The organism is Nonomuraea angiospora (assembly GCF_014873145.1).
Lineage (GTDB): Bacteria > Actinomycetota > Actinomycetes > Streptosporangiales > Streptosporangiaceae > Nonomuraea > Nonomuraea angiospora.
Map to the genome: position 1 here is coordinate 8,771,317 of NZ_JADBEK010000001.1, position 114,050 is coordinate 8,885,366.

Below are 114,050 nucleotides of genomic sequence, written 5' to 3' on the forward strand. Positions count from 1 at the left end.
GAGCCTGCGTAACGCTCCCGAGGTCCACCTGCTGGACGCGGGGCAGCTCAACACGTACGACGTGCTCGTGGCGGACGACGTGGTCTTCACGCAGGAGGCGTATGACCAGGTCGTCGCCCGCCTGAGCGACAGCGGGAAGGAAGAGGCCTGATGGAGAAGATCGCCGACCCGCGCGACATCATCATCAAGCCGGTCGTCTCTGAGAAGAGCTACGGCCTGATCGATGAGAACAACAAGTACACGTTCCTGGTGAAGAAGACCGCGAACAAGACCCAGGTCAAGATCGCCGTCGAGCAGATCTTCGGGGTCAAGGTCACCAGCGTGAACACGATCAACCGGCAGGGCAAGCGCAAGCGCACCCGTACCGGTTTCGGCAAGCGTCCCGACACCAAGCGCGCGATCGTGAGCCTGGTCGAGGGCGATCGGATCGACATCTTCGGTCAGATCGGCTAGCAGCGCCATAGAAGTGAGTGCGGGCCGCACGGCCCGCGCGGGGTCGAGACCGCCGCGCTTTCGCGCGGCGGGCTCACCCATGTAACCGACGAAGGATGAACGAAAAAGATGGGCATCCGTAAGTACAAGCCGACGACCCCGGGTCGCCGCGGGTCGAGTGTCTCGGACTTCTCCGAGATCACCCGCAGCACGCCCGAGAAGTCGCTGCTTGCGCCCCTTCACAGCAAGGGCGGCCGTAACGTACACGGCCGGGTCACCGCCCGCCACCAGGGCGGCGGTCACAAGCGCGCCTACCGGATCATCGACTTCCGTAGGCATGACAAGGACGGCATTCCGGCCAAGGTCGCTCACATCGAGTACGACCCCAACCGCACCGCCAACATCGCTCTGCTCCACTACGCCGACGGTGAGAAGCGCTACATCATCGCGCCGACCGGCATCAAGCAGGGCGACCGTATCGAGAACGGCCCCGCTGCCGACATCAAGCCGGGCAACTGCCTGCCGCTGCGCAACATCCCGACCGGTACCTTCATCCACGCGGTGGAGCTCCGTCCGGGCGGCGGCGCCAAGCTCGGCCGTTCCGCGGGCGCACAGATCCAGCTGCTCGCCAAGGAAGGCCAGTACGCCACGCTGCGTATGCCGTCCGGCGAAATGCGCATGGTCGACGTGCGCTGCCGGGCGACGGTGGGCCAGGTCGGCAACGCCGAGCAGGCCAACATCAACTGGGGCAAGGCCGGCCGTATGCGGTGGAAGGGCAAGCGCCCCACCGTCCGCGGTGTCGCGATGAACCCCGTCGACCACCCGCACGGTGGTGGTGAGGGCAAGACCTCCGGTGGTCGCCACCCGGTGAACCCGAAGGGCAAGCCCGAGGGGCGCACCCGCCAGGCCAACAAGGCCAGCGACCGACTGATCATCCGTCGTCGGAGCAAGAGGAAGAAGCGGTAGGAGCAGCCGAAATGCCACGTAGCCTTAAGAAGGGTCCCTTCGTGGACGGTCACCTTCAGAAGAAGGTCGACGTCCAGAACGAGAAGGGCACCAAGAACGTCATCAAGACGTGGTCGCGGCGCTCCATGATCGTTCCCGACATGCTCGGGCACACGATCGCCGTGCACGACGGCCGCAAGCACGTCCCGGTTTTCGTCACCGAGTCGATGATCGGTCACAAGCTGGGAGAGTTCGCCCCCACGCGGACCTTCCGCAGCCACGTCAAGGAAGACCGCCGCAGCCGGCGGTAAGCGTCCCGGAAGTAGGAGAAAGCGATGGAAGCCAGGGCTCAGGCGCGGTTCGTCCGTGTCACGCCCCAGAAGGCCCGCCGCGTGGTGGACCTCATTCGCGGGCTGCCCGCTTCGGAGGCGCAGGCCGTGCTGCAGTTCGCTCCCCAATCGGCGAGCGAGCCGATCTACAAGGTGCTCAGCAGCGCCATGGCGAACGCTGAGCACAACTTCGACCTCGACCCGCAGACGCTCGTCGTCAGCCGGGCGTGGGTCGACGAGGGCCCGACGCTGAAGCGGTTCCGCCCGCGTGCCCAGGGTCGTGCCTATCGGATCAACAAGCGGACGAGCCACATCACTGTGATCGTGGAGTCCCGCGAGCCGAAGGGAAGGACCCGATAGTGGGCCAGAAGGTTAACCCGCACGGGTTCCGCCTCGGCATCACGACCGACTTCAAGAGCCGGTGGTACGCCGACAAGCTGTACAAGTCGTACGTCGCCGAGGACGTGGCGATCCGCCGCATGCTGCAGAAGGGCATGGAGCGGGCCGGCATCTCCAAGGTCGAGATCGAGCGCACGACGGACCGCGTGCAGGTGGACATCCACACCGCGCGTCCCGGCATCGTGATCGGCCGCCGCGGCGCCGAGGCGGACCGTATCCGTGGCGACCTGGAGAAGCTGACCAAGAAGCAGGTCCAGCTCAACATCCTCGAGGTCAAGAACCCGGAGATCGACGCGCAGCTCGTCGCGCAGGGCGTCGCCGAGCAGCTGTCCAGCCGTGTCTCGTTCCGCCGCGCCATGCGCAAGGCGATGCAGTCGGCCATGAAGTCCGGCGCCAAGGGCATCCGTGTCCAGTGCTCCGGTCGTCTGGGCGGCGCCGAGATGTCCCGGTCGGAGTTCTACCGTGAGGGCCGCGTGCCGCTGCACACCCTCCGCGCGGACATCGACTACGGCTTCTACGAGGCCCGCACCACCTTCGGCCGCATCGGCGTGAAGGTCTGGATCTACAAGGGCGAGGCTCCGACCAGCCGCGCCGAGCGCGAGGCGGCCGCCGCCGGCGCTCGTGCCGGCCAGCGTCGCGAGCGTGACGACCGTCGTGGTGGCGGCGGCGACCGTCCGCGTCGTGGTGGCGGCGACCGCCCCCGTCGTGGCGGCGGCCGTGGCGACCGCGCCCCCCGCACCGAGGCGGCCTCGCAGGCTGCCCCCGAGACCGGCCCGGCTGCGCAGCCGGGTGCTGAAGGGAGCTGACCATGCTGATCCCGCGCAGGGTCAAGCACCGCAAGCAGCACCGGCCTGACCGCAGCGGAGCCGCCAAGGGCGGCACCAGGGTCACGTTCGGCGAGTTCGGCATCCAGGCGGTTGAGCACTCCTACGTGACCAACCGTCAGATCGAGTCCGCTCGTATCGCCATGACCCGTCACATCCGCCGTGGCGGCAAGGTGTGGATCAACATCTACCCCGACCGTCCGCTCACCAAGAAGCCTGCCGAGACCCGCATGGGTTCCGGTAAGGGTTCGCCGGAGTGGTGGATCGCCAACGTCAAGCCCGGACGCGTGATGTTCGAGCTGTCCGGCGTGGCGGAGCCGATCGCCCGCGAAGCGCTTCAGCGCGCGATCCACAAGCTCCCGATGAAGTGCAAGATCGTTAAGCGTGAAGTGGGTGAGGCGTGATGGCTAAGGGCCTGACCGCCGGCGAGCTGCGGCTCGAGGACGAGGACACCCTCGTCCAGAAGCTGAAGGAGGCCAAGGAGGAGCTGTTCAACCTCCGCTTCCAGGCGGCGACCGGTCAGTTGGAGAGCCACGGGCGGCTGCGCGCCGTCCGCCGCGAGATCGCCCGTATCTACACCGTGATGCGCGAGCGCGAGCTGGGCATCGTCACGGTCGAGAAGGAGACGAGCGATGGCTGAGACCGAGACCACTGAGACGAACGAGCAGCGGAACTTCCGCAAGGTCCGTGAGGGCCTCGTGGTGAGCGACAAGATGGACAAGACCGTCGTCGTCGCCGTCGAGGACCGCGTCAAGCACCGTCTGTACGGCAAGGTCATCCGCCGTACGACCAAGTACAAGGCACACGACGAGGCCAACGCCTGCGGCGTCGGCGACCGCGTGCTGCTCATGGAGACCCGCCCCCTCTCCGCCACCAAGCGGTGGAGGGTCGTGGAGATCCTCGAGAAGGCGAAGTAACTCTCCCTCTCGACATATACCGCGCCTCGTGGGGGCTCTGAGAGCCCCCATGACGGCGTCCAAGGACGCGGGGCCACATGTGGTCTCGCGTCGCCTGCGGTGCGGCGCCTACGGGCGTTGTGGCCGTGGGAACAAGACAACGACGGTTCCGCCAGGCTCAGAGATGAGAACCGGCGCGACTAACAGGAGTTCAACGTGATCCAGCAGGAGTCGCGGCTCAAGGTCGCCGACAACACGGGCGCGAAGGAGATCCTTTGCATCCGCGTTCTCGGTGGCTCGGGCCGACGCTACGCCGGTATCGGCGACATCATCGTCGCCACTGTCAAGGACGCGCTGCCGGGCAGCACGGGCGTCAAGAAGGGCGACGTGGTCAAGGCCGTCATCGTCCGCACGGTCAAGGAGCGCCGCCGGCCCGACGGCTCCTACATCCGCTTCGACGAGAACGCCGCCGTCATCATCAAGGACAGCGGTGACCCTCGTGGCACTCGTATCTTCGGCCCGGTCGGCCGCGAGCTGCGCGACAAGAAGTTCATGCGCATCATCTCGCTCGCCCCGGAGGTGCTGTAATGCCGAAGCTGCATGTGAAGAAGGGTGACCTGGTCCAGGTCATCGCCGGCAAGGACAAGGGTGCCAAGGGTCACGTCATCGCCACGCTCCCGCACGAGGACCGTGTGGTGGTCGAGGGCGTCAACATGATCAAGAAGCACTCCAAGGAGACCCACCAGGGTCCGCGCGGCGCCAAGACCGGCGGCGTGCAGACCATGGAGGGCCCCATCCACGTCTCGAACGTGAAGAAGCTCAAGGACGAGAAGCCCGCCGAGAAGAAGGCCGACGAGAAGAAGGCCGACGAGACGGGTGAGGACAGCTGATGACTGCGACGACCACTGAGACCGAGCGTCCGACGCCGCGACTCAAGACGAAGTACCGCGAGGAGATCGCGGCCCAGCTTCGCGAGCAGTTCGGCATCGAGAACGTCATGCAGATCCCGGCGCTGACCAAGATCAAGGTCAACATGGGCGTCGGCGAGGCGGCTCGCGACTCGAAGCTCATCGAGGGTGCCGTCCGCGACCTCACCGCGATCACCGGCCAGAAGCCGGCCGTCGTCCGGGCGCGCAAGTCCATCGCGCAGTTCAAGCTGCGCGAGGGCATGCCGATCGGCGCTCACGTCACGCTGCGCGGCGACCGCATGTGGGAGTTCCTCGACCGGCTGCTGGCGCTGGCCCTGCCCCGTATCCGGGACTTCCGCGGCCTTTCGCCCAAGCAGTTCGACGGCAACGGCAACTACACGTTCGGTCTGACCGAGCAGGTCATGTTCCACGAGGTCGACCAGGACAAGGTCGACCGGCCGCGGGGCATGGACATCACGATCGTGACCACGGCGAAGAACGACGACCAGGGCCGGGCGCTGCTGAAGCTCCTCGGCTTCCCGTTCAAGGAGGCCTGATCCAATGGCGAAGAAGTCGCTGATCGCCAAGGCGGGGCGCAAGCAGAAGTTCGAGGTCCGGGCGTACACCCGTTGCTCGCGTTGTGGCCGGCCGCGCGCCGTCTACCGCAAGTTCGGGCTCTGCCGCGTGTGCTTCCGCGAGATGGCGCACCGGGGCGAGCTGCCCGGCATCACCAAGTCGAGCTGGTAGGTAACCTTAGGGGCGGCCTCTGGGCCGCCCCTGGGTGATCATATTTTCAGAAGAAGACCCGGACGCTCCCGAGGAGCGTCCATGACCGCGCCGAAGGTCCACCGGCAGAGCGCTGCTTGGCCGACTGGAAACCGCGGCGAGGAAGGCCACTGGCCATGACGATGACCGACCCGATCGCAGACATGCTCACACGTCTGCGTAACGCGAATTCGGCGTACCACGACAGCGTGACGATGCCGTACTCGAAGATCAAGGCGCACATCGCCGAGATCCTCCAGCAGGAGGGTTACATCCAGGCTTGGACCGTCGAAGACGCCAAGGTTGGCAAGAACCTCGTGGTGGAGCTCAAGTTCGGGCCTACCCGTGAGCGGTCGCTCGCGGGCCTGCGCCGGGTTTCCAAGCCCGGTCTGCGGGTTTATGCAAAGAAGGACAACCTGCCTCGAGTCCTGGGCGGACTGGGCGTCGCGATCATCTCGACGTCCGCCGGTCTCATGACCGACAAGCAGGCCGGCAAGCGTGGCGTGGGCGGGGAAGTCCTCGCCTACGTCTGGTAGAGGGGAGGAACACAGCATGTCGAGAATCGGACGGCTGCCCATCCCTGTGCCCAGCGGCGTAGACATCACGATCGCCGGCCAGGATGTCCAGGTCAAGGGCCCGAAGGGCACGCTCAGTCACAAGGTCGCCGAGCCCATCACGGTCGCTCGCGACGACGACGGCGCCATCGCCGTCTCCCGGCCCAACGACGAGAACAAGGTCCGTGCGCTGCACGGCCTGTCCCGGACGCTGATCGCCAACATGGTGCAGGGCGTCACCCAGGGTTACTCCAAGTCCCTGGAGATCGTCGGCGTCGGTTACCGCGTCCAGGCCAAGGGCCCGACGCAGCTGGAGTTCTCGCTGGGCTTCAGTCACCCGGTCATCGTGGACGCCCCCGAGGGCGTCACCTTCCGCGTCGAGAAGCCGACCCTGTTCCACGTGGACGGCATCGACAAGCAGAAGGTCGGCGAGGTCGCGGCCAACATCCGCAAGTTGCGCAAGCCTGACCCGTACAAGGGCAAGGGCGTGCGCTACCAGGGCGAACAGATCCGCCGCAAGGTCGGAAAGGCTGGTAAGTAGGCATGGCTCCGAAGACTGCGTTCAGCAAGCACACGGCTGCCCGCACCGTCTCGCGGGCCCGCCGTCACCGCCGCGTCCGCAAGTTCGTCGTCGGTACGGCAGAGCGTCCGCGCCTGGTCGTCAACCGCTCGACTCGTCACATGTTCGTCCAGATCGTGGACGACTCCGTCGGCCACACGCTGGTGAGCGCGTCCACCATGGACGCCGCACTGCGCACGCTGGAGGCGGACAAGACCGAGAAGGCGAAGAAGGTCGGCGAGCTCCTCGCTCAGCGGGCCAAGGAAGCCGGGATCACCAAGGTCGTCTTCGACCGCGGTGGCAACCGCTACGCCGGCCGCATCGCGGCTCTGGCGGACAGCGCCCGCGAAGGCGGGCTCGAATTCTGATGGCAACTGAGAAGAGGAACCACTGATGGCTGCAGCTCCGCGTCGCGGTGGCGGCACCGGTGGCGAGCGGCGGGACCGTCGTGACGATCGCCGCGGTGGCGCCGCCGACAAGGGCGTCTCGTACATCGAGCGCGTAGTGAAGATCAACCGAGTGGCCAAGGTCGTGAAGGGTGGTCGTCGCTTCAGCTTCACCGCCCTCGTCGTCGTCGGTGACGGCAACGGCCTGGTCGGCGTCGGCTACGGCAAGGCCAAGGAAGTGCCCGCGGCCATCGCCAAGGGCGTCGAAGAGGCGAAGAAGCACTTCTTCAAGGTGCCTCGGATCCAGGGCACCATCCCGCACACCGTGCAGGGCGAGGAGGCGGCCGGTGTCGTCTTCCTGCGTCCGGCCTCGGCCGGTACCGGCGTCATCGCCGGTGGCCCGGTGCGTGCGGTGCTGGAGTGCGCCGGCATCCACGACGTGCTGTCGAAGTCGCTCGGCTCCGACAACCCGATCAACATCGTGCACGCCACCGTGGCGGCTCTGAAGGGCCTCTCGCGCCCTGAGGAGATCGCCGCCCGCCGTGGCCTGCCGATCGAGGACGTCGCCCCGGCCCGGATGCTGAAGGCTCAGCGCGAGGGTCTCGCCGAGGCGGCGGCCGCGAAGGCGGTGAGCTAGTCATGGCACGCCTGAAGATCACTCAGGTTCGCTCGAAGATCGGTGGCAAGCAGAACCAGCGTGACTCGCTGCGTTCGCTTGGCCTGAAGCGAATCGGCGACGTCGTCGTCAAGGAGGACCGGCCCGAGATTCGCGGGATGGTCTCCGTGGTGACGCACCTCGTCGAGGTGGAAGAGGTCGACTAGTCATGACTGACAAGGCTCCGCTCAAGATTCACGACCTGCGTCCCGCTCCCGGCGCCAACAAGGCCAAGATCCGCAAGGGTCGCGGCGAGGCGTCGAAGGGCAAGACGGCCGGTCGCGGCACCAAGGGCAGCCACGCCCGTACGACGGTTCCCCTCGGCTTCGAGGGTGGCCAGGTGCCGCTGCAGAGGCGTCTGCCGAAGCTCAAGGGCTTCTCCAACGCGCTGTTCAAGACGACCTACCAGGTCGTCAACCTGGACAAGCTCGGTGAGCTGTTCCCCGAGGGTGGCGAGGTCACCGTCGAGGCGCTGGTCGCCAAGGGGGCTGTCCGCAAGAACCAGCTCGTGAAGGTGCTCGGCACCGGCGAGATCTCCGTCTCGGTGAACGTTCAGGCTCACGCCTTCTCGTCCGCCGCGAAGGAGAAGATCGCCGCTGCGGGTGGCTCCGTTACCGAGCTGTAAGAGCTATTACGAGGCGTGGGGGCTTTGACAAATGCCCCCACGCCCGTAGTGCGTTAGAGTTCGCGAGACGGCAGGCTTCTGACCGACTCGTTTGACCTGAGACACACATGGCAGATCCCCGCACCATCGCATACTCACACCGCCGTAAAGGCGCGCAGGAGGGACCGTGCTGACCGCGTTTACCCGGGCGTTCCGGACACCGGACCTGCGCAAGAAGTTGCTCTTCACCCTGGGCATCATCGCGCTTTTCCGTCTCGGCTCGGTTCTTCCGACTCCGGGAGTTCACGTCCAGAACCTCGCGGCCTGTTTCGAGCAGGCCCGTAACGGAGCCGCCGGCAACATCTACGGGATGGTGCAGCTTTTCAGCGGTGGTGCGCTCCTGAAGCTGTCGGTGTTCGCGCTGGGCATCATGCCGTACATCACCGCGAGCATCATTCTCCAACTGCTCGTCGTCGTCATTCCGCGACTTGAGGCGCTGAAGAAGGAGGGCCAGGCCGGTCAGACCAAGATCACGCAGTATACGCGTTATCTGACCATCGGTCTCGCCGTCCTGCAGTCGACCGCCTTCATCGCCCTGGCCCGCACCGGGCAGCTTTTCCCGAACTGCCAGCAGGACGTGCTGCTCAACCCCGACAACATCTTCCAGATCGTGACGATGGTGGTCATCATGACCGCCGGTACGTCGGTGATCATGTGGCTCGGTGAGCTCATCACCGACCGCGGCGTCGGCAACGGCATGTCCATCCTGATCTTCACGCAGGTCGTCGCGGTCTTCCCGTCCGAGCTGGCCAACATCTTCCAGGCGAACAAGTTCACCTTCACGGTCGTCATGGTCGTCGGTGTCTTCATGATCGCCGCGGTGGTCTTCGTCGAGCAGGCGCAGCGGCGCATCCCGGTCCAGTACGCCAAGCGGATGGTCGGGCGCAGGATGTACGGCGGCACGTCCACCTACATTCCGCTGAAGGTCAACCAGGCCGGCATCATCCCGGTCATCTTCGCGTCCTCGCTGCTCTACCTGCCGCAGCTGCTGACGTCGCTCTTCCAGACCACGGACAACGCGTTCATCCGCTGGATCTCGCAGAACCTGGCCACGGGCGACACGCCGATCTACATGGCCACGTTCTTCCTGCTGATCATCTTCTTCACGTACTTCTACGTGTCGATTACGTTCAACCCCACTGAAGTCGCCGACAACATGAAGAAGTACGGTGGTTTCATTCCGGGCATCCGTCCTGGCAGGCCGACGGCTGAATACCTGAACTTCGTGCTCACTCGTCTGACCGCGCCGGGCTCGCTCTATCTGGGTCTGATCGCCATGGTCCCGATCGTCGCGCTGGCGGTGTCCGGTGCGAGCCAGAACTTCCCGTTCGGAGGGACGAGTATTCTGATCATGGTAGGCGTCGGCCTTGACACCGTTAAGCAGATCGAGAGCCAGCTCCAGCAGCGTAACTACGAAGGTTTCCTGCGGTAGTGCGTCTCGTTCTGGTCGGGCCCCCCGGAGCGGGTAAGGGGACACAGGCCCAGTACATCGCATCTAACCTGTCCATCCCGAAGATCTCGACAGGTGACATCTTCCGTGCCAACGTCTCGGGGGGCACGGATCTTGGCAAGCTGGCCAAGACGTACATGGACCGTGGTGATCTGGTGCCCGACGAGGTCACCATCGCCATGGTCCGTGACCGTCTGTCCGAGGACGACGCGCAGGACGGGTTCCTGCTCGACGGCTTCCCGAGGAACGTCGCACAGGCGGAGATCCTGCGCGACATGCTCAAGGACTGGGGCCAGGCGCTCGACCTCGTACTCGAGCTCGTCGTCGACGACGACGAGGTGGTCAGGCGACTGGCCGGCCGGCGCACCTGCAGCCAGTGCGGCCGCATCTGGCACGTCGAGTTCGACGACAAGAAGGACGACAAGTGCGACGCGTGCGGGGGCGCGCTCTTCCAGCGTGACGACGACAAGGAGGAGACCGTCAGGCACCGCCTGGAGGTCTACCAGGAGCAGACGGCGCCGCTGGTCTCCTACTACGCCGACGAGGACATTCTCGTGGGAGTCGACGCCACGGGCCCGGTCGAGGAGGTCACCCAGCGGGCTATGGAGGCGATCCGCCCGTTCATGGGATAGCTCCACTTACGAGCGATTTGCGGAGGTGGCACGGGTTTCCGTGCCACCTCGCGGCTATTGTGGGGGGAATTGGGCCCCCATTGTGGCCCGTTGAAGACCCAGGGGGGCAGAAGATGTTCAAAAGGAACAGGCACGGCATCCAGATCAAGTCGCCGGAGCAGCTGGAGAAGATGCGGGCGGCGGGCCTGGTGGTCGGGCGCACGCTCGACCTGCTGAAGCGCTCGGTCGAGCCGGGCATGACGCCGCTCGACCTCGACGTCATCGCCGAGAAGGCGATCAGGGACGAGGGCGCGATCCCGTCGTTCAAGGGCTACCAGGGCTTCCCGGCGACGATCTGCGCGTCGGTGAACGACGAGGTGGTGCACGGCATCCCGACCGACGCGAGGAAGCTGCGCGAGGGCGACATCATCTCCATCGACTGCGGCGCGATCCTGGACGGCTGGCACGGCGACTCGGCCGTGACGGTCCCGGTCGGCGAGGTGGACCCGAAGCTGACCGAGCTGATGCGGGTCACCGAGGAGGCCATGTGGCGCGGCATCGCGGCGCTGCGGGTCGGCCGCCACCTGTCCGACATCGGCTACGAGGTGGAGCGGTACGTCAAGTCGCAGGGCCGCTTCGGCATCCCCCCGGAGTACGGCGGCCACGGCATCGGCACCGAGATGCACATGGACCCGTGGATCGCCAACCACGGCCGGCCCGGCCGGGGCCCGGCGCTGGAAGAGGGCATGTGCGTGGCCATCGAGCCCATGGTGAACCTGGGCACCGAGCGCACCCGCGTGCTGGCCGACGAGTGGACCGTCGTGACGGTCGACGGCAAGCACTCCGCGCATTTCGAGCACAGTGTCGCCGTGACACATAATGGTCCTTGGGTGCTGACCGCCCTGGACGGCGGGAAAGAGCGCCTTACCCAACCGCAGAACTGACCCCCGGGAGTGGGTGGGATGGCGAACAGCCCCGAGATGCGAGCCTCCGACGCCGACCGCGACCGCGTCGCCGCCATCCTCCGCGAGCACACCGCGCAGGGCCGCATCACGATGGACGAGTTCAACGAGCGGCTCGAGCAGCTCTACAAGAGCAGGACGTACGGAGAGCTGGCCAGGCTGACGGTCGACCTGCCTGACGTGGACCTGCGCAACGCGCCCGCCACGGTGCCACAGAGCCCCGCACGGCGCACCGGCCTGCATCCCGGCATGCGGGCGGCCTGGGGCGCCTGGGCGTCGGCCAGCGGCATCAACTGGGTGATCTGGCTGATCGTGAGCATCACGTCCGGGGACCTGATCTACCCCTGGCCGCTGTGGGTCATGGGCCCGTGGGGCGTCATCCTGCTGATCAGCACCGTCTTCGGCAGCCCGCCGCCCGACAAGCCCAAGAAGAACAAGAAGAACAAGTAGGGCTGTGTGCACTAGTGCACTGTGTGCATTCGTGCGCAGTACGGATATAGCTGGATTCCTAACGTGAGCTGTGTCGGGAAGCACGACTCACGGAGGAACCGAAATGCGCAAGATCCTGGCGGCCACCGCTCTCGCCGGCTCGATCGCCCTCACCGGGCTCGCCGTCGCCCCCGCCGCCCAGGCGGCCACCGCCACCCAGTCGACGGTCACGTCGATCAGCAGCTGGGGCAAGTACTACTCCAGCAACCACAAGGCCTTCACCTACGGCAAGACCTGGAAGCAGAACGGCAAGGTCTACACCCACTGGTACGGCAAGGAGTCCACGCCGAAGAAGGGGTACGTGTGGTTCAAGTACTACTCCGGCGGCAGCTGGCACAAGTTCGTCCAGGGCTGGGACGGCTCCTACCAGGCGACCTGGTCGAAGTTCGGCATCAAGAAGCTGTACACCTACACCTGCTGGGGCGGCCCGTTCACGTACTGCGGTCCGGCGCACCGCATCTACTAGGACCTCGCCCACTGGAACAGGGCCCGCCGGGGATCTCTCCCTCGGCGGGCCTTCCGCTTTCCCGGGAAGGTCTGAGAGCCGGTGAACGTGGGGTAGACTCGTCCGTGGTTGTGTCAGGACACCTGGCACGCGTTTCGCGTTTTAGGCTCAGGTGTCGTACACTCCTTAGTCGGCTCACTATGACTTATCACGCGTCGGCGGCCTTTGCCGGTCGCCGCTCTCTTCGAAGCGTGAGGTCGCGGCTGCTTAGTGAACCGGAGCCTCAGACGATCGATCAGTGAAACGCGAGGAATCTTGGCCAAGAAAGACGGCGCCATCGAGATCGAGGGCACTGTGGTCGAGTCGCTCCCGAACGCCATGTTCCGGGTGCAGCTCGACAACGGCCATAAGGTCCTGGCCCATATCAGCGGGCGAATGCGGATGCACTACATCCGGATTCTGCCGGACGACCGGGTAGTCGTTGAACTGAGCCCCTACGACCTGAGTCGTGGGCGGATCGTCTACCGATACAAGTAAGACGTCTGAGGAATCACGAAGGACAATGAAGGTAAAGCCGAGCGTCAAGAAGATCTGCGACAAGTGCAAGGTGATCCGCCGGCACGGTCGCGTCATGGTGATCTGCGACAACCTGCGCCACAAGCAGCGCCAGGGCTAGTCGCCGCAAGGCTCCTCCGAGTCCGCCCCGATTGAGGGAGCGGGCTCGACGCATGAGGAGCCTGAGTCAGTAATCGCGTCCCACACCCGAGCAGGCGGGCCCTTTTTCGAAAGGTCCGAACCGCTCGGGAGACCCCCGGTCGGAGGCCGGGGCCCTCACCCCGGGCATGGGGAGGGGTAGTGCGGCGCAAGACCTCCGCCACAAAGAAGGAGAATGCCCGACCATGGCTCGCCTGGTTGGCGTCGACCTCCCCCGCGAGAAGCGGCTGGAGATCGCTCTCACCTACATCTACGGAATCGGCCGCACCCGCGCCCAGGAGATCCTCCAGGCCACCGGTGTCAGCGGCGACCTCCGCGTGCACCAGCTCTCCGACACCGAGCTCGTCCCGATGCGTGACTACATCGAGGCGAACTTCAAGATCGAGGGTGACCTGCGCCGCGAGGTCCAGGCCGACATTCGTCGCAAGATCGAAATCGGTTGCTACCAGGGCATCCGGCACCGCAAGGGCCTGCCCGTCCACGGCCAGCGCACGCAGACCAACGCGCGCACCCGCAAGGGCAAGAAGAAGACCGTGGCCGGCAAGAAGAAGCCCGGTAAGAAGTAGTCCACAGCCGCGGACCGAAGACCTCAGGAGTAATGGCAAACAATGCCTCCTAAGAGCCGTCAGGGCGCCCCGAAGAAGGTGCGCCGCAAGGAAAAGAAGAACGTCGCTCACGGGCACGCCCACATCAAGAGCACGTTCAACAACACCATCGTCTCGATCACGGACCCCAACGGGAACGTGATCTCCTGGGCCAGCGCCGGCCACGTGGGTTTCAAGGGCTCCCGTAAGTCCACCCCGTTCGCCGCCCAGATGGCCGCGGAAAACGCCGCTCGCCGCGCCATGGAGCACGGCATGCGCAAGGTGGACGTCTTCGTCAAGGGTCCCGGCTCCGGCCGTGAGACCGCGATCCGCTCCCTCCAGGCCACCGGCCTCGAGGTGGGCTCGATCCAGGACGTCACCCCGGTCCCGCACAACGGTTGCCGGCCGCCGAAGCGCCGCCGCGTCTGAACAAGCCCAGGAGATACTGAGAAATGGCTCGTTACACGGGCGCCGACTGCAAGCTCTGCCGTCGCGAGAAGACCAAGCTCTTCCTCAAGGGCAGCAAGTGCGAGTCTGCCAAGTGCCCCATCGAGATCCGTCCTTACCCGCCGGGTGAGCACGGCCGCGGACGTCCCAAGGAGTCCGAGTACCAGCTTCAGCTTCGTGAGAAGCAGAAGACCCGCCGCATCTACGGCGTCCTCGAGAAGCAGTTCCACAACTACTACGAGGAAGCCACCCGCAAGACCGGCAAGACCGGTGAGGCGCTGCTCCAGATCCTGGAGAGCCGTCTCGACAACGTCGTCTACCGCGCCGGGTTCGCCCAGTCGCGCGACGCCGCCCGCCAGCAGGTGCGCCACGGCCACATCCTGGTGAACGGCAAGAAGGTCGACATCCCGTCCTACCGCATTCGCGAGCACGACATCATCGAGGTCCGCGAGAACAAGCGCAACCTTCTGCCCTACGAGGTCGCCAGGGCGACCGCGGGCGAGCGCACCGTTCCCGCGTGGCTCGGCGTCGTGCCCGAGAAGCTCCGCGTCCTGGTTCACCAGCTGCCGGTTCGCCAGCAGATCGACACCCAGGTCCAGGAGCAGCTCATCGTCGAGTACTACTCGAAGTGAGCCTGAGTTGAGGTGCGGGTCTCCGCACCTCAACTACGCTGTTTATCGGAGTGGCGTCATATGGCGGGCGCCACACGAAAAAGGGGAGACCCCACATGCTGATCGCTCAGCGCCCGACTCTTCTCGAAGAGTCGATCGACGACACCCGGTCCCGGTTCGTCATCGAGCCGCTGGAGCCGGGCTTCGGCTACACCATCGGCAACTCGCTCCGCCGCACGCTGCTGTCGTCCATTCCGGGCGCGGCCGTGACGAGCATCCGGATCGAGGGCGTCCTGCACGAGTTCTCGACCGTTCCCGGGGTCAAGGAAGACGTCACCGACATCATCCTCAACCTCAAGGAGCTCGTCGTCTCCTCCGAGCACGACGAGCCGGTCGTGATGTACCTGCGCAAGCAGGGCCCGGGTGAGGTCACCGCCGCCGACATCGCGCCGCCGGCCGGTGTCGAGGTGCACAACCCCGAGCTGCGCATCGCCACGCTCAACGGCAAGGCGAAGCTGGAGATGGAGCTGACCGTCGAGCGCGGTCGCGGCTACGTCTCCGCCGCCCAGAACAAGCAGCCGGGCCAGGAGATCGGTCGCATTCCGATCGACTCGATCTACTCCCCGGTGCTCAAGGTCACCTACAAGGTCGAGGCGACCCGAGTCGAGCAGCGCACCGACTTCGACCGTCTCATCCTCGACGTCGAGACCAAGCCGGCCATGAAGCCCCGCGACGCGGTGGCCTCCGCCGGTAAGACCCTCGTCGAGCTCTTCGGCCTGGCCCGCGAGCTCAACGTCGAGGCCGAGGGCATCGACATCGGCCCGTCGCCGACCGACGCCGCCCTGGCCGCCGACCTGGCGCTGCCGATCGAGGAGCTCAACCTCACCGTTCGCTCCTACAACTGCCTCAAGCGCGAGGGCATCCACACCGTGGGTGAGCTCGTCGCGCGCAGCGAGCAGGACCTGCTGGACATCCGCAACTTCGGCGCCAAGTCGATCGAAGAGGTCAAGCAGAAGCTGCACGAGATGTCGCTGGCGCTCAAGGACTCCCCGCCCGGGTTCGACCCGAGCGCGGTGGCCGGCGGCGGCTACGACGACGACGACAGCGCTTACGTCGAGACCGAGCAGTACTGACACTTCCGCGGTCCCCGCGCGTCCCTCGGGAAGGCGCGGGGAACGAAGGCTCTCCGGCGGGCTCAGGCCCGCGCGGGGGACGCGGGTGAACGTAACGGCGCCGCGCCGACGCGGCGCCGGCCCGACTCCGGTACCTGGTACGGCCGGGGCGGGTTAACCACAAGGAGAATGAAATGCCCAAGCCCACCAAGGGTGCACGTCTTGGCGGCAGCCCGGCGCACGAGCGGCTGATCCTGGCCAACCTGGCCACCGATCTGTTCCGCCACGGCAAGATCCGCACGACGGTCGCCAAGGCCAAGCGCCTGCGCCCGGTGGCGGAGCGCCTGATCACCAAGGCGAAGAAGGGCGACATCCACAACCGTCGCCAGGTCCTGACGGTCGTCAAGGACAAGGGCGTCGTACACCACCTCTTCACCGAGATCGCGACGACGTTCGCCGAGCGTCCCGGTGGCTACACCCGGATCACCAAGGTCGGTCCGCGTAAGGGCGACAACGCCCCGATGGCGGTCATCGAGCTGGTGACCGAGCCGCTGAACGGCGTCACGACCCGCCGCACCGAGGCCCCGGCCGCCGCCGCGGCTCCGGCGCCCGCCGCGGAGGAGACCGAGGCTCCCAAGGCCGAGGAGAGCGAGGCCCCCGAGGCCGCCGCCGAGGAGACCCCCGCCGCGGAGGCCCCGGCCGCCGAGGCTGAGGCGAAGAAGGACGAGGCCTGATCTTTCAGGTCGGACGAGACGGGCCCGGACCCCCTGCGGGGTGCGGGTCCGTTTTCAGTTGAAGGAGGATCATCGTGGTACGGCTCCGCCTCGACCTCGCGTACGACGGGACCGACTTCTCCGGATGGGCCAGGCAGCCGGGACGCCGGACCGTCCAGGGCGAGATCGAGCAGGCGCTCGGCAGGATCCTGCGCCTCGGCGAGCCCGCGATGCTGACCGTGGCCGGCCGCACCGACGCCGGCGTCCACGCGCGCGGCCAGGTGGCCCACGTGGACGTGCCCGACGCGTCGCTGGCCGAGCTCGACGGCAACAGAGGGCCCCTGGACGTCCACGAGCGGCTCGCTGCGCTTGTCAGGCGCCTGGGCGGGGTCCTGACCCCGGATGTGCGGGTTCATCGGGTCTGCGTGGCTCCTGAGGGCTTCGACGCGCGTTTCTCGGCGATGTTCCGGCGGTACGCGTACCGGGTGAGCGACGCGGTGGGCGGAGTGGACCCGCTGCGGCGGCGCGAGGTGGTCTGGCACAACCGGTCGCTGGACGTCGGCGCGCTCAACGCGGCGGCGGCGCGGCTGCTCGGGGAGCACGACTTCGCGGCGTTCTGCAAGAAGCGCGAGGGCGCGACCACGATCAGGGAGCTGCAGCGGCTGGACTGGGCGCGCGAGCCCGACGGGGTGCTGGTGGCGACCGTCGTGGCCGACGCGTTCTGCCACTCGATGGTGCGGGCGCTGGTCGGGTCGCTGCTGGCGGCCGGCGACGGCAGCCGGCCGGTGGAGTGGCCCGGCCAGGTGCTGGCGCGGGCCGTACGGGACTCGGGGGTGCACGTCGCGCCCGCGCACGGGCTGTGCCTGGAGGAGGTGGGCTACCCGGCGGAGCCGGAGCTCGCCGCGCGGGCCAGTGCCACGCGGCGAGTGCGCACCGCCGCCCTCCAGCCGACGCCGTCAGCCCTTGGTGGCGCGGCGCTCGAGGACGAGTGAGGTCTGGTCGCGGAACGCCCCGCTGACCTTGGGCAGCGTCTTCTCCTTGGACTCGGGGGTGTGCCCGTCGGCGTAGGTGGCGTAGCTGAAGACGATGTAGCGGCCCCACACCAGACCGGCCGCGTAGCCGCCGGCGATGTTCACGCGCTCGCCGCCCGAGCCGTCGGAGCCGGGGAGCGGGCGGAACCAGACGTTGCGTGCGAGGTTCTTGGACTGGTCGGCGATGATGGCCGCGTCCTTGTCCGGCAGGACCGCTATGCCCGTGGTGACCGCGTAGCGGCGCTTGCTGTCCACGTAGGTGGCCCTGAGCACGCGGCTGCACTTCTGCTCTTTCAGCGCGTCCGCGAACTCCCCGGTGGCGGCCTTGTCGCAGCTCGTCTCGACGGCCGCCTTGACCCTGGTGAACGTGGTGCCCGCCGCGCTCACCTTCTTCTTCGGGAACGCCTCCGAGAGCGACAGCTTCTGCGGGTCGGTCTGCTCGGAGTTGAGGATGGACGTGCCGTCGGGGGCGTCGGAGGGCGCCGCGGCGGCGGGCGTCCCCGAGCTGGGCTCGCTCGACGCGGTGGGCCGGGTGGCGGCCGTGGTGGGCGTCGGGGAGGTGACCGCCTGGTAGGCGAAGAAGCCGCCGGTCGCGACCCCGGCCAGGGCCAGCGCGCCCAGCGTGACGAGCAGGGCCCGCTTGCTCTTGCCGGGTGGGGCGGGAGGCGGGGGCGGAGTCTGGAACGGGGCCTGTTTGAACGCTCCAGGCGGGAACGCCGGGCTGCCGGCCTGGGGCCGGCTGAGCGGGGCGGCGGGCTTCTGTCCCCAGGTGTCCCTGGAGAACGGGAGATCGGGCAGCTTGGCCTCGGATGGTGAGTTAGGGGGCCAGACGGGCACGTCGCCGGGCTCGGGCGGGCGGGCCGACGGGTTGGCCGGGTCGGACAGTGAGAGCGGCGGGGCGCCGGTTTCGGCGGGGTCGGCGGGCTTCGGGGCGAAGGAGTCGAGCGCCGGTTCGGTGAGGTCCTCCTCCGGCGTGGCGATCGGGGCCGCCAGGAAGCCGTCGGGAGGGGTGTCCTGGTCGGCGATGGACGCGGGCTGGGGCCTGCCCTCCGCCTGCTGGGCGGCCTCCCGGCGGGCCGCCTCCGGGTCGAAGTAGTGGGCCGGGCGGGTGAGGCCCTCCGGCTGGGTGGCGTTGGGGTCGTAGGGGGAGCCCGGCTCGTCGTTGTCGGGCTCGGCCACCAGCTCGCCCGTTGCGGCGGGCCAGGGCGGCATGGCGTTCGGGTCGCCGGGGGGCGCGGGCCACACCGGCATGCCCGCGGCGGCGGCGGTGAACGCCGGTGGCGGCTCCCATGACGGGCCGCCGGGCGCGGCCGGTTCGGCGGGCCAGGCGCGGGGCTCCGGCTCGTCCCAGGGGCGGACGGCCCGCACCTGTTCGGCCCGCAGCTGCTCGCCCAGCGTGGGCCGCGATCGGCCGATGAGCGTCTGGTCGGGGTCCTCCGCCTCGGCGACCGGGTGCGGCGGGCGCAGGCCGCCCGGGCGGGTGGGCTCGGACTCGTCGTCGTACCAGTCGTACGGCGCGGCGTCGTCGCCCGCCACCTCCCACGGCTGGACGCCGGGCGGCTCGCCGGGGTCGGGCGGCGGTCCCGGGAAGGCGGGAACGCCGGCCGGCCGCGTTCCGGAGTCGGGCGGCGGTCCCCGGAAGACGGGAACGTCGGGCCGCGCCCCGGAGTCGTGCGGCGTCTCCGGGAAGGTGGGAACGTCGGGCAGCGTCCCGGAGTCGGGCGGCGTCCCGGAGTCGGGCGGCGTCCCGGAGTCGGGCGGCGTTCCTGGGAAGGTGGGGACGGCGTTCGCCGCCTCGCCCGGCGGGGCGGGCGGCGCGTCGGCAGGGCCGTGCGCCGCGTCGCCGGAGGAGCCGCGCACCTCCTCGTCGGCGGGGGCGAACGCCGGTGGTACGTCTCGCCCGCTGGTCTGGCCGAAGCTCGGCGGTGGCGTCGCTGGTGCGGCCGATCCGTCGGCTTCCCTGCGATCGTGCTCAGACCCGGGTTCCTGGCCACGCATAGGGCGAGCCTAGCGAGAGTAGCGAGATCGTTATGTCGGTATGAGCGTTCCCGGTGGGATCCGGCATCCCGTTTGGGGGTCTATCGAATAAGAAGCCGGTTTCGCTAGAGGGGGCTTCCGGTGACCGAGCGGTTGTCCAGAGCCTTGAACACCGTCGCCTTGGTGATGTCGTCGATGGCGGAGAAGATCTGCTTGGAGCCCTTCTTGTCCGGCTTCGTACCGTCCTTGTTCTGGAACCAGACCATGATCGCGTAGTGGCCGTGCGTCCAGATCCTGGCGCCGCCCGCGCCCGAGCCGAGCTGTTTGGTGACACTGTCCTTGCCCGCCAGCGGCTTCACGTAGTTGGCGGTGCTGCCGGCCTTGGCCACCTTGGACGCCCACTTGCTGGTCTTGAGGTTGGCCACGCCGACCGTGCCGATGATCTTGCCGGCCTTGTCGCGGAAGCTGGCGCGTACGAGCTGGTTGCACTTGCCGTCCTTGAGCGCCTTCTTCAGGGCGTCGCCCAGGGCGCCGTCAGAGCACTTCTTGTCCTTGCTGGTGACGGTCATCTCGTACGACCGGCCCGCGATCGTGATCTTCTTCGTCTTGCCGAAGATCTCCTTGACCGTGATCGGCTCGGGGTCGGTGGAGCGTTCGGCCGCGAAGCCGTACTTGCCGGGCGGGGCCGACGGGAGCGGCGGCGCGGTCATGCGAGGGGTCGTGGTCTGGGCCGTGACGGGCTTGTCGGCGTTCCACATCAACGCGAGGCCACCGCCGAGCAGGCCGAGCACGGCTATGCCGCCGATGGCGAACCACAGCGGGGCGCGCGAGCGCGGGCCCTCGTCGTAGGGGCTCCAGCCGACCCTGCTCTGCGGCGCCCTGTCGGAGCTCTGCGGCGCGCTGTCGGACTTGCTCTCCAGCTCGGAGTCGTCGGCTGCGCGTTCCTTGCGGGCACGGCGGGAGCGGCGCGGAGGGTCGCCGCCGTCGCCGGAAGCGTCGGGACCGTTCGGGCCGTCAGGGCCTCCGGGCCCACCAGGTCCACCGGGCCCACCAGGTCCACCGGGGCCGTCCGGTCCGCTCGGGCCGCCGAAAAAGCCGGAGCCGCCGGAACCGCCGGGGCCACCGGGACCACCCGGGCCGGGACCACCGGGGCCGCCAGGACCACGGCCGCCAGAGCCGCCGGGACCGGGGCCGCCGGGACCAGGGCCGCCGGGACCGGGGCCGCCGGGACCGGGACCGCCAGGGCCACCGGGACCAGGACCGCCAGGGCCGTTGGGGGCGCCGAAAAAGCCCGGTCCACCCGGTCCACCCGGCCCGCCCGGTCCACCCGGCCCGCCTGATCCACCCGGGCCGCCCGGACCATCGGGGCCGTCCGGACCGCCGGGACCGTTCGGAGCTCGGCGTCTGCCCGCAGGCTGGAAGACACTCCCCATGCCATAGGGGGCGCTGTTTTCACGTCCTTCGGGAAAAGCCATGCGGCGACATTACCGTGATGCGCGTCATCGGGTTCCGAAGTCCTGGGTCCACCATGGCCCGTCCGGGCCGGACGCGACGCCCACCCCGATGGCCTTCAGACCGCAGTCGAGGATGTTCTTGCGGTGGTCGGGGCTGTCGAGCCAGCCGGTCACCGCCTCTTCGGGGGTGCTGTACCCGGCGCCGATGTTCTCGGCGGCGCCCCAGCGGTATCCCGCGCGCTCCATCCGGTCCCACGGCGACGAGCCGTCGGGGGACGTGTGCGCGAGCTGCCCGGTCTGGGCCATCTCCAGCGAGTGCGTACGCGCGGAGCTGGACAGGCCGGAGTCCACCCTGAGCGCCCCGCAGCCGTGGCGGGACCTGGCGGAGTTGGTCAGCGAGACGACCTTGGCGGCCAGTCCGGGCATGATCTGCACGCCGCTGCTGCCGTCGCTGAGCATCGCCGGGTTGTCCTGGGTGTTGAACCCGGCGATCTGGCCGTCGGGCGATCGGGTCGCCTTGGGGGTGGCCCGGCCGCGGGGCAGGGTCTTGGTCGTGATCTCCCTGGGGATCATCTCGGCCTGCTGCTGCGCCTTCCTGGCCGTCGTCGGCGCGGGGTTGGCGGTGGCCGCCGCGGGCGGAGCGGTCTCGTTGAGATAGACCTGGGGGGTCGGCTCGGCGTCGTCGGTGAGCCGGCCGAGCAGCATCCCCGTGAAGAGCACGGTCATGAGGCAGGCCAGCACCCCCAGGTGATTCCGGCGCCGAGCGCCCCGCTGGGTTGGCCGGGAGTGAGAGTTCTGCCGCATACCGCCGCTAACGATAGGGATGTCTGGTACTGGGAATGAAGAGGTCCCAGGGAAACGAAACCGAACCGTTCTGCGTTCGGGTAAACTCGCTCAGGGCTACTGGTCGTTTTGACCTGCGCGCCTTTGGGCGGGTAGCTTAGGTTCGTTGTGTGCATAGGTCCGTGAGACCAATGCGCGGCGCGTCCGGCGTCATCTCCCGTGATGAGGAGACGGAAGGTCCGGGCCGTCGTGTGCCCGCACCGACCGACCAAATGTAGCTGTCGCATCCGACAGCGCCGAAGACGCGAGCATAAAGAAGGCTACGACCGTGCGCACGTACTCACCGAAGCCCGCCGACGTCCAGCGTCAGTGGTACGTCATCGACGCGACCGATGTCGTGCTGGGCCGGCTGGCCAGCCACGTCGCGACCCTGCTCCGCGGCAAGCACAAGCCGATCTTCGCTCCCCACGTCGACACCGGTGACTTCGTCATCATCATCAACGCGGACAAGATCGCGCTCAGTGGCAACAAGCTTGAGCAGAAGAAGGCGTACCGCCACTCGGGCTACCCGGGCGGTCTGCGTTCCGTCAGCTATGGCGAGCTCATGGAGAAGCGGCCCGACAAGGCCGTCGAGAAGGCCGTCAAGGGCATGCTTCCGAAGAACTCCCTCGGCCGGAAGATGGCGAAGAAGCTGAAGGTCTACGCGGGTTCCGAGCACCCGCACCAGGCCCAGCAGCCGGTGCCGTTCGAGATCACCCAGATCGCCCAGTAGTAGTACGAAAGATTTAGAGGAGAACCGTGGCTGAGCCCACTGGTGTCGAGACGGCCGTCGTCGAGGCCGAGCTGGAGGACCTCTCCAGCGAGGACTTCCCGTCCGAGTACACCACCGAGTCCGCCGCCAGCGCCGACGCGCCCGTGCGTAAGCCCGTCACCACGGGCAACTCGTACGGCACCGGCCGCCGCAAGGAGGCGATCGCCCGCGTGCGCATCGTCCCCGGCACCGGCAAGTGGACGATCAACGGTCGTTCGCTGGACGCTTACTTCCCGAACAAGGTCCACCAGCAGATCGTCAACGAGCCCTTCGTGGTGCTCGGCGCCGAGGAGGCGTTCGACGTCATCGCGCGCATCGACGGCGGCGGCGTGACCGGCCAGGCCGGCGCGCTGCGCATGGGCCTGTCCCGCGCCCTGGCGATCCTGGACGTCGAGGTCAACCGGCCGCCGCTGAAGAAGGCCGGCTTCCTCACCCGTGACGCCCGCGCCACGGAGCGGAAGAAGTACGGCCTCAAGAAGGCCCGCAAGGCTCCGCAGTACAGCAAGCGCTAAATTGGCGCGCCTTTTCGGCACCGACGGGGTGCGTGGGGTCGCCGGTCGCGACCTCACGGCGCAGCTCGCCATGGACCTCTCGGTCGCGGCGGCTCACGTCCTCGGCGATGCGGGCGCGTTCGCCGCTGCCGGCCGCAAGAGCAGGCCGGTGGCGGTCGTGGGCCGGGACCCTCGCGCCTCGGGAGAGTTTCTCGAGGCCGCGGTGGTCGCCGGCCTCGCGGCGTCCGGTGTGGACGTGCTGCGCCTCGGCGTACTGCCCACTCCCGCCGTCGCCCACCTCACCGCCGCGCTGGGCGCCGATCTCGGCGTCATGCTGTCGGCCTCGCACAACCCGGCGCCGGACAACGGCATCAAGTTCCTGGCCCGCGGCGGCTTCAAGCTGTCCGACGCGGTCGAGGACGAGATCGAACGGCGGCTGGGCGAGGACTGGAGCTTTCCCGTCGGCTCGGCAGTGGGCCGGGTGCGGGACGCCTACGGTGAGGCCAACCGGTACGTCTCCCATCTGCTGACCACGATGAAGTCCACGCTCGACGGGCTGAACATCGTGGTCGACTGCGCCCACGGCGCCGCCCACATGGTGGCCCCGGAGGCGCTGGTGCGGGCGGGCGCCAGGGTCGAGGCCATCGGCGCCAGGCCCGACGGCCTCAACATCAACGCCGGCCACGGCTCCACCCACCTGGACAAGCTCGCGCAGGTCGTCGTGTCGCGCGGGGCGGACCTGGGCGTGGCCTACGACGGCGACGCCGACCGCTGCCTGGCGATCGACCACACGGGCGCGATCGTCGACGGCGACCACATCATGGCCATCCTCGCCGCCGCCATGCACGGCGACGGCCTGCTGGCCAAGGACACCGTGGTGGCGACCGTGATGTCCAACCTGGGCTTCAAGCTGGCCATGCGCGAGGCGGGCATCACCGTGGTGGAGACCGCGGTGGGCGACCGCTACGTGCTGGAGCGGATGAAGTCCGACGGCTTCAACCTGGGCGGGGAGCAGTCGGGCCACGTCATCATGCTCGACCACGCCACCACCGGCGACGGTCTGCTCACCTCGCTCCACCTGCTGGGCGTGGTGGCCAGGTCAGGTGTGCCGCTGAAGGAGCTGGCCGCGGTGATGACGCCGCTGCCGCAGATCCTGATCAACGTCAAGGACGTGGACAAGGGCAAGGCCGCCGCCCCCGAGCTGCTGGCCGCCGTCGCCGAGGCGGAGGTCGAGCTGGGGGAGACGGGCCGGGTCCTGATCAGGCCGAGCGGCACCGAGCCGATGATCCGGGTCATGGTCGAGGCCGCGTCGGAGGAGCACGCCACCCAGGTGGCCGGCCGCCTCGCCGACGTGGTCCGCACGGCCTGCGTCTGAGCGACGCTTCGCGAACGGCCCGCGGGGGGAACCCCGCGGGCCGTTCGTTCATTCGTCCCCGGTGAGCGAGAAGACCCGCAGCCGCTGCCCCGCCCAGAAGACGCCGACCACCGTGACGACGATCAGGGCGGGTACGGCGAAGCTCAGGGCGACGTCCGCCTCGACGAAGGCGGAGTCGGAGATCTGCTTGGCTATCGTCTGGCCCCACTGCTGGATCGAGAACTTGCGGGCGCCCTCGATGAAGCCGCCCACCACGCTCTCCCAGACGAGGGCGTAGATGATGCCGATCGTGACCGCGTGCCGGGTGACGACGCCCAGGAGGAGGAAGACGGCGGCGTACGCGATGCCGGCCACCAGCGCTCCCAGCGCGAAGCCCGGGGCGATGCCGTCCTCGTTGCCGGCCAGGATCCAGGCCGCCACGTAGGTGGGCACGGCGCCGAACACGGCCATCAGCGAGGCCGCCACCAGGAACTTCGTCCGGACGATGACCGGGCGGGAGATCGGCTTGGACATCAGGTGGATGATCGTGCCGTCGTCGATCTCCGGGGCGATGACGCCCGTGCCGGCGATCAGGCCCAGCAGGGGGAGCATGGTGCCGATGGCGAACTTCTGCATCAGCTCCACGGCCGCGCTCTGGTCGCCCCCGCCGAGCACGCGGAAGAGCACGGCCAGCCCGATCAGGGCGAGCGGCAGCAGCAGGAGCAGGATGATACGGCGTCGCCCGAGCAAGGCCCGGTAGGTGATGCCCGCAACCACTGTGTTCATCAGGTGCTCCTGGTGATGAGGTAGGAGAAGACGCTCTCCAGGTCCTCGTCCGCCGGGGAGACCTGGTGCAGGTGTACGCCCTCCGCCTGGGCCACCCGGGGCAGGAGCCAGGTGAAGCGGCGGAACTCGGCGGCCTGGACCTCCAGGCCGTCGGGGCGGAGGGTGATGCCGCCCGTCGAGTGGTCGCGGATGAGGGCGGCGGCGAGCTTCCTGTCGTCGCTCGAACGGATCACGAACAGGTGCGGCCGGTCGGTCATCAGGCGCCGGATCTCGCGGAAGTTGCCCGACGCCGCGTGCCGGCCCGCCACCAGCACCTCGATGTGCTGGGCGACCCGTTCGACCTCCTCCAGGATGTGGGAGCTGAACAGGATCGTCTTGCCCGCCGTGCCCATGGCGCGGATCAGGTCCATGAGGTGGAGGCGCTGGCGCGGGTCCATACCGTTGAACGGCTCGTCGAGCAGGAGCACGGGCGGATCGTGGACGAGCGCCGCGGCCACCTTGACGCGCTGGCGCATGCCCTTGGAGTACGTCTCCACGCGCCGGTCCTTGGGCTCCTCCATCTCGACCGTGGCCAGAGCCTTGCGGGCCGCCTCGACCGGGTCGCCCAGCCCGTGGAGGCGGGCGGCCGACAGGACGAACTGCCAGCCGGTGAGGAAGCCATACACGCCCTCCCGCTCCGGGACCAGGCCGATGTTTCGGTAAATGTGGTGGTTCTTCCAGACCTGCTGGCCGTCCAGCGTGACCGACCCGCTGGACGGCGCCAGGAAGCCCGCCATCATGTGCAGGAGTGTGGACTTGCCCGCCCCGTTGGGGCCGAGCAGGCCCGTGACGCCGGGGCCGATCGTCATGGTGACGTCGTTGACCGCCACCACGTTGCCGTACCAGCGGGAAACCTGAGACAGCTCGACCTTCACCGCGCGGCCGCCTTCCTGTAGCGCAGCGCGAGGGCGCCCAGGGCGAGCGCCACCAGCACCACGAAGATCGCGGCCGAGGCGGGGCCGCTCGGATAGTCCCCTTCGGGGATGTGCGGCGGGGTGTCGAACAGCCAGGACTGTACGGAGTCCACCAGGAAGAACGGGTTGGCCAGCCAGGCCCAGGCGGCGGCGGCCTCGTTGCCCGAGGTGTAGAGGGACCCGTAGATCAGCGGGACCGATGCCCACGACAGCAGGTAGACGGCGATCACGGAGGCCACCCCGAGCCCGCGCCGCGGCGTGAACGAGGCCAGCGCCAGCCCGAACGACGACAGCAGCACGGCCAGCAGCAGGGCCATGAGGACGGAGCCGAGGTATTCGCCGGTGGCCGGCGGCCCGGGCATGTCCACCACCAGCTCGCCGGCGTAGATCACCGTCAGGGGCACCGCCACCAGCAGGAAGAGCGCCGCGGTCATCGCCGTGACCTTGGCGCCCACGTACTCGGCGATCGAGACGGGACGCGACAGGTAGAGCGGCAGCACGCGGTAGCGCAGGTCGGGCGCGACCACGGTGGGCGCCTGCGCGGCCAGGAAGACCGCGACGACGGCCTGCATGATGACGGCGAAGCCGCTGTAGGGGAGGATGCGCTGCTTGGCCAGGGCCATCGTGGCGACGGCCACGACCGCGGGCAGGAGCATGATGACGAAGAGGGAGAACGGCATGATCTTGCTGCGGGCCGTGCGCCCGAGGCCGAAGATGCCGCGCAGGCTGTGGACGGTCAGCGCCCGGGTCGAGTAGGCGCGGCCGAGCCGCGGCCCGTCGTAGTGGCGGTAGCCGATGTCGTAGATCTCAGACACCCGCCACCTCCTCCCTGAAGACGTCCTCGATGCGGTGACGTCCCTGTTCGAGGCGGATGAGGCAGAGGTCCAGCTCGACGGCGGCGTCCCGGATCGCGTCGTACGTCTCGGGCCCGAGGACCTTGACCACCAGCAGGCGGCCCTGCTGCGAGACCGTCTGCCCGGTCTCGGCCAGCCGGGCGGCCAGCGGCTCCAGCCCCTCCTCGACCTCGACCGTGACGCTCTGCGTGGCCTGGGTGAACTCGCCGATCGCGGACGAGCGCAGCAGCCGCCCGGAGTCGATGACGATCACGTGGTCGCAGATGCGCTCCAGCTCGCCCAGCAGGTGGGAGGTGACCAGCACGCTGATGCCGAACTCGGTGCCGATGCGCCTGATCAGCGTCAGCATCTCGTCGCGGCCGCGCGGGTCGAGGCCGTTGGTGGGCTCGTCCAGGAAGACCAGCTTGGGGTCGTGTACCAGGGCCTGGGCCAGCTTGACGCGCTGCTTCATGCCCGTGGAGTAGCCCCCGACGGCACGGTAGCGCTCTTCGGCCAGGCCCACGTGGCGCAGCACGTCGGCGGCCCGCTCGCGCGCGGCGGTGCGCGGCAGGCCGGACATCTGTGCGAGGTGGACGACCAGCTCGGTGGCAGAGACGTCGGGCGGGAGGCATTCGTGCTCGGGCATGTAGCCGACGAGCCGGCGGATCTCGGCGCCCTGCGCGGTCACGTCCAGATCGAGCACCTTGGCCGCGCCGCCGGTGGGCGGCAGCAGGCCGAGCAGGATCTTGAGCAGCGTCGACTTGCCCGCGCCGTTCGCCCCCACCAGACCGGTGACGCCGGGCCCCACGGCGACCGTGAGCTGGTCGACCGCGGTGACGGTGGGGAAGCGTTTGGTCAGCCCCTCGGTGGCGAGGATGTGCATGTGCCCGACCGTACCCGGCGGGGCCGGGCCGCCGCCTCGTTCAGACGGATGAACGCCGTCCTACTTGAGGCCAGAATTTCCGCTGGACCAGCAGCGTGGCCGTGCCCGCGATGACCATGCCGAGGATGTTGACGGCGAGCTGCGAGACCGAGGCGTAGACCTCTGCCCAGTGGCCCAGCGCCAGCGCGACGGCGACGTAGCCGGCCGCGGGCACCGTGGTGACCGAGATGAAGACGCCGACCAGGGCCGACGACTTGCCCGCCGTGACCGACAGCACCCCCGCCGCGCCCGCGAGCAGCGCCACGATGAACGACCACCGGTCCGGCTTGACGATGAACTGGACCTCCGCGTTCGTGGTGAGGTTGCCGACGTCGATCCAGCCCAGCCAGTTCGAGACGAGCGCGCAGGCGAAGGTGATCGCGATCGCCACCGTGAACCCGATGACCAGCGTCTTCAGCGAGGTGATGACCAGGTGCCAGGTGCCGCGCAGCAGGCCGAAGCAGATGGCCGCGACCGCCCCGAACTCCGGCCCGAGCACCATCGCGCCGACGATCAGGATGGGGGAGTTCTGCAGGATGCCGATGCCCGCGAGCTGCGTGGCGATGGCCAGGAAGGCAAGGTACGCCCACGTCATGCGGGAGTCGGCGTGCACCCGGTGCGCGAGCTCCTCCCAGACCACGGCGTCGTCGGGATCGCCGGGCGCCTCCTCGACCGCGTCGGTGGCGACCCTGGACAGCGACAGATCGACCTGCTCGATGGCGATGGAGCCCTCGGTCTCCAGCCACTTGAGCCGGTCCAGCACCTCGTTGGCCGACTCGCGCGCCGCGTCGCAGAGGATCACGTCGCCCGCCGGCTCGCGGGCCACGCCCGGCAGGACGACGATGTTGGTGACGCCCGGGCAGTCCTCCAGCACCGTCGTCGCCTCGTCGGTCCGCGCGGGCGGGCTGATCAGTCGCAGATGTAGCACAGAGGCCATTGTCGTCTATCGGACGTTGATGGTGTTTTGACACAGGTGCGTGAGGCTGACGCGCATGATCCGATACCGATGTCACGACCATGGTGAGGAGTGCTGGTTCGCCGCGGTGGACGACCAGGAGTGCGGGGGCAGGTTCGCCCGTTACCTGTTCGAGGAGGTGCTCAGGTCTGGCGGAGCCGTACCCGCCGTACCGAGTGGTCGGCGCCCTTCTTGAGCACGAGGTCGGCCCGGCCCCTTGTGGGGGCGATGTTCTCGACCAGGTTGCGCTCGTTGATGTCGCGCCAGACGTTGACCGCGAAGGCCGTGGCCTCCTCGTAGGAGAGCTCCGCGATGTACCGGAAGTACGACTTCGGGTCCTCGAAGGCGGTGCGGCGGAGCTTGTGGAAGCGGTCGACGTACCAGGTGCGGATGTCCTCGACCTTGGCGTCCACGTAGATGGAGAAGTCGAAGTAGTCGTTGACCGCGAGGGACGTGGGCGGGGCCGGCTGGAGGACGTTGAGCCCCTCGATGATCAAGATATCCGGACTTTTCACGACTTGGCTTGCGCCGGGGACGATGTCGTACTCCAGGTGGCTGTAGATCGGCGCGCGCACCTCCGCCGCCCCGGCCTTCACCTCCGCCACGAACCTGACCAGCGCCCTGCGGTCATAGCTCTCAGGGAAGCCCTTGCGCTGCATGATCCCCTTGGCCTCCAGCACCGCGTTCGGGTAGAGGAAGCTGTCGGTGGTGATCAGCTCCACGTGCGGGTGCTCGGGCCAGCGGGCCAGCAGGGTGTGCAGGAGCCGCGCCGTCGTCGACTTGCCGACCGCGACGCTGCCCGCGATGCCCAGGATGTACGGAATGCGCTGCTCGGGATGCCCGAGGAACGCGCTCAGCACGCTGCTGCGCTCCTTCGACCCGGTGAAATGCAGGTTCAGCAGCCGGGTCAGGGGGAGATAGATGTCGGTGACTTCAGTGAGATCGATGGGGTCGTCGACGCCGCGAAGCTCTTCCAGCTCGTCTGCGGTGAGAGTCAAGGGCGTGTTCTTGCGGAGCTCGCTCCACTGCTCCCTGCTCAGTTCCACGTAGCCGTTGTTCACCTAGGCAGCGTAGCGATGAGCGGCAAACCGGATCATGGCCGGGTGCGCGCAGCGAGATCCACAGCCTGTGGATAAACACGTGGGATTACCGAGACTCAGTTCGGGGAAGGAAGATCCGTCTTGCCGAATCACGCGTATGAACATTCGTCGGCGGCTACTGTGCAGGGCTGGGAGGTCTGATGGACCGTCGTCGCTTCATCACGAACGTGATCGCCGTCGCGGGCCCCTTCGCCGGGGTCGCGTGCGCGGGAGCGCAAGGGGGCGTCAAGCCGGTGCAGGGGGGTTACGGCCGGCTGAAGGCCGTGCCCGACCTGCGCGACGGGAAGGTGCGGCTGCACCTGCCCGAGGGGTTCAGATATCGCTCGTTCAGCGCCGCCGGCGAGAAGTTCAGCGACGGGTCGGCCGTGCCGGGCAGGCACGACGGCATGGCGGCCTTCTCCGGCCCCAAGGACAGCGCGATCCTGATCCGCAACCACGAGGTCAACGGCCCCGTCGGCGCGTTCGGCGACAAGGCCAAGGCGTACGACCCGATGGCCGGGGGCGGCACCTCCACCCTGCGCGTCACGCGCTACGGAGAGGTGATCCAGGCCGGCCCCTCGCTCAACGGCACCATGATGAACTGCTCGGGCGGCCCCATGGCGTGGCGGGCCTGGGTGAGCTGCGAGGAGACGGTCAACGGCCCCGACGTGGCCGACGACTTCTCCGGCGGCGACAACGCCAAGCTAACGCGCAAGCACGGCTACATCTTCGAGGTGCCGGTCAACCGCGCCGCGACCGCCAGGCCGATCAGGTCGGCCGGCCGGTTCCCGCACGAGTCGGTGGCCTTCGACCCCTCCACGGGCGCGCTCTACCTGACCGAGGACAACTTCTCCTTCCCCTCCGGCTTCTACCGCTACCTGCCGCCGAAGCACCCCGTCCAGGCCGGGCGGCTGCTCGACGGCGGGCGGCTGCAGATGCTGGGCGTCAAGGGCGCCAAGCGCAAGGACCTGTCCGTGGGGCAGCAGCCCGGGGCCACGTACGAGACCGTCTGGGTGGACATCGAGGACCCCGACCCGGCCTTCACCGGCAGGCCCGCCTACGACGACGCCGTCCAGGCCGTGGGCAGGCAGGGGCGCGAGGCGGGCGCGGCGATCTTCTCCCGGCTGGAGGGGTCCGTCTTCCACCAGGGGGTCGTGTACTTCGTCTCCACCCAGGGCGGGGCCACCGCGCCCGGCGACACGCCGCCCTCCGGGTTCGGCAAGGGTCGGGGGCAGGTGTGGGCGTACGAGACGTGGAGCGGGCGGCTCAGGCTCGCCTACGAGTCGCCGCGCTCGGCGGTGCTCGACCTGCCCGACAACGTGACGGCCAGCAGGCGCGGCACGCTCGTGCTGTGCGAGGACGGCGACGGCGACAACTACCTGCGCGGGCTCACGAAGTCGGGCCAGATCTTCGACTTCTGCCGCCTGGAGCCGATCCCCGACGACCCGGGTGCGGAGTTCGCGGGCTCGACGTTCGGGCCCGGCGGCCACACCCTGTACGTCAACGTCCAGGCGAAACAGGGCAGGTCATTCGCGATCTGGGGTCCGTGGGAGCGCGGGCTGTTCTGAGTACGCTGGGGTCATGATCCTTGGCATCGGCGTTGACGTCGTGGACATCGACCGCTTCGAGGCGGCGCTGGAGCGCACGCCGCAGCTCAAGGAGCGGCTGTTCACCGAGGCCGAGATGGAGCTGCCGGTGCGGTCTCTGGCCGCCAGGTTCGCCGCCAAGGAGGCCGTGGCCAAGGCGCTCGGCGCGCCCAGGGGGCTGGCCCACCTGGAGGCCGAGGTGCGCCGCGACGAGCGGGGCAAGCCCGAGCTGCGGATCACCGGCAAGGCCGCGGAGGTCGCCTACGACCTCGGGGTCAAGCGCTGGCACGTCTCGCTCAGCCACGACGCGGGCGTGGCCGTGGCCTATGTGATCGCGGAGGGATAGCTTCTGAGGCCATGAGGACTGCCTACACCGCCGACCAGATCCGGGGCGCCGAGCACGAGCTGATGGCGCGGCTGCCCGAGGGCACGCTCATGCAGCGGGCCGCCACCGGGCTCGCCGCCGTCTGCGCCGACCTCCTGGGCAGGGTCTACGGCAAACGCGTCGTGCTCCTCGTCGGCAGCGGCGACAACGGCGGTGACGCGCTCTACGCCGGCGAGCGGCTGGCCAGGCGCGGGGCGTGGGTGGGCGCCGTCCTGGCCGGGTCCAGGACGCACGAGGCCGGGCTCGCCGCGCTCAGGCAGGCCGGCGGGCGGGTCGTCGAGCGTGACGCCCTGGAGCGCGCGGACCTGATCGTCGACGGGCTCGTCGGGATCGGGGCCTCAGGGGCGCTGCGGGAGCCGTACAGGACCCTCGTCGAGGAGGCGAACGCGGCCCGCGGGCCGATCGTCGCGGTGGACGTGCCGAGCGGCGTGGACGCGAGCAGCGGCCGGGTGGAGGGCCCGGCGGTGCGGGCCCGGGTGACCGTGACCATGGGGGCGTACAAGACGGGCCTGCTCGTCGACCCCGGCGCCGAGTACGCGGGGACGGTCGAGCTGGTGGACATCGGGCTCGGCGCCCACCTGCCCGATCCCGACGTCGCGGCGCTGACCGGCGGCGACGTGGACGTCCTGCTGCCGCGGCCCGGCAACGAGTCCGACAAGTACCGCAGGGGCGTGCTGGGCGTCGCCGCGGGCAGCGACCTGTTCACCGGCGCCGCCGTGCTCGCGGTGGGCGGCGCGTTGCGGGCGGGGGCCGGCATGGTGCGGTACGCGGGGACCGGCGCGCCGGTCGCCCAGGTGCGCGCGCACTGGCCGGAGGCCGTGGTCACCGAGCTGGAGCGGCCCTCCATCGACGACGTGGGCCGGGTGCAGGCGTGGGTGCTCGGGCCGGGGCTGGGCACCGGGGAGTGGGCGCACGAGGTGGCCGCCCAGGTGCTGGCCTCCGGCGTGCCCGTGCTGATCGACGCCGACGCGCTGACGCTGGTGGCCCGCGACCGCGGGCTGCTGCGGCGGTCGGCGCCCGTCCTGATCACGCCGCACGCCGGCGAGCTGGCGCGGCTCATCCGCGCCGACCGGGAGGACATCGAGGCCGCCCGGCTGGAACACGTCCGCCGGGCCGCGGCCGAGCTGGGCGTCACCGTGCTGCTCAAGGGCTCCACCACGGTGGTGGCCGAGGAGTCGCGGCCGGTCCGGGTCAACGTCACGGGCACGTCCTGGCTGGCCACCGGGGGGACCGGCGACGTGCTGGCGGGAGTGGCAGGGGCGCTGCTCGCCCAGGGGCTGAGCTGCTACGACGCGGCGTCCTGCGGGGCGTTCCTGCACGGGCTCGCCGGGCGGCGGGCCGCAGAGGGAGCGCCGCTGACCGCGGCCGACGTGGCCGCGGCGGTGCCGGCCGCCATCCGCGCGGTGACCGGCGGGGGCCGCTCGTCGTAGGGGCGGGGGCGGAAATCGCGCTCGACCACCCGCGTGAGCTGCCACACTGGAGGGATGTACTCCTCGATGGCCACACCGGCGCAGGCGCGGGTCGATCTGGCCGCGATCAGGCACAACGTGGCCCTGCTCAAGGAGCGGGCCGGCGGTGCGGAGCTGATGGGCGCCGTCAAGGCCGACGCGTACGGGCACGGGCTGGTGCCGGCGTCCGAGGCCGTGATCGAGGGAGGCGCGAGCCGGCTGGGCACCGCGTTCGTCCGGGAGGCGCTCGAGCTGCGCGCGGGCGGGGTGACCGCGCCGATCCTGTCGTGGCTCATCACCCCGGGCGAGCCGCTGGACGAGGCTCTGGACAAGGACATCGAGCTGTCGGCCTCCGACGCGGGGCTGCTCGGCGAGATCGAGGCCGCCGCCCGCCGCACGGGGCGCACGGCCAGGCTCCACCTGGAGGCCGACACCGGCATGAGCAGGGGCGGCTCGCCGCTGGCCGCCTGGCAGGGGCTCGTCGACGCGGCGCTGAAGCTCCAGGCCGAGGGCGTCGTCGAGATCGTCGGCCTCTGGTCCCACCTCGCCTGCGCCGACATCCCCGGCCACCCGTCGATCGAGCAGCAGCAGGAGGCCTACCGCACGGCGCTGAAGCTGGCCGAGCGGGCCGGCGCTGCGGGCTCCCACGTGATCAGGCACCTGGCCAACTCCGCGGCCACCGTGACGCTTCCCGAGGCCCGCTACGACCTGGTCAGGCCCGGCATCGCGATGTACGGCCTGAGCCCCATCCCCGAGCTGGGCGACTTCGGGCTCAGGCCCGCGATGACGCTCGTGGCGCAGGCCGGGCTGGTCAAGCGGGTTCCGCAGGGCTCGGGCGTGTCATACGCTCACCTGTACGTCACCGACCGCGAGACCACGCTCGGCCTCGTGCCGCTCGGATACGCCGACGGGATCCTCAGGCACGCGACGGGGCGTGCCGAGGTGCTGGCCGGCGGGCGGCGCAGGTTGATCGCGGGCCGGGTGTGCATGGACCAGTTCATGATCGACATGGGCGACGACGCCCTGTCGGCGGGCGACGAGGTCGTGCTGTTCGGGCCCGGTGACGGGGGCGAGCCGACCGCTCAGGAGTGGGCGGATACTCTCGGCACGATCACGCATGAGATCGTGACCAGGATCGGGTCGCGCGTGCCGCGGGTCCACGAGCACAGGCGCTCGGGGTGACGACGGGCACCTCGCGGCCGGCATGAGCGGAGAAGGATCGGGGAGATGACGACGACAACACGGCGCAGGGTAGGCATCGCCGGCGCGCTCGTCGGTGCGGCTTCCGCCGGCGTCGCGGCGGCGGCGCTGGCCAAGCGGTACGCGGTCGGCCGGATCAGGCTGCGCCCCGACACCGAGGCCAGCGAGCCGTTCGGCGAGCTGCGGGGCAGGGAGCGCACGCTCGTCACCTCCGACGAGAAGGCGCTGCACGTCGAGATCGACGGGCCAGAAGATGCCGAGCTGACCGTCGTCTTCTGTCACGGCTACTGCCTCAGCCTGGAGTCCTGGCACTACCAGCGCAAGGATCTGCGCGAAAACTACCGCCTGGTGCTGTGGGACCAGCGCTCGCACGGGCGCTCGCAGCGCGCGGGCGCCGACGGCAGCACGATCGACCGGCTGGGCGCCGACCTGGCCGAGGTGATCGAGCGGTTCGTGCCGGGCCCGTGCGTGCTGGTGGGCCACTCCATGGGCGGCATGACGATCATGGCGCTGGCCGACAGCCACCCCGAGCTGTTCGCGGACAAGATCCGCGGCGTGGCGCTCATCGCGACCTCGGCGGGCAAGCTGGCCGAGCTCACGCTGGGCCTGCCCGCGATGGTGTCCAAGGCGGTGCACAAGATCGCCCCGTCCACGGTCTCGATCCTGGGCAAGGGCGGCGCCCTGGTCGACCGCACCCGCAGCGCGGGCAGCGACATCGCGTTCCTGATGACCCGCTACATGGGCTTCGGCGACTCCAAGAACGTCAGCCCGACCGTGGTCGACTTCGCCGAGTCGATGATCAGGGCCACGCCGACCGAGGTGGTCGCCGACTTCTACCCCGCGCTGATGAACCACGACAAGCTCTCCGCGCTCGACGTCCTCGACCCGGTGCCGACCGCGATCATGGTGGGCGAGCGCGACTGGCTCACCCCGCCCGAGCACAGCAGGGCCATCGCCGCCGCGCTGCCCAAGGCGCAGTTCACCGAGGTGCCCGACACCTCCCACCTCATCCAGCTGGAGCGGCCGGGCGCCGTCAACGACGCGCTGCGCGACCTGATCAAAAGGGTGGAGATGCAGTGAGGCTCGCGACCGCCGAGGACATGCGCGCCTACGGCGCCCGCCTGGCCGGGCTGCTGCGCGCCGGAGACCTGCTCGTCCTGTCGGGCGCGCTCGGCGCCGGCAAGACCACGCTGGTGCAGGGCATCGCCGAAGGGCTCAAAGTACGCGGCCCGATCACCTCGCCCACGTTCGTGATCGCCCGGGTGCACCCGTCGCTGCGCCAGGGGCCGCCGCTCGTGCACGTGGACGCCTACCGGCTCGGCGGCGACCTGGAGGTCGACGACCTCGACCTGGACGCCTCCCTGGAAGACTCCGTCACCGTCGTGGAGTGGGGCGAGGGGCTGGTCGAGGGGCTGGCCGAGGACCGGCTGGAGATCCACATCGACCGCGAGGCGGGCGAGGAGGCCCGCCTTGTCACCCTGCGCGGCGTGGGTCCGCGATGGGCCGACACGCCGTCTGAGCCGGTAGAAGACTAAAACCGCCGTCAATTTTCGGCAATACTGGCACCCTTGACGTACCAGGCCAAAGATATAAATCATGATCGTTGGTCAGGGATTGGCCCAGATTTTCTGGGTATCAGGAGGGGCGACATCCATATTTCTGATGGATGCTGGGTCGTAGGACGGCGGAGTGGGGTGCGGCCGGTGCTCAGGGTCAGGCGAGTCGCGTATGCGGGAGCCATCGTCATGGTCGGTCTGACCGGCTGCACGGCCTCAGCCGAGACAAATCCAACAGGCACAGCCACGCCCACCACCACAGCCAGCGGCACCGCCGCCCCGACCGCGACCGCCACGGGCAGCCCGCGGCCCACGACCACCAGGCAGACCATCTCGGTCCAGCTCAACCCCGACCGCGTCACCGCGGGGGAGACCTCCAAGGTGTGGATCCTGGCCAACTGCCCCGTGCCGACCGGCGGCCCGGCGCACACCGGCACCGGGACCTCGCGGGCGTTCGTCAACGGCGTCGTGCTCAACCCGGTCGCCGGGGCCTCGGCGACCCCCACCGCGACCGCCACGCCCGCCAACGGCTCGCCCTGGGTGCGCGGCGAGGCGCAGGTCTCGGGAACGGTCCGGCGCGGCTCCTACCGCGTCGACGTCAAGTGCGACGGCACCAACGACATGGGCCGCGCCACCCTCAGGGTCGCCGCGGAAGAGGCCGTGCCGTCCACCGTGCCGAGCAAGGCGCCCAAGGCGGGCGGCGGCGGCACGTACGGGATGGACGCGAGCGACGACTCCTCGATCCCGTTCGGCCCCGCGGGCGTGCTGGTCGGCCTCGCCCTGGTCGCGGGCATCGGCTTCGCGGTCAAGCGCCGCAAGGCGTAGCGATGGCCCGCCCTGGACGGGTGGTGCTCGCCGGCGCCGCAACGGGCCTGCTGCTGGTCGCGTTCGGCAAGGGCATGCAGACCGGCACCACGCCCACCGCGTCGATCGTGCCCGAGAGCATCGACATCCCCTCGATCGACGTCGACGCACCGCTCATGAAGCTCGGGTTGTCGAAGGACGGCGAGGTCGAGCTGCCCCCGTACGAGAAGCCGAAGGTGGCCGGCTGGTACACCGGCAGCGCCGTGCCCGGCGAGAAGGGCGCCTCGGTGATCATCGGCCACGTCGACACCAAGACCGCCCCCGCCGTGTTCTACAAGCTCAGGCAGTTACGCAAGGGCGAGACCGTCAAGGTCGAGCGCAGTGACGGCAAGGTCGTGAGCTTCAAGGTCGACCACATCGAGCAGGTGCACAAGGACAGCTTCCCCACCAGGCGCGTCTACCTGGAGGACGGGCTCAAGCTGGTCACCTGCGGCGGCAAGTTCGACTACGCCAAGGGCGAATACCTGGACAACATCATCGTGTACGCCTCCCGCGCCTGAAAAACGGTTTGCGCTCCCTTTCCCCTCGTCCAGGATCATGGACGAGTGAGTGTGAACACCAGCCCGCCCGCGTCGGGCGTACGCCTGCCCTGGGAGTCCGTGCACCCGCAGGTGCGCGCGGCGGTCGAGGACTTCCTCGGGGCGCGCGTGGCCGAGGCGGTCACCCAGCCCGGCGGCTTCTCGCCGGCGGCCGCGGTCCGCCTGCGCGCGGACAACGGCAGGCGCGCCTTCGTCAAGGCCATCGGCCCCGAACCGAACGCCGACAGCGTCCGCCTCTACCGCGCCGAGCTGGAGATCGCCGCCGCGCTGCCGGACTCCGTGCCCGCGCCCAGGCTGCTGACCGGCTTCGAGCTGGAGGGGTGGGTCGCGCTGGTCTTCGAGGACGTCGAGGGGGCGTCTCCCGAGCTGCCCTGGCGGCGGGACCAGCTCGACCGGGTGCTCGGCGCCGTCAGGCGGATGTCGGCCGAGCTCACCCCCGCCCCGATCGCCGCGCCGCCCATAGCCGAGGCTCTCGACTCGTCGTTCCGCGGCTGGCGCCGCCTGCTGGAGGAGGACACCGCCGGGCTCGACCCGTGGGCGCTGCGCCACCTCGACGAGCTGGCCGAGCTCGAGTCCGGCTGGGCCGCGGCGGCGGCCGGCGACACCCTGCTCCACCGCGACCTGCGGGCCGACAACATCCTGCTCAGCGGCGAGCGCGTCTACGTCGTCGACTGGCCGTGGGCCTGCGTGGGCGCGCCCTGGGTCGATCTGGTGGCCATGCTGCCGTCGGTCGGCATGCAGGGCGGGCCGATGCCGCACGAGCTGTTCACCGATCCCGACCCCGCGGTGACCGCGTTCGTCGCCGGGCTCTGCGGCTACTTCGTCCGTCACGGCCGCCTGCCGGACCCGCCGGGACTGCCCACGGTCAGGGCGTTCCAGCGGGCGCAGGGGGTGGTCGCGCTCGACTGGCTCAAGCGTCGTACGGGCTGGTCTTGACTTTTGGAGGCGGCGGGCCGTACGGCGGGTAGGCTAGACAGCCGTGCTGGTCCTGGCCTTTGATACCGCGACACCCGCCGTCACCGCCGCGCTCCACGACGGAGGGCGGGTGCTCGCCGAGCACACGACGATCGACGCCCGGCGTCACGGCGAGCTGCTCGTCCCCACCATCCAACACGTGCTGGCCGAGGCGGGCGCCGCGCTGCGCGACGTGACCGCCGTCGTGGCGGGCAGCGGCCCCGGCCCCTACACCGGGCTGCGCGTCGGGCTGATGACCGCGCAGGGGCTCGCCACCACGCTGGGCGTCCCCGCGTACGGCATCTGCACGCTCGACGCCGTCGCCTACGGCAGCGGGCTCGCCGAGCCGTTCCTGGTGGCCACCGACGCGCGGCGCAAAGAGGTGTTCTGGGCGCGCTACGCCGACATGCGCACCCGGCTCGACGGGCCCTTCGTCGACCGTCCCGCCGACGTGCCCGTGGACGGGCTGCCGGTCGTGGGCGCCGGCGCCGGGCTCTACACCGAGATCCTCGGCGAGAGCGACGCGCCCCCCTACCCCTACGCCGGGGCCCTGGCCGCGCTCGCGGCCGAGCGGCTCGCCCAGGGCACGCTGCTCGACCCGCCCCGCCCGATCTACCTGCGCAGACCCGACGCCGTCGTGCCCGGGGCGCCCAAGCGGGTGACGGCGTGAACCTCCGGCCGATGACCGAGGCCGACCTGCCGGCGGTCATGTCGATCGAGCGGGCCACTTTCCCGCTCGACGCGTGGAGCGAGGGCATGATGCGCGGCGAGCTGGCCGACATGCCGCGCTCGCGCCACTACGTGGTGGCCCTCGTGGACGGCGAGATCATCGGCTACGCCGGGCTCGCCTCCGCCTCCGACCAGGCCGACGTGCAGACCATCGCGGTGCTGGAGAAGCACCAGGGCACCGGCATCGGCGGCGCCCTGCTGACCGAGCTGCTGGCCGAGGCGGGCCGCAGGGGAGCGCGGGAGATCTTCCTGGAAGTACGCGCCGACAACCCGCGCGCGCAGGGCGTCTACCGGCATTACGGGTTCGAGGAGATCGGCACCCGCCGCCGCTACTACGACGACGGCACCGACGCGATCATGATGAGAAGGAATCTTGATGACTGACGAACCGCTGGTCCTGGGCATCGAGACCTCCTGCGACGAGACCGGCATCGGCATCGTCAGGGGCCACGCCCTGCTGGCCAACACGATCGCCTCCAGCATGGACGAGCACGCCCGCTACGGCGGCGTGGTGCCCGAGGTGGCCTCGCGCGCCCACCTGGAGGCCATGACGCCGACCGTGGAGGCCGCGCTGGCCGCGGCCGGCCTGAAGTTCTCCGACATCGACGCCATCGCCGTCACCGCCGGCCCGGGGCTGGCGGGGGCGCTGCTGGTGGGCGTGGCCGCCGCCAAGTCCTACGCGCTGGGCCTCGGCGTGCCCCTCTACGGCGTCAACCACCTGGCCGCCCACGTGGCCGTCGACCAGCTCGAACACGGGCCGCTGCCCAAGCCGTGCATCGCCCTGCTCGTGTCGGGTGGCCACTCCTCGCTGCTGCTCGTGCCCGACGTGGCCTCGGACGTGATCTCGCTCGGCTCGACGGTAGACGACGCGGCCGGCGAGGCGTTCGACAAGGTCGCGCGGGTGCTGGGGCTGCCGTTCCCCGGCGGGCCGCACATCGACCGGGCCGCGCGCGACGGCTCGGGCGCGGCGATCACGTTCCCGCGCGGCAAGATCGACGACGGGACGCTCGACTTCTCCTTCTCCGGGCTCAAGACGGCCGTGGCGCGCTGGGTCGAGGCCCGCGAGGCGTCCGGGGAGTCGATCCACGTGCCCGACGTGGCCGCCTCGTTCCAGGAGGCCGTGGTCGACGTGCTGACCCGCAAGGCGCTTCAGGCGTGCCGGAAGTACGACGTGCACGACCTGCTGATCGGGGGTGGCGTGGCGGCCAACTCGCGGCTGCGCGCGCTGGCCCAGGAGCGGTGCGACGCGGCCGGCGTACGGCTGCGTGTGCCCCGTCCCGGGCTGTGCACCGACAACGGCGCGATGGTCGCCGCCCTGGGCTCCGACCTGGTCGCGGCCGGGATCACGCCGTCGACGCTGGAGATCCCCGCCGACTCGTCGCTGCCGATCACGACCGTCCACGTGTGAGGGCCGTGCTGTCGATGACGGCACGGCCCCGGACACCGGTCCTCGGTCCTCGGTCCTCGGTCCTGACGAGTGTCAGCCCTTTGGCCCCGGGGGCTCAGTCCTTGGCCCGGGTGGGGCGCAGGAGGGCCTCGGCCAGGGCCAGCATGGTCTCCTCCAGGGCGCCCAGGCGCTTGGTGAGGTCGTCGGTCGCGGGCTGGACGATGCCGGTGACCGTCTCCGTGAGCTGGTCGCGGTCGGGACGCGCCGTGACGAGCTCGGTGAGCGCGCTCGCGGCGGCGGTCAGGCGCTCGGCCTGCTCTCCGGCGTGCGCCTGGAGCAGCTCGCTCTGACCCGCCAGGGCCTCGGGGAGGCGGCCCACGCGCTCGCTGACGGTCTCGATGCGGTCGTCGACGGACTCCAGGTGGGCGCTGGCCTGCTCGGCGCGGGTGGCCAGGCCGTTGAGGTGGGTGTCGAGGCCGTTGAAGCGGGTGTCGAGGCCGTCGAACCGGCTGCTCAGGTGCTCCTCGGCCTCGCCCAGGCGCTCGTCGACGGAGTCGATCTGGGTGTCGAGCTTGTTGAAGCGGCCCTCGTTGCGCGTGGACAGCTCGCCGAGGCGCTGGTCGGAGGCGGCCATGCGCTCGTCGAGGGCGCCGAAACGGGCGTCGATGCGTACGTCGAGCGCGTCGAACCTGTCGTCGTGGCGGCCCAGGTGGCCGTCCACCGTGCCCAGGCGCTTGTCCACGCCGCCGAGCTGGTTGTCCACGGACAGGAGCCGCTTGTCGACGCCGGCCATCCTGCCGTCGAGGCCGTCGAGCCTGGTGTCGATGTCGGCCAGGCACTCGTCGGCGGACTCCAGGCGGCTGTCGAACCCGGTGAGCCTCGAGTCGAGCCCCGTGAGCCGGCCCTCGACCCGGTCGAGCCGGGCGTCCACGCCGCTGAGGCGGGCGCTCAGGCGCTGCTCGCTCTCGCCGAGCTGGACGGCGAGGTGCCGGTCGGCCTCGTCGAGCCTGGTGGCCAGGCGCAGCTCGACGTCGGACAGGCGGCTGCCGAGCTGCTCGTCGGACTCCTTGAGGCGGCTGGCCAGCCGCTCGTCCGCCTCGACGAGGCTGGTGGCCAGGCGCTGGTCGGTCTCGTCCATCCGGGCGGTCAGCCGCAGGCCGGTCTGGTCGAGGCGGTCGGACAGCCGCTGGTCGGTCTCGTCGAGCCGGTCGGAGAGCCGCTCTTCGGTCTGGTCGAGGCGAGCCGTCAGCCGCTGGTCGCTCTCGCCGAGGCGGGCCGTCAGCCGCTGGTCGGTGTCGTCCAGGCGGGCCGTGAGGCGCTGGTCGGCTTCGTCGAGCCGGGCCGTCAGCCCCTGCTCGGTCTCGTCGAGGCGGTCGGAGAGCCGCTGGTCGGTGTCGTCGAGCCGGGCCGTGAGGCGCTGGTCGGCCTGGTCGAGCCGCGTGGTCAGCCGCTGGTCCGTCTCGTCCATCCGGACGGCGAGCTGCTTGTCCTGCGCGCTCAGCCGGGCGGTGAGGTGCTCCGACAGGTCGCCCACCGCGACCTCGACCCGGTCGGTGCGGGTGCTCAGGTCGGCCATCGACTTGTCGAGCCTGGTGAAGCGGCTCGCGGCGGCCTCCATGCTGCTGTTGAGCGTGGCCAGCGTGGCGGCGAAGTCGGACATCCCCTTCGTGAGGCCGTCCGTGGTGTCGAGCACCGTCTGCAGGCGGCTGAGCGCCTCGTCCACGCCCTCGCCCATGGTGCCCAGGTCGGCCCGCAGGCCGGGCAGGTCGGCCACCGGGGCGACGCGGGCGTCCACGTCCCCGATCCGCTCCCCGACGGCGTCCACGTGGTCGCGTACCGCCTCGACGTGCTGAGCCAGCCCCTCCGCCCACATCGGCGGCTTGGCGGTGATGTCGTCGAGCCGCCCGCTGACCGCCTGCAGCGTGCCGCTGAGGCCGCCGAGCTCGCGCTCGCGCACCTCGCGCAGCAGCCACTCCATGCCTTCGAGCCGCTGGCGGATCTCGTCCAGCACGGCCCCCTGCGTGCGCTGCTCGTACACATGATCCTGCGAGGCGCGCGCCAGCAGGTCCCGCATCCTCTCGGAGATGCCGGACTGGCCTCCTGCCTGGAGAAGGGTGGTGTGGTTGGAATGGTCCACCGAAAGCTCCTTTGGCTCGCCGACGGTCTGCCGCGCAGCGGTGGGATATAGGTCGATTTTCAGATATGCGAGCGGGAACGCGGAAAACCGCATCAGGGGAGAACTCCCGACCGCCCACCTTAGCCTCTCGATCAAGGTCCGTGAGGGGCGAAGTGAAAGATCGAGGTTAACGGCACAATGACCGGTTCAGGCAGGTGGAGAGGTGTCGCAGATGATGACCGATGGCTTATCGAGGATCCGTGTAAGAATGATAGTTGCCGATTTTTCGCCATTTAGGCGGAGATCTGAGCGAAGGCGCTCGATGTCCACTGCGGAGCCGCGCTTCTTGATGGTGACATTTCCAACTCGTCGCTCTCGGAGGGCGGCGCGCAGCTTTTTCCCTGAAAAGGGGAGAACGTCCTCTATTTCATATCTGGACGCCCATGGGGTGTCGATCGGGTCGTCACCGGTGATGTAGGCGATCATCGGGTCGAGCAGGCGTCCGTTCACGATTTCCGACACCTCGCCCACGAGGTGGGCCCGGATGGCCGCGCCGTCCGGCTCGTAGACGTACCTGCCGGCCGGGCCGACCGTGGCCTCTGCTCCCGTGGCGGTCAGCGTGTGGCCGCCGGGCAGCAGGATGGCGCGGCGCCCCGCTCCCTCCTGGCCGGTCCAGAGGGCGGCCTCCTTGACCTCGCCCTTGTACGAGACCCACTCGGCCTCGGCGCCTTCGGGGATGAACTCGTACGGGATGCCCGGGGCGACCTTGACGCACGCCCGGGAGGCTCTGGAGAGCAGGTCCAGCACCACCGGCCAGGGCGGGGAGTAGGCCATGGGGTCGAACGTCCTGCCCCGGCTCGTCCGCCTGGCCGGGTCGGCGAAGAGCACGTCGTACTCCTCCGGCCGGACCTCGGCCGCGTCCCCGACCGACACCGTCACCCTGTCGCCCAGCCCGAGCGCGTCGGCGTTGGCCCTGGCCACGGCGACGGTCAGCGGATCGGTGTCCACGGCGGCCACGGCGCAGCCGGCGCGGGCCAGCGCCAGGAAGTCGCCGCCGATGCCGCAGCAGGCGTCCACGACCCTCAACCCCCGCAGGGGCGCGTCCGTGAGGCCGAGCCCGTGCGGGGGCGCACCCGGCCCGTGCGGGGGCACATCCGCAGGGGGCGCGTCTGTGAGGAGCGCGTCTGCGGGTGGCGTGTCTGCGGGGGGCGGCGTGCCCGGTCGTGGCTCGGTCAGGTGGCGGGCGCGGTGCTCGGCGACCTCCGTACGCGTGGACTGCTCCAGGCCGTGCGGCGTGAAGTACATCCGCCCCGCGTCCTCGCCGAACTTGGCCCTGGCGCGCTCCCGCAGCCCCGCCTGGGTGAGCGCCGCCGAGGTGAGCGCGGCGTCGTACGTCCTGCGCAGCCTGGTGGCGGCGGCCACCGGATCCGTGCCCACCAGCTCCACGGCCTCCGCGAGCGCGCGCTGCCCGCGCGGTGTCAGCAGCTCGTCGAAGGCGTCAAGGTCCACATCACCCGACGTTAGCGCCACGTCCCACGCGGTCGGACCATGGGCGTACCGTATCCAGAGGGGGCGGATTCAGTCTGATCGCTCTCAGCAGACGCGTTCGTGTTGACTGTCAAGCCCCTCTTGCATATGTTTCCTGTTGGCACTCTCCCCTTGAGAGTGCCAACGTGCGACGAGGCAGGTCTGACACCCGCGACGGCAGGCCCAGCTGGTCGCCTCTTCTAGATCATTCAAATCTGAAGGGGAGGTCCGATCGTGACGACCGCCACCAAGGTTCCCGTTAAGCCGCTCGGCGACCGCATTGTGGTTCAGCCGCTTGAGGCCGAGCAGACCACCGCTTCCGGCCTGGTCATCCCTGACACCGCCAAGGAGAAGCCGCAGGAGGGCAAGGTCCTCGCGGTGGGCCCGGGCAACTGGGACGAGGACGGCGACAAGCGGATTCCGCTCGACGTCTCTGAGGGCGACATCGTCCTCTACAGCAAGTACGGCGGCACCGAGGTCAAGTACGGCGGCGAGGAGTACCTCGTGCTCTCCGCCCGCGACGTTCTCGCGATCATCGAGAAGTAAGCCGGATGTGTCGAGCCCCGGGCGCTCTTGAGGGCGGCCGGGGCTTTCGACGCTAGGAGAGGACTTTCAAGCAATGGCGAAGATCCTGGAGTTCGACGAGGACGCCCGCCGCGCGCTCGAGCGCGGTGTGAACGCCCTCGCCGACGCCGTGAAGGTAACCCTCGGCCCGCGCGGCCGCAACGTCGTCATCGACAAGAAGTTCGGTGCGCCGACGATCACGAACGACGGTGTGACCATCGCTCGTGAGATCGAGCTGGAAGAGCGCTACGAAAACCTCGGCGCCCAGCTCGCCAAGGAAGTTGCCACCAAGACCAACGACATCGCGGGTGACGGCACCACCACCGCCACCGTGCTGGCCCAGGCCATGGTCCGCGAGGGCCTGCGCAACGTGGCCGCCGGCGCCTCGCCGCTGTCGCTCAAGCGCGGCATCGACAAGGCCGCCAAGGCGATCAGCGACAAGCTGCTCGACAGCGCGCGTGAGGTCGCCGACAAGAAGGAGATCGCCAACGTCGCCACGATCTCCGCTCAGGACGCGCAGATCGGCGACCTGATCGCCGAGGCGTTCGACAAGGTGGGCAAGGACGGTGTCCTCACCGTCGAAGAGTCCAACGCCATGGGCATGGAGCTCGAGTTCACCGAGGGCATGCAGTTCGACAAGGGCTACGTGTCGCAGTACATGGTGACCGACCCCGAGCGGATGGAGTCGGTCCTCGAGGACGCCTACATCCTGATCAACCAGGGCAAGATCGCCTCCATCGCGGACTTCCTGCCGCTGCTGGAGAAGATCGCCCAGACGAAGAAGCCGCTCCTCGTGATCGCCGAGGACGTCGAGGGCGAGGCCCTGGCCGTCCTGGTCACCAACAAGATCCGCGGCACCTTCACCTCCGTGGCCGTCAAGGCCCCGGGCTTCGGCGACCGCCGCAAGGCCATGCTGCAGGACATCGCCATCCTCACCGGTGGCCAGGTCGTCAGCGAGGAGGTCGGCCTCAAGCTGGAGCACGTCGGTCTCGAGGTGCTCGGCACGGCCCGCCGCGTCGTCGTCACCAAGGACAACACCACCATCGTCGACGGCGCCGGTGACGCGCAGGCCATCGAGGACCGCGTCAAGGAGATCAGGCTCGCCATCGAGCAGTCCGACTCCGACTGGGACCGCGAGAAGCTGCAGGAGCGCCTGGCCAAGCTCGCCGGCGGTGTGTGCGTGCTGCGCGTCGGCGCCGCCACCGAGGTGGAGCTGAAGGAGAAGAAGCACCGCCTCGAGGACGCGATCTCCGCGACGCGCGCCGCGATCGAGGAGGGCATCGTCTCCGGCGGTGGCTCCGCGCTGATCCACGTCTCCAAGACTCTCGACGACCTCGGCCTGACGGGCGACGAGGCCACGGGTGTCGGCGTCGTGCGCCGCGCCCTGGTCGAGCCGGCCCGCTGGATCGCCGAGAACGCCGGTCTCGAGGGCTACGTGGTGACGCACAAGGTCGCCGAGCTGGAGGCCGGCCACGGCCTCAACGCCGCGACCGGCGAATACGGCGACCTGATCGCGCAGGGCGTCATCGACCCGGTCAAGGTCACGCGTTCGGCCGTCCAGAACGCCGCGTCGATCGCGGGCATGCTCCTCACGACCGAGGCGCTCGTGGTGGACAAGCCCGAGGAGGAGGCTCCGGCCGCCGGCGCGGGCCACGGTCACGGCCACGGCCACTGACCCGTCTCTTCTCTCGTCACGGCCCGCACCCGAAAGGGTTGCGGGCCGTTCGGCGTTCCGGGGACGGCTCAGCGCAGGCCGATCGCGCTCTCCCAGAACCAGTTCCAGCGGATCTCGTCCCGGAAGCGGTTCACGCCCGCCTCGTACAGGACGCCGATCGCGCCGTTGCCGAGGAGCGCCATGTCGGAATATCCGGCGTGGTCGCCGTCGATCCTGACTCCTGCGTTGTTGGTGGAGTTGTCATAGTTCCGCCAGGTCGCGCCCTCGTCGAAGGATGAGCGCACGTTCATGCCCACCGGGTTGTTGTCGGTCTTCCGCGTGGCGGGCGCCGAGAGCAGGATCCGGGTGTAGGGGGCCTTGTCCCGCTGGCGCAGCAGGGCCGGATGGGTGGGCGGGGCGATGATCGCGCCGTCGGCCCGGAAGTCGCCGTCGAACGACTGGCCCCCGTCCGTGCTGACGCCCCGGGCCAGGCCGCGTAAGGAGGTCTGGTCGTCGGGCACGGCGCCGTTGCGGGCGATCACGAGGATGCTGCCGTCGGTCCGCTCGACGAGGGTCTGCTCGCCCAGCTTCAGCACCGACTTGTCGTAGGTCGCGGTCGCGCCGATCTGCCAGGTCGCGCCGTGGTCGTCGCTGTAGATCAGCCGTACGCTCTGCGTGTCGCCCACAGCGAAGTAGACCGGCACCACCAGGCGGCCGTCGTGGGCCGGCTGGGTCAGCTGGATGCCGTGCCCCGGCCCCGTGGCGAACCAGTCCCCGGCGCCCGCGGGCGCCTTGATGACGCCCGACAGGTCCTTCGGGCTCGACCAGGTGACGCCGTCGTCGCTGCTGACCTGGACCTTCGGCGTACGCGGCGTGGTCTGGGACGCGGTCGGCTCCGAGGTGGTGAACAGGAACACCGGCCCGGTGGAGTCGGCGACCACGGTCGCGTTCCCCTGCAGGGCCGCTCCGGCCGTACTCGGCAGGACGACCCTGCTCGCCTCCCAGGTGAGGCCGTTGTCGGTCGAGCGCCGCATGACGACGTCGAACGCGCCGTGGTCGGCGCAGTTGTTCTGGTTGCGCCGCTCGGCGAAGGCGAGCAGCACGTCGTTGCTGGTCTTCACGACCGCCGGCAGCCGGTAGCAGGTGGCTCCCTGCGATCCGGTGGCGGGGATCGACTTCCACAGGGTCTGCGTGTGGAAGACGTACGTGGGCGCCTGTGCGGCCGCCGCGGGTGACGCGCTGAGCGCCACGGCCAGGATCGCTCCGGCGGCCGCGGTAAACGTCCGAAATGTACGCATCAATGCCTCCATTTACGCGTTCGCGGCCATGATCGTCTCATCGGTCGTTCCCCTGATCCACCGCCTTCTGAAGGTCGGCGTCGCCGTTGCGGTGCGGCTCGAACGGGCGGGAGTCTTCGGTGCTCGGTACCAAGCCGGTGAGCGCCAACCGGAGCGCCCCCTTTTACGGCCCGCTCCGCGATCTCGTCACGATCACGCTCGGCCCGGCCCAGGTGCTCGCCGAGGAGCCGGCGAGCGTCGGTGGCATGGAAAAGGCCGCGGTCTTCGGCTCGCGGGCGGCCCGGATGCGTGGAGAGCCCGGCCTGGGTGGCGTGCAGGGCTCCTTCAGCGCTTACGTCCCTCGCCCTCGGCCGGTTTGGGGGGCCTTGTTGGCTGGGCCCGGCCAGCCGTGGAGTCGAGCGGTCGCGCTCGCCGTGATGGCTGCTCTCCGCCGAAACGGCCGGTGGTCGGCTGTGGTGATCGGGGTCGTGTCCGAGGGGTGCGGGGACCGGCGGGGCCCCGCCTGGGGGTGTGGGGGCTTGCCCCCGCAGGGCGCTGCCCGAGCGCTGCATAGCGCGGAGCGCGTCGCGGATGCGAGGGCCGGGCCGCCTTGGGCTTCCAGGGAGCCCTGGGTGGGCGGTTGGGGGGAAGTGGGTGGAAAAGGTGGATTATTGGAGTAAACCGGCAGTGGGTGATAAGCGTCCGCGATCTGACAATTGTCGTGCATTCCAGGTTATGGGATGAAACATTATGTCACTAGTTAAGCCTTAGTGTGGTCATTTGATTACTGCCCGTTATCGTCGCTTCAATGTGACCAATCCGTAGCCGTTCGCCATGACGACAGGCCGGATCAGTGCGGGCATCATGCCTATCGTGAGCGAGGGAAGCGTCGCCGACGCCAAAATTGGGGTAAGGCTCGCGTCGAGACTTCCGGCACGGACGGATGACTCCGACCTTAGGGAACTGACGAGCCTCGCCGTGCAGGGAGATCGCAGTGCGATCGAATCCCTGCTCGGTGAGTTGCGTCCGATGGTGGTGCGGTATTGCCGCGCCCGGCTGGGCAGGGTTTCAGGGCAATATCACATTGCCGATGACGTAGCCCAGGAGGTGTGCATCGCGGTCCTGTCCGCGCTGCCGCGATACCGCGACATGGGGCGGCCGTTCGCCTCCTTCGTGTTCGGGATCGCCTCGCACAAAGTGGCCGACGCGCTACGGAGTTCCGTGCGCTCGGCCGTACCGACTCAGGATCTGCCCGATGGGCCGGACGACGGGCCGGGGCCCGAGGAGACCGTGGTCCGCTACATCGAGGTCGAGCACGCGCGCAGGCTCCTGGCCAGATTGCCCGAGAATCAGCGCGAGTTGCTGCTGTTGCGGGTGGTGTCGGGGTTGTCTGCTGAGGAGACCGGTAATGTACTCGGTATGTCACCGGGTGCGGTTCGTGTCGCTCAGCATCGGGCGCTTGCGAGGTTGAGGCAGATGGCGGAGCTGGAGTCGGCTTGACGCCAGAGGAAGAGACCGACGCGCTGCTCGATGCGCTCGGTCGTGGAGAGAGGCCTGACTCAGGCGATCCGGCCGCGCGGTTGCTGGCCGTGCTGCTCGATGATGTCGGTCAGCGGCGTTCCTCCGTGTCGATGACGCCGTCGACGTAGCCTCTGGCGTACTCCCAGCTGACGTAGTCGGCGGGGTCCGGGTGAAAGGCCGGCTCGTGGACCTGTGGCTGGCCTTTCTCGATCATTTGTCGTAGGTTGCCGCGCAGCAGCTCCCAGTCGAAGAAGTGCTGCTCGCCGCATTCAGGGCAGTCGAGTACGAGGCCCAGCACCCCCTGCGGTTCGAGCAGGGAGCGGAAGACCTCGACGTCGGCGAGGTCCGTGATGGCCTCGTCACGTTCGGCCGCGCTGAGTGGCTCGGCGTCGTCGAGGGCGCCCATCGCCGAGGAAGGGTCGTTCGGGTCGTCCGCGAACGGGTCGCGGGGGACGTCTTCCAGCACCTTCCCACCATATGACCGAAGCGGCCCGAGCGGTGGACATTACCTCAGCCATCCGCGCCTGGCGGCCTCCACGCCCGCGTGGAAACGCGACTGGGCGCCCAGCTCGGACATGGCGTCCGCGAACCTCGCCCGGACCGTTCGCACCGATACGCCCAGCTGGCGGGCTATGGAGTCGTCGCACATGCCCTGGGCGGCCAGGCGGAGGACCTGGACCATGCCGTCACTCCGGCGGCCCCACGGCAGGGGCACGGCCCGGGCCCACAGCTCCCTGAACAACGTGCGGAGCATGCCCACGACGATCGGCGTGCGTATCAGATAGAAGTTGTACGCGTGGTCCGGCAGGTTGCCGCCCCAGTACGGAGGCAGGCCCGCGACCTCGGGCCCCGCGGTCATGAACCAGCTCGGCACCCGGTCCAGCGTGCGTACCTTGCCGCCCGTCTCCAGCACCCGGGTGAGCTGGTCGCGTACGCCCGGCAGAGCCAGAGTCGAAACGGGGATGATCGCGTGAACCGTGAGAATCTTTCGTTCTTGCGCGTCAATCCATAGTTCCGCGAATTTGCGCGCGAAATCGATCATCGTGCGTTCATCGGGAACGGCGGTCAATAATTCCATCGGCGGAGACTGCACGGCTATGCCGACGACGCTCTCGTACATCACGTCCGCCCCGTTGACCATCTCCACCGTGAAGGTGCCGCTCTGGTAGTCGCGGCCGACGTCGTAGTCGCGGATCAATGACCGGATCGAGCCGAGCGCCGAGTCGATCCTGCGGCTCTCCTCCGCCAGCCGGTCGAGCCGATCGGCGATCACCCTGCCGAGGGCCGCCGCCGGGTGCCTGGCCAGGTATTCCCCCGACTGCTCGTCGATCACGCCCAGCTTGACGAGGTCGTCGAGCTGCCGGCCGACCTTCTCGACGGGACCGTCCATGGCCTGCGCGAGATCGGTGCGGGTCGCGCGGTGCAGGCGCAGCACCGCGGTGTAGAGCGCGGTCTGCGTCGGGTCGAGGCCCAGCGTCTCGAAAGGATCAGGCATGGTACGGGGCTCGTTGCGCATTATGGGCGGCTCCGTCGGGGGGACACGGGCGTGCCGTGAGGATAACCCCGCATTACGCTCGTGTCCCCCCGTTGCGATGACTGGTCGGAGCGCGTCGTGCAACTTCGTGCAATTGCACGTTTTCACATTGCGTTGTTCCGTTCCGTAACGCAGGCTTTACCTAGCGTCGGCATCCTGCGAGGGCTGAGGCGACAGCGGGCCATCAGGACGCGGAGGGGGGTTCGGTGGCGCCAAGCGTCGCCTTGACCCGGATGCCGGTGGCCGAGGCACGGGACGGATCACCGACCGTCCCGTGCCTCGGCACTTTTCGATGCCGGGAGTACGACGGACCGTGGGGGTCATCGTGCTCCCGGCATCGCCGTTGCAGAGACTCTTGAGGGTGCGCGCGCGGCGGGTGTGGGTGCTGCGGCGCAGTTTGGAGGCAGGCCCTAGACTTGGCTCAATCAGAGCAACGGCAAGAGGGGGCCGCAGCATGTCCAAGTTCACCGAGACAGGACTGACCTTCGATGACGTGCTGCTGGTGCCCGCCTATTCAGACCTCCAGCCAGGCGAGGCCGATACCAGGGCCCGGTTGTCACGTGGCATCACGCTGTCCATCCCGCTGGTCTCCGCGGCCATGGACACCGTCACCGAGGCCCGCATGGCGGTCGCCATGGCCCGCCAGGGCGGCATCGGCATCCTGCACCGCAACCTGTCGGTCGAGGAGCAGGCCCAGCAGGCCGACCTGGTCAAGCGGTCCGAGGCCGGCATGGTCACCAACCCGGTGACTTGCAGCCCCGACAACACGCTGGCCGACGTGGAGAAGCTCTGCGCGACGTACCGGATCTCGGGTGTGCCCGTGACGGACGTGGACGGCACGCTGCTCGGCATCGTGACCAACCGCGACATGCGCTTCGAGACCGACCAGTCCCGCGCCGTGCGCGAGGTCATGACCAAGATGCCGCTCGTCACCGCCCCGGTCGGGGTCTCGCGTGACGAGGCGTTCGCCCTCCTCCGCCGCAACAAGATCGAGAAGCTGCCGCTGGTCGACGCCGACGGCAGGCTGCGCGGCCTGGTCACGGTCAAGGACTTCACCAAGAGCGAGCAGTACCCGCTGTCCACCAAGGACGCCGACGGCCGGCTGATCGTGGGGGCTGCCGTCGGCGTCGGTGGCGACGCCGAGCTGCGGGCCAAGGCGCTGATCGAGGCCGGCGTCGACGTGGTGGTCGTCGACGTGGCCCACGGTCACTCCAAGGGCCTGGCCGACATGGTCGCCAAGATCAAGGCCAACAGCAAGGTGCAGGTCGTCGCGGGCAACATCGCGACCAGGGCCGGGGCGCAGATGCTGGTCGACGCGGGCGCGGACGCGGTCAAGGTGGGCGTCGGGCCCGGCTCGATCTGCACCACGCGGGTGGTGGCCGGGGTCGGCGCGCCGCAGGTCACGGCCATCTACGAGGCGTCCAGGGCGTGTGGGCCCGCCGGCGTGCCGGTCATCGGCGACGGCGGCCTGCAGTACTCCGGCGACATCGTCAAGGCCATCGCGGCTGGCGCCGACACGGTCATGCTGGGCTCGCTGCTCGCCGGCTGCGAGGAGTCGCCCGGTGAGCTGATCTTCATCAACGGCAAGCAGTTCAAGTCGTACCGGGGCATGGGCTCGCTCGGCGCGGTGCGCAACCGCGAGCGCGGCGGCACCTCCTTCAGCAAGGACCGCTACGCCCAGGCCGACGTCGGCGGCGACGACAAGTACATCCCCGAGGGCATCGAGGGTCAGGTGCCCTACCGCGGCCCGGTCGCGGCCGTCGCCCACCAGCTCGTCGGGGGCCTGCGCCAGGGCATGTGGTACGCCGGCTGCCGCACGATCACGCAGATGCACACCGACTGCGAGCTCATGCCGATCACGGCGGCGGGCCTCAAGGAGAGCCACCCCCACGACATCCAGATGACCGTGGAAGCTCCGAACTATCACAGAAGGTAAGTTCATGACTCAGCAGGTGGAGATCGGCCGGGGCAAGGCCGGACGGCGGGCATACTCGCTTGACGAGATCGGCCTGGTTCCCTCGCGGCGCACCCGGGACCCGGAGGAGGTCTCGATCGCCTGGCAGATCGACGCCTACCGGTTCGAGCTGCCGGTAGTGGTCGCGCCCATGGACAGCGTGGTGTCCCCGGCGACCGCGATCGAGATCGGCCGGCTCGGCGGCCTCGCGCCGCTCGACCTCGAAGGGCTCTGGACGCGCTACGAGGACCCGTCGTCTCTGCTGGAGGAGTGCGCCGCGCTCGACGCGGAGGCGGCCACCAGGCGGCTCCAGGAGATCTACGCGGCGCCGATCAAGGAAGACCTGATCGGCCGCAGGATCGAGGAGATCCGGGCCTCCGGCGTGACCACCGCCGTGCGGCTGTCGCCGCAGCGCACGGTCCAGTACCACAAGGCCGTGATCGACGCGGGTGTCGACATCTTCGTCATCCGCGGCACCACGGTGTCGGCCGAGCACGTCTCGGGCCGGGCCGAGCCGCTCAACCTCAAGCAGTTCATCTACGAGCTGGACGTGCCGGTCATCGTGGGCGGCTGCGCCACCTACACGGCGGCCCTGCACCTGATGCGCACCGGCGCGGCGGGCGTGCTGGTGGGCTTCGGCGGCGGCGCCTCGCACACGACGCGCAACGTGCTGGGCGTGGCCGTGCCGATGGCCACGGCGATCTCCGACGTGGCGGCGGCGCGGCGCGACTACATGGACGAGTCCGGCGGGCGCTACGTGCACGTGATCGCCGACGGCGGCATGGGCACCTCCGGTGACATCGCCAAGGCGATCGCCTGCGGGGCCGACGCCGTGATGGTGGGCTCGCCGCTGGCCAGGGCCGCCGAGGCGCCGGGCCACGGGTTCCACTGGGGTTCGGAGGCGCACCACCCCGACCTGCCGCGTGGCCGGCGGGTGGAGTTCGGGACGGTCGGCACGCTGGAGCAGATCCTGCACGGGCCGTCGAGCGTGGCCGACGGCTCGATGAACCTGATGGGCGCGCTCAAGCGGACCATGGCCTCCACCGGCTACTCCGACATCAAGGAGTTCCAGCGCGTCGAGGTCGTGGTGGCGCCGATCCAGCGCTGACGCCCATGCCGGAGACCGCGGTCGAGCGGGTGTTCCGCGAGGAGTACGGCAGGTCCGTCGCCGTGCTCGTGCGGGTCTTCGGTGACATCGACGTCGCCGAGGAGGCGGTGCAGGAGGCGTTCAGCGTGGCGGTGCGGCAGTGGCCGTCCGCCGGCGTGCCGCCGAGCCCGGCCGGGTGGATCATCACGACGGCGCGCAACCGGGCCATCGACCGGTTGCGCAGGGAGTCGGCGCGGCCTGGCAAGCACGCGCAGGCCGCGCTCCTGCACGTCCAGGACGAGCCCGTGGACGTGGGGCCCGTCCAGGACGACCGGCTGCGGCTGATCTTCACCTGCTGCCACCCCGCGCTGGCCGTCCACGCGCGGGTGGCTCTCACGCTGCGGCTGCTCGGCGGGCTGACGACGGCGGAGATCGCCCGCGCGTTCCTGGTGCCCGAGGCGACGCTGGCGCAGCGGCTGGTGCGGGCGAAGAGCAAGATCCGGGCCGCCGGGATCCCGTACCGGATCCCGGCCCAGGCCGATCTGCCCGAACGCCTGCGCGCGGTGCTGGCCGTGGTCTACCTGATCTTCAACGAGGGGTACACGGCCGTCCGCGCGGACCTGTGCGCCGAGGCCGTCCGGCTCGGGCGGTTGCTGGTCGAGCTCATGCCGGACGAGCCCGAGGCCATGGGGCTGCTGGCGCTGATGCTGCTGATCGAGTCGCGCCGCGCCGCCCGTACCTCCGAGCAGGGCGAGCTGGTGCTGCTGGGGGAGCAGGACCGTGGGCTGTGGGACCGCGGGCTCATCGCGGAGGGCCAGGAGCTCGTACGGCGGTGCCTGCGGCGCGACGAGCCCGGCCCGTACCAGATCCAGGCCGCGATCAACGCCGTGCACAGCGACGCGGCGAGCGCGAAGGACACCGACTGGGGACAGATCGTTCGGCTGTACGACCTGCTGGCGCGGCTCGATCCGGGCCCGGTCGTGGCGGTGCACCGGGCGGTGGCGGTGGCCGAGGTGGAGGGGCCCGAGGCGGCGCTGGGGCTGCTCAAGGGGCCCGACGAGTACTACATGTTCCACGCGGTGCGGGCCGACCTGCTGCGCCGGCTCGGGCGCGAGGAGGAGGCCGCGGCGGCGTACGAGGCCGCGGCCGCGCGGGCGGGCAACGAGATGGAACGGGACTTCCTGCGCAGGCGGCTGATCACTGGCGGGCGTACGTCATGACCACCGCCCCGTTGCCATATGTCTTCGAGCCGGTCAGCGTGAACACGGTCGGCCGGAACTCGCCGTCGAACGCCGAGATGCCCGCCCCGGCCACCACCGGGTAGCACTTGACGATCATCTCGTCGATCTCCGGCAGCAGGGCGCCGGCCAGCTTGCCGCCCCCGCAGAGGTAGATGTCCAGGCCGTCCTCCTGCTTGAGCCGGCGCACCAGGCCGAGCGGGTCGCCGGTGACCAGCTCGACGGCCGGGTCCTCGATCTTCATGGTGCTGGACACGACGTACTGCCGCAGGTGGGCGTACGGGCTGGTCACGGCCTTGTCGATCTGGTAGGTGCCGCGGCCCATCAGCACCGTGTCGAAGCGCTGGTTGGGCGCGTCGAGGCCGATCATGGCGCGGAGGTGGGTGGGGACGGTCTCGGGGTAACGGGCGTTGATGTCGGCCATCATGTCGTCGGCCCACGGGTAGAAGTCGAACTCGCCGTTCGGCCCCGCGATGTAGCCGTCGATGGAGGTGGCGACGAAATACACGAGCTTCCGCAAAAGGACTCCATCCGTAGTACTATGACTGAAGTGGTTTAACCGTAGTACTACAGATGGAGTGGTGTCAACGTGGTCAGGCAGAACGTCGCCAGGCGGGCGGCGCTGGTCGATGCCGCGATCGAGGTGCTGGCCAGGGAAGGGGCCCGCGGGCTGACGTTCAGGGCGGTGGACAAGCAGGCGGAGGTGCCGCCGGGCACCGCGTCCAACTACTTCCCCAGCCGCGACGAGCTGTTCACCCAGGCCGGCGGCCGGATCTACGAGCTGCTGCAGCCAGACCCCGCCATGACCGCCGCCCACCTGAGCGGGCCGCGTGACCGCGACCGGCTGGTCGCGCTGATGCACGAGGTGGTCGATCGCGTGGCGTCGTACAGATCGGGCTATCTGGCGCTGCTGGAGCTGCGCCTGGAGGCCACCCGGCGGCCGGCGCTGAGGGCCGTGCTGACCGAGCGGATCCGCGCCGACGTGGACGCGAACGTGCGCAACCACCTCGAATCGGGCCTCCCCGGCGACGAGACGAGCGTGGTGCTGCTCTACCTCGCCATGAACTGGCTGGTCGTCGAGCGACTCACGCTGCCCGACATGCTCGGCGAAGAGGAGATCCACAAGCTCGTGACCAGCGCCGTTGAGCGGTTGGTGCCCTAGCATGCGGGCATGGCCGACCTACGCCACACGCACGAGCTGGCCTTCGCCGGCGACGTCGTCATCAAGCGTTACATGGACAGCAAGCCCGGCGCGGCCGAGCGCGAGTGGCGCGCGCTGAACCTGCTGGCCGAGCACGCCCCCGGCCTGGCCCCCGAGCCGATCGGCTACGAGGACGGCGTGGTGACGATGTCCCGGATCGACGGGGTGTCGCTGCGCGGGCTGCTCGCGACGGCCGTGCACGTCGCGGCCCTGGTCGAGGCGCTCACCGAGCTGCACGCCGCGGTGCCGCCGCACGTGCTCCAGGCCGTTCCGCTGCGCCCGTGGCAGCTGGAGGCGCTCGCCGACTGGGCCGGACGGCGCGGCGCGAGCTGGCAGCCCAGGCAGTCGCTGGCGGACCGGGCGGTCAAGGAGGGCACGCGGTGGCTGCGGAGCTGGTCGCCGGGCGAGTCGGGGGTCACGCCGGCGTTCGGGGCGGGCGACGGCAACCTGGCGAACTTCCTGTGGAACGGCACCCGCGTCCGCATCGTCGACTTCGAGGACTCGGGCCGCAGCGACGTGGCGTTCGAGCTGGCCGAGGTGGCCGAGCACGTGTCGATGTGGGTGGACGGCGAGGTGGAGATCGCGCACCGGTTCGAGCTGAGCCCGCCGGAGGAGCGGCGGATGCGCGAGTGCCGCAAGCTGCACGCGCTCGTCTGGCTGTTCCTGCTCTCGCACGAGCACCCGCGCAATCCGCCGGGCACCTTCGAGCGACAGGTCGAACGCGTGCTGGCAACATTGGGCGCATGAGACTGGCGGATCACCCCGACAAGGCGGCCGTGGAGCGGCTGGTCCACGACGCGTACTCGCCCTGGATCGAGGTCGTCGGCATGCGGCCGCTGCCGATGGAGGCCGACTACGGCGCGCTCATCGCGGCCGGCCGGGTGCACGTCACCGACGAGCTCGACGCGCTCATCGTGCTCGTCCCCGAGGACGGGGTCCTGCTCGTGGAGAACGTCGCCGTAGCGCCCGACCGCCAGGGCAAGGGGCTCGGCCGGGCGCTGATGGCGTACGCCGAGGAGGAGGCGCGCCGGCTGGGGCTGCCCGCGCTGCGCCTCTACACCAACACCAGGATGACCACCAACATCGCGCTGTACGAGTCGCTCGGCTACGTCGAGACCGGCCGCATGGGCGTCGAAGGCCGCTCGGCGGTCATGATGCGCAAACAGCTCACCCCGTGAGGACGCCCAGGAGGTGGCTGACCTCCCTGGCCACCGCGTCCCGCCCGGCCTTGAGATATTTGCGGGAGTCGACCACGCGCTCGTCGTGGGCCAGGTAGTCGCGCACCGCGCCGGTGAACGCCTTGTTCAGGTGGGTCGCGATGTTGATCTTCTTCATGCCGGTCCGCACGGCCTCGCGCAGCACGTCGTCCGGCACCCCCGACGAGCCGTGCAGCACCAGCGGCACCGGCACCGCGGCCCGCAGCTCGGCGATGAGCCCCAGGTCCAGCACCGCGTCCTTGGTCGTCATGGCGTGCGAGGTGCCCACGGCCACGGCCAGGGCGTCGACGCCGGTCTTGGCCACGTAGTCGACCGCCTCGTGGGGCTTGGTGCGCGCGCCGGGCGCGTGCACGCCGTCCTTGCCCCCGACCTCGCCCAGCTCGGCCTCCACCCACACGCCGCGCTCGTGGCACCACGCCACCACCTCGGCGGTCGTGCGCACGTTCTCGTCGTCGGGCAGGGCGGAGGCGTCGTACATCACCGAGCCCAGCCCCAGCTTCACCGCCTCCTCCACGAGCGCGCGGTCGGTGGCGTGGTCGAGGTGGACCGCGACCGGCACCTCGGCCCGCCTGGCCACGGCCAGCGAGGCCAGCGCGACGGGCTCCAGCGCGCCGTGGTAGCGCACGCAGTTTTCGCTGATCTGCAGCACGACCGGCAGGCCCAGGGCCTCGGCGCCGGCCACGATGGCGGTGGCGTGCTCTAGCTGGATCACGTTGAAGGCGCCCACCCCGGCGGGCGACTGGCGGACGATGTCGCCGATGGCGGCGAGGGGCATGGCGTGCTCCTTACGTGATGATGATCTGGGGGTGTATGTCGGCGTAGACGTCGGGGTCGAAGTCGCCGGCCACGGGCGCGGCCACGGCGGCCGCGCCGAGCGCCGCGGCCCGCCTGAGGCTGTCGGGCCACGACGCCGACTCCACCAGGCCCAGCGCGAGCCCGGCGACCAGCGAGTCGCCCGCCCCCGTCGGATTACCCCGCACGGTGTACGGCATGCGCGCGGTGAAGGTGCCCTCGTCGGTGACCGCCAGCAGCCCGTCGGCGCCCATGGACACCACCACGGCCCCGGCGCCCTGGCTGCGCAGCGCCTGCGCGCCCTCGGCCGGGCTGCCGCCGGGGACGGCCCTGGCCAGCTCCTCCCGGTTGGGCTTGACCACGGAGGGACGGCCCTTGGGAGCGTGGCGGAGCGGGTCGCCGTCGGCGTCCACGATGGCCGGGACCCCCTTCTCGGCGGCGACGGCCGCCAGCGTGGCGTAGGTCTCGGCGGGGACGCCGCGCGGGAGGCTGCCCGAGATGACGACCGCGCCGGCGGCGTCGAGGAGCGATTCGTAATGCCGGACGAAGCCCGCCAGCTCGGTGGGCGTGACCTCCGGGCCGGGCTCGTTGAACAGCGCGGTACGCGGGCCCGCCTGCTCCGAGACGACCAGCGTCGTGCGGGAGTCGGCGGCGACGGGGTGCAGGGCGGCGGGCAGGCCGGCCGCCCGCAGGTCGTGCTCGATCGCCCGCCCGGTGGGGCCGCCCGCGAGCCCCGTGACCAGCACGTCCTGGCCCAGCGTGGCCAGGACGCGGGCGACGTTGACGCCCTTGCCGCCGGCGCGCCGGTGCACCGCGCTGACCCGGTTGACCCCGTCCCAGTCGACGTCGGGGACCTGGTAGGTCACGTCGAGGGCGGCGTTGAGCGTCACGGTGAGGATCATCAGGGCTCCGTGATCCAGACGCCGTCCTTCATCACCCCGGCCACCTCCAGCGAGTCGGACAGCACCACCAGGTCGGCCGCCTTGCCCACGGCGATCGAGCCGATCCGGTCGGCGAGGCCCAGCACCCTCGCGGGCGTCAGGGAGGCCACCTGGACCGCGTCGGGCAGCGACATCCCGACCTCCTGGACGCTGCGCCGGAACGCGACGTCCATGGTCAGCGTGGACCCCGCGATCGAGCCGCCCTCGACCAGCCTGGCCACGCCGTCCTCCACCCGCACCCGCATGGGGCCGAGCACGTAGTCGCCGTCGCCGAGCCCGGTGGCCGACATCGCGTCGGTGATCAGCGCCGTCCGGCCGGGACCCGCCACCTCGTACGCCAGGCGCAGCATGGCCGGATGCACGTGCACGCCGTCGTTGATCAGCTCGACCGTCACCCGCTCGTCGTCGAGCAGCGCGGCCACCGGGCCGGGCGCGCGGTGGCCCAGCGGCGGCATCGCGTTGTAGAGGTGGGTGGCCACGCTCGCGCCCGCCTCGATGCCCTCGATCGTCGTCTCGTAGTCGGCGTCGCTGTGCCCCACGGCCGCGATCACGCCCTCGGCGGCGGCCATGCGGATGAAGTCGAGCGCGCCGGGCAGCTCGGCCGCGACGGTCACCATGCGGACGTGCCCGCGCCCGGCCTTCAGCAGCTCCGAGAGCTCCTGCCGGGACGGCTCCCGCAGCAGCGTCGGGTCGTGCGCGCCGCAGCGGGCCTTGGCGATGTAGGGGCCTTCGAGGTGGACGCCGGCCAGCAGCCCCTCCTCGCACAGCTCGGCCAGCGCCGCCACGGCCCTGGTCAGCCCGTCGATCGAGTCGGTGACCAGGCTGGCCATCGTCGTGGTGGTGCCGTGGCGGCGGTGCAGCTCGACCGCCTCGCGCGCCTTGTCCTGCTCGCCGGTCGGGAACGAGCCGCCCGCGCCCCCGTGGTTGTGGATGTCCACGAACCCCGGGATGACGTGCCGCCCGCCCACGCTCAGGCCCTGACCTGGGGCCGATCCCCGGCCGACATGCGTGATGCGGCCGTCTTCGATGGTCAGCCACCCCTCGTGGACCCCCTCGGGGGTCACGATCCTGGCGTCGGCAAGAGTAAGGCTCATGAAGAAAGGATCACAGATCGCGTGAGGTGCATGGGCTCGTCCGGGTTCAGCCCTTGGGCGAAGGCGCGGGCGACGGCCACCCGCTGGGCGCGGATCAGCTCGGCCATGGGGTCGAGCGCGGTCTCGAAGAACGTCCCGCCGGTCTCCTCGACCTGCGCGCGCAGGCCCTCGGGCGCGGTGCCGAGCATCCACGTCACGCGCCCGGGGGCGGCGATGCTGATCGGGCCGTGCCGGTACTCCATCGCCGGGTACGCCTCCGTCCACGAGCGGGACGCCTCGCGCATCTTCAGCGCCGCCTCCTGCGCCAGGCCGACCGACCAGCCGGTGCCGAGGAAGCTGAACTGCTCGGCCCGCACCAGCTCGTCGGGCAGCGGCGCGGCCACGGCCGCCTCGGCGTCCTCGACGGCCTGGGTGAGGTCCTCGCCGAGGCTGGCCCGCAGCAGGGCCAGCTGCGTGGTCGCGAACCTGGTCTGCACGACCGACCGCTCGTCGGCGTAGTCGAGCACGACGACCTCGTCGGCGGCCGTCATGATCGGCGTATCGGGGTCGGCGGTGATGGCCGTGGTCCTGGTGGTCGTCCTGTCCAGCAGCTCCAGCACCTCGGTCGTGGTGCCGGAACGGGTCAGCGCGAGCACGCGGTCGTACGAGCGCCCGATCGGGGCCTCGGAGGCGGCGAAGGCGTCGGTCTCGCCGTGCCCGGCGCGCTCGCGCAGGGCGGCGTACGCCATCGCGATGAACCACGACGTCCCGCACCCCACCACGGCGACCCGCTCGCCCTCGCGCGGCAGCGCGTCGGCGGGAACGCTCGCGACGGCGCGGCGCCAGCACGACGGCTGGGACGCGATCTCGGCCTCGGTGTGGGTGGTCACCACTTGCCTCCCCGGCGTTTGATTGTTTCTGCTGGTTTTATACCAGGAAAGTGCATTAATGGACACTGTTGGCCCTGGCCTGGCTGGTTGTGCCACGCTTGCCCTTGTCCCCATCGCCTAGGAGGCCTTGTGTCCCGCTACGACCGCTGGAACGCCATCCTCGAGCTGGTGGCCCAGGAAGGCAGGCTGTCGGTGGAGGAGGCCAGCCAGGCGCTGGGCGTCTCCACGGCGACGATCAGGCGGGACTTCGACCAGCTGGCCCAGCAGCAGATGCTGATGCGCACGCGGGGCGGGGCGGTCGCGCAGAGCGTGAGCTACGACCTGCCGCTGCGCTACAAGACCGCCAGGCACGCCGACGAGAAGCACCGCATCGCGACGGCGGCGGCCGAGCTGGTGACGCCCGGCGCCGTGGTGGGGCTCAACGGCGGCACGACCACCTCGGAGCTGGCCCGCACGCTCGCCACGCTGTCCACGCTGGAGAGCGGGTTCACGATCGTCACGAACGCGCTGAACATCGCCTCCGAGCTGACCGTCCGCCAGCACGTCAAGATCGTGGTGACCGGCGGGGTGGCCAGGCAGCAGTCGTACGAGCTCATCGGGCCGCTGGCCACCGGGGTGCTGGAGCAGGTGACGCTGGACGTGGCGTTCCTCGGGGTGGACGCGCTCGACGTCGAGCTCGGCGCGTCGGCCCACCACGAGGGGGAGGCCAGCGTCAATCACCTGCTGATCAGCCGGGCCGCGCACGTGGTCGTGGTGGCCGACTCCTCCAAGATCGGGAAGCGGGCCTTCTCCCGGATCTGCCCGATCGGGCAGATCGACACGCTGGTCACCGACGCCCGGCTCTCCGACGCGCTGGCCGGGGAGCTGACGGAGGCGGGCGTGAAGGTCATCCGCGCCTGACCCCCCGCGGCGTTACACCCTGACTGCCCTGAGGGTAGGTATCGAGGCGCAGGCGACAAAGCCGTATCAGGGGGAGATATGACGCCGGGAAGGTGCGTGGCTCAGCTAGGGCCGGCGGAGCGGACCGCGGCCTTGGAGCGCATGGCCGGGCAGGACTTCGACGTGGTCGTGGTCGGCGGCGGCATCGTGGGCGCCGGGATCGCGCTCGACGCCGCGACCAGAGGGCTCGACGTGGCCCTGGTGGAGGCCAGGGACTTCGCCTCCGGCACCTCCTCGCGCTCCTCCAAGCTCATCCACGGGGGCCTGCGCTACCTGGAGCAGCTCAACTTCGAGCTGGTGCGCGAGGCCCTGCGGGAGCGGGCGCTGCTGCTGCAGCGGATCGCCCCGCACCTGGTCAAGCCGGTGCCGTTCCTCTTCCCGCTGACCCACTACGTGTGGGAGCGGGTCTACGTCGGCGCGGGCGTGGCGCTCTACGACACGCTCGGCGCCGCGGCCGGGACCACCCGCGGCGTGCCGGGCCACCGGCACCTGTCCAGGTCGCGGGCGCTGCGGCTGGCCCCTGCGCTCAAGAAGTCCGCTCTCACGGGCGCCGTCCAGTACTGGGACGCGCAGGTGGACGACGCCCGCTACGTGGTGAGCCTGCTGCGCACCGCCGCCACCTACGGCGCGCAGATCGCGCCGCGGGCGCAGGCGCTGGGGTTCCTGCGGGAGGGCGAGCGGGTCACCGGCGTACGCGTGCGCGACCTGGAGCTGGGCGACGAGCTGGACGTACGCGCCCAGCAGGTGGTGAACGCCACCGGCGTCTGGACCGACGACATCCAGGAGCTGGTCGGAGGCCGGGGCCAGATCCACGTACGCGCGTCCAAGGGCATCCACCTCGTGGTCCCGCGGGACCGGATCCACTCGCTGACCGGGATCATCCTGCGCACGGAGAAGTCCGTGCTCTTCGTGATCCCCTGGGGCCGCCACTGGATCATCGGCACCACCGACACCGAGTGGACGCTCGACAAGAGCCACCCCGCCGCCTCCCGCGCGGACATCGACTACCTGCTCGACCACGTCAACTCCGTGCTGTCCGTGCCCCTGAACCACGACGACGTCGAAGGCGTCTACGCGGGGCTGCGCCCGCTGCTGTCGGGCGAGTCGGAGGAGACCTCCAAGCTGTCCAGGGAGCACGTGGTGGCGCACCCGGTGCCGGGCCTGGTCATGATCGCCGGCGGCAAGTACACGACCTACCGGGTCATGGCCAAGGACGCGGTGGACGCGGTGGCGCACGGGCTCGACCAGCGGGTGCCGCGCTCCTGCACCGACCGCATCCCGCTCGCCGGCGCCGAGGGCTTCCAGGCGCTGTGGAACTCCAGGCACCGCATCGCCCACACCTCCGGGCTGCACGTGGCCAGGATCGAGCACCTGCTGCAGCGCTACGGCTCGATGATCGACGAGGTGCTGGAGCTGGTCGAGCGCGAGCCGTCGCTGGGCAGGCCGCTGTCGGGGGCCGACGACTATCTGCGCGCCGAGATCGTCTACGCCGCCACCCACGAGGGGGCCAGGCATCTCAACGACGTGCTGACCCGGCGTACGCGCATCTCGATCGAGACCTTTCACCGCGGCCTGGCCGTGGCGCAGGAGGCCGCCGAGCTGATGGCCGGGCCGCTCGGCTGGGACAGCGAGCAGGTGAAAAGGGAGGTGGAATACTACACGAAGCGTGTCGAGGCCGAGCGCCGCTCGCAGGAGCAGGTCTCCGACCAGGAGGCCGACGCGATCAGGCTCGGCGCGCCGGAGATCGTCCCCGTCGTGCCCCCGGAGCAGTCATGAGTGAACCTTCCAAGCAGTTGTCCGATCCCCGCGAGCTGCTGGAAGGCTACCTCGACCACTACCGCGAGGAGATCCTGCGCAAGCTGGACGGGTTCCCCGAGCCCGGGGTGAGCCGGGTGCCGTCCGGGTGGACGCCGGTGTCGATGCTCAAGCACCTGGCGTACATGGAGCGGCGCTGGTTCGTCTGGGACTTCGCGGGCGAGCAGGTGGAGGACCCGTGGAGTGACCGCGACGAGGACGACCTGCTCGTCGCGGACGAGTCGTTCGAGGAGATCAAGGACTTCTACCTGGCGCAGTGCGAGCGGTCCAGGCAGGCGGTGGCGGGAGCGGGCCTGTCCGACGTGGCCTCGCGGATCGGCCGGTTCCAGCCGCCCGAGGAGCCGCCGACGCTGGCGTGGATCATGTTCCACGTCCTGGAGGAGTACATGCGCCACGCGGGCCACCTGGACATCGCCCGCGAGCTGGCCGAGGCGCGGTAAAGGGAGGGGGCGGCACGCGGCGCTGCGGGATCCGCGTACCGCCCCTATCCAGGGTGGTCTGTCAGTACTGCGTGGCGTCGTGCACGTCGAGCAGGGGCTCCTTGACGCCGTCGCCGGAGTCGTCGGTCCAGTTGGAGTTACCGGTGGAGATCAGCTTGGTCCGTACGGCCAGCGAGCCCGCCCTGGTCGTCGGCTTGCGGGTGCCCGCGGTGAGGATGCCGGCCGCGCCCGCCACGTGAGGGCTGGCCATCGAGGTGCCGCTGATCGTGTTGTAGCCGCCGTTCATCCACGTCGAGTAGATGCAGGTGCCGGGTGCGGTGATCTCGACGGTGGAGCCGTAGTTGGAGTAGAACGCCGAGGTGTCGTCCTGGTCGGTCTCGCTGCGGCACGAGAGCGTGCTGCCGCCCGCGCCGCCGGCCAGGCCGTCGTTGTCGGTCAGCGCCGAGACGGTGACCACGTCGGGGTGGTTGGCGGGGAAGAACGAGGACGTGTTCGCGTGGCTGTTGCCCGCGGCCACCACGACCACGATGCCGGCGTTGACGGCATTGGTGATCGCGTTGCTGATCGCGCTGCTGGTGCAGCCGCTGCAGCCCAGGCTCAGGTTGATGACCTCGATGGTGGAGGCGCGGGCCACCACCCAGTCGATGCCGGCGGCGATCGCGGACAGGGTGCCCGAGCCGGCCGAGTTGAGCACCTTCACGGCGTGGATGCGGGCGCCGGGGGCGACGCCGACCGAGCCGATGGAGTTGTCGATCGCGCCGACGATGCCCGCGACGTGCGAGCCGTGGCCGTTGTCGTCGACGCCGGCGTTGTTCGTGCAGACGCCGGACACGCAGTTGGCGCGGGCGACCACGTTCAGGTCGGGGTGGGTGTAGTCGACGCCGGTGTCGATGACGGCGACGTCCGTGTTGATGCGCACGTCATCGGTGCCGTCGATGTCCAGGTTCGGGTTGCTGGGACCGAAGATGCGCCGTACGCCGGTGGGCGTGGTCTGCGCGAAGGCGGTCACCTCGGCGTCGGGCTCGACGCTGAGGACGTTCGGGTTCCGCTTGAGCTGCTCGGCCGCGCTCGCGCTCAGGCGGGCGGTGTAGCCCTTGAACGCGTGCTCGTAGACGCCGACGAGCTGACCGCCGGCCTGGGACACCTGGTCCTGGGCCGCGCTGCGGAGCCCCGCCCGCGTGGTCGGCTTGAGTTCGACGATGTACGTCCCTTCCGCCGCCTGGGCGTCTTGCGCTGCGGCGGCGGCGGGCGGCGGCGCCATGGCTAACGCCACGGCGCTGACGAGCAATGCGAGCAGGGGGGTGCGTGTTCGCATCGGCGTGAGCCCTTCCTGTGTCGCGGACTCAGGAGACTCATGTCATGACAAATCCGCTGAGTCCGACATTACATGGTTAGTAAAGTTTTCATCAGCTGTGGGGCGTCTGTCTATTGGGGAGAAGGTGCAAATTTCATACGAAATCAGTAGGTTTGGGGGTCACCGAAGTGGGATCCACGCCTGTTGTGCCAGCGTGGCGGCGTCGTTGACCTGGATGCCGTCGTACGAGAGCGTCCAGATCGAGTCGCCGATGACCAGCGCCCGCTGGATCCCGGCCTGGTACTCGTCCTTGCCCGGGTGCTTGATCATGCCGAGCTTGGTCACGCCCGAGTCGTCGATCTTCAGGACGAGCCCGCCCGACTCGGTCTGCTGAGTCAGCGGGATCACCGCCAGGCCGGTCTTGGGCCAGTACAGGAACGCGTGCGGGTCCCACTCGGCCGTCGAGCCCGAGTCCTTCTGGAACAGTTGCGACAGCCTGCGCGGACCGGCCGGATCGCTCACGTCGAACAGCGAGACCTGCGTGCCCAGCGTCCTGCCCTTCTCGCTGGCCTCCTGGCCGATGCCGATCAGCCGGCCCTCGGCGCCGGGGTGCAGGTACGCGGAGTAGCCGGTGATCTTCAGCTCGCCCGTCACCTTGGGTGCCGCCGCGTCGCGCAGGTCGAGCGTATAGAGCGGGTCGACCTGCCTGAACGTGACGCAGTAGCCGACCGGGCCGATGAACCTGACCGAGTAGATCCGCTCGCCCTCGCCGAGGCCGCCGACCTCGCCGGTCCTGGCCAGGGTGTCGGCCTTGAGCACGTAGACGGCGCTGGAGCTGTTCTTGCCGTCAGGGGAGGTGAGCGTGGTGGCGACGCGCAGGTGGCCGTCGTACTCCGACAGCGAGTACTGGTTCAGCAGCCGGCCGGGGACCTTGCCCGAGGCCACGTAGGAGGGTGCGCCGGGCGAGCCGATGTCGAACCGGTGGACCTCGGTCTCCTCAGGCGGGATCGTCGGCTCCGGGCTGGGCGTCGGGGTGTCCGGCACCGGGGGGTCCGTGGGCGTGGGCTCCACGGCCGGGGCGGCCTCTCCGGAGGACGGGGTGGTCGCCGGGGTCTCCACCGCCGGTTCGCTGATCACCACCGGCATCCACCAGCGCGGGTTGCTGGCCACGTAGAGGCTGCTGCCGGTGCCGTACACGATGTCGCCGTCGGCCGCCAGGCTGATCGGGTCGGTGCCCGCGGCGGTCACGCCCTGCGCCAGGTCGATGGTGTGCACGGTCAGCAGCGAGGTGCCGGTGTAGTCGGCCGGGTGGCTGATCCGCTCGCACTTCACCGAGTCCTTCCTGACGGCGCCGGACGCGTCGGTGATCTCGATCTTGGGGAGCCAGGCGTCCGCCGGCGCCTGCCGGACCACGGCCTGGTTGCGCTTGACGCGCTCGGCCTCGGAGACGTCCTCCTTGAACTCGGGGAAGGCGATGTCCGGCTGGCTGCGGGTGACCAGCCTGACCGTGGAGCCGACCATCCTGGCGTCCACGTACGAGCCCTGCGGCTTGATCGTGCTCAGCACCTTGGGCGCGCCCGACAGGTCGACCAGCACGTACCTCGTGTCGCCCTGCGGGGCGAAGCCGGCCATCCGCTTGTACATGATGTCGCCGCCGCGCATCAGCACGAGCGCGCGGTCGCCCGAGACCAGCAGGTCGGCGGGCACGCCGGGCCCGTTCTCGCCCTCCGTCAGCTTGAGCGAGCCGGTGACCTTCCTGGTGGCGGTGTCGATGATCCGCAGGACGCCGTCCTTGACGGTGATGACCCGGTCGCCGTCGGTCTTGACCACGTCGGGCTCGTCCACCCCGGCCTCGTGCACGTTGGTCGTGGAGTGCTCGGGGGTGCTCGTCTTGGCGTTCGCGGTGACCGAGCGGGCGGAGTCCTCCATGTACGCGAGGGGCATCACGTTGTCGAACCCCCACGGGGTGACGCGCTGAGCGGCGTGCTCGCGCAGCCCGGACAGCAGGTCGTCGCAGCCGGTGTAGGCCACCAGGCGGATCGCGCCGAGCGAGCTCGCCCTGGGCTTCGGCGGCGTGCCGGCGGTCGTGGAGGTGCAGGCGACCGCGGCCGTCGCCAGCGCCGCGACGGTCGCGGCCGTGCGGATCAGCGTCTTCATGCCCTCATGACGGCTGCCCCGGGCGGATGGTTCAGGAGCGCTTGTTCGGGTTGACGGTGAAGACCGGGCTGAAGTCGATGTCGTCGGGCACCTCGAGCAGCTTGCGCACGAGCTTCCCGGTGAAGTCGACCACCTGGATCTCGTCGTCGGCGCCGTTGTCCTGCTCCCAGCAGTAGAGGTGGGTCTCGTCGTAGAAGCCGAGGACCTTGTCGCACTGGGAGGAGAACTTACGCAGGCGCTCGCCCGACCGGGTGTCCCAGATGCAGTGGTCGCCGTCGCCGCCGTTGGGGCAGTTCGTGACGAACGCCTTGCCGGAGGGCGAGAAGATGTCCTGCGTGCCGGCGGACAGCGTGCCGATCTCGTTCGCCGAGTGCGTGGCCTTGCCCAGAGCGTTGTAGAAGCGCAGGCTGCGGTTCTTCTCGTCGCCGTAGACGTTCACGGCGCCGTCCTCGGCGCCGTCGAAGCCGAAGGCCGTCTGGCGTACGGAGGTGTCGCTGACGTCGACCTGGGTGGCCTTCTTGCCGGCCACGTCCACGATGACGAAGCCCAGGTAGAGCCACTTGCTTCCGACCTTGCGCTGGGTGTTGAGCAGGATCTTGGAGCCGTCCCTCGACCACGCCCTGATGCTGCTGATCAGAGGCTCCTTGACAGTCTTGATCGTCGAACGGTCGCCGGTCTGCCGGTCGGTGAGGACGATGAAGTCGAAGTCGTCGGAGCTGTATTTGCTGCCCCTCTCGGCGAGGTAGCGGCCGTCGGGGGAGACCCTCGACTCCCAGTTGGCGGCGTACTTCGTGAACGAGCCGCGCAGCGATCCCCTGGCGTAGTCGATCCAGTCGTCCTTCTTCTTGTCGTAGATCTCGTAGGAGGTCAGCACGATCGCGTCGCCCGGGTCCTCGTAGAGGGAGATCTTCGCGCCGGGGAGCGCCTTCTTGATGCCCGGCCTCGGCACGGCCTGCCCGGTGGGGGCGGCCGCCCTGGTCTGCCTCGAAGTCGGCGCCGGGGTGTTGACCGGGCCGGCCATCGTCGCCTTGTCGGCCTGGACGTACACGACCACACCGGCCAGGATCAGCAGCGCGACCGCCACCGTGATGCCGGCGACCAGCGGCGCCCTGCTCTTCTTCGGCGGCCGCTGGTCGGCCCAGCTCGGGTGCGTGGGCTGGGAGTAGGGCCCGGGAGGCTGCCACGGCGGCTGGGGGGACGGGGCGACGGAGCCGGTGTGCGGGATGGGGCCGGAGTGCCCGCCGGGCCCCGGGTACGGGCCGGGGCCCGACGCGGGCCCCGGCGGCGGACCCGGCATTGGCCCGGACGGCGGCCCGGAGTACGGGCCCGGATGCGGCCCAGGACGGGGGGCCACCGGTCCCGAGTGCGGGCCCAGCGGTCCCGAGGGCGACGCGAAGGGCGACGACGGCGCGGGGGCGGCCTCGGCGGCGGCCTGCGCGAGGATGCCGGAGCCGGGCGTGGGCTGCGGCCCGGAGCTGGGCGTGGCGCCCGGCGCCGGGTGCCGCAGCAACTGCATGATGACCTGCTCGGCCGACGGCCGCTGCGCGGGGTCCTTGGACAGGCAGGCGGCCACCACGTCACGCAGCTGGCCGTCGAGCATGCCCAGGTCGGGATGCTGGTTGAGGACGCGGTTGATCACCGCGGGCATCGTGTCGCTGCCGAACGGCGCCTGCCCCGAGGCGGCGAAGACCATCGCGCTCGCCCACGAGAACATGTCGGCGGCCGGGCCGACCGTGTGCCCCATGATCTGCTCGGGCGACATGTACGCCGGCGTGCCCACGACCATGCTGCTGATCGTGGAGGTGGCGTTCAGCGCCCTGGCGATGCCGAAGTCGATCACCCGGGGCCCGTCGACGCCGATGATCACGTTGGCCGGCTTGAAGTCGCGGTGGACGATGCCGGCCTGGTGGATGGCGGCCAGCGCGGTGGCAGTGCCGATGGCCAGGCGGTGCAGGACGGTGCCCGTACGCGGCCCGTCCTCCTGCACGACCCGGTGCAGCGAGGGCCCCTCGATGAACTCGCTGACGATGTACGGCCGATCCTGCTCGACCCCGGTGCCGAGGACGGCGGCGGTGCAGAACGGCGCCACCTGCTGGGCCACCTCGACCTCGCGCATGAACCTCTCGGCGCTCACCTGGTCGCCCGACAGATCGGGCCGCAGCCACTTGACGGCCACGCGGGAGTCGTCGGGGCCTTTGGCGAGGTAGACGACGCCCTGACCGCCCTCGCCGAGCCGGCCGAGGAGATCCAGGCCCCCCAGCCGCTGTGGATCTCCGGGGCGTAGCGGAGCGAAGGTTGCCATGTAGGGATTCTGTCGCTACGGCGTGAATCCGCAAAAACTACCCGTGGGTAGCCAGGCTGAATATCCTTCTGGCATGCACGTGACGTCCAGCGGTAGGACACGGCACATCTTCGCCCCCTTCACCGGCGAAACCCTCGCTGAGCTGCCCGTCTCGGACGTCGACGACGTCCGCAGGGCCTACGAGAAGGCCAGGGCCGCCCAGGCCGAGTGGGCGCGCAGGCCCGTGGCGGAGCGGGCGAGACCGTTCCTGCGGCTGCACGACGCGATCCTCGACCGGCGCGCCGAGATCCTCGACATTGTCCAGGACGAGACGGGCAAGGCCCGCAAGCACGCCTTCGAGGAGGTGCTCGACGTCGCGGGCTGCGCGCTCCACTACGCCCGCCGGGCGCCCGGCCTGCTCGCGCCGCGCGCCCGCAAGGGCGTCTTCCCCGGCGCCACCCGCGTCGTGGAGCTGCGCCGGCCCAAGGGCGTGGTCGCGCTGATCTCCCCGTGGAACTACCCGCTCGCGCTGGGCGTCACCGACGCGGTGCCCGCGCTGCTGGCCGGCAACGCGATCGTGCACAAGCCGGACACGCAGACCGCCCAGTCCACGCTCTGGACCATCGACCTGCTGGCCGAGCTGGGCATGCCGCGCGAGATCTGGCAGGTCGTGCTCGGCGAGCCGGCCGAGATCGGCGACGCGCTGCTCGACCACGCCGACTACGTCGTCTTCACCGGTTCCACCCGCGCCGGCAGGAAGATCGCCGAGGAGGCGGCCAAGCGGCTCATCGGCTGCTCGCTGGAGCTCGGCGGCAAGAACCCGATGATCGTGCTCGACGACGCCGACCTCGACGTGGCCGTGCAGGGCGCCCTGCGCGCCTGCTTCACCAACGCCGGCCAGCTCTGCCTGTCGATCGAGCGCCTGTACGTGCACGCGCCCGTCTTCGACGCCTTCACCGAGCGCTTCGTCCGCGAGACCCGCGCGCTCAAGCTCGGTGCCGGGCACGACTGGACCGTGCAGATGGGCTCGCTCACCTCCCGCCGCCAGCTCGACGCCGTCACCGCGCACGTGGACGACGCCGTGGCCAAGGGAGCGAAGGTGCTGACCGGCGGCAGGCCCAGGCCCGACCTCGGCCCGCTGTTCTACGAGCCGACCGTGCTCACCGGGGTCGCTGAGGACATGGAGCTGTGCCGCAACGAGACGTTCGGCCCCGTGGTGGCGCTCTACCCCTTCTCCACCGAGGACGAGGCGGTCGAGCTGGCCAACGACACCGTTTATGGACTCAACGCCTCCATCTGGACCTCCAGCCCGGCCCGCGCCCGCCGTCTGGCCGCCCGGGTCAACGCCGGGACGGTCAACATCAACGAGGGCTACGCCTCCGCGTACGCGTCCTATGACGCCCCGATGGGCGGAGTGAAGGCGTCGGGGCTCGGCCGCAGGCACGGGGTCGAGGGGCTGCTGCGCTACACGGAGGCCAGGACGGTGGCCTCGCAGGCGGGCCGGCTGGGGTTCGAGCCGCCGGCCGGGGTGCCGTACGAGAAATGGGCGGACATTCTGGCGGGCGCACTGAAAGTGATGAGAAGGCTACGGATCAAGTAACTCGCGATGTGCCGAGGGGCCCGTCCGTCTAGATTTTATCTACATTTTATAGTGTGATCAAGGTCACACTATGAAGCCTGAAGATCTCCTGCTAATTTTCTGGTCGTTTGGTACTTGATCGTTCTCCGGGCGCCTGCGGCAGCCGGAGTTTTTCGGAGCCTTTTTCTTTGGGTGTTCGGAGGGTGGTCGCGTGCGCTCCTGTGGTTTTGGGCTGGGCTTATCAGGACCTTCTCGCTGGATTATTCGCTTAGCCGCGGTTCTGGTCATCGCACTACTTCCAGGATTGCTCCAGCTTGACGCGCTTCCCGTGGCCGCCGACGTCACGCCCGTGGCTCCGGTGCTCCCCGAGCAGCAGCAGGGGACCGCGAAGAACCTCCCGCACCAGGTGGGGGCCGACGCCACCCGCTCGGACGTTGGGCCGGACGGGCCCGCAGGGCCGGGGAACGGCAAACGCCCCAAGGGGGCGCTGCCGCCCGAGAAACGCTTCGAATTGACCGACGAGCCCGCCACCGGAGGGCTCAAACAGCCGCCGCCGCTGCCGCAGAGCGATACTCCCGACGCACCGAAGAGCGACGCGCCGGACACAAATGAAAAGCCGAAGGGTGTCGGCCGGCCGCCGATGGTGAAACCGGCCGCATGGCAGATTGTCCCGCCGCCGGTCAAAAAGGCGGTGACCCGGGTGTCGGGCGCCGCGCACACCGCATTCGCCGTCACCGCGGCGGCGCCCACGGTGTCTTCCGTGTCCTCCTCCGGAAAACTCAGTTCAGGCATTTGGACGTTCAGCAATACGACCCCGTACTTCTCCGCGGTGGTGACCGAGCCGAGCGGGAACGCAGTCACGCTGGGCGTCGAGATCGAGCATGACCCCTCCGTTCCCGCCCAGGGCACAGGGCTGATCTGGTCGGGGCAGGAGACGAGCCATTCGTCGTCGGGGACGCGGGTCTACAGCCCGTTCGTGCCCTCAGGGAAGCTGCAGGACGGGTGGCTGATCCGCTGGCGCGTGCGGGGCCTTTCGAGCGGGACGGCGGGGGCATGGTCGTCCTGGCAGGCGGGGAAGATCGACGTCAGCAAGCCGACGGTGTCCAGCCTGGGCGCGTACACGGGGACGCTCAACTCGGGCCTGTGGACGTTCTCCAGCACGACGCCGTACTTCACGGCCCTGGTGAACGACCCTGAAGGCCGTTCCGTGCTGTTCAAGGCCGAGGTCGAGCACGACCCGAGCGCCGGCGGCCAGGGCTCGGGCCTGATCTGGTCCGGGCGGGACAACGTGTCCTTCGCCCCAGGTTCGAGGGCGTACAGCCTGACCGTGCCGTCAGGGAAGCTGCAGGACGGGTGGCTGATCCGCTGGCGGGTACGCGCCGAATACGGCTCCGTCGCCGGGCCCTGGTCCGAGTGGCAGGCCGGCAAGATCGATACGAGCAAGCCGACAGTCTCAGCACTGTCCTCCACCGGGGTGGCCAGCGGAGGGATGTGGTGGTTCTCCGACGCCACGCCGTACTTCACGGCCCTGGTCACCGATCCGGACGGCCGCTCGATGAGCCTGGGGGCGGAGGTCGAGCACGATCCCTCTGCCGCCGGTCAAGGCTTCGGCCTGATCTGGTCCGGGCAGGACAACGTGTCCTTCCCCTCAGGCTCGAGGGCGTACAGCCTCAGCGTGCCGTCCGGGAAGCTGCAGGACGGGTGGCAGATCCGCTGGCGGGTGCGGGCGGTGGCCGGCGGTGTGGCCGGTCCCTGGTCGGACTGGCAGGCCGGCAAGATTGACCTGAGCAAGCCGACGGTGTCCAGCCTGGACGCGTACGCGGGGACGCTCAACTCGGGCCTGTGGACGTTCTCCAGCACGACGCCGTACTTCACGGCGGTGGTGAGCGATCCCGAAGATCGCAGTGTCAACCTGCGAGCCGAGGTCGAGCACGATCCCTCGGTGCCGAGCCAGGGCTCCGGTCAGATCTGGACGGACAAGGACATCGTGTCCTTCGGTTCGGGGACGAGGGCGTACAGCAAGACAGTGCCGTCAGGGAAGCTGCAGGACGGATGGCTGATCCGCTGGCGGGTGCGCGCCGAGTACGGCTCCGTCTTGGGCCCCTGGTCGGAGTGGCAGACGGGCAGGATCGACACCAGCAAGCCGACCGTGTCGGAGCTGGGCGGATACACGGGGACGCTCAGCTCCGGCCTGTGGACGTTCTCCAGTGCGACGCCGTACTTCACGGCGGTGGTGACCGACCCCGAAGGCCGTTCCGTGCAGTTGGCGGCCGAGGTCGAGCACGATCCCGCGGCTCCCGCCGGTCAGGGTTCCGGGCGGATCTGGTCGGGGACCGACGTCACGTCCTTCCCTTCGGGATCCAGGGCGTACAGCTTGTCCGTGCCGTCCGGGAAGTTGCAGGACGGCTGGTTGATCCGCTGGCGGGTGCGCGCGCAGTACGGCTCTGTCGCGGGGCCTTGGTCCGAGTGGCAGACGAGCAAGATCGACACGAATAAGCCGACCGTGGCGAGCCTGGGCGCGTACGCGGGGACGCTCGGTTCGAGTTCGTGGACGTTCACCAGCACGACGCCGTACTTCACCGCGGTGGTGACCGACCCCGAAGACCGTCGGATGCTGTTCACGGCCGAGGTCGAGCACGATCCCGCGGCTCCCGCCGGTCAGGGTTCCGGGCGGATCTGGTCGGGGACCGACGTCACGTCCTTCACTTCGGGATCCAGGGCGTACAGCTTGTCCGTGCCGTCCGGGAGATTGCAGGACGGCTGGTTGATCCGCTGGCGGGTGCGCGCCACCGCCGACGGCACGAGCGGCCCCTGGTCGGAGTGGCAGACGGGCAAGATCGACCTGAGCAAGCCGACGGTGGCCAGTCTGGGCGCGTACACGGGGACGCTCAGCTCCGGTCTGTGGACGTTCTCCAGCACGACGCCGTACTTCACGGCGGTGGTGACCGACCCCGAAGACCGCCGGATGCTGTTCACGGCCGAGGTCGAGCACGATCCCTCGGTGCCGAGCCAGGGCAGCGGGCGGATCTGGTCGGGCACCGACGTCACGTCCTTCACTTCGGGATCCAGTGCGTACAGCTTGTCCGTGCCGTCCGGGAGATTGCAGGACGGCTGGCTGATCCGCTGGCGGGTGCGCGCCACCGCCGACGGCACGAGCGGCCCCTGGTCGCAGTGGCAGACGGGCAAGATCGAGGTGAGCAAGCCGGCCGGAACAGGGCTGGGTGCTCTGCCCGCGACCCAGGGCTCCGGACTGTGGACGTTCTCCACGCTCACCCCCTCCTTCTACTTGAAGGTGACCGATCCTGGCGGCGCCGCGTCCCTCCTGTCGGCCGAGGTCGAGCACGATCCCTCGGTACCGGGGCAGGGCGCGGGAGTGATCTGGTCCGGCACGGGCACCACCTCCTACCCCTCCGGCTCCAACACCTGGGTTCAGGTGCCGTCGGCGAAGCTGCAGGACGGCTGGCTGGTGCGCTGGCGGGTGCGCAGCGTCACCGGTCGCACCACCGGCAACTGGACCGACTGGCAGACCGCCAGAGTGGACATCGGCAAGCCGGCCATCACCGCCCCCGGCCTGACGCCGGGCACCCAGGGCGATGGTTCGTGGACGGCGTCGTCGGTGACGCCGTGGGTGTACGCCAAGGTGACCGACCCCGACAGCCGGGCCTCCTACCTGGGCGTCGAGATCGAACATGACCCCAACGCGCCCGCACAGGGCACCGGCCTGATCCACTCCGCCACCGCCACGACTTCCTACGCCTCGGGCTCGAACGCCTGGATCCAAGTACCGACGGCCAAGCTGCAGGACGGCTGGCTGATCCGCTGGCGCGTGCGCGGCCGGACCACGTCGGGCGTCAACGGCCCCTGGACGGACTGGCAATCGGCCAAGATCGACCTGAAGAAGGGGTCGGTCGCCGGGCTCGGAGCGACACCGGGCACCGCGGAGTCCGGTGTGTGGACGCTGGCGTCGCTGACTCCCAACCTGTACGCGACGGTCACGGATCCGGAGAACCGCAACGCCTACCTGCGGGCCGAGGTCGAGCACGACCCCTCGGTGCCGAGCCAGGGCTCCGGCCAGATCTGGACCGCCAGGACCAGCACGGCAGTCGCTCCAGGCACCCGGGCATACCTGCAGGTGCCGTCCGCCAAACTGCAGGATCAGTGGTTGATCCGCTGGCGCGTGCGCGCCGAGACGGGCTCCCTCGTAGGCCCCTGGTCGGAGTGGGTCTCCGCCAAGGTGGACCTGAAGCGGCCCTCCGTCGAGGACCTGGGGATGAGCCCCGGCACGCGCGGCACCGCCTCCTGGACCGCCGGGTCGCTGACGCCGTGGCTGTACGCCTCGGTCACCGATCCGCAGAACCGGCGCTCCTACCTGGGCATGGAGATCGAGCACGATCCGGCCGTGCCGGCGCAGGGCACGGGCCAGATCTACGCCGGCACCGGCACGACCTCGTACGCCTCCGGCACCCGCGCGTGGACGGTGGTGCCGGCGAGCAAGCTCAAGGACGGCTGGCAGATTCGCTGGCGGGTGCGCGCGGTCACCACCAGCAGCGTCACCGGGCCCTGGTCGGACTGGGTGTCGTCGAAGGTGAGCGCGCTGCCGTTCAAGACGTTCTCGCCCGACAACAACAGCCAGGTCGGCACGCTGACGCCGGTGGTGTCGGCGCACGCGCAGCCGCTGAACGAGGCCGAGGTCAAGTACTGGTTCCAGGTGTGCGCGGGGACGCAGCCGAACTGGACCTGGTGCGAGGCGTCCAAGGAGTGGAGCACGGCGGGCAGCTTCAAGGTGCCCGCGAACAAGCTGAAGTGGGGCGAGACGTACTACTGGTACGTCAGCGCGACCGCCAACGGCAGCACGGTCACCTCGTCGTGGCGCGCGTTCACGCCCACGCCGGAGCAGGGCACCATCAACGCGCTGCTCACCTCGGGCACCAACGGCCGTGAGTTCAACCACGTGTCCGGCAACTACACGCACACGACCACGGACATCACCGTGCCGGTGGCCGGGGTGCCGCTGTCGGTGACCCGGACGTACAACAGCCTTGACCCTCGCACCGACCAGGCGTTCGGCGCGGGCTGGACGACGCGGTGGGACATGCGGCTGGAGAACGAGCCGCAGAGCGCGACGGTGCTGGTGACCTACCCGGACGGCCGGCAGGTGCGGTTCGCCGCCAAGGGCGACGGCACGTACGCGCCGCCCGCGGGCACGCACGCGACGATGGCGAAGGTCGACGGCGGCTGGCGGCTGATGGACAAGTCGTCCACCTCCTACTGGTTCGACTCCGAGGGCCGGCTGACCAGGCTGACCGACAGCCGCAACCGCACCCAGGATCTGGAGTACGGGGCCGACGGCAAGCTGGCCAAGGCCACGGCGACCGGCGGCAGGTCGCTGGCGTTCACCTGGACCGGCAACCACGTGACCAGCGTGTCCACCGACCCCGTGGACGGCTCGCCGATCACCTGGACCTATCAGTACGACGGCGACAAGCTCGCCAAGGTGTGCCCGCCGGGAGCCGGCACCGCCTGCACCACCTACAGCTACACCGACGCCTCCCGCTATCGCAGCATCACGCTGGACTCCAACCCGGTCAGCTACTGGCGGCTGGGCGAGAGCGGCACCGCGACCGGCACCAAGGTGGCCAGCGCCACCGCCTGGAACATGGGCACCGATGACGCCAAGCTGACCGGCCCCGGCGGCGACCTGGTCGCGGGCGTACCGGGCGCGCTCGGCGGCTCCTCGGACACCGCCATGCGGTTCAAGGGCGCCGCGAACTCGACGTACGTCTCGCTGCCCTCGGCGACGATCAGTGGCCGGGGCGGCAGCCTCGCGGTCGAGGCCTGGTTCAAGACGACCGGCTCAGGCACGATCATCGGCTACCAGAACTCGGCCACCAACACGCCGACCGCCTTCACCCCCGCCCTGTACGTGGGTACGGACGGCAAGCTGCGCGGCCAGTTCTACACCGGCAAGCCGGAGCCGATCACCTCGGCCGCCGCGGTGAACGACGGCAACTGGCACCACGTGGTGCTGTCCGGCGCGGAGAACACGCAGACGCTCTTCCTGGACGGCCAGGTCGTGGGCACGCTCAGCGGCCAGATCGGGGGCGGTGACCGCAACATCACCCACCTCGACCAGTGGGAGACCCGGATCGGCCACGGCTTCGCCTCCTCGGCCTGGCCGGCCACCACGTCGAGCACGGCGGCGTTCCCGTTCGCCGGCGACATCGACGAGGTGGCCCTGTACGGCAAGCCGATGGGGCTGGGCCTGGTCCGCACCCACTACGCGGCCCGGCTGGCGCAGCCGCAGCTCGCCAAGATCGTGCAGCCGTCCGGCCGGGTGTGGGCCGAGAACGCCTACGCCGCCGACGGCGGCCGGCTGACCACCCACACCGACGACAACGGCGGACAGTGGAAGCTGTCGGCCCCGAACTACACCCTGGAGTCCACCACGCTGCGGGTGGCGGCCACCACGGTCACCGACCCCAACGGCAAGACGCTGGTCTACGCCGACGACCCGATGCGCGGCTACCGCACCATCTCGCGTACCGACCAGCTCGGCCACGTGACCCGCTACAGCTACGACGTGGGCGGCTTCCTGACCAAGGTGGTCGACCGCAACGGCAACGGCGCCGACCTGTTCTGGGACGTGCGCGGCAACATGATCGCCAAGAAGACCTGCCGCGACGCGAAGAGCTGCTTCACGGAGTACTTCGACTACTACCTGAAGGTCGACGACCTCTTCGACCCGCGCAACGACCAGGTGATCGTGCACCGTGACGGGCGCTCGTCCTCCAGGGACGACGAGCGGTACGCCACCACCTGGACCTTCAACTCCTACGGCGAGGAGGTCGCCGAGACCACCCCGCCGACCAGCGACTTCCCCCAAGGACGGAAGACCGAGACGGTCTACACCGACGGCACCGAAGCGGCCGTCGGCGGCGGCACGACCCCGGCCGGCCTGGCCAAGTCGGAGACCGACTACAAGGGCAAGGCCACCACCTACGCCTACACCGCCTCCGGCGACCTCGCCCAGGTCGAGACGCCCGCCGGGCTGATCACCAAGTTCACGCACGACGCCGTCGGCCGCGTCCGCACCAAGACCGAGATCTCCTCGGCCAACCCCGACGGCGTGACCTCGACGTTCACCTACGACGCCATGAACCGCGTGCTCACGCACAAGGGGCCCGGCATCAAGAACGAGGTCACCGGCGTCACCCACACCTCCCAGGTGACCTACACCTACGACCTCGACGGCAACACGCTGACCGAGACCGCCGCCGACCTCACCGGCGGCGACCCGGCGCGCACGATCACCTACACCTACGACGGGTTCGGCCAGGTCGAGACCATGACCGGCCCCGAGAACGGGAAGATCACCTACACCTGGAACGGGCTGGGCGACCGTACGAGCCTGGTGGACGAGCTGGGCAACCGGTACGAGTTCGGCTACACGCCGCGCGGCGAGCTGGCCACCCGCACGCTCAAGGGCTGGACCGGCAGCCCGGTCGCACCGCAGCCGGCCACGGACGTCGTCCTCGAGTCGTACGCCTACGACCCGGAGGGCCGCATGGCGTCCCACGCGGACGCGATGGGGCGCAAGATCAGCTACACGTACTTCGCCGACGACTCGCTCTCGCAGGTCATCGCCGACGACGTGAAACTCAACGGCTCCACCACGCCGCGTGACGTGATCCTCGAGTCCAACACCTACGACCCGTCCGGGAACGTCGTCCGGGTGGACGGCGGGGGCGGCATCGAACGCACCGACTACGAGTTCGACGCCGCCGACCGGCTCACCTCGCAGACCTTCGACCCGGAGAAGCTGGCCCGCAAGACCGCCTACGTCTACGACGCCAACGACAACGTCACCAAGGTCACCCGGACGGCGGCCGGAACCAGCCGCACCGAGACGATCGGATACGTCTACAACGACGACGATCTCCTCGTCCGGCAGACCGTGGAGAACGGCGACCAGGACGTCACCATCAGCGTCAAGCGGGACGAGCGCGGCCTCATCCAGGAGCGGACGGATCCGCGCGGCGCCGCCGCGGGCGCCGAGGCGGCCGCGTTCACCACGCACTACCGCTATGACGCGGCCGGCCGGCTCGCGGAGGTGAAGGCGCCTGAGGTCAAGGTCGAGACTTACGGCGCTGCGGCCAAGAACGAGCGTCCCACCACCCGGATCGGCTACGACACCGCGGGCAACCGGACGCACGAGATGGATGAGGCCGGTGACATCACCACCTCGGTCTTCGACCGGCTCGGGCGGCTGGTGTCCGTCAGCCAGCCCCAGTACCAGCAGCCGGGCGGCGGCACGCTCACGCCGAAGGAGATCTACGCCTACAACCCCATGGGGCAGGTGACCAGCTTCACCGACGCCCGCGGCTCCACCTGGACCACCGAGTACGACGCCCTGGGCAACCGGGTCCGGGTCACCGAACCCGCGGTCACGGGCCAGCCGGCCGGCCAGTGGGTGTACGAGTACGACCTGGGCGGTGAGCTGCTCGCCGCCGTGGACCCGACCGGTGCGCGCGTCCAGAACACCTACGACGACCTCGGCCGGGCGATCACCGCCACGGTCATCGAGCGCAAGCCCAGCCTGGACGCGTACATCACCAACCTGGAGTACAACGACGCCGGGGCGCGGACCAAGGAGATCGGGCCGCTGGGCCGGACCACCACGTGGGAGGTGAACGCGGATGGGGAGATCACCAAGGAGACCGACCCGGCCGGGAACGCCACCACCTACGAGTACGACCTGGCCGGACGCTCCACCAAGGTCACCAACCCGCTGAACAACTCCACCATCAACGAGTACGACCTGGCGGGCCGGCAGATCGCGGTCAAGGAGACCGACAGCACCGGCAAGGAGCTGCGGACCACGACCTTCGGCTACGACCTCGCCGGCAACGAGACGTCCGAGACCTCGCCCGAGGGGCACACCATCCGCAGCGTCTACGACGCCACGGACCTGCTGACCGAGCTGACCGAGCCGGTCTCCGACGGCAAGACGATCAAGACGACGTACGGGTACGACGCGACCGGCGGGCTGACCCGCACCACCGACGGTCGTGGCAACACGACGTGGACCACGTACAACAGCCTCGGGCTGACCGAGAAGACGATCGAGCCGGCCACCACCGCCCACCCGAACGAGGCCGACCGCACCTGGACCTTCGTCTACGACGCGGGCGGCAAGATGCTGGCCGCGCTACAGCCGGGCGGCGTGCGCATCGACAACGAGTACGACCAGCTCGGCCGCCTGGCGCGGGAGAACGGCTCGAACGCCGAGGCCGCCACCCCCGAATGGACCTTCGGCTACGACCGGATGGGCCGCAGCACGACCCTCGGCGACTACACCCTCGAGTACAACGACCGCGGCCTGCTCACCAAGGTGGCCAAGGCCGGCAAGCAGACCGCGGCGTTCACCTACGACGCGTACGGAAACCCGACCAAGCAGGAGGACATCAACGGCGCCACCGTCTACGGCTGGGACGCCGCCGACCGCCTGGAGACCCTTACCGAGCCGGTCAGCGGCCGCACCCTCACTTACGGCTACGACACCGCCGACCGCCTCAAGACGCTGACCTCGGCCAACCCGGGCGGCAAGCAGGAGTTCGGCTACGACGACCTGGACCGGATCACCAGCCACATCCTGCAGAACGCGGCCGGCAACCAGCTCTCGAAGATCGCCTACGACTGGGACAAGAACGACAACCTCAAGTCGAAGACCACCGAGGGCTTGGCGGGCGCGGGCACCAACGCCTACACCTACGACCAGTCCGACCGGATGACGTCCTGGATCGCCCCGGACGGCACCAAGACCACGTACGAGTGGGACGACTCCGGCAACCGGACCAAGGTGGGCGACAAGACCTTCGCCTACGACGAGCGCAACCGGCTGCTGTCGGGCAACGGCACCGACTACACCTACACGCCACGCGGCACCCTGGCCACCGAGACCACCGGCGGGGTGACCAAGCAACTCAAGTTCGACGCCTACGACCAGCTCGTCTCCGACGGCGACGCCACCTACACCTACGACAACCTGGGCCGCCTGAACACCAGGACCCAGGGCGGCGTCGAGGAGCGCTTCGTCTACGCCGGCATCGAGAACGACATCATCGCGGTCACCGACCAGGCCGGCACGGTCAAGGCCAGGTTCGGCCGCGACGCCGACGGCAACCTCGTCGGCCTGGAGGAGAACGGCGTCCGGCTGGGCATCATGAACGACCAGCACGACGACGTGGTCGCCACCTTCTCCGGCGACGCGGTCGTGGACTCCACCGCCTACAACCCGTTCGGCGAGGTCGTGGCCAGCGTCGGCACCAAGCGCCGCCTCGGCTACCAGGGCGAGTACACCGACCCGGTCACCGGCAAGGTCAACATGGCCTCCCGCTGGTACATCCCGGGCACCGGCGGCTTCGCCTCCCGCGACGACTGGACGATCAACCCGTACCCGTCGATCAACCTCAACCGCTACACCTACGCCAGCGGCAACCCGCTCGGCTACACCGACCCCTCCGGCAACTGCCCCTTCTGCCTCCCCCTCCTGTTCATGGCGGTCCGGGTGGCGGCCCAGGCGGCGATCAGGACGGCCGCGGTCCGCGTGGTCTCCCGAGTGATCGCCAAGCAGGCCGTCAAGCAGGTCGCGAAGCAGTCGGTGAAACAGGTCGCCAAGCAGTCCGTCAAGCAGGTGGCCAAGCAGGGCGGCAAGCAAGCCGTCAAGCAAGGCGGCAGGCAAGCGGTGAAACAGGGCGGCAAGAAGGTCGTCAAGCAGGCAGGCAAGCGCACGGTCAAACAGGTCGCCAAGCAGGCGGGCAAGCGCACCGTCAAACAGGTCGCCAAGAAGGCCGTGAAGCAGATCGCCAAGAAGGCGGGCAAGGCCGCCAAGAAGGCGGTCAAGCAGGTCGGCAAGGCGGCGAAGAAGGTCACCAAGTCGGTCAAGCAGGCCGGCAAGCAGGCGGGCAAGGCGGCCAAGAAGGTCACCAAGTCAGCGAAGAAGGTGGTCAAGAAGTCCGGCAAGGCCGCCAAGTCGGTGAAGAAGGCGGCGAAGTCGGTCAAGAAGGCCGGGAAGGGCAGCAGCAAGGTCAAGGAAGCCGTCGTCGACACGATCCTCGACGAGGCGGCGGTCAGCACCGGCATGGACTGGGGCGTCCCCGCCGACGAGTGGGACGTCGACATCTCCTGCCGCAGCCTGCGCTCCTGCGTCAAAGATGTGGTCGAGGAGATCACCGAGGACGTCATAGACGAGGTCGTCGACGAGGTCATCGAGGAGGTCGCTCCAGATCTGCCCGTGGACGTCCCCGGTTACGAGGGCACCACCTGCGGTGGTCCCAGCAGTTTCGTGCCGGGAACGCTGATCCTCTTGGCCGATGGCTCCCGCAAGCCCATCGAGCTCATCAGGACAGGCGACGAGGTCATGGCCGCGGATCCGGTCACCGGCAGGGTCGAGCCCAGGCCCGTCACCGCCCTGATCACGAGCGTTGGCACGAAGACGCTGGTGGACATCACGCTTCAGGCCACGAGAGGTGCTTCAGAGACCGGCGCCGACGTGATCACCGCGACGGAGGCACATCCGTTCTGGGTGCCGGAGCTGAGCCGTTGGGTCAGCGCAGGAAAGCTCCAGCCCGGGACGTGGCTGCAGACCTCGGCAGGCACGTACGTACAGATCAAGGCTGTCGAGAAGCGCACTGTCTCACAGCGCGTCCACAACCTGACCGTTGACGACTTCAGCACGTACTACGTCGTCGCGGGAGACTCGGATGTACTTGTCCACAACGCCAATCCCGGTCGCGGCGATCGTCGCAACGAGCGGGGGCAGTTCGCCTGCGACCCCGAAAGGATCAAGCCGGGCGAACTCGATGAGGACGGTAAGCTCCGTGGTACGAACGAGTCCGGCTACACGACAAGCCGCCCGAACTTCCGAGTGGACACCGTCAATGATGCCTGGAGCGACGCTCCGCCTGGCCCCTCCGGCGGTGTCTTGTGTGCCAGGCAAGGCCCCAAGTGTCTCGGTGAGATCCACCGCTCTCCTGGCCCAGGCCAGAACCCTGGAGATCTCGGTCACGACAAGTCGTGGAGCAATAGGCAGTTCGACCCCGAGGTGACCCGCGAGGAAGTCATCGATGAGTACCAAAGGGGTGTAAGACCCGAATGCATTCCATGCAACCGTGGAGCGGGCAACAGGAGTGACTATTAAAAGGCTGGTTGAATGCCGATTCTGATCGATCATCTGGAACGGCGACTTGGGGTGATGGAGGGTGGCCGGCGGATTGCCGGATTGCCGGAGGGCGGGTCCCTCTCCATCGCTCGCTTCGCCAACGGGCAATTGCAGGGAGTGGTCTCTTACGCCTCGATCGGTCTGAGCAATGTACCGCTGCAGTCGCGATCCGCTCCACGAGGGCTGCATATGGAGTTGATCGCGTGCGAATATCAACGGGATGACACCGATGACTCCCTGCCGAGCGCTCTGACCGCGCTGGCCGCACGTCTGCTGCGCGAGGAAACCGCGATCCTGCGTGGCGAGGTCGTGCGGCTGCCCGGACCGTTGCGTCCCGATAGTGCCATGGTGGGGCTCTATGCTGCACTACCGGTGTACTTCGATCCCCCGTTCAAATCGGTTGTGGTGGAGAACGATTGCCATGTCGCGGTGGTATGGCTGGTGCCAGTCGGAGCTATGGAGATTCGGTACATCGAGAAATTCGGCTACCCGGCGTTCGAAGGCGAACTCGTCGCGCGCGCCCCGGATCTCCTGGATCTCCGCCGCGGCGAGATCGTCTGATGCCGATGGCCCCTCCGCCCGCCGAGCGGCGGAAGCTGTTCTAGATAGCCTCCGACTTGGAGGAGGCGGGGGATTGGCCGCCGGTTTCCGTTGAGCGCTTCTGGGGTGAGAAGGTGGACATCAAGTATGCGGTCAAGATAGTCAACACTCCCTTATTCGCGAGCGAGATCGCCTACGGCGATATAGTTCGTGTGCGCCCCGACCATGGCCGGCGGGAGTTGGTGTTCGAGAGGCTGATCTCGGAGTCCGAGCATTCGGCGGTTCGCGTGATCTTGACGGGTGTGGACGTGCGGGCCGAAGTCCAGGAGTTGGTGAGCGCTGCGGGATGCACGTGGGAGTCGGGCCGTTTCTCGTCGCTCCTTGCGATCGACATTCCTGCGGAGGCTGACTATCGCGCCCTTCGGCAGAGCCTTCTGGGATTGAAGAGCGCAGGCAAGATCGGGCTTCAGGAGAGTGCCGTCTCGAACGTCCATCGCCGGCAGTTCGAAAGCTTCCCGTGATTGCCCGGAGCGTTGCGAAACGCTACTACGGCAGCCTCGGATGTAAGGCGAGGTGAGGCATTGAAGTTCATGCCAGAGGTGGAACAGGTATTGCGTCGCTCCGGCTGGTTCCCCGGCAGGCGGATCGACATCGAACCCTGGCAGGCGTCCATGCCCATGTTTGATTGGCATGCTGCGGCGGAGAAATTCCTCTGCGAGTTCGGCGGCCTGAGGGTGGATGTCAGAGGGCCCGGGATAACGGTTGCTCGCGAGCCGTTTGAAATCGACCCGGAGCTGACGAGAGGAGAAAAAGGCAGGTTCTCGGAGCTGTCAGCGATGTTCTTCCGCAGGTTCTGCCCGGTCGGTGAGCTCGGCGGGTAATTCTTCCTTGCTATCGATGAGGAGGGGATAATGTATCTGCTCAGTGGTTGGGCCTTCCGGGTCGGCAGGATGGACGAAGGGCTGGAACGTCTGATCACTGGTGTCAAGGCAGAGAAGCTTGCGGCACCTCAATAAGGGCTCCAGGGGAACCGCAATTCCTGCGTCATTCGCCTGCCCTTCAAAGAAGGCCGGCGCCGCATGAGAGAGTGTGATGTCCGAACAGTTCAGTGACGAAGGCGCTGCGGCGCGCGGAGGGCGGAAGGGTCTATCCGCCTTATCCGGCTGGAGACGGGGAGCAGTCGTCGGCGGATGTTTCGCATGTGGGCTGGTCCTGGCCTTTCACTTCGCGGTGACCTTTCTTTACGTCGCCCCCTGGAACCCGGTCTACGACCGCACCTCCTCGGTGGTCGACGCATACATCGACCCCTACTTCGGCCAGAACTGGGAGCTGTTCGCCCCCGACCCCATTGACTACAACCCGCGCGTCCTCGTCCGTGCCAAGGTCAAGGATCCGAGCGGTTGGGAGCGGCACACCGGCTACATCGACATCATCGAGCCCGAGCTGGACAAGGCCCGCGGGACGCTGTTCGCCTCCCGGGTGGCGCGGCTGGTCGGTGGGGCGCGGCAGATGATGACGGATGCGGACGTCGAGCCGGTGATGCCGGAGGGGACCGAGGAGGAGGAAGAAGCCGAGGAGGAGCCCGCGGAGGAGCCGGACAAGGAGTTCCAGGCGCAGGCGATCCAGCACATGACGGTCATCGCGACGCTGGCGGCGCGGGCCAAGTGGGGTGACGGGGTGACGGCGGTGCAGGTGCGGGTGAGCGATCAGGTGATTCCGCGCTGGGAGGACCAGGACGCCGAGATCGACAAGACCTACGGGGACTTTCCGTGGTGGGCGCCGGCGCCGGTGAGCGCTGAGGCCGTACGGCTGTGGAAGGACGCGCACGAATGAGACTCGCACGAATGAGCGGCGTGACGGCGCAGGTGCGGGAGCGGGGCCGGGAGCGGGCTCGGGAGCTGGCCGGGCGCGGGTGGGAGCTGCTGGAGCGGGTCAGCGGGGTCCGGTACGGGTTGTACGGGCTCGCGGTGCTGCGCATCGGCTACGGGCTGGTGCTGCTGGCGCATCTGCTGGTCAACTACGTTGATCGGCGGGTGCTGTGGGGGCCGGAGTCGCCCTGGACGCCGAAGCTGCTGAAGGAGGACCTCGCCGGGGACGAGACGTTCTCGGTCTTCGCGTTCTCGGATTCGGGTCCGTACTTCGAAGTGGTCTACCACCTGTTCATCGTGATCGTCGTGGCGTTCGTCGTCGGGTGGCGCACGCGGTTCGTCACGCCGCTGCTCGCCGTCATGGTGTGGTCGTGGCACGAGCGGGAGCCGTGGATCCTCGACGGCGGCGACAACATCATGCAGCTCGTGCTGATCTACGCGTGTTTCGCCCAGCTCTCGGGGCGGTGGTCGCTGGACGCGCGGCGGCTGGCGCGCAAGGGGTGGGTTCCCGCCCCGGACAGCGTGCGGTGGCGGCTGGTCACGGTGTTGCACAACAGTGCCCTGCTGGCGTGCCTGCTGCAGGTCAGCATCCTCTACATGAACGCCGGGCTGCTCAAGGTGCGCGGCGAGATGTGGCAGGAGGGGACCGCGCTCTACTACACGCTCCAGGTCGAGGAGTTCCAGCCGTTCCCGTGGCTGAGCCGGCTCGTGTACGAGAACGATCTGTTCGTGACGGCCGGCACGTACGCCGCCGTGCTCGTGCAGGTGGCCTTCCCGCTGCTGATGCTCAACCCGATCAGCAGGCGGCTGGGGCTGGTCGCCGTGACCGGGATGCACCTGGGGATCGGCCTGTTCATGGGGCTGTCGTCGTTCTCGCTCATCATGATCACCTCTGACCTGCTGTTCGTCAGGGGGGCCACGTATCAGCGGGCCGGACGGGTGGTGAAGGCGGCGTACCGGTGGGTGCGGTCGCGACGGCGCGGCGGGGCCGACGGTGGGGTTCCGGTGGCCGTACGGCCGGAGCAGCCGCTGGTCCTGGAGAAGCCGTAGGTGTCTACGCTGTATACGGGAGCGATCGCAGTGCTGGCCGCCGCCTGGACCGGTCGCGTCTCCTCCGGCGGGCTGGAGGAGCGGATGGCGGCGGCGCTCGACGACTTTCTCGGCTTCGCGCTCGGCAGCCGCCACCTGTACCGGTTCCTCGTCTCCCGACGCCTGGGCGGGGGCGTGGCGGTTCCCTGAGGACTTCCGTGACGGGCAGGGGCCGCCGTCAAGCGTCGTCGCCGGGCTCGTGGAGGAGGGCATGCGTACGGGGCGGCTGCGCGAGGACGATCCGCTGGAGACGGCGATGACGATCACGTCGAGCGCCAGGGGCTGGTCCAGCAGTACCTGAGCGGGCGGATCGGGATGGACGAGGCCGACTTCCGCGCGCTCTGCCACCGGCCGACCGGGCGGATCATCAGGGGGTTCCCCGCGGAATAAGCGGTCCTGAGCCGGTGTCCTTGGTTTTCATGGAGATTCGTTATCTCGGAGGGCCGACGGCGGTCCTGGAGCTCGGCGGGGTGCGCCTGCTGACCGATCCCACGTTCGACCCGCCCGGCGACTACCCGATCGGGAACAGGGCGCTCACCAAGACCGAGGGCCCCGCCCTCGGGGCGGAGGGGCTCGGGGCCGTGGACGCGGTGCTGCTCTCCCACGACCAGCACCCGGACAACCTCGACAGGGCCGGGCGGGACTACCTGGCGTCCGTTCCGCTGGTGCTCTCCACCGGGTCGGCGGCCGGGCGGCTGGGGGCCTCCGTGCGGGCGCTGCCCAACTGGACGTCCGTCACGGTGGGCGACGGGCTGCGGGTGACCGGCGTCCCCGCCCAGCACGGGCCCGACGGGACCGAGCATTTGGTGGGCGAGGTGACCGGGTTCGTGCTCGGGGGTGACGGGCTGCCGACCGTCTACGTGAGCGGGGACAACGCCTCGCTGGACGTCGTACGGGAGGTCGCCGGGCGGTTCGGCCCCGTGGACGTCGCGCTGCTGTTCGCGGGCGGGGCGCGTACGCCGCTGGTGGACGGCTACCTGACGCTGACCAGCGACGACGCCGTGACGGCGGCCGAGATCCTGGGGGCCAGGCACGTGGTGCCGCTGCACTTCGAGCACTGGGCGCATTTCACGCAGGGGCGGGAGACCGTGGAGAAGGCGTTCGCCGGGTTCGGCGACCGGCTCCGGCTGCTGGCTCCGGGCGAAAGCACCCAGATCCCCTGACCGCCCGATCCGGGCGGCGGCACCCCCATCCGCCGCGCGCTGGATCGGTCGGCTCGTGGCGAACGGCGTCGCCCCGGCCGGGCCCGGCCTGGCAGGGTGGAGCCGTGAGCTGGAACGCGCGCGCCCTCGACGTGCTGGCGGCGGGGGAGCCCACCCCGCTGATCGACTTCCCGGTCCAGGCGCCCGGGATCAGGCTGCTGCTGAAGGACGAGTCCGCGCAGCCGACCGGGAGCCTGCGGCACCGGCATGCCAGGGCGCTGTTCCGGCAGGCCGTCCTCGACGGGCTGGTGGGCGAGGGCACGACCGTGGTGGAGGCCACGGGCGGCAACGCGGCCGTCGCGCAGGCCTGGTTCGCCCGGCGGCTCGGGCTGCCGTACATCGTGGTCATGCCGGGCGAGCGCAGCCAGGCGCGGGCCAGGGCGGTGGAGGCGCTGGGCGGGGAGTGCAGGTTCGTGACGCCGCCACTGGCGATCTACGACGCGGCGCGCGGGATCCCGGGCCATTTCCTCGACCAGTTCGGCCGGGCGGCCGAGCACGACCTGGGGGAGGAGCTGTTCGCCCAGGTGCGGCCCGACTGGGTGGTGACGGGCGCGGGCACGGGGGCCACCTCCGCCACGCTCGGGCGGTGGGTCCGCGAGCACGACGTTCCCTGCCGGGTCGCGGTGGCCGATCCCGATAATTCGGCATATTTCCCGGGATGGACGCTCGACGTGCCCGACTACGCGACCGGGATGCCGTCGCGGATCGAGGGCATCGGGCGGCCCCGCGTCGAGCCGGGGTTCCGGCCCGACCTCGTCGACCTCGTCATCCCGGTGCCCGACGCGGCGAGCGTGGCGGCGGCCCGGCACCTCAGGGCGGTCACGGGGCTCGCGGTGGGCGGCTCGTCGGGCACGGCGCTCTGGGCGGCGCTGGAGCTGGTCGAGCGCATGCGGGCCAGGGGCGAGAGCGGCACCGTGGTGTCGCTGGTCGGCGATGCCGCCGACCGGCATCTGGCGACTTATCACGATGAGGCGTGGGCCGCCGCCAAGGGGCTGGACGCCGGGCCGTACGCCGATGAGCTGCGGCGCCGGGTCGCGCTCAGGCCAGAGGGTGGCTGACCCGGACGTCGGGCTCGACCTCAGGCCAGAGGGTGGCTGACCCGGACGTCGGGCTCGACCTCAGGCCAGAGGGTGGCTGACCCGGACGTCGGGCTCGACCTCAGACCAGAGGGTGGCTGACCCGGACGTCGGGCTCGACCTCAGACCAGAGGGTGGCTGACCCAGACGTTGGGCTCGACGTAGACGGCGTGGTCCTGCTCCACGTCGCAGTGCACCGGGGTGAGCGCGCCGGGCACCTCCACCGGGCCCGGCCGGTCGAACGGCAGGTCCGTCCACTGCCGCCACTCCGCCAGCGTGCCCGAGACGACCATCGAGCGCGGCGCCACCTTGACGATCTTCCCGCCCGCCCGCACGTGCACGCGTAACCAGGCGTCATGGGGCAGGCCGTCGGCGCGGGTCCTGAAGGCGTACTCGGCCATGGGGGTGCGCGGTTCGAGGTGCTTGTTGTTGGGCCTGACCGGCGCCACCAGCTCGCGGTAGCCGAGGCCGGCGGCGCGCTCGCGCATGGCGGCGAGCATCAGGGAGGACAGCCCCGTCCCCTGGAGGTCGCGGCGGACGGAGATCTCCAGGGCGGAGATGCTGTCAGGCTGCTCGCCGCGCTCGCGGGCCAGCCAGCCGTACCTGATCACGCCGTCCCACCCGTCGTCGGGCAGCTCGGGGCCGCTGGAGAGGAACGGCATCATGCACGCCCGCGCCGCCAGCCGTCCCGGCTCCTCCTCGGAGTCGGCCACGAGCACGTAGTCGGCGTAGGTCGTGGTGGCGAACGGATAGAACAGGTCCGCGATCGGATCCTCGAGCACGAAATCGTGCCACGTATGGTCCATCTCGAACAGCGACGGCGCGAACTCCGGACGCTCCGCGAGCGTCGTGATCTTGAGGGCCATGAGAAACATTCTCACATTACGGCCGACCGGTACGCGCTTGTATAAAATAGGGCGAAAGGTGTGCGCTAGCGTCGGCCGCATGACAGAACTTGACGCCAGGCTGCGAGCCATCACCGACCTGATCGTGGCCGAGGCGCGCGAGGGCGGCGGCAGGCACGAGTACGACGGCCGGATCCAGGACCTCTCGCCCGCGGGCGTGCGGTCCGGGCTGGCGCGGCTCGGCGAGGGGCCGCTGCCCGCGGACGCGCACGACGCCGAGCACCTACAGGTGTTCGAGGAGAGCCTGCGCACTCAGTTCGGCGAGCTGGAGCTGCATCGCAAGAACCCGCTGATCCACCTCTCGAACCTCGACCTCGCCTGCTACGACCGCGACTACGCCCCCGAGGAGGAGCGCGAGGCGGCCAAGGCGGCCCATCTCGCGCTCTGGCCCGAGGCGGTGGACCAGGCGATCGCCTCGCTCGACCAGGTCCCGGCCCCCGTCGCGCAGTCCCTGCTCGCCGCGACCAAGGGACTGGCCGCCGGGGTCACCGACGAGGCCGCGCTCAAGGCGCACAGCCTGCTCGTGGCGCACGTCGAGCGGGCCGCGGCCGAGGGCGACCCCGACGCGGCGCTCGGCGGCGAGGCGCTGGCCAGGCTCATGGGCACGGCCGAGGGGCTGCCCGTCGACCTGGGCAGGCTCGCCGAGCGGGCCGACGCCGAGCGGGACCGGCTGATGGGCCTGCTCGCCGAGTCCTGCGCCAAGCTGGGGGAGCGGGACCGGGCGCCGCTGGACGTGGTACGTGAGCTGGTCAAGGACCATCCCGACCCCGACGGGGTCATCGAGGCGGCGCGGATCGGCACGGAGAAGGCCATCGCGTTCACCCGCGAGAAGGACCTCGTGCCCTACCACGACGGCGAGTGCCTGGTGGGGCTGGCGCCCGAGTCGCGCCGCTGGGCGATGGCCATGATGGCGTGGAACTCGCCCGGCGAGCCCGAGGGCCCGTCCTGGTACTACATCACGCCGCCGGACCCGTCCTGGCCGAAGCAGGACCAGGAGGAGTGGCTGGAGGTCTTCAGCCACGCGACGCTGCCGGCGATCAACGTGCACGAGGTCGCGCCCGGCCACTTCTCGCACGCCCGCGCCCTGCGGCGGGCCGGGTCGGACGTGCGCAGGCTCCTGCAGTCCCTCGCCTTCATCGAGGGGTGGGCGCACTACGCCGAGGAGCTGTGCGTGGAGGAGGGCTTCGAGCCGGACGACCCGCGGTTCGAGATCGGTGTCTGGGTGGAGGCGCTGCTCCGCGTCACCCGGCTGGCCTGCGCGATCGGCGTGCACACCGGGCAGCTGACGGTCGAGGAGGGCGCCAGGCGCTTCGAGTCCGACACGCACCTGGCCGGGCCGGCCGCGCTGTCGGAGGCCAGGCGGGCGACGTTCGACCCGACGTACGGGCGTTACACCTGGGGCAAGCTGCTCATCCTCGACCTGCGGGAGCGGGCGCGGGCGGAGTGGGGCGCGGACTTCAGCCTGCAGCGCTACCACAAGGCCCTGCTCGACCTCGGCTCGCCGCCCCTGGGCCTGATCGACCGCATCCTCTAGATCTCAGCCGGAGTCCGCGCACGGCCCTGGGTCGGCGGCGGCAGGTCGGGTAGCGTCGATCACGAGCGAGGGGAGGATGATCCTGTGCGGGAGCTCTCAGGCAAGGTCGCCGTGGTGACCGGCGCGGCCAGCGGCATCGGGCGGGCGCTGGCGCTCAGGTTCGCGGCCGAGGGCATGACGCTGATGCTCGCCGACGTCGATCCCGGCAGCCTCGCCGAGACGGCCCGCCAGGCAGGCGACGGCAAGGTGCTCACGCAGGTCACCGACGTCTCCGACGCGGCGGCCGTACGGCACCTGGCCGACCGCTGCTTCGGCGAGCTCGGCGCCGTGCACGTCCTCTGCAACAACGCCGGCGTCTTCCAGGGCGGCCGCATGTGGACCCGCGGCGAGGAGGACTTCACCTGGCTGCTGGGCGTGAACCTGTGGGGCGTGCTCCACGGCATCCACGCGTTCGTCCCGCGCATGATCGAGCAGGACACCGAGGGGCACATCGTCAACACGGTGTCGGTGGCCGGGCTGTTCACCACGCCGGGATCGGGCGGGTACGCGGTCACCAAACACGCCGCGATGGCCGCCTCCCAGGCCCTGGCCGAAGACCTGGCCGCCACGGGCGCCAAACTCCGGGTGACCGCGCTCTGCCCCGGCGCGGTCAGGACCCGCATCGCCGACTCCGAGCGCGTCCGCCCGGCCGGGCCGGTCGCCACCCCCACCCAGGACGAGGTGGACGCGCGGGAACGGGTCGGCCGGGCGGCCGAGCGCGGCATCGAGCCGGCCGAGGTGGCCGGCCTGGTCGTGGCGGCCATCCGCGAGGAGCGGTTCCTGGTGCTGACCGATCCCCGGTACGCCGCCCGGCTGCGCCTGCAGACCGAGACCCTGCTCACCGGGAACCTGCCGCCCTACCAGTGACGTTCGTGGGCCAGCACCCGCACCACCGTGCCGCTGTGCGGCCTGACCAGCAGCCGGACGTGGTCGCCTGGCAGCACGTCCTGGTAGAGGCCCTGCGTGACCAGGAACGACCTGGCCTTCTCCGAGCTGCCGTCGTGCACGGCCACGTAGTAGGCGCACCTGCCGCTCGCCGTCCCGGGGTCCGGGTCGGCGACGGCCCAGTGCTTGACGACGTAACCGGAGACCTCCTGCCGCTTGGGGCCCGGCGCGGCGGACCCGGGCGGCTCGATCTCGGCGCCGTGCCAGCCGCTGCCCGTGAAGATCCACTCCTGCCCGGGGTCCGTCGGCTCGGCCTCCGGCCCGGCGACCTCCCGCCCGGCCGGGGTCAGCAGGAACCCCCGCCCCGCCATGAGCAGCCCCACCCCGGCCACGAACGAGACCATCGTCGCGATCATCCCCGGCCACGACAGCCCGGCCGCGGAGATGGTGGCGTACCAGGGGATGAACAGCCCGGCGGCCAGGAGCACCGGAACGATCATGGTCGGCCAGCGCCGCCGCGCCAGGCCCAGATCGATGGCGGTCTGCCGGACCAGCGGGATCAGGCCGCCGTCCAGCTCGGACCCTTCGGGCATGACCGCCATGACGGGCGCGTACGGCTTGCCCGCCAGGCGGGCGACCACCCGTTCCAGGACCCATCGCTCGTACGGGAGGAGCGGCTCCTGCCTCAGGGGCGCCGGCGAGAGGCGATCGTCCTCGATCGTCAGCCACCCGCGCCCGGCCAGCTCGAACAGCGCCGAGTGGAACACCTCCTGGGCCCGCATGCCGCGTAACAGCTCGACGACGGCCGGTGGCGCCTCGTGTCGCGGCGCCGCCCGCGGGCGGTCGCGGCTGGACACCTTGAAGGCGGCGGCCAGCGTGGCGGCCCACAGGGCCCACGCGGTCACCGGCCAGGCAAGATCCATTGTTCTGTGTTAGCACGAGTGCCGGTGGCAGGCCAGGCGTAATGCACGAGGCCGATAGACTGTAGTCACCGCATTTCGCCTTTGGGGGGTTCTCACGGTGTCTGAATTCGACACAGTGCTGGTGGTCGACTTCGGCGCACAGTACGCGCAGCTCATCGCCAGGCGTGTGCGCGAGTGCCACGTCTACTCCGAGATCGTGCCCTCGACCATGCCGGTCGAGGAGATGATGGCCAAGAACCCCAAGGCGATCATCCTGTCCGGCGGCCCCTCCTCGGTCTACGCCGAAGGCGCCCCGCCGGTGCCGCACGGGCTGTTCGAGACGGGTGTGCCCACGTTCGGCATCTGCTACGGCTTCCAGGCCATGGCGCAGGCGCTGGGCGGCGAGGTGGCCCGCACGGGCGTGGCCGAGTACGGCGGCACCGCGCTGGAGGTGCTCAACGAGGGTGTGATCTTCGCCGGGCTGCCGGCCGCCCAGACGGTCTGGATGTCACACGGCGACAGCGTCGCCGCCGCCCCCGAGGGCTTCACGGTGACCGCCTCGACGGGCGAGACCCCGGTCGCCGCCTTCGAGCACCCCGCGCGCGGCCTCTACGGCGTGCAGTTCCACCCGGAGGTGCTCCACTCCGAGCACGGCCAGGTGGTGCTCAAGCACTTCCTCGACGCCGCCGGCTGCCGTCCGTCGTGGACCATGCTCAACATCGTCGAAGACTCCATCGACGCCGTGCGCCGCCAGGTCGGCGACGGCCGCGCGATCTGCGCCCTGTCCGGCGGCGTCGACTCCGCGGTGGCCGCCGCGATCGTCCAGCGCGCCATCGGTGACCGGCTGACCTGCGTCTTCGTCGACCACGGCCTGCTGCGCAAGGGCGAGGCCGAGCAGGTGGAGCGCGACTTCGTGGCCGTCACGGGCGTGAAGCTGCGCGTGGTCGACGCCGCCGACCGCTTCCTGAAGGCGCTGGAGGGCGTCTCCGACCCGGAGGAGAAGCGGAAGATCATCGGCCGCGAGTTCATCCGCGTCTTCGAGGACGAGCAGCGCGCCATCATGGCCGACGGGCCGGTGGAGTTCCTGGTCCAGGGCACGCTCTACCCCGACGTGGTGGAGTCGGGCGGCGGCACCGGCACCGCCAACATCAAGTCCCACCACAATGTCGGCGGCCTGCCCGACGACCTCCAGTTCAAGCTCGTCGAGCCGCTGCGCGCGCTCTTCAAGGACGAGGTGCGCCGGGCGGGCGAGGAGCTGGGGCTCCCGTCCGCGATGGTCTGGCGCCAGCCCTTCCCGGGCCCCGGCCTCGGGATCCGCATCGTGGGCGAGGTCACCCGCGAGCGCCTGGACCTGCTGCGCGAGGCCGACGCGATCGCCCGCGAGGAGCTGTCCCGGGCCGGCCTCGACCGGCAGATCTGGCAGTGCCCGGTGGTGCTGCTGGCCGATGTGCGGTCGGTGGGGGTGCAGGGGGACGGGCGCACGTACGGGCACCCGGTGGTGCTGCGGCCGGTGACGTCCGAGGACGCGATGACGGCCGACTGGGCTCGGGTGCCCTACGACGTGCTGTCGCGCATCTCGACCCGGATCACCAACGAGGTCCGGGAGGTCAACCGGGTGGTGCTCGACGTGACGAGCAAGCCTCCGGGCACCATCGAGTGGGAGTAGCAGCGGGTCGCTAGCCGGGGCGAAAGGGCTCGGGGGCTCGGGAGGTTTTCGGGGCTCAGGCGGCGACCGGGGCGAGGGCGCCGATGGGGGTGCCGGTCTCGGTGCGGTCGCACGCCGGCAGCTCGAACCAGATGGCCTTGCCGCGCGCCGTACGCTCGCCGCCCCAGCAGCAGGACAGCACGTCGACGAGGAACAGCCCGCGCCCGCTCTCCGCGTCCGCGTCGACGACGCGCAGGTGCGGCAGGTCGGGGTTCTCGTCCTCGACCTCGCAGCGCAGCAGGCCGTCCTCGGCGGAGAAGCTGAGGCGGACCGGCCCGTACGCGTGCTCCACCGCGTTGCCGACCAGCTCGCTGACGAGCAGCTCCGCCGTCTCCACCTGGTCGTCGAGGCCCCAATGGGCGAGCTTCTCACGGGTCAGCCGGCGGGCGGCGCACACCGAGGCGAGCTCAGGCGAGAGCCACCACGAGGCCGTGCGGCACGTGGTCTGGCGGCGGCCGGTCACCGCAGTCAGGAAGCTGCTCATCGAAAGCCTGTTCATTTCCTACCCCGAGCGGGTCCTCTTCCTTGCCTTTCGTTCAGTGAGCCTGGGTTGCTCACACCATCGAGAATGCCTCAGTGAGGTGCCGCAGGAAGAGGTGAAAACTCCCCGTATAGGTACCTATTTCACGTACGTAGGCAGCCCACGGCAGGGGCTGGGGAGGCTTTCTGGGACGAAAGTGCCTTACTGGGGCACGACGCAGTTGTTGTTCGGAGGCTTCCCCTCCGGCCAGGCGACGCCCTTGAACGTCAGCTTTCCCGAGGCCGGGTCCAGGCGGACGACCGGCAGGGCCTTGTCGTACGGGTTGCCCGCGCCGGTCAGGCAGATCAGGCCGCTCGCGCCCTGAATCCGGTAGGCGGCGTGCAGGTCGGCGAGGACGTCCTTGACGTCCTGCCGGGTAGGGACCTCGGTGGCGCTGATCGCGACCGCCTTCGCCAGGGCCCGGTAGGCGGTCAGGACCACGTCGTGGGTGACGATCGTACGCCCGTCCTCGAGTGCCACAGGGCCGATCTTGGCGGTGGCGATGAGGCGCTGGAGTCGTGCCAGGGACTCCTGAGGCTCGGCGAGATAGCGCGGGAGGTCTTCCCGCTTCGGCTTGGAGCCTTCGCGGGTGTTCTTCCGCCACCACTTCTCCACCTCGACGTTCCAGGCGCCGGGGTGGGCGGGGGCGGCGTACTCGACGGACACGGAGGGCCTGCCGCCGCCCGGGTCGCCCCGGATGAGTTCGAGGTCCTCGGCGTCCAGGCGGCTGTCGAGGGTCGTCGCGTCGGAGCCGGTGATCACGGTGTACGACTTCTTGCCGGAGCAGTAGGTGTTCGCCAGCGTCTTGACGAAGAGCTTCAGATGGTAGGCGCGGCCGGCGAAATAGACGAAACGGGCGTTCGACTGGCAGATGTTCAAGGCGAAGTCCTGGAACCGGTTCGGCGTGCGGCCGGGCTCCTCGAGGCCGGGTGACTCGTACGTCATGTCCTGGACCCCGGTGCCCTTCTTGCCCTTCCGGGCCTCGGTGAAGGCGTCGCGCAGCGACTTGTCGTAGTTGTCCAGGGGCCGGGTGTCCGCGACGAGCGCGCTCTCGGCGCCCGCCAGCTTCGGGTCGGACTTGAGCAGCGCCTCGGCCTGCTCTTTGGTGGTCGAGACCACGCGGGCCAGGCCGGGGAACGGGTCCCGAGTGCGGTCCTGGGTCTCCGGATTGGCGAAATCGCTCGAGGTGACCAGGCCGGCGACGACGGGGATGCCCAGGTCCTTCGTCAGGTGGTGCATCGCGTCCCACGTGCTGGTCAGGCTGAGGTTGAACCCGGCCACGACGCGGAGCCGCGGCTCCCTCTCGGTGAGGTAGTTCACGGTCCGCTGCCAGTACCGGTAGTCACGGCCGGGGTTGGCGAGGACGAGGCGGATCGGAGGCTTCGCCGCGTCGGGGGCGTTGGCCTGCAGCTGGGCCAGGTAGGCGCCCTGCACCTCGCTCAGGATCTGCCGGCGCACGGCCGGGATGTCCGACTGCAGGGGGATCATCAATGCCACGGTGGCGTACGCTTTCGCCGCGATCCGGTTGTTCTCCGCCTCGATGCGCGCGAAGACCGCCGGCATGCCGTCGAGCTCCGGCATGAGCACGCCGGTGCCGTCCGACACGCCGATGCAGTCGCCGCCCATCACCACGAGCCCTTCGCCGCAGCTCGCGGGCTCCGGCGGCGGGAGTATGACCGCGTACGCCAGGAAAACCAGCACGCCCGCGAGAGCGGACATCTCGGTGGTGAGGGTCAGCGGCCCCGGCCCCCTGCGGGGCGGCTTCGGCGCCGGACCTGATCCCAGGGTGACCGGCAGCAGCCGGCTGGGCACCTGCTCGGCGCCGCCGGCGATGATGTTCTCGATGGCCTCTTTCCGCCGGGCGAACAGCGCCGGGATCTCCTTGGCGAGTTCGCCCGGAGAGACGGCCGGGTTGGCCCCTCTCGCGACCGGTGCTCCGCCCCGCGCCGAGGTCGCCACGACGACGGGATGGACGCGCAGGCCGCGGGATCCGTGATCGTAGGCGGCGAGGAGGGTGTCCCTGATCTTGCGCCGCGCCGGGACGAGGTCGACGTCGGGCAGGAGGATGACGGGACGGCGCACCCGGTTGAGCCGGCGGAGAAGCCCGTGGTGCGCGTCGATGTCCGCCAGCAGGGCCTTGACGAGCAGGAGCTCCTTCTCGTCCACGTGGTTCCCGGACGGCTCGTCGCCCGGTTCGATCAGCAGCCGGCGCAGCTCCCTGACGAGCTCCTCGGTGGTCCCCAGCGGCCGTCTGAACGCCTTCTTCCGGTACCAGCGCAGGGTCCAGTGGGCGCGGACCCGGAAAGCGCCGAATATGCCGATCACCAGGCCGACGATGCCGCTCGCCAGGTTTCCGAGGTAGGAGTTGGTGACGACCTTCTTGATCGCCTTGCGGACCTCGCGAAGGATCTTCTGGCGGGCCCTGTCGATCGCCTGCTTGACCTTCTCCTCCAGCTCGGCGTCCAGTTCGCCCAGCTCGGCGAGGCGCTTCTGCTCCGGGTCGCGGAGATCCCAGTCCACGAGCGCGTACGCGGCCTCGAAGCGGGGGAAGACGAGGGGAAGCCGGTAGGCGGGACGCGACAACCTGTGCGCGACGGCCCGCAGTTCCGCCGCGAACTGCGACAGGCCGGCGTTCGGCGGCGCTTTGCACGGCTCGTTGATCGGCAGGACGCTCGAATACTCTTCGTAGTACTCCGCGGGCCACGACCGGATCGCCTCGAGACCGGCCGCGTGGTCGTCCGCGTGGTCGTCCGGGGGTTCGAGCTGAAAGACCAGAGGCCCGGTCCGGCGGCCGAAGCGGACCTTCCTCCGGCGGAACCGACGGAGGATCACCAGCTCCGCCAGCGCCGCGTTCAGGTGCTGAGCCACTTCGGCCCCCATCCTCGTCATTCCCTGCGCCCGCGAGTGGGTTGGACTTTAACCCCTCGTGACCGCGTCGTAACGGGGTTTGGGGAAATGTCCTGTACGGCGGCGGCGCCCGCCGTACAGGACGGGGGTTCCGGGGTCAGCCGGTCTTCTTGTCCTTGTCGGCGAGCGTGCCGCAGGTGAAGCCCTTTTCCCGGTCGGGGTCGAGCTGGATGTCGATCAGGATCGTGCTCTCCGAGAACTTGCGGAAGGTCATCAGCTTGTCGCAGTCGTAGAAGGCGTATCCGCCCTCGAACTCGCCCAGCAGCATCATCCAGCGCCCGTCGTAGAGCGTCTTGCCGCTGCTGTCCTGGAGCCTGGCCCACTGGTCCTGGAAGCCGAGGCTGTCGAGCAGGGCGTTGGCCTGCCCGGTCTCCTGCACCTGCACGGCGCCGAAGACCATCTGGATGATGAGCAGGTATCCCAGCCCGACCCCCGTGAAGGCGCCGATCAGGACCTTCATCCCGGCGCGGCCGATCGACCTGCGGCGCAGCAGCCGGAAGGGCACCACGTAGGCCAGGAAGCCCAGCAGGATCGCGAAGACGACCTCACCGCCCCCCAGGTGCTCTCCCGAGGCGGTGTACACGTAGTAGAGGAAGCCCAGGTAGGACAGACCGGCCCAGATCGCGGCCATCACGGCGACGATCCACGGGCGCTTGCGGACGGCCTGGAACACGCGCCCGGCCCAGCCGCGGGTGATGAGGTCGAGCAGCCAGCCCAGTCCGATGACCAGGCCGATGAACGAGGCGCTGATCAGCACCAGCGGCAGCAGGGTGCCCAGGAGCCGCCCGAAGAGCACGGACTGGTCCATGCCGGCCTGCTCGGGCGTGATGCCGAAGACGCTGTACATCTCCTTGAAGCCCATGTAGAGCAGCGCGTACAGCGTGACACCGGCCGGCACCACCACCGAGCCGATCTTCTCGAGTACGTCGAGGACGCCGCCGCTGTCCTCCTCGGCCTCTGTCGTCGCCTTGACGGGCTCGGCCGGGGGAGCGTCCGGCGTAGGCGGCTGAGCCGGAATCGGCTGGTCTAACGGGTAAGACTGATAAGTCATGATAAATCGGAATCCATGCCTGTTTGAAGGATTACGGGGGTTATTGCAAGATCATGGGCCGCTGGAGGGCGGTGCTGATTGGTCCCATCCCGATCGCCCGAATGGCGATCCAGCACAAAGCCCTCAAAGCGGGCATGCCGGGATCCCGGCAAGAGTAGGGGGACGCGGCGACGCCGCAGTCGTTACTTCAACTTCCCTCGAAATGTTCCCCTGATCTTCGCTGATCGTCCGAGGTCGCCGCCTTTGGAGGCGGTGCTCAGCCCCATACCGTAGCGGTCGAGAGGGCGCAGCCGCGACAGAACCCCCTTGATGCCGATATATGCCTGCAAGTCGTCCGAAGCTGCCACGAGCGCGCGGCGTTTTCGCTGACTCGCACATTTACCGGCATTCGCGTCGTGACGTATTCACCGGCAGGGTGGGTCGTCCGCGTGTTCGCCGATCAGGGGGACGAACCGGGCGGGCGTCAGCAGGCGCTCCTGGACCAGGCGGCCGTGCCGCTTGCCGAAGAGCACGACGGTCTCACCCAGCTCCTCGTGGATCGGCATGACCAGCCGCCCGCCCTCGGCGAGTTGCTCGGCGAGCGGGGCGGGCACCGTACGGGCCGTGGCGGACACGACGACGGCCTCGAAGGGCGCGTGCTCGGGCAGGCCGGCAGTGCCGTCGCCGACGAGCACCTCGGCGCCGCTCACCCCGGCCGCGGCGAGGTTGGCCCGCGCGTGCCGGGCCAGGTCGGCGTGGCGTTCCATCGAGTACACGCGGCGGGCCATGCGGGCGAGCAGGGCGGTCTGGTAGCCGTACCCGGTGCCGATCTCCAGGACCGTCTCCGCGCCCGACAGCCGCAGGGCGTCGATCATCTGCGCGATCAGGGACGGCTGCGAGGTGGGCTGGCCGTGGCCGATCGGGATCGGTTCGTCGAAAGGGGCGCGGCCGACGTGACGCGGCGGCACGAACCGGTCGCGCGGTGTGGTGGCGAGGGCCGCCAGCAGCCGGGGATCTTCCACCCCGGCCCACTGGGCGGCCTTCACCAGCGTCTCGAACTCCATCGGCGGTCACCCGCCGACGCGCTGCTCCGAGCCATGCTGACCTGCTTCCCCACAGGCCGGACTCGATGCTGTCGGTGTCAGCAGTCCTTGCCGCTGTTGACGCAGCGGACGACGGTGTTCATGAGCCGCTGCGACATCACGCCGATGGCGCCGGCGTGGTCGGTGCTCGGGTCGTTCTGCTCGCTCGCGAACCCGTCCACCGCGTAGGGGACGTCTCCCGAGGCGGGCACGTCGTCGTAGGTCAGCGTCATCCGCAGCTGCGGCACGGCCTCGGTGCCGCTGGGGCAGGCGCCGGTCTCGTCAGGGAAGACGAGGTGCGTGCGGTGGTCGGCGCTGTCGAGGTTCTGGCCGTCCCAGCAGCTCGGCATGTCGAAGACGCGGACCAGGTCGCTGCCGGAGGGGCAGATCGGATACTTGTCGGTCAGCCGGTCGGTGAAGCCCGTGCAGGTGAACGTCGGGCGGGCGTTCTCAGCGCCGTTGGTGGCCGCCCTGGCGTCGCCGGAGACCATCCTGAGGAACCGCGGCGCCGCCGTCACCTCCGAGGTGAGGTTGCCGCGGTACTCCAGCTTCACCGACGTCGGCTGTACGGGGGTGCCGGCGTTGTTCGTGTCGCCCCCGGCCGCGGATGCGTCGTCGGATCCGCGTACGCGCAGGGTCGGCCAGAAGTAGGCGGACCGGTCGTCGCCGGTGCGGCAGGTGGTGTCCGCGGCGGCCAGGCTCTCGTTGGTCGAGAACGCGTCCGTGGACGTGTTGCCCACGTAGTCCTGCCTGAGCTGGGCCCCGTCCGACATGCCCGGGGCGAGGATGAGGTTGTCGGTGTTGGAGTGACCCTCGCGGTTGGTGCCGCATTGGGAGGCGTACGTGCCGGTGGAGGCGTTCTCGCCTGCCTGCGGCTGCTCCGCCTTGGGGACGTCACGGATGTCGACGAAGTCGTCGGCCGACAGCCCGGCCTCCGCCGGGTTCTGGGCGTCGCCGAGCGAGCAGCCGGCGAGGTCGTCGAGCCCGGTGGGGCGTTCGGCGACGCGTCCGATGGCTATGGAGATGCGGTCGATGGCGGCGGCGCGTTTGTCGGTGAGTGGGCCGAGGATGGCGTTCTGGATGAAGTTGGGGCCTCCTTCTCCTGCCGAGGTGGCGAGCCGGTCGTTGGCCTCCTGGAGTTGTTTGTCGAGCTGGGCGAGGTTGCGGTCGACCTCGGCCTTGGCGGCGGCCGGGACGTCGGGCAGTTTGTCGGCCACGTTCGGGCAGACGATGGTCTGCGCGGCCGGATCCGCGCTCTGACCACCGCCGGGGTCGGGCGTGGCGGACCCGGTCGCCGGGGGTGCGGTGGTCTGTTCCGGTGGGGTGACTTGGTCGGACGGGGTGGCTTGGTCCGATGGGCCAGGGGTGGCCTGGTCGGTGGGGGTGGCCTCCTGAGGCGGCGCGGTGGAATCGCCGAGCGAGCAGCCGGCGAGGTCGTCGAGGCCGGTGGGGCGTTCGGCGACGCGTCCGATGGCTATGGAGATGCGGTCGATGGCGGCGGCGCGTTTGTCGGTGAGTGGGCCGAGGATGGCGTTCTGGATGAAGTTGGGGCCTCCTTCTCCTGCCGAGGTGGCGAGCCGGTCGTTGGCCTCCTGGAGTTGTTTGTCGAGTTGGGCGAGGTTGCGGTCGACCTCGGCCTTGGCGGCGGCCGGGACGTCGGGCAGTTTCTCCGCCACGTTCGGGCAGACGATGCCCTCAGCCGCGACCGTGCTCAGATAGAGATCCACCGTCCCGGTCCGCTCGTACGGCGGAGAGCCAGACAGGACGAGCGCGACGCCTCCGCTCAGGCAAGCCGCCCCCAACCACGGCCTGAATCGTCGTTCCCCCGATGGACTCCACATGCGACCACTCCCTCCGGTTTTGTCGTGGGCAAGGAAAGTCCGATCTTCGACAGGTACGGGGGTGCTCACGGGAGGGTTCACCGGCATGCGCCCGGCAGGGGCCGCCAGACCGCCTCCTACCAGCGCGAATGCGTATTTATACACATTCGCGGATTGAACCCGGCGCGAGACGCGGGTCGTACAACCGGGCGTCGAACACCGCTCCCAGCCTCACCTTGAGGCAACTGAAAGGGTCAATCATGACGAAGCGCATCCTCACCGCCTCCGGCCTCGCGCTCGCCACCGCGCTGATCGCCGCCTCCGCCCTCCCGGCCATGGCACAGGCGGACACGCGGTCGAGCACCGACGTCTATCTGGCGGCGACGCTGCTGGGCAAGAACGAGGTGCCCGCCCCCGGCGCGAAGGTGGGTGACCGCGACGGCGGCGCGATCGCCGTGTTCCGCATCCACGGACAGCAGGTCGACTACGCGATCCGGTGGCAGAAGGTGGCCGCGCCGACCGCGTTCCACATCCACCGGGGCAAGGCCGGCAAGAACGGCGACGTCAAGATCCCGTTCTTCGGCGCGGCGCTGCCCGCCTCGCTCAGCGCCGTCAAGGGCACCGTCACGGTCAAGGACTCGGGCCTGCTCGCCAGGATCGCGAACAACCCCAAGGGCTGGTACGCCAACCTGCACACGGGCGAGTTCCCCGGCGGCGCCGTCCGCGCCCAGCTGCACCGGGTACGCCCCGTTTCGCTCAACTCGGTGCTGGCCGCCGGCTCGTCCCACCACACGCTCACCACGCTGGCCGACGGCCGCCAGGAAGTGCCCGCGCCCGGCACCAAGGTCGGCGACAAGGACGGGCGGGCCGCGTGGCTCGTCTGGGTGAAGGGCACCAAGGTCCACTTCGCCACCGCCTGGAACCGCGTCGCCCCGCCGACGAACGGCCACGTCCACCGCGGCGTCAAGGGCAAGAACGGCCCGGTGGTCGTGGACTTCTTCGCCGCCGAGAACGGCCTGCCGCCCGGCGTCAACGGCATCGCCGGCACCGGCACCGCCTCGGCCAAGGTCGCCGACGGAATCAGGCGCAACCCCAAGGGCTGGTACGTCAACCTGCACACCGCGGAGTTCCCCGGCGGCGCGGTGCGCGGCCAACTCCACAACGGCGGCTGGTAGCGGCGCACCGGAAGGTGCGGATGCTCAGGCCGTCCAGAGCATCCGGTAGGTACCTACGTAGTCCCGATTAGGTGCCTATATGGGGATTTTTCACCTCTTATCCAGGTAGCTCGCCGAGGCATGCTCGTGGTGTGAGCAATCCACGCTCACCCGAAGAGAGGGCCGAAGGGAACCGGACGGCAGCCACCTCAGCTGCCAGACGGGGTGCAAGGGCAATGAACAGCGTTTCGCGGACCAGCATCTACACGACGGCCACCGGCCAGAGCCCGGCAACACGCCGCACGGCCTCGTGGTGGCTGTCGGCCGACCTCGGCTCGGTGCGCACCGCACGCCGGTTGACCCGCGACAAGCTCACCGACTGGGGCTTCGACGACCGGATCGAAATCGCGGAGCTGCTCGTCAGCGAACTGGTCGCCAACGCGCTGGACCACGCCCACGGCCAGGTCCGTCTCGGCCTCTCCGCCGAGAACGGCTCGCTGCGCTGCGAAGTCGAAGACGAAGACCCCCAAATGCCCACCATGCGCACCGTCGACCTCGACGCCGAGCGCGGACGCGGGCTCTTCCTGGTCGACACGCTCTCCGGCTCCTGGGGCGGCACCCCCACCCCGCGCGGCAAGGCCATCTGGTTCGAGCTTCCGGCATCCGCCGAAGCCGAAGCCGACCTCTTCGCGCCGATGGCAGCCTGAGCCCGGAACGCAGACAGGCCGGTTCCGCGTGGGAACCGGCCTGTTCGAGGCGGGGCGGTCAGGCGGACACCGCCACCGGCTCCCGATCCCTGGCGGGCCTGGGGAGCATCGTGAGCGCCGCCACCAGGCCGATCGCGGACAGTACGGTCGAGCCCAGGAACGCCATCCGGTACCCCGACACCAGCGCCTCCGGCGCGGGGGAGCCGCCCGCGACGCCGGCCGCGATGGCCACCAGCACCGCGATGCCGACCGAGATGCCCACCTGCGTCGTCACGTTGAACAGGCCCGACACCATCCCCGACTCCTCCGGTGAGGCGTCCGAGGTGGCGGCGACGGTCACCGCGCCGATCAGGAGGCCGAAGCCGAAGCCGGTCAGCAGCTCGGAGGGAAGCAGGACCAGCAGGTAGTCGCCCTGCACCCCCACCCGCAGGTAGAGCGCCGCGCCCACCAGGATGAAGGCCATGCCGGCGGCCGCCGTCGTGCGCAGGCCGTACCTGGTCAGCACGCGTCCGCCGAGGAACGAGGCGGTCAGCGCGATCGTCGCGGGGATCGCCAGCGTCGCCAGGCCCGACAGGGTGGCGCTGTAGCCGAGCACGAGCTGGGTGTAGAGGCTGAGCAGGAAGGCCACCGGCTGCATCGCCATGGCCACCAGGAACATGATCACGTTGCCCGCGCGGAGCGTGCGCCTGCGGAAGACGTTCAGGGGGACGAGCGGGTTGGCCGAGCGGTGCTCGACGGCGAGGAAGGCGACGATGAGGGCGATCGCGAGGGCGCCGACGCCGAGCGTCCTGGCCGAGGTCCAGCCCGCCTCCGCCGCGTCCACCAGGGCGTAGATGAGCAGGCCCAGCCCGGCGGTCGAGGTGACGGCGCCGGTCACGTCGAAGCCGCGGGCCCGTTCGGCGGAGCGCGCGGCGGGCAGCAGTACGAGCGCCAGCGCGGCGACGCCCAGCCCGATGGGCGCGTTCACCAGGAACACGGATCGCCAGCCGAACCAGTCGGTGAGCAGGCCGCCGAGCACCAGCCCGGCCGAGGCGCCCATGCCGCCGACGGCGCCCCACAGCCCCATCGCCTTGTTGAGCGCCGGGTCGCCCTTGAAGATCGTCATCACCAGCGACATCCCGGCGGGCGCCACCAGGGCGCTGGCCAGCCCCTGCACGGCCCGTACGGCGATCAGCGGCCCGCCGGACGCGGCCACGCCGCCGATCAGGGACACCGCGCCGAACAGCAGCATCCCGGCGATGAAGATCCGGCGCCTGCCCACGTAGTCGGACAGGCGCCCGCCGAGCAGCAGCAACCCGCCGAACACCAGCGAGTACGCCGTCGTCGTCCACGACAGGTCCTGGGCGTTCATGCCCAGCTCACGACCCATGTGCGGCATCGCGATGCCCACGATCGTAGAATCCAGGATCAGCACGAACTGGGTGGTGGCCAGTAGCGAGAAAGCGGCCCATTTGTTCTTCATGACCAAGTCTTCCTAAGGGAACGATTTGTAACAGTGGCCATGATGTGTGACCATCGAGGTCGACCGGAAGAAGGCACTTTCATGTCCCAGAGGAACACCGCTGTACCAGAGCAGCTCAGGACGCTGGACGACGCGCAGGCGATGATCGAGCAGGGCTTCTGCCCCATCCCGCCGCGCGAGATCCTGGACAAGATCGCCGGGAAGTGGGCCATCCAGATCGTCGTGGTGACCGCCCGCGGGCCGAGGAGGTTCACGGAGCTGGAGCGGGAGATCGAGGGCATCAGCCGCCGCATGCTCACCCTCACCCTGCGCAACCTGGAGCGCGACGGGCTGCTGGAGCGCACGGTCTATCCGACGGTGCCGCCCAAGGTCGAGTACCAGGCCACGCCGATGGCGCTGGAGCTGTACGAGGCCATGCTGACGCTCACCAACTGGTCGCGGAAGCACAGCACGTGCGTGGCCGCCTCCCGGGAGCGGTACGACGCCCGCCAGGCCGCACAGGAGACGCCGGGCTCCGTCCCCGCTCCTGGACGGGTCCCCGCCACCGTCTGAGCCCGCCCCACCGGCCTACTCCCGATCCGGCCTACTCCCGATCGCCCTCTGGCCCAACCGCCCCACCGGGGCCAGCGGACCCACTGGAACCACCTGGCCTACCGGAGTCGCCGGACCTACCGGAGTCGCCGGACCCACCGGAGTCGCCGGGTCCACCAGGGCCACCGGGGTGACCGGGGCCACCCGGCTCGCTCGGCTGCCCGGGGGCTCCCGACTCGTCCACGGCTCCCGGCTCGGGCGAGCGACCAGCGTGCCCGCGAGCCGAAGGCACATCCGCCGACGGCGCATCCGGCTCGGGCGCGGCGGCGGAAGCGCCGTCCGAAGCGGGTGAGGGCGCGGCGGGCTGCGTCAGCGGGAGCCGAGGCTCAGCGGGCTTGCGGCGCAGCGCGCGCCCGGCCCCCCGTACCGAAACCACCACCAACCGCCCCACGCCCCCCAACAGCAACGGCACCAGAAGCACCCCCACGAAGATGGGCGTGGCCATGTACCGGAAGTCCTGCGCCGAGATGTTGGCCAGCACCGTGAGCTGCTGCCCGGCCACCACGGCCGCCACCCCCAGCACGTACCGGTTCCGCAGAGCCAGCGCCCCCAGCGCCACGGCCAGGTACGACACGTAAGCCCACAACGCCCCCCGCCACAGCACCCAGTCGTACTGCGGTGCCAGCGCCCCGGTCAGCCACGGATCGGCCACCTGGTTCAGCTCCCACGACTGCGGCCGCAGCGAGAAGACCCACCGCCCGGGGAAGTCGGGCACCTTGTTCGGCCCCACGTAGGTGTCGGCGTTGGGCCGCAGCGAGAACCGGTACGTCATCCCCCCGACGGCGAACTCGTCCTGCACGGGCCGCCACGCGATCGCCCCCCGGCACAGCCGGGTGTCGACGATCATGCGGGGTTCGGAGATGAGCAGCCGTTTCCACAGGTCGAGCAGTTCGGAGGCGTGCGCGTCGGCCTGCGGCCAGCTGAAGTCCCGCCGCCAGATCAGCGGGTTGATCGTGTAGCAGGTCCCGCCGTCCCACCACCGCGTCAGCGGCGCCACGGTGGCCATCAACGCCTTGTCCTGCTCGGTGAACAGCTCGGGACGGTCCCGGTACGCCACCGCGATGTCGCCGAAGGCCGTGTGGTACACGTACGTCTTGGCGGGGGCCATGATGCCGAACTGCGGGAAGACGACGTTCGTGAGCACGAGCGGCAGGGCCGCGGCGAAGGTGCCGGCGAGCAGCAGCCGTACGCGCATGGTCGTGACGATCACCAGCAGCGCGAGGACGGCGACGCCCACGACGAGGAAGCCGTTCGCCCGGAACAGCCCCAATGCCGTGAAGAGCAGCCCGAGCCCGACGAGGGTGGGCACGGTGACGGCGCGCCTGGCCGCGATCCGCGCGCACACGCCCGCGACGGCGATCGCGCAGATCGTGAACGGCACGTCCTTCCACAGCGTCACCGAGAACGCGCCCACGGGCGGCGCCAGCGGCATGAGCATGGCCACGAGCGTGGTCGGCAGTCGTGGCGCGCCGAGCGCCTTGAGCGACTGCGCCAGGTACGTCAGCGCCGCCGCCATGGCGGTGGTCTGCGCGAACGTGACCGCGCCCAGGTCACCCGTCTTGGTGAAGCTCAGCGACAGCAGCGCGTCGTAGAGCACCGAGTGGTCGCTCACCCAGGGGCCGACGACGGTGTGGCTGAGGTAGAGGACCGAGTCGCGGCTGAACAGCCCGGGGTAGAAGGCCGCCCACCAGCAGGCGAGGACGGCCTGAATGATCAGGAAGGTCGGGATCGCGACCCACGGCTTTGGCTTCGCGGTGGCCATGGCCGGTCAGGGGTAGCTCACTCCGGGCTCAAGCTTCTTGCCGCGTAGCAGGGTAGGCACCGTGACGAGGTGGTAGCCCTGCTTCTTGAGCTCCTTGAGGATGGTGGGCATGGCCTTCACGGTCGCCGGGACCGTGTCGTGCATGAGAATCACTCCGTCGCGCTTGGCCAGCCTGAGGACGGCGGCCTTGATCTTCTTGGCGTCACGCAGCTTCCAGTCGAGCGTCGTGCCGGTCCAGAGCACCTGCCCGAGCTCCACCTGGTCGGCCAGGCCCAGCACGCGGTCGTCGGTGTGCCCGTACGGCGGGCGGAACATCGTCGGCCGCAGCCCCGTGGCCTGCTGGATGGCGTCCTGCGTGGTCTTGAGCTCGTCGAGGATCTGCTCGTCGAGCAGCGTCGGCAGGGAGGCGTGCGACCAGGTGTGGTTGCCGATCGCGTGTCCCTGCGCCAGCGTCTGCCTGGCGATCTGCGGCCGCTGCTCCACCTGCTTGCCGACCAGGAAGAACGTGGCCTTGACCCCCTCCCGCTTGAGAAGCTTGAGCAGGGTCGGGGTGCCCTCGCCCGGGCCGTCGTCGAACGTCAGCGCCAGGCACTTGACCCGGTCACAGTCGACCGTCGCCGCCTGGGCGGGCAGCGAGGTCGTGGCCAGCGCGGCCGCCAGCAGGGCATGAATCACCACGGATCACAGCCTAGGGCCAATGCGCGCACACCGTGGAACACCCCCACGTCTCGGTCTGAACACGCTCATCGCCCGAGCCGGGCCCGCAGGAACAGCGTGACGCCCTTGAGCGACTTGACCGGCAGATACCGCTCGGCCCGCACGACCGCCGACAGCCCCGCGTTGACCAGGAGCGGCATCTTCCGCAGGTCGCTGCCCCTGGAGCGGCGCCGGTGGCGAGCGACGAGGGGGCGGAGCAGCACGTTCCAGCTCCAGACGCGATCGACCTTCAGCCCGGCCTGCTGCACCACGACGGTCAGCGACTCGCGGGCGTAGCGGCGCACGTGCCCCACCGCGTCGTCGTGGGCCGACCACAGCGCCATGTCGCACGGGACCGCGATCAGCGCGTGCCCCCCGGGCGCCAGCACCCTGGCGATCTCCTCCACGACCAGGTGGTCCTCGCGAACGTGCTCCAGCACGTCGAACGCGGTCACCAGGTCCAGGCTCCCCGGCTCGAACGGCAGCGCCCGCGCGTCGGCGCGCACGGCCTTGAGCCCGCGCTGCCTGGCCACCTCGACCGCCGTCGCGCACGAGTCGCTCGCGGTCGCCTCCCAGCCCGCCTCGACCAGCACTCTGGTGTTCCCGCCGCCGGCGGCGCCGATGTCCAGCGCCCGCCCGGGACGGCCCAGCCCGCGCAGCTCCCTGCGCAGGATGGCCCGGCGCTCGCGGTACCACCAGTGGGTGTCCTCGAGCGCGATCAGGCGGCGGATCTCAGTGGTTTCCATCGATCAGTTCCTCGTACGGGAGAAGGCCCAGCGGTCCAGGGCGGTGAAGCGGATCAAGGTGAGCAGGCAGTACGTGCCGGCGACCGCGCTGACCTCCGTCAGCCGCCCGGCGCCGCGGGGCAGCGCGAGCACGGCCATGGTGGTGAGGGCGTAGTGGGCCAGGAAAAGCGCCGCCGCCCGCACGTGCACGGCGGTGCGCCGGTGGAATGTCCAGCGGCGGTTCGCCTCGGTGTGGACGACCCCGGCGAGGACGAGCGCGGCGAAATTCGTCACCGCCGGAGACCATACATCGCGCAGCGGCAGATAAATGAGCGCGTACAGAATCGCGGAAACAATGCCTGTCACGGCGAACGACGTGAATTTCGCCATCGTCACCGCGCGGGGCCGCGCCACGACCGCGTCCGGATGCGTGGGCCTCAGCTCGGGCCGCGCCACCTCGACGCGGGCCCGGCCCATCGACATCGACCAGGCGACCCGGGCCAGCCCCTTCAGGTCGTCGACGGCCGTCCTGACGATCTTCACGCGAGAGTCGGTGTCCTCGATCCAGTCCACGGGCACCTCGTGCACGCGCAGCCCGTTGTGCTCGGCCAGCAGGAGCAGCTCGGTGTCGAAGAACCACGAGTCGTCCTCGACCTTGGCCATCAGCGGCCTGACCACGTCGGCCCTGGCCGCCTTGAAGCCGCACTGGGCGTCGCTGAAGCGGACGCCGAAGCCGTACCTGAGCAGGGCGTTGTAGGCGCGCGACACCACCTCGCGGCGCAGCGAGCGGCGGGTGCGCGCGCCGCGCGCGAGCCGCGTGCCGATCGCGATCTCGGAGTGGCCGCCGGCCACCGAGGCGACCAGCGGGAACAGGGCGCCGAGGCCGGTGGACAGGTCGACGTCCATGTACGCCACGATGTCGGCGGGGCTGTCCTGCCAGGCCGCGCGCAGCGCCGCGCCCCGGCCCCGGATGTCGAGCCGGCGGGCGTGTACGCGCTCGAACTGCCCGGCCAGCTCGTTGGCGACCGGCCAGGTGGCGTCGGTGCTGCCGTTGTCGACGATCGTGATGCGCCACGGCAGCGGGAAGCCGTCGCCGAGGAAGCGGGCCAGCGTGCGGACGCAGCCGGGCAGGGCGCGTTCCTCGTTGAGCACGGGGATGACGATGTCGACGCTCGCCGGCCGGGCCGTGGTGTCGAGAACGCGGGGGCTCGGCTCCGTCGCGGCACGCGTTTTCATGGGAGTCCCTGATCCTGATCGGTGGCCGTACGTCCATGGAAATGTTCCTGGGGCCGTCCAGCGTGGCGCGGGCCGTTTCTTCGCAGCATTCCGTGAGGGGGAGAGACCTTTACCGGGCGGTGAGCCGATAAACGGAGAAGGACGAATTGCGGAAGCGCAGTCGCGCGTATTTCCCCAATTCCGGGTTCATCCCGGTGAAGAGCCACTTGACGCCGTAGACCTCGGCGAGGCGCCGGACGTTCTCCGCCGTCGGCGTTCGGAAGGCCGCGTCGTTCGCCGCCAGCCGTACGGGATCCGCGAAGGGCACCTGGAGATACGGCGAGACGAACAGCTCGGCCCGCGCCAGCGTGCTCTCGGCGTACGCCCATCCCTCGACCAGCACCCGCCGCTCGGTGAACCCCGACACCCAGTAGTGCCGGCTGTCGCACCCGGGCGCTTCGACGGGGCGGCAGTGCAGGTCGGTGGCCACCACGTCGCCGGGCGAGGAGTGCTCGCGCAACCACCGCCCCGCCCTCAGCGCCCCCGCCGGGATCTCCGTCTCGCGGCCCTCGGGCACCACCCGCAGGACCAGCTCGCGCGCGGAGGCCGGCACCGCGTATCCCGCCAGCAGCGCCACCACCGCCAGCACGGCTCCGCGCCGCCACAGCAGCACCGCCGCCGCCACCACCCCGAGCACCAGGTACGGCACCACCGCCCGCACCGCCGCGTCCCCGGGCACCCCGATCCACGCGGCGAGCAGCGCGACCCCCGCCCCCGCCGCCACCAGGCCCCACGGCACCCGCCGCCCGGCCACCCCGCACACCGCGGCGATCGACAGGTAGGGCCGGACGCTCTCCAGGAAGTAGAGCTGCGAGTCCGACGGGTGCCCGAGCACCACCGCCGCGCCGACCCCCGCCGCCCCCATGCCGAGCAGCAGCGACATGGACGGCTCCAGCGCCCGCCGGCCCAGCGCCGCCACCCCGCCCCACACGCAGAGCAGGCAGAACAGGTGCACGACGGTCAGGACCAGCAACGGCGTCACCGGCACGGCGGCCAGCTCGGGCGCCGCCACACCCGTCACCAGCCCCCAGAGCCCCCGCATCGCCGCGAACGGCGCGATCGTCGTCCCCTGGGACCCCCGCCCGAACACCACGAACTGCGCGACCAGCAGGCACGCCAGCGTGATCCCGGCCGCGCCGAGCCACGCGCCCGGCACCCGCCGCTCCACCGCCCACCGCACGGCCACCACGACCAGCAGCCCCGCGAGCAGCAACGGCAGGAACGTGGCCTTCGCCCCGGTCAGCGCCAGCAGCAGCACGACCAGTGCCGCCCAGCACCCCCGCCCGCCGGTCAGCAGCCGCCCGCCGGTCAGCAGCAGCACCACGGGCGCGAACAGCAGCGCCCCGAAGGTCTGCGTCGGGCTGGCCCAGGCGGTGAACATCGGCCGCGTCGTGAAGACCACGTCCTCCTGAAGGACCGGACCCAGCAGCAGGTACGCGACCCCGGCCGCCGCGACCCCGGCCCCCCAGCTCCCGCCCAGCCGCCGCCCGAGCACCGCGACCAGCACCACCATGGCCGCCGTCATCGGCAGCGTGGCCAGCCGGTAGACCAGCGTCACCGGCTCGATCCCGGTCACCCAGCTCGTGGCGGCCAGCTCGGCGTAGACGAACCAGTGGTAGGACAGCCGCTCGCCCAGCACGGACGGCAGCGTGGGCGGCACGTGGTGCTTGACCTCGCCGACCAGCGCCAGGTGGTAGGGCAGGTCCACGTACGCGGCGGAGACCGGCAGGCGGTAGAGGTTGACCGTGCTCCACGCGATCAGGTAGGCCACGCCCGCCGCCAGCATCCACGCGCTCCACGCGGGCACGCGCTCCCTTTCGGCCCCGCTCCGCCAGTGCCGCCGCAGCCGGGGCACGCAGGCGAACGCGCAGAGCACCCCCGCCGACGGCGCCAGCACGAGCAGCGGCGCCCCGGCCGCCCTGGCCGGGAGATAGGCCAGGACCTCGACCGCGTACCCCAGCGCCAGCCCCGCCGCGACGTCCTCCGCCGTCGACCTCCCGCCGCCGGTGAGCGCCCGCCACAGCAGCGTCCCCGGCAGCGCCACCCCGGCCCCGAGGTAGGCCGCGAATACGGCCAGGTCACGGGCGGAGACCCCGCACCACAGGAACACCACCACGGCACCGGCGCACACGACCCCCGCGGGCAACCACCCGAGCCACCGCCTGGACGGAGCCGGCCGCCGGGCGGGCGAGGCCGCGGGTGGCGCGAACGTCATCTGATCACGGTCACCAGTCGCGTGAACTCGGCCGGGAGATCGAACCCGTCCCACACCCGATGGAAGCTCAGCGCGCTCCCGATCGGCACCATGCGATCGACCCCGCGCCCGCCCAGCTCTCTGGCCAGCTGCTCCAGCTCGGCCCTGGCGAATCCGAAGTGCGTCATCGTCTGGTCGCGCCGCTCGACCAGCGAGCCCAGCTCGGCCAGCGAGCCGAGCCTGGCGTGCGCGAACGTCCCGGCGCCCAGCCACTGCCTGGGCGCGGCGGCGGCGGCCGACAGCGTGACGTTGGCCAGCGCGTTGCCCCGGAACTCGATGCTCTCCGCCAGCCCGTCGGCGGCCAGGCCGTAGGTGGAGACCCGCTTCTCCACGGCCATCGCGGCGTCGACGCCCCACCCGCGGACCGCGACCACGCGTGACACGTGCTCGCAGAAGTCGGCCCGCGCCGTGTCGCAGTCGCCCTCCGCGCCGACCCAGAACACCGTCCTGGGCGAGGAGCAGGCGGCCTGGTCGAACC

Annotated in this window: 111 protein-coding genes (2 of these 111 only partly in view); 75 read left to right on the forward strand and 36 right to left on the reverse strand. The window is 70.0% G+C overall.

The genetic code is table 11. The features are described from left to right. From rplD to truA, 32 genes are all read left to right on the forward strand, one after another. Window positions 1-151, forward strand: the end of a protein-coding gene (gene rplD / locus H4W80_RS40500) for a 50S ribosomal protein L4 (protein ID WP_192789894.1). 500 nt of this gene lie to the left of the window's left edge; the window shows 151 of its 651 coding nt (coding positions 501-651); its start codon lies off the left edge, out of view; its stop codon occupies window positions 149-151. Then, window positions 151-453: a 50S ribosomal protein L23 gene (rplW, locus tag H4W80_RS40505; RefSeq protein WP_111180891.1), complete on the forward strand. Its 303-nt coding sequence runs from the start codon at window positions 151-153 to the stop codon at window positions 451-453. The genes rplD and rplW overlap by 1 nt, the downstream gene beginning before the upstream one ends. A 108-nt stretch (window positions 454-561) precedes the next feature. Beyond that, window positions 562-1,398 carry a 50S ribosomal protein L2 gene (gene rplB / locus H4W80_RS40510; RefSeq protein WP_192789895.1) on the forward strand — a complete coding sequence of 279 codons (837 nt, stop codon included), beginning with the start codon at window positions 562-564 and terminating at the stop codon, window positions 1,396-1,398. An 11-nt stretch (window positions 1,399-1,409) separates the two neighbouring features. Continuing rightward, entirely contained in the window at window positions 1,410-1,688 is a 279-nt protein-coding gene (gene rpsS, locus H4W80_RS40515; RefSeq protein WP_192789896.1) for a 30S ribosomal protein S19, read from the forward strand. 24 nt (window positions 1,689-1,712) lie between these two features. Further along, window positions 1,713-2,066 (forward strand): 50S ribosomal protein L22, encoded by a 354-nt coding sequence (gene rplV, locus H4W80_RS40520; RefSeq protein ID WP_020542306.1) that lies wholly within the window; start codon window positions 1,713-1,715, stop codon window positions 2,064-2,066. After that, entirely contained in the window at window positions 2,066-2,911 is an 846-nt protein-coding gene (rpsC, locus tag H4W80_RS40525) for a 30S ribosomal protein S3 (protein ID WP_185070622.1), read from the forward strand. Before rplV ends, rpsC begins: the two co-directional genes overlap by 1 nt. A gap of 2 nt (window positions 2,912-2,913) precedes the next feature. Next, on the forward strand, window positions 2,914-3,333 hold the full coding sequence (gene rplP / locus H4W80_RS40530; RefSeq protein ID WP_185070624.1) for a 50S ribosomal protein L16: 420 nt from the start codon (window positions 2,914-2,916) through the stop codon (window positions 3,331-3,333). Next, a complete protein-coding gene (gene rpmC / locus H4W80_RS40535) occupies window positions 3,333-3,569 on the forward strand; it encodes a 50S ribosomal protein L29 (protein WP_106253417.1) in 237 nt (78 codons plus the stop codon). The genes rplP and rpmC overlap by 1 nt, the downstream gene beginning before the upstream one ends. Continuing rightward, a complete protein-coding gene (gene rpsQ, locus H4W80_RS40540) occupies window positions 3,562-3,846 on the forward strand; it encodes a 30S ribosomal protein S17 (RefSeq protein WP_185070626.1) in 285 nt (94 codons plus the stop codon). The genes rpmC and rpsQ overlap by 8 nt, the downstream gene beginning before the upstream one ends. A 195-nt stretch (window positions 3,847-4,041) precedes the next feature. Then, window positions 4,042-4,413, forward strand: a complete 372-nt coding sequence (gene rplN, locus H4W80_RS40545) for a 50S ribosomal protein L14 (protein WP_106253399.1) — start codon at window positions 4,042-4,044, stop codon at window positions 4,411-4,413. Window positions 4,414-4,421: 8 nt separating this feature from the next. Beyond that, window positions 4,422-4,715, forward strand: coding sequence for a 50S ribosomal protein L24 (rplX, locus tag H4W80_RS40550; protein ID WP_225965786.1), 294 nt, complete (start codon window positions 4,422-4,424; stop codon window positions 4,713-4,715). Then, window positions 4,715-5,290, forward strand: coding sequence for a 50S ribosomal protein L5 (gene rplE, locus H4W80_RS40555; protein ID WP_043623458.1), 576 nt, complete (start codon window positions 4,715-4,717; stop codon window positions 5,288-5,290). Before rplX ends, rplE begins: the two co-directional genes overlap by 1 nt. Window positions 5,291-5,294: 4 nt before the next feature. After that, window positions 5,295-5,480, forward strand: a complete 186-nt coding sequence (locus H4W80_RS40560) for a type Z 30S ribosomal protein S14 (protein ID WP_020542298.1) — start codon at window positions 5,295-5,297, stop codon at window positions 5,478-5,480. Between the two features lie 155 nt (window positions 5,481-5,635). Continuing rightward, on the forward strand, window positions 5,636-6,034 hold the full coding sequence (gene rpsH, locus H4W80_RS40565) for a 30S ribosomal protein S8 (RefSeq protein WP_192789898.1): 399 nt from the start codon (window positions 5,636-5,638) through the stop codon (window positions 6,032-6,034). Between the two features lie 16 nt (window positions 6,035-6,050). Beyond that, window positions 6,051-6,593 (forward strand): 50S ribosomal protein L6, encoded by a 543-nt coding sequence (gene rplF / locus H4W80_RS40570; protein WP_192789899.1) that lies wholly within the window; start codon window positions 6,051-6,053, stop codon window positions 6,591-6,593. Between the two features lie 2 nt (window positions 6,594-6,595). Beyond that, the gene (gene rplR / locus H4W80_RS40575) at window positions 6,596-6,979 is read left to right on the forward strand and encodes a 50S ribosomal protein L18 (protein ID WP_185070632.1); all 384 of its coding nucleotides are present in this window, start codon (window positions 6,596-6,598) and stop codon (window positions 6,977-6,979) included. A gap of 25 nt (window positions 6,980-7,004) precedes the next feature. After that, window positions 7,005-7,634 (forward strand): 30S ribosomal protein S5, encoded by a 630-nt coding sequence (gene rpsE, locus H4W80_RS40580; RefSeq protein WP_091090115.1) that lies wholly within the window; start codon window positions 7,005-7,007, stop codon window positions 7,632-7,634. A 2-nt stretch (window positions 7,635-7,636) separates the two neighbouring features. Further along, window positions 7,637-7,819, forward strand: coding sequence for a 50S ribosomal protein L30 (gene rpmD, locus H4W80_RS40585; RefSeq protein ID WP_080043226.1), 183 nt, complete (start codon window positions 7,637-7,639; stop codon window positions 7,817-7,819). Between the two features lie 2 nt (window positions 7,820-7,821). After that, the gene (gene rplO / locus H4W80_RS40590) at window positions 7,822-8,277 is read left to right on the forward strand and encodes a 50S ribosomal protein L15 (RefSeq protein WP_192789900.1); all 456 of its coding nucleotides are present in this window, start codon (window positions 7,822-7,824) and stop codon (window positions 8,275-8,277) included. Between the two features lie 166 nt (window positions 8,278-8,443). Next, window positions 8,444-9,748 carry a preprotein translocase subunit SecY gene (secY, locus tag H4W80_RS40595; RefSeq protein WP_192789901.1) on the forward strand — a complete coding sequence of 435 codons (1,305 nt, stop codon included), beginning with the start codon at window positions 8,444-8,446 and terminating at the stop codon, window positions 9,746-9,748. Continuing rightward, window positions 9,748-10,398 (forward strand): adenylate kinase, encoded by a 651-nt coding sequence (locus H4W80_RS40600; protein WP_192789902.1) that lies wholly within the window; start codon window positions 9,748-9,750, stop codon window positions 10,396-10,398. The genes secY and H4W80_RS40600 overlap by 1 nt, the downstream gene beginning before the upstream one ends. 113 nt (window positions 10,399-10,511) lie before the next feature. After that, a complete protein-coding gene (map, locus tag H4W80_RS40605; protein WP_192789903.1) occupies window positions 10,512-11,321 on the forward strand; it encodes a type I methionyl aminopeptidase in 810 nt (269 codons plus the stop codon). Window positions 11,322-11,339: 18 nt separating this feature from the next. Continuing rightward, window positions 11,340-11,789, forward strand: coding sequence for a DUF1707 SHOCT-like domain-containing protein (locus H4W80_RS40610; protein ID WP_192789904.1), 450 nt, complete (start codon window positions 11,340-11,342; stop codon window positions 11,787-11,789). A 103-nt stretch (window positions 11,790-11,892) separates the two neighbouring features. Next, window positions 11,893-12,294, forward strand: a complete 402-nt coding sequence (locus tag H4W80_RS40615) for a hypothetical protein (protein ID WP_192789905.1) — start codon at window positions 11,893-11,895, stop codon at window positions 12,292-12,294. A 294-nt stretch (window positions 12,295-12,588) separates the two neighbouring features. Then, the gene (gene infA, locus H4W80_RS40620; protein WP_012887858.1) at window positions 12,589-12,810 is read left to right on the forward strand and encodes a translation initiation factor IF-1; all 222 of its coding nucleotides are present in this window, start codon (window positions 12,589-12,591) and stop codon (window positions 12,808-12,810) included. 25 nt (window positions 12,811-12,835) lie between these two features. Continuing rightward, entirely contained in the window at window positions 12,836-12,949 is a 114-nt protein-coding gene (rpmJ, locus tag H4W80_RS40625; protein WP_003956441.1) for a 50S ribosomal protein L36, read from the forward strand. Between the two features lie 223 nt (window positions 12,950-13,172). Continuing rightward, a complete protein-coding gene (gene rpsM, locus H4W80_RS40630; RefSeq protein WP_125644650.1) occupies window positions 13,173-13,553 on the forward strand; it encodes a 30S ribosomal protein S13 in 381 nt (126 codons plus the stop codon). 42 nt (window positions 13,554-13,595) lie between these two features. Continuing rightward, entirely contained in the window at window positions 13,596-14,000 is a 405-nt protein-coding gene (rpsK, locus tag H4W80_RS40635) for a 30S ribosomal protein S11 (protein WP_020542285.1), read from the forward strand. A 23-nt stretch (window positions 14,001-14,023) separates the two neighbouring features. Continuing rightward, window positions 14,024-14,650, forward strand: coding sequence for a 30S ribosomal protein S4 (rpsD, locus tag H4W80_RS40640; RefSeq protein ID WP_185070645.1), 627 nt, complete (start codon window positions 14,024-14,026; stop codon window positions 14,648-14,650). Window positions 14,651-14,745: 95 nt separating this feature from the next. Next, window positions 14,746-15,762, forward strand: coding sequence for a DNA-directed RNA polymerase subunit alpha (locus H4W80_RS40645; protein ID WP_103960866.1), 1,017 nt, complete (start codon window positions 14,746-14,748; stop codon window positions 15,760-15,762). A 173-nt stretch (window positions 15,763-15,935) separates the two neighbouring features. Continuing rightward, a complete protein-coding gene (gene rplQ / locus H4W80_RS40650) occupies window positions 15,936-16,475 on the forward strand; it encodes a 50S ribosomal protein L17 (protein WP_192789906.1) in 540 nt (179 codons plus the stop codon). Window positions 16,476-16,549: 74 nt separating this feature from the next. Further along, a complete protein-coding gene (gene truA / locus H4W80_RS40655; RefSeq protein WP_192789907.1) occupies window positions 16,550-17,446 on the forward strand; it encodes a tRNA pseudouridine(38-40) synthase TruA in 897 nt (298 codons plus the stop codon). Here truA and H4W80_RS40660 read toward each other — a convergent pair. From H4W80_RS40660 to H4W80_RS40670, 3 genes are all read right to left on the reverse strand, one after another. After that, complete coding sequence (locus H4W80_RS40660; protein ID WP_192789908.1) at window positions 17,411-19,483, reverse strand: hypothetical protein; 2,073 nt, start codon at window positions 19,481-19,483, stop codon at window positions 17,411-17,413. The two genes, truA and H4W80_RS40660, sit on opposite strands and share 36 nt — an antisense overlap. Window positions 19,484-19,587: 104 nt before the next feature. After that, on the reverse strand, window positions 19,588-20,253 hold the full coding sequence (locus H4W80_RS40665) for a hypothetical protein (protein ID WP_192789909.1): 666 nt from the start codon (window positions 20,251-20,253) through the stop codon (window positions 19,588-19,590). Between the two features lie 708 nt (window positions 20,254-20,961). Next, window positions 20,962-21,642 carry a CAP domain-containing protein gene (locus tag H4W80_RS40670; RefSeq protein ID WP_192789910.1) on the reverse strand — a complete coding sequence of 227 codons (681 nt, stop codon included), beginning with the start codon at window positions 21,640-21,642 and terminating at the stop codon, window positions 20,962-20,964. 385 nt (window positions 21,643-22,027) lie between these two features. On the opposite strand from H4W80_RS40670, the gene rplM reads away from it, so the two are divergent. From rplM to glmM, 3 genes are read left to right on the forward strand one after another with little or no spacing between them, the layout of a single operon-like run. Then, complete coding sequence (rplM, locus tag H4W80_RS40675) at window positions 22,028-22,471, forward strand: 50S ribosomal protein L13 (RefSeq protein WP_192789911.1); 444 nt, start codon at window positions 22,028-22,030, stop codon at window positions 22,469-22,471. A gap of 26 nt (window positions 22,472-22,497) precedes the next feature. Beyond that, entirely contained in the window at window positions 22,498-23,022 is a 525-nt protein-coding gene (rpsI, locus tag H4W80_RS40680; RefSeq protein WP_192789912.1) for a 30S ribosomal protein S9, read from the forward strand. Window position 23,023: 1 nt separating this feature from the next. After that, the gene (gene glmM, locus H4W80_RS40685; RefSeq protein ID WP_192789913.1) at window positions 23,024-24,376 is read left to right on the forward strand and encodes a phosphoglucosamine mutase; all 1,353 of its coding nucleotides are present in this window, start codon (window positions 23,024-23,026) and stop codon (window positions 24,374-24,376) included. A 48-nt stretch (window positions 24,377-24,424) separates the two neighbouring features. Here glmM and H4W80_RS40690 read toward each other — a convergent pair whose 3' ends face one another. From H4W80_RS40690 to coaA, 6 genes are all read right to left on the reverse strand, one after another. After that, window positions 24,425-25,141, reverse strand: coding sequence for an ABC transporter permease subunit (locus tag H4W80_RS40690; protein WP_225963918.1), 717 nt, complete (start codon window positions 25,139-25,141; stop codon window positions 24,425-24,427). Further along, window positions 25,141-26,055, reverse strand: a complete 915-nt coding sequence (locus H4W80_RS40695; protein ID WP_192789914.1) for an ABC transporter ATP-binding protein — start codon at window positions 26,053-26,055, stop codon at window positions 25,141-25,143. Before H4W80_RS40695 ends, H4W80_RS40690 begins: the two co-directional genes overlap by 1 nt. Then, window positions 26,052-26,909, reverse strand: coding sequence for an ABC transporter permease (locus H4W80_RS40700; protein ID WP_192789915.1), 858 nt, complete (start codon window positions 26,907-26,909; stop codon window positions 26,052-26,054). The genes H4W80_RS40695 and H4W80_RS40700 overlap by 4 nt, the downstream gene beginning before the upstream one ends. After that, window positions 26,902-27,810, reverse strand: coding sequence for an ABC transporter ATP-binding protein (locus H4W80_RS40705; RefSeq protein WP_192789916.1), 909 nt, complete (start codon window positions 27,808-27,810; stop codon window positions 26,902-26,904). The genes H4W80_RS40700 and H4W80_RS40705 overlap by 8 nt, the downstream gene beginning before the upstream one ends. A 40-nt stretch (window positions 27,811-27,850) precedes the next feature. Further along, window positions 27,851-28,777, reverse strand: a complete 927-nt coding sequence (locus H4W80_RS40710; RefSeq protein ID WP_192789917.1) for a DUF389 domain-containing protein — start codon at window positions 28,775-28,777, stop codon at window positions 27,851-27,853. A gap of 170 nt (window positions 28,778-28,947) precedes the next feature. Beyond that, the gene (gene coaA, locus H4W80_RS40715) at window positions 28,948-29,850 is read right to left on the reverse strand and encodes a type I pantothenate kinase (RefSeq protein ID WP_192794023.1); all 903 of its coding nucleotides are present in this window, start codon (window positions 29,848-29,850) and stop codon (window positions 28,948-28,950) included. A 194-nt stretch (window positions 29,851-30,044) separates the two neighbouring features. On the opposite strand from coaA, the gene H4W80_RS40720 reads away from it, so the two are divergent. The 12 genes from H4W80_RS40720 to tsaD all read left to right on the forward strand — a co-directional run bounded on the left by H4W80_RS40720 (window position 30,045) and on the right by tsaD (window position 40,552). Then, window positions 30,045-31,451 carry an alkaline phosphatase PhoX gene (locus H4W80_RS40720; RefSeq protein ID WP_192789918.1) on the forward strand — a complete coding sequence of 469 codons (1,407 nt, stop codon included), beginning with the start codon at window positions 30,045-30,047 and terminating at the stop codon, window positions 31,449-31,451. Between the two features lie 13 nt (window positions 31,452-31,464). Continuing rightward, a complete protein-coding gene (locus H4W80_RS40725) occupies window positions 31,465-31,815 on the forward strand; it encodes a holo-ACP synthase (protein WP_192789919.1) in 351 nt (116 codons plus the stop codon). Window positions 31,816-31,826: 11 nt separating this feature from the next. After that, a complete protein-coding gene (locus tag H4W80_RS40730) occupies window positions 31,827-33,284 on the forward strand; it encodes an NAD(P)H-hydrate dehydratase (RefSeq protein WP_192789920.1) in 1,458 nt (485 codons plus the stop codon). 66 nt (window positions 33,285-33,350) lie between these two features. Then, entirely contained in the window at window positions 33,351-34,484 is a 1,134-nt protein-coding gene (gene alr, locus H4W80_RS40735) for an alanine racemase (RefSeq protein WP_192794024.1), read from the forward strand. Between the two features lie 45 nt (window positions 34,485-34,529). Next, entirely contained in the window at window positions 34,530-35,582 is a 1,053-nt protein-coding gene (locus H4W80_RS40740; protein ID WP_192789921.1) for an alpha/beta fold hydrolase, read from the forward strand. Then, entirely contained in the window at window positions 35,579-36,037 is a 459-nt protein-coding gene (gene tsaE / locus H4W80_RS40745) for a tRNA (adenosine(37)-N6)-threonylcarbamoyltransferase complex ATPase subunit type 1 TsaE (RefSeq protein WP_318787286.1), read from the forward strand. The genes H4W80_RS40740 and tsaE overlap by 4 nt, the downstream gene beginning before the upstream one ends. A 210-nt stretch (window positions 36,038-36,247) precedes the next feature. Then, complete coding sequence (locus tag H4W80_RS40750) at window positions 36,248-36,883, forward strand: hypothetical protein (RefSeq protein ID WP_192789922.1); 636 nt, start codon at window positions 36,248-36,250, stop codon at window positions 36,881-36,883. Between the two features lie 2 nt (window positions 36,884-36,885). After that, the gene (locus H4W80_RS40755) at window positions 36,886-37,422 is read left to right on the forward strand and encodes a class F sortase (protein WP_225963919.1); all 537 of its coding nucleotides are present in this window, start codon (window positions 36,886-36,888) and stop codon (window positions 37,420-37,422) included. 45 nt (window positions 37,423-37,467) lie between these two features. Further along, entirely contained in the window at window positions 37,468-38,397 is a 930-nt protein-coding gene (locus tag H4W80_RS40760) for an aminoglycoside phosphotransferase family protein (protein WP_192789923.1), read from the forward strand. 43 nt (window positions 38,398-38,440) lie between these two features. Continuing rightward, complete coding sequence (gene tsaB, locus H4W80_RS40765) at window positions 38,441-39,085, forward strand: tRNA (adenosine(37)-N6)-threonylcarbamoyltransferase complex dimerization subunit type 1 TsaB (RefSeq protein ID WP_192789924.1); 645 nt, start codon at window positions 38,441-38,443, stop codon at window positions 39,083-39,085. 11 nt (window positions 39,086-39,096) lie between these two features. Then, entirely contained in the window at window positions 39,097-39,528 is a 432-nt protein-coding gene (gene rimI, locus H4W80_RS40770) for a ribosomal protein S18-alanine N-acetyltransferase (protein WP_192789925.1), read from the forward strand. Then, window positions 39,521-40,552: a tRNA (adenosine(37)-N6)-threonylcarbamoyltransferase complex transferase subunit TsaD gene (gene tsaD / locus H4W80_RS40775; protein WP_192789926.1), complete on the forward strand. Its 1,032-nt coding sequence runs from the start codon at window positions 39,521-39,523 to the stop codon at window positions 40,550-40,552. The genes rimI and tsaD overlap by 8 nt, the downstream gene beginning before the upstream one ends. A 94-nt stretch (window positions 40,553-40,646) precedes the next feature. On the opposite strand, the gene H4W80_RS40780 is transcribed toward tsaD, so the two are convergent. Both H4W80_RS40780 and H4W80_RS40785 read right to left on the reverse strand, forming a co-directional pair. Next, window positions 40,647-42,668: an apolipoprotein A1/A4/E domain-containing protein gene (locus H4W80_RS40780; RefSeq protein ID WP_192789927.1), complete on the reverse strand. Its 2,022-nt coding sequence runs from the start codon at window positions 42,666-42,668 to the stop codon at window positions 40,647-40,649. 186 nt (window positions 42,669-42,854) lie between these two features. Beyond that, entirely contained in the window at window positions 42,855-44,156 is a 1,302-nt protein-coding gene (locus H4W80_RS40785; RefSeq protein WP_318787287.1) for a class I SAM-dependent methyltransferase, read from the reverse strand. Between the two features lie 252 nt (window positions 44,157-44,408). On the opposite strand from H4W80_RS40785, the gene groES reads away from it, so the two are divergent. Both groES and groL read left to right on the forward strand, forming a co-directional pair. Continuing rightward, on the forward strand, window positions 44,409-44,720 hold the full coding sequence (groES, locus tag H4W80_RS40790; protein ID WP_043623565.1) for a co-chaperone GroES: 312 nt from the start codon (window positions 44,409-44,411) through the stop codon (window positions 44,718-44,720). Window positions 44,721-44,793: 73 nt separating this feature from the next. Continuing rightward, window positions 44,794-46,413, forward strand: coding sequence for a chaperonin GroEL (gene groL / locus H4W80_RS40795; protein WP_192789928.1), 1,620 nt, complete (start codon window positions 44,794-44,796; stop codon window positions 46,411-46,413). A gap of 68 nt (window positions 46,414-46,481) precedes the next feature. Here the strand turns inward: groL and H4W80_RS40800 are convergent, their stop codons facing one another. Next, window positions 46,482-47,690 (reverse strand): sialidase family protein, encoded by a 1,209-nt coding sequence (locus tag H4W80_RS40800; protein WP_192789929.1) that lies wholly within the window; start codon window positions 47,688-47,690, stop codon window positions 46,482-46,484. Between the two features lie 843 nt (window positions 47,691-48,533). On the opposite strand from H4W80_RS40800, the gene H4W80_RS40805 reads away from it, so the two are divergent. Then, entirely contained in the window at window positions 48,534-49,169 is a 636-nt protein-coding gene (locus H4W80_RS40805; RefSeq protein WP_132334441.1) for a sigma-70 family RNA polymerase sigma factor, read from the forward strand. A 109-nt stretch (window positions 49,170-49,278) separates the two neighbouring features. On the opposite strand, the gene H4W80_RS40810 is transcribed toward H4W80_RS40805, so the two are convergent. Together H4W80_RS40810 and H4W80_RS40815 are read right to left on the reverse strand one after the other, a co-directional pair. Beyond that, entirely contained in the window at window positions 49,279-49,656 is a 378-nt protein-coding gene (locus tag H4W80_RS40810; RefSeq protein ID WP_192789930.1) for a DUF5319 domain-containing protein, read from the reverse strand. A 39-nt stretch (window positions 49,657-49,695) separates the two neighbouring features. Further along, window positions 49,696-50,685 (reverse strand): helix-turn-helix transcriptional regulator, encoded by a 990-nt coding sequence (locus tag H4W80_RS40815; protein ID WP_225963920.1) that lies wholly within the window; start codon window positions 50,683-50,685, stop codon window positions 49,696-49,698. A 493-nt stretch (window positions 50,686-51,178) separates the two neighbouring features. On the opposite strand from H4W80_RS40815, the gene guaB reads away from it, so the two are divergent. From guaB to H4W80_RS40830, 3 genes are read left to right on the forward strand one after another with little or no spacing between them, the layout of a single operon-like run. After that, the gene (gene guaB / locus H4W80_RS40820; RefSeq protein WP_192789932.1) at window positions 51,179-52,660 is read left to right on the forward strand and encodes an IMP dehydrogenase; all 1,482 of its coding nucleotides are present in this window, start codon (window positions 51,179-51,181) and stop codon (window positions 52,658-52,660) included. Window positions 52,661-52,664: 4 nt separating this feature from the next. Then, window positions 52,665-53,786 carry a GuaB3 family IMP dehydrogenase-related protein gene (locus H4W80_RS40825; RefSeq protein WP_192789933.1) on the forward strand — a complete coding sequence of 374 codons (1,122 nt, stop codon included), beginning with the start codon at window positions 52,665-52,667 and terminating at the stop codon, window positions 53,784-53,786. 5 nt (window positions 53,787-53,791) lie between these two features. Continuing rightward, a complete protein-coding gene (locus H4W80_RS40830) occupies window positions 53,792-54,985 on the forward strand; it encodes an RNA polymerase sigma factor (RefSeq protein WP_192789934.1) in 1,194 nt (397 codons plus the stop codon). On the opposite strand, the gene H4W80_RS40835 is transcribed toward H4W80_RS40830, so the two are convergent. Then, the gene (locus tag H4W80_RS40835; RefSeq protein ID WP_192789935.1) at window positions 54,963-55,523 is read right to left on the reverse strand and encodes a dihydrofolate reductase family protein; all 561 of its coding nucleotides are present in this window, start codon (window positions 55,521-55,523) and stop codon (window positions 54,963-54,965) included. The two genes, H4W80_RS40830 and H4W80_RS40835, sit on opposite strands and share 23 nt — an antisense overlap. Window positions 55,524-55,592: 69 nt before the next feature. On the opposite strand from H4W80_RS40835, the gene H4W80_RS40840 reads away from it, so the two are divergent. The 3 genes from H4W80_RS40840 to H4W80_RS40850 are packed head-to-tail and all read left to right on the forward strand — an operon-like array spanning window position 55,593 to window position 57,382. After that, the gene (locus tag H4W80_RS40840; protein ID WP_192789936.1) at window positions 55,593-56,165 is read left to right on the forward strand and encodes a TetR/AcrR family transcriptional regulator; all 573 of its coding nucleotides are present in this window, start codon (window positions 55,593-55,595) and stop codon (window positions 56,163-56,165) included. 9 nt (window positions 56,166-56,174) lie between these two features. After that, window positions 56,175-56,951 carry a phosphotransferase family protein gene (locus tag H4W80_RS40845; protein ID WP_192789937.1) on the forward strand — a complete coding sequence of 259 codons (777 nt, stop codon included), beginning with the start codon at window positions 56,175-56,177 and terminating at the stop codon, window positions 56,949-56,951. Then, window positions 56,948-57,382 (forward strand): GNAT family N-acetyltransferase, encoded by a 435-nt coding sequence (locus H4W80_RS40850; RefSeq protein WP_192789938.1) that lies wholly within the window; start codon window positions 56,948-56,950, stop codon window positions 57,380-57,382. The genes H4W80_RS40845 and H4W80_RS40850 overlap by 4 nt, the downstream gene beginning before the upstream one ends. Here the strand turns inward: H4W80_RS40850 and H4W80_RS40855 are convergent. The 4 genes from H4W80_RS40855 to H4W80_RS40870 are packed head-to-tail and all read right to left on the reverse strand — an operon-like array spanning window position 57,372 to window position 61,117. After that, a complete protein-coding gene (locus H4W80_RS40855) occupies window positions 57,372-58,196 on the reverse strand; it encodes a class II fructose-bisphosphate aldolase (protein ID WP_192789939.1) in 825 nt (274 codons plus the stop codon). The two genes, H4W80_RS40850 and H4W80_RS40855, sit on opposite strands and share 11 nt — an antisense overlap. A gap of 10 nt (window positions 58,197-58,206) precedes the next feature. Beyond that, the gene (locus tag H4W80_RS40860) at window positions 58,207-59,115 is read right to left on the reverse strand and encodes a 1-phosphofructokinase family hexose kinase (protein ID WP_192789940.1); all 909 of its coding nucleotides are present in this window, start codon (window positions 59,113-59,115) and stop codon (window positions 58,207-58,209) included. Further along, a complete protein-coding gene (gene nagA / locus H4W80_RS40865; RefSeq protein WP_192789941.1) occupies window positions 59,115-60,248 on the reverse strand; it encodes an N-acetylglucosamine-6-phosphate deacetylase in 1,134 nt (377 codons plus the stop codon). The genes H4W80_RS40860 and nagA overlap by 1 nt, the downstream gene beginning before the upstream one ends. Beyond that, window positions 60,245-61,117 (reverse strand): SIS domain-containing protein, encoded by an 873-nt coding sequence (locus H4W80_RS40870; protein WP_192789942.1) that lies wholly within the window; start codon window positions 61,115-61,117, stop codon window positions 60,245-60,247. Before H4W80_RS40870 ends, nagA begins: the two co-directional genes overlap by 4 nt. A gap of 129 nt (window positions 61,118-61,246) precedes the next feature. Between H4W80_RS40870 and H4W80_RS40875 the strand changes: the two genes are divergently transcribed. The 3 genes from H4W80_RS40875 (at window position 61,247) to H4W80_RS40885 (ending at window position 64,311) form a co-directional block, all read left to right on the forward strand. Then, window positions 61,247-62,017 carry a DeoR/GlpR family DNA-binding transcription regulator gene (locus H4W80_RS40875; RefSeq protein ID WP_192789943.1) on the forward strand — a complete coding sequence of 257 codons (771 nt, stop codon included), beginning with the start codon at window positions 61,247-61,249 and terminating at the stop codon, window positions 62,015-62,017. 141 nt (window positions 62,018-62,158) lie between these two features. Beyond that, window positions 62,159-63,832: a glycerol-3-phosphate dehydrogenase/oxidase gene (locus H4W80_RS40880; protein ID WP_378525699.1), complete on the forward strand. Its 1,674-nt coding sequence runs from the start codon at window positions 62,159-62,161 to the stop codon at window positions 63,830-63,832. Next, a complete protein-coding gene (locus H4W80_RS40885; protein WP_192789945.1) occupies window positions 63,829-64,311 on the forward strand; it encodes a DinB family protein in 483 nt (160 codons plus the stop codon). The genes H4W80_RS40880 and H4W80_RS40885 overlap by 4 nt, the downstream gene beginning before the upstream one ends. Before the next feature lie 61 nt (window positions 64,312-64,372). Here H4W80_RS40885 and H4W80_RS40890 read toward each other — a convergent pair whose 3' ends face one another. The 3 genes from H4W80_RS40890 to H4W80_RS61635 all read right to left on the reverse strand — a co-directional run bounded on the left by H4W80_RS40890 (window position 64,373) and on the right by H4W80_RS61635 (window position 70,064). Further along, a complete protein-coding gene (locus tag H4W80_RS40890; protein ID WP_192789946.1) occupies window positions 64,373-65,626 on the reverse strand; it encodes a S8 family peptidase in 1,254 nt (417 codons plus the stop codon). 159 nt (window positions 65,627-65,785) lie between these two features. Next, complete coding sequence (locus H4W80_RS40895; protein WP_192789947.1) at window positions 65,786-67,762, reverse strand: beta-propeller domain-containing protein; 1,977 nt, start codon at window positions 67,760-67,762, stop codon at window positions 65,786-65,788. A gap of 31 nt (window positions 67,763-67,793) precedes the next feature. Beyond that, window positions 67,794-70,064, reverse strand: coding sequence for a protein kinase domain-containing protein (locus tag H4W80_RS61635; protein WP_225963922.1), 2,271 nt, complete (start codon window positions 70,062-70,064; stop codon window positions 67,794-67,796). Between the two features lie 73 nt (window positions 70,065-70,137). On the opposite strand from H4W80_RS61635, the gene H4W80_RS40905 reads away from it, so the two are divergent. The 10 genes from H4W80_RS40905 to H4W80_RS40950 all read left to right on the forward strand — a co-directional run bounded on the left by H4W80_RS40905 (window position 70,138) and on the right by H4W80_RS40950 (window position 89,599). After that, window positions 70,138-71,643 (forward strand): succinic semialdehyde dehydrogenase, encoded by a 1,506-nt coding sequence (locus H4W80_RS40905; RefSeq protein WP_192789948.1) that lies wholly within the window; start codon window positions 70,138-70,140, stop codon window positions 71,641-71,643. Window positions 71,644-71,926: 283 nt separating this feature from the next. After that, the gene (locus tag H4W80_RS40910; RefSeq protein ID WP_192789949.1) at window positions 71,927-83,821 is read left to right on the forward strand and encodes a polymorphic toxin-type HINT domain-containing protein; all 11,895 of its coding nucleotides are present in this window, start codon (window positions 71,927-71,929) and stop codon (window positions 83,819-83,821) included. A 12-nt stretch (window positions 83,822-83,833) separates the two neighbouring features. Continuing rightward, on the forward strand, window positions 83,834-84,403 hold the full coding sequence (locus H4W80_RS40915; protein ID WP_192789950.1) for a suppressor of fused domain protein: 570 nt from the start codon (window positions 83,834-83,836) through the stop codon (window positions 84,401-84,403). A 56-nt stretch (window positions 84,404-84,459) separates the two neighbouring features. Beyond that, window positions 84,460-84,903, forward strand: coding sequence for a DUF4265 domain-containing protein (locus tag H4W80_RS40920; RefSeq protein WP_225963923.1), 444 nt, complete (start codon window positions 84,460-84,462; stop codon window positions 84,901-84,903). 69 nt (window positions 84,904-84,972) lie between these two features. Next, window positions 84,973-85,263, forward strand: coding sequence for an SUKH-3 domain-containing protein (locus H4W80_RS40925; protein WP_225965798.1), 291 nt, complete (start codon window positions 84,973-84,975; stop codon window positions 85,261-85,263). A 349-nt stretch (window positions 85,264-85,612) separates the two neighbouring features. After that, window positions 85,613-86,215 carry a DUF5819 family protein gene (locus H4W80_RS40930; RefSeq protein WP_192789953.1) on the forward strand — a complete coding sequence of 201 codons (603 nt, stop codon included), beginning with the start codon at window positions 85,613-85,615 and terminating at the stop codon, window positions 86,213-86,215. Further along, a complete protein-coding gene (locus tag H4W80_RS40935; protein ID WP_192789954.1) occupies window positions 86,212-87,300 on the forward strand; it encodes an HTTM domain-containing protein in 1,089 nt (362 codons plus the stop codon). The genes H4W80_RS40930 and H4W80_RS40935 overlap by 4 nt, the downstream gene beginning before the upstream one ends. Then, a complete protein-coding gene (locus tag H4W80_RS40940; RefSeq protein WP_192789955.1) occupies window positions 87,301-87,489 on the forward strand; it encodes a hypothetical protein in 189 nt (62 codons plus the stop codon). A gap of 269 nt (window positions 87,490-87,758) precedes the next feature. Beyond that, on the forward strand, window positions 87,759-88,502 hold the full coding sequence (locus H4W80_RS40945) for an MBL fold metallo-hydrolase (protein WP_192789956.1): 744 nt from the start codon (window positions 87,759-87,761) through the stop codon (window positions 88,500-88,502). A 104-nt stretch (window positions 88,503-88,606) separates the two neighbouring features. After that, on the forward strand, window positions 88,607-89,599 hold the full coding sequence (locus tag H4W80_RS40950) for a PLP-dependent cysteine synthase family protein (RefSeq protein ID WP_192789957.1): 993 nt from the start codon (window positions 88,607-88,609) through the stop codon (window positions 89,597-89,599). 140 nt (window positions 89,600-89,739) lie between these two features. Here H4W80_RS40950 and H4W80_RS40955 read toward each other — a convergent pair whose 3' ends face one another. Further along, entirely contained in the window at window positions 89,740-90,483 is a 744-nt protein-coding gene (locus tag H4W80_RS40955; RefSeq protein WP_225963925.1) for a GNAT family N-acetyltransferase, read from the reverse strand. 79 nt (window positions 90,484-90,562) lie between these two features. On the opposite strand from H4W80_RS40955, the gene H4W80_RS40960 reads away from it, so the two are divergent. Both H4W80_RS40960 and H4W80_RS40965 read left to right on the forward strand, forming a co-directional pair. Then, window positions 90,563-92,056 (forward strand): DUF885 family protein, encoded by a 1,494-nt coding sequence (locus H4W80_RS40960; protein ID WP_192789959.1) that lies wholly within the window; start codon window positions 90,563-90,565, stop codon window positions 92,054-92,056. An 84-nt stretch (window positions 92,057-92,140) separates the two neighbouring features. Then, entirely contained in the window at window positions 92,141-92,962 is an 822-nt protein-coding gene (locus H4W80_RS40965) for an SDR family NAD(P)-dependent oxidoreductase (protein WP_192789960.1), read from the forward strand. Here the strand turns inward: H4W80_RS40965 and H4W80_RS40970 are convergent. Next, complete coding sequence (locus H4W80_RS40970) at window positions 92,953-93,903, reverse strand: DUF2207 domain-containing protein (RefSeq protein ID WP_192789961.1); 951 nt, start codon at window positions 93,901-93,903, stop codon at window positions 92,953-92,955. The genes H4W80_RS40965 and H4W80_RS40970 overlap by 10 nt on opposite strands. A 97-nt stretch (window positions 93,904-94,000) precedes the next feature. On the opposite strand from H4W80_RS40970, the gene guaA reads away from it, so the two are divergent. Then, window positions 94,001-95,548, forward strand: a complete 1,548-nt coding sequence (gene guaA / locus H4W80_RS40975) for a glutamine-hydrolyzing GMP synthase (RefSeq protein WP_192789962.1) — start codon at window positions 94,001-94,003, stop codon at window positions 95,546-95,548. A 55-nt stretch (window positions 95,549-95,603) separates the two neighbouring features. Here the strand turns inward: guaA and H4W80_RS40980 are convergent, their stop codons facing one another. From H4W80_RS40980 to H4W80_RS41000, 5 genes are all read right to left on the reverse strand, one after another. After that, the gene (locus tag H4W80_RS40980) at window positions 95,604-96,071 is read right to left on the reverse strand and encodes an ATP-binding protein (protein WP_192789963.1); all 468 of its coding nucleotides are present in this window, start codon (window positions 96,069-96,071) and stop codon (window positions 95,604-95,606) included. Window positions 96,072-96,269: 198 nt separating this feature from the next. Beyond that, a complete protein-coding gene (locus tag H4W80_RS40985; RefSeq protein WP_192789964.1) occupies window positions 96,270-98,975 on the reverse strand; it encodes an ABC transporter substrate-binding protein in 2,706 nt (901 codons plus the stop codon). Window positions 98,976-99,111: 136 nt separating this feature from the next. After that, window positions 99,112-100,065: a hypothetical protein gene (locus tag H4W80_RS40990; protein ID WP_192789965.1), complete on the reverse strand. Its 954-nt coding sequence runs from the start codon at window positions 100,063-100,065 to the stop codon at window positions 99,112-99,114. A 404-nt stretch (window positions 100,066-100,469) separates the two neighbouring features. Then, complete coding sequence (locus H4W80_RS40995; protein ID WP_192789966.1) at window positions 100,470-101,108, reverse strand: protein-L-isoaspartate(D-aspartate) O-methyltransferase; 639 nt, start codon at window positions 101,106-101,108, stop codon at window positions 100,470-100,472. Between the two features lie 77 nt (window positions 101,109-101,185). Beyond that, entirely contained in the window at window positions 101,186-102,853 is a 1,668-nt protein-coding gene (locus H4W80_RS41000; protein ID WP_318787288.1) for a DUF1996 domain-containing protein, read from the reverse strand. A gap of 353 nt (window positions 102,854-103,206) precedes the next feature. Between H4W80_RS41000 and H4W80_RS41005 the strand changes: the two genes are divergently transcribed. Together H4W80_RS41005 and H4W80_RS41010 are read left to right on the forward strand one after the other, a co-directional pair. Beyond that, complete coding sequence (locus tag H4W80_RS41005) at window positions 103,207-104,121, forward strand: CHRD domain-containing protein (protein ID WP_192789967.1); 915 nt, start codon at window positions 103,207-103,209, stop codon at window positions 104,119-104,121. Window positions 104,122-104,336: 215 nt separating this feature from the next. After that, window positions 104,337-104,807: an ATP-binding protein gene (locus tag H4W80_RS41010; RefSeq protein WP_192789968.1), complete on the forward strand. Its 471-nt coding sequence runs from the start codon at window positions 104,337-104,339 to the stop codon at window positions 104,805-104,807. A gap of 58 nt (window positions 104,808-104,865) precedes the next feature. On the opposite strand, the gene H4W80_RS41015 is transcribed toward H4W80_RS41010, so the two are convergent. Continuing rightward, window positions 104,866-106,269 carry an MFS transporter gene (locus H4W80_RS41015; RefSeq protein WP_192789969.1) on the reverse strand — a complete coding sequence of 468 codons (1,404 nt, stop codon included), beginning with the start codon at window positions 106,267-106,269 and terminating at the stop codon, window positions 104,866-104,868. 81 nt (window positions 106,270-106,350) lie between these two features. Between H4W80_RS41015 and H4W80_RS41020 the strand changes: the two genes are divergently transcribed. Next, window positions 106,351-106,821, forward strand: coding sequence for a winged helix-turn-helix transcriptional regulator (locus H4W80_RS41020; protein ID WP_192789970.1), 471 nt, complete (start codon window positions 106,351-106,353; stop codon window positions 106,819-106,821). A 31-nt stretch (window positions 106,822-106,852) separates the two neighbouring features. Here the strand turns inward: H4W80_RS41020 and H4W80_RS63030 are convergent, their stop codons facing one another. The 6 genes from H4W80_RS63030 to H4W80_RS41050 all read right to left on the reverse strand — a co-directional run. After that, complete coding sequence (locus tag H4W80_RS63030) at window positions 106,853-108,622, reverse strand: hypothetical protein (RefSeq protein ID WP_192789971.1); 1,770 nt, start codon at window positions 108,620-108,622, stop codon at window positions 106,853-106,855. Between the two features lie 6 nt (window positions 108,623-108,628). Further along, window positions 108,629-109,300, reverse strand: a complete 672-nt coding sequence (locus tag H4W80_RS41030) for a polysaccharide deacetylase family protein (protein ID WP_192789972.1) — start codon at window positions 109,298-109,300, stop codon at window positions 108,629-108,631. Window positions 109,301-109,365: 65 nt separating this feature from the next. Further along, window positions 109,366-110,064 (reverse strand): class I SAM-dependent methyltransferase, encoded by a 699-nt coding sequence (locus H4W80_RS41035; protein WP_192789973.1) that lies wholly within the window; start codon window positions 110,062-110,064, stop codon window positions 109,366-109,368. Window positions 110,065-110,067: 3 nt separating this feature from the next. After that, window positions 110,068-111,279 carry a glycosyltransferase gene (locus H4W80_RS41040; protein ID WP_192789974.1) on the reverse strand — a complete coding sequence of 404 codons (1,212 nt, stop codon included), beginning with the start codon at window positions 111,277-111,279 and terminating at the stop codon, window positions 110,068-110,070. Between the two features lie 109 nt (window positions 111,280-111,388). Further along, on the reverse strand, window positions 111,389-113,533 hold the full coding sequence (locus tag H4W80_RS41045) for a hypothetical protein (RefSeq protein WP_192789975.1): 2,145 nt from the start codon (window positions 113,531-113,533) through the stop codon (window positions 111,389-111,391). After that, a protein-coding gene (locus H4W80_RS41050) for an acyl-CoA reductase (RefSeq protein WP_192789976.1) crosses the window boundary here: on the reverse strand, window positions 113,530-114,050 show its end. The gene runs 700 nt beyond the window's last position; the window shows 521 of its 1,221 coding nt (coding positions 701-1,221); the start codon falls outside the window, past its right edge — the gene reads right to left on this strand; it ends in the stop codon at window positions 113,530-113,532. The genes H4W80_RS41045 and H4W80_RS41050 overlap by 4 nt, the downstream gene beginning before the upstream one ends.

Coding starts and splice junctions, on each gene's coding strand:
- map (WP_192789903.1), top strand. CDS start 10,512: ATGTTCAAAAGGAACAGGCACGGCATCCAGATCAAGTCGCCGGAGCAG.
- H4W80_RS40915 (WP_192789950.1), top strand. CDS start 83,834: ATGCCGATTCTGATCGATCATCTGGAACGGCGACTTGGGGTGATGGAG.
- H4W80_RS40925 (WP_225965798.1), top strand. CDS start 84,973: ATGCCAGAGGTGGAACAGGTATTGCGTCGCTCCGGCTGGTTCCCCGGC.
- H4W80_RS41045 (WP_192789975.1), bottom strand. CDS start 113,533: ATGACGTTCGCGCCACCCGCGGCCTCGCCCGCCCGGCGGCCGGCTCCG.
- rpsS (WP_192789896.1), top strand. CDS start 1,410: ATGCCACGTAGCCTTAAGAAGGGTCCCTTCGTGGACGGTCACCTTCAG.
- H4W80_RS40560 (WP_020542298.1), top strand. CDS start 5,295: ATGGCGAAGAAGTCGCTGATCGCCAAGGCGGGGCGCAAGCAGAAGTTC.
- H4W80_RS40980 (WP_192789963.1), bottom strand. CDS start 96,071: ATGAGCAGCTTCCTGACTGCGGTGACCGGCCGCCGCCAGACCACGTGC.
- rplQ (WP_192789906.1), top strand. CDS start 15,936: ATGCCCAAGCCCACCAAGGGTGCACGTCTTGGCGGCAGCCCGGCGCAC.
- H4W80_RS41015 (WP_192789969.1), bottom strand. CDS start 106,269: ATGAAGAACAAATGGGCCGCTTTCTCGCTACTGGCCACCACCCAGTTC.
- H4W80_RS61635 (WP_225963922.1), bottom strand. CDS start 70,064: ATGGCAACCTTCGCTCCGCTACGCCCCGGAGATCCACAGCGGCTGGGG.
- rplF (WP_192789899.1), top strand. CDS start 6,051: ATGTCGAGAATCGGACGGCTGCCCATCCCTGTGCCCAGCGGCGTAGAC.
- H4W80_RS40750 (WP_192789922.1), top strand. CDS start 36,248: ATGGTCGGTCTGACCGGCTGCACGGCCTCAGCCGAGACAAATCCAACA.
- H4W80_RS40880 (WP_378525699.1), top strand. CDS start 62,159: ATGGCCGGGCAGGACTTCGACGTGGTCGTGGTCGGCGGCGGCATCGTG.
- groL (WP_192789928.1), top strand. CDS start 44,794: ATGGCGAAGATCCTGGAGTTCGACGAGGACGCCCGCCGCGCGCTCGAG.
- H4W80_RS40960 (WP_192789959.1), top strand. CDS start 90,563: ATGACAGAACTTGACGCCAGGCTGCGAGCCATCACCGACCTGATCGTG.
- H4W80_RS40850 (WP_192789938.1), top strand. CDS start 56,948: ATGAGACTGGCGGATCACCCCGACAAGGCGGCCGTGGAGCGGCTGGTC.
- H4W80_RS40730 (WP_192789920.1), top strand. CDS start 31,827: ATGAGGACTGCCTACACCGCCGACCAGATCCGGGGCGCCGAGCACGAG.
- H4W80_RS41040 (WP_192789974.1), bottom strand. CDS start 111,279: ATGAAAACGCGTGCCGCGACGGAGCCGAGCCCCCGCGTTCTCGACACC.
- H4W80_RS40860 (WP_192789940.1), bottom strand. CDS start 59,115: ATGATCCTCACCGTGACGCTCAACGCCGCCCTCGACGTGACCTACCAG.
- H4W80_RS40805 (WP_132334441.1), top strand. CDS start 48,534: ATGCCTATCGTGAGCGAGGGAAGCGTCGCCGACGCCAAAATTGGGGTA.
- rpmD (WP_080043226.1), top strand. CDS start 7,637: ATGGCACGCCTGAAGATCACTCAGGTTCGCTCGAAGATCGGTGGCAAG.
- rpmJ (WP_003956441.1), top strand. CDS start 12,836: ATGAAGGTAAAGCCGAGCGTCAAGAAGATCTGCGACAAGTGCAAGGTG.
- rplW (WP_111180891.1), top strand. CDS start 151: ATGGAGAAGATCGCCGACCCGCGCGACATCATCATCAAGCCGGTCGTC.
- H4W80_RS41020 (WP_192789970.1), top strand. CDS start 106,351: ATGTCCCAGAGGAACACCGCTGTACCAGAGCAGCTCAGGACGCTGGAC.
- rpsM (WP_125644650.1), top strand. CDS start 13,173: ATGGCTCGCCTGGTTGGCGTCGACCTCCCCCGCGAGAAGCGGCTGGAG.
- H4W80_RS40855 (WP_192789939.1), bottom strand. CDS start 58,196: ATGCCCCTCGCCGCCATCGGCGACATCGTCCGCCAGTCGCCCGCCGGG.
- rpsD (WP_185070645.1), top strand. CDS start 14,024: ATGGCTCGTTACACGGGCGCCGACTGCAAGCTCTGCCGTCGCGAGAAG.
- rplP (WP_185070624.1), top strand. CDS start 2,914: ATGCTGATCCCGCGCAGGGTCAAGCACCGCAAGCAGCACCGGCCTGAC.
- H4W80_RS40645 (WP_103960866.1), top strand. CDS start 14,746: ATGCTGATCGCTCAGCGCCCGACTCTTCTCGAAGAGTCGATCGACGAC.
- rplR (WP_185070632.1), top strand. CDS start 6,596: ATGGCTCCGAAGACTGCGTTCAGCAAGCACACGGCTGCCCGCACCGTC.
- alr (WP_192794024.1), top strand. CDS start 33,351: ATGGCCACACCGGCGCAGGCGCGGGTCGATCTGGCCGCGATCAGGCAC.
- H4W80_RS40705 (WP_192789916.1), bottom strand. CDS start 27,810: ATGCACATCCTCGCCACCGAGGGGCTGACCAAACGCTTCCCCACCGTC.
- H4W80_RS40970 (WP_192789961.1), bottom strand. CDS start 93,903: ATGGATCTTGCCTGGCCGGTGACCGCGTGGGCCCTGTGGGCCGCCACG.
- H4W80_RS40670 (WP_192789910.1), bottom strand. CDS start 21,642: ATGACCGTGCTCTTCACGGGGATGCTGCTCGGCCGGCTCACCGACGAC.
- H4W80_RS40740 (WP_192789921.1), top strand. CDS start 34,530: ATGACGACGACAACACGGCGCAGGGTAGGCATCGCCGGCGCGCTCGTC.
- H4W80_RS40945 (WP_192789956.1), top strand. CDS start 87,759: ATGGAGATTCGTTATCTCGGAGGGCCGACGGCGGTCCTGGAGCTCGGC.
- H4W80_RS40755 (WP_225963919.1), top strand. CDS start 36,886: ATGGCCCGCCCTGGACGGGTGGTGCTCGCCGGCGCCGCAACGGGCCTG.
- H4W80_RS40995 (WP_192789966.1), bottom strand. CDS start 101,108: ATGGAGTTCGAGACGCTGGTGAAGGCCGCCCAGTGGGCCGGGGTGGAA.
- H4W80_RS40885 (WP_192789945.1), top strand. CDS start 63,829: ATGAGTGAACCTTCCAAGCAGTTGTCCGATCCCCGCGAGCTGCTGGAA.
- rplE (WP_043623458.1), top strand. CDS start 4,715: ATGACTGCGACGACCACTGAGACCGAGCGTCCGACGCCGCGACTCAAG.
- nagA (WP_192789941.1), bottom strand. CDS start 60,248: ATGAGCCTTACTCTTGCCGACGCCAGGATCGTGACCCCCGAGGGGGTC.
- H4W80_RS63030 (WP_192789971.1), bottom strand. CDS start 108,622: ATGGCCACCGCGAAGCCAAAGCCGTGGGTCGCGATCCCGACCTTCCTG.
- rpmC (WP_106253417.1), top strand. CDS start 3,333: ATGGCTAAGGGCCTGACCGCCGGCGAGCTGCGGCTCGAGGACGAGGAC.
- rimI (WP_192789925.1), top strand. CDS start 39,097: ATGACCGAGGCCGACCTGCCGGCGGTCATGTCGATCGAGCGGGCCACT.
- H4W80_RS40800 (WP_192789929.1), bottom strand. CDS start 47,690: ATGCGTACATTTCGGACGTTTACCGCGGCCGCCGGAGCGATCCTGGCC.
- H4W80_RS41005 (WP_192789967.1), top strand. CDS start 103,207: ATGACGAAGCGCATCCTCACCGCCTCCGGCCTCGCGCTCGCCACCGCG.
- H4W80_RS40990 (WP_192789965.1), bottom strand. CDS start 100,065: ATGACTTATCAGTCTTACCCGTTAGACCAGCCGATTCCGGCTCAGCCG.
- H4W80_RS40935 (WP_192789954.1), top strand. CDS start 86,212: ATGAGACTCGCACGAATGAGCGGCGTGACGGCGCAGGTGCGGGAGCGG.
- H4W80_RS40955 (WP_225963925.1), bottom strand. CDS start 90,483: ATGGCCCTCAAGATCACGACGCTCGCGGAGCGTCCGGAGTTCGCGCCG.
- H4W80_RS40690 (WP_225963918.1), bottom strand. CDS start 25,141: ATGAACACAGTGGTTGCGGGCATCACCTACCGGGCCTTGCTCGGGCGA.
- rplV (WP_020542306.1), top strand. CDS start 1,713: ATGGAAGCCAGGGCTCAGGCGCGGTTCGTCCGTGTCACGCCCCAGAAG.
- H4W80_RS40905 (WP_192789948.1), top strand. CDS start 70,138: ATGCACGTGACGTCCAGCGGTAGGACACGGCACATCTTCGCCCCCTTC.
- H4W80_RS40895 (WP_192789947.1), bottom strand. CDS start 67,762: ATGAAGACGCTGATCCGCACGGCCGCGACCGTCGCGGCGCTGGCGACG.
- H4W80_RS41010 (WP_192789968.1), top strand. CDS start 104,337: ATGAACAGCGTTTCGCGGACCAGCATCTACACGACGGCCACCGGCCAG.
- H4W80_RS40890 (WP_192789946.1), bottom strand. CDS start 65,626: ATGCGAACACGCACCCCCCTGCTCGCATTGCTCGTCAGCGCCGTGGCG.
- rpsE (WP_091090115.1), top strand. CDS start 7,005: ATGGCTGCAGCTCCGCGTCGCGGTGGCGGCACCGGTGGCGAGCGGCGG.
- rplO (WP_192789900.1), top strand. CDS start 7,822: ATGACTGACAAGGCTCCGCTCAAGATTCACGACCTGCGTCCCGCTCCC.
- H4W80_RS40610 (WP_192789904.1), top strand. CDS start 11,340: ATGGCGAACAGCCCCGAGATGCGAGCCTCCGACGCCGACCGCGACCGC.
- guaB (WP_192789932.1), top strand. CDS start 51,179: ATGTCCAAGTTCACCGAGACAGGACTGACCTTCGATGACGTGCTGCTG.
- rpsH (WP_192789898.1), top strand. CDS start 5,636: ATGACGATGACCGACCCGATCGCAGACATGCTCACACGTCTGCGTAAC.
- rplB (WP_192789895.1), top strand. CDS start 562: ATGGGCATCCGTAAGTACAAGCCGACGACCCCGGGTCGCCGCGGGTCG.
- H4W80_RS40825 (WP_192789933.1), top strand. CDS start 52,665: ATGACTCAGCAGGTGGAGATCGGCCGGGGCAAGGCCGGACGGCGGGCA.
- rpsQ (WP_185070626.1), top strand. CDS start 3,562: ATGGCTGAGACCGAGACCACTGAGACGAACGAGCAGCGGAACTTCCGC.
- H4W80_RS40845 (WP_192789937.1), top strand. CDS start 56,175: ATGGCCGACCTACGCCACACGCACGAGCTGGCCTTCGCCGGCGACGTC.
- H4W80_RS40725 (WP_192789919.1), top strand. CDS start 31,465: ATGATCCTTGGCATCGGCGTTGACGTCGTGGACATCGACCGCTTCGAG.
- H4W80_RS40615 (WP_192789905.1), top strand. CDS start 11,893: ATGCGCAAGATCCTGGCGGCCACCGCTCTCGCCGGCTCGATCGCCCTC.
- H4W80_RS40815 (WP_225963920.1), bottom strand. CDS start 50,685: ATGCCTGATCCTTTCGAGACGCTGGGCCTCGACCCGACGCAGACCGCG.
- H4W80_RS40720 (WP_192789918.1), top strand. CDS start 30,045: ATGGACCGTCGTCGCTTCATCACGAACGTGATCGCCGTCGCGGGCCCC.
- tsaD (WP_192789926.1), top strand. CDS start 39,521: ATGACTGACGAACCGCTGGTCCTGGGCATCGAGACCTCCTGCGACGAG.
- H4W80_RS41035 (WP_192789973.1), bottom strand. CDS start 110,064: ATGGAAACCACTGAGATCCGCCGCCTGATCGCGCTCGAGGACACCCAC.
- rpsK (WP_020542285.1), top strand. CDS start 13,596: ATGCCTCCTAAGAGCCGTCAGGGCGCCCCGAAGAAGGTGCGCCGCAAG.
- H4W80_RS40830 (WP_192789934.1), top strand. CDS start 53,792: ATGCCGGAGACCGCGGTCGAGCGGGTGTTCCGCGAGGAGTACGGCAGG.
- H4W80_RS40660 (WP_192789908.1), bottom strand. CDS start 19,483: ATGCGTGGCCAGGAACCCGGGTCTGAGCACGATCGCAGGGAAGCCGAC.